The following is a 115343-nucleotide window of genomic DNA, read 5'->3' on the forward strand; positions in this document are numbered from 1 at the left end:
GTTCTGGGATTACCTGAACGGTTCGGCCGATTTCGCGGTGCCGCTGCTCGGCCAAAGTTCGACCAAACGCTATGACCCGCGCCTGACCTTCCGGCTGTGGAGCGAGTTCTGAAGGCGGCCAGTAACGACGAGGATCTGACATGCGATCGACATCTTTTCTGACGGTATTATTCGGCCTGGCGGCCGGGCTCGCCTCTCTTCCGACGTCGGCGCAGGCCTGGTGGAACGACGACTGGTCCCTGCGCAAGCCGGTGAGCGTCGATACCGGGTCGACGGGGGCCAACATCACCGAGGCGATCGGGCGGACGCCGGTGCTGGTCCGGCTGCATGCCGGCAACTTCAAGTTCGACGCCGGCAAGCAGGACGGCTCGGACCTCCGGGTGATCGCCTCCGACGACAAGACGCCGCTGCCCTTCCAGATCGAGAAATACGATTCGCTGTTGGGCGAGGCCTTCGTCTGGGTGGATGTGGCGGATCTGAAACCCGGGGCGCAGACGAGTTTCTTTGTCTATTACGGCAATGCCAAGGCGCCGGCGCTTCCGTCCGCCTCGGCCTTCGATGCCGACACGGTGCTGGCCTATCACTTCGCCGAGCGCGGGGCGCCGGCGAAGGACGCCACGGCCTACGGCAACAACGCGCAAAGCGCCGGCCAGGCCAGCGACGGCGCGCTGATCGGCCCCGGCCTGCGGCTGGACGGGCAGACGACGGTGACCATCGCCGGCTCGCCGTCGCTGGCCTGGGCGGAGGGGGCGCCGTTCACCTGGTCGGCGTGGCTGAAGCCGGGAACGGCGCAGGCGGCGGGGGTTTTGTTCTCGCGCCGCGAGGGGGCGAACGGCCTGGTGATCGGGCTCGACGCCGGGGTTCCCTATGTCGAGGTGACGCGCGACGGCGTGGCGCAGCGCAGCACGGTGGGGGCGGCGCTGCCGGCGAATTCCTGGCATCACCTGGCGGTGGTGTCGGCGGCCCAGGTGAGCCTGTCGGTGGACGGCAATCCGGTGGGGGCGGTGGCGGTGGCGGTTCCGCCGCTGTCCGGCCCGATGACGCTGGGCGGCGACCCGCAAGCCGCGGCTCCCGCTCCCGGTCTGGCCGGCGAGCTGGACGAGCTTGAGATCTCGAAGGTGGCCCGGCCGGCCGGCTTCATCCGTCTGGCGGCGCTCGAACAGGGCTCCGATGGCGCCAAGGTCCTGAAGCTGGGCGGCGACGAGGAGACCTCGTCCTGGTCGGGCGGCTATTTCGGGGTGATCCTGCATTCGGTGACGATGGACGGCTGGGTGGTGATCTCCATCCTGCTGATCATGGCCTTCATCAGCTGGATCGTGATGGCCGAGAAGGCGATGTATGTCGGGCGCCTGGGCAAGGCCAATCTGCAGTTCCACGACGCCTTCCGCCATGTCGCCGGGGATCTGACGGTTCTCGACCGTGGTGACGCCAAGGCGGCGCCGACGCTGGGCGGCAAGCTGAGCGAGGCGGAGCTGCGGGTGCTCCGCGACTCCTCGCTCTATCGTCTGTACCACATCGCCGTCGAGGAACTGCGCAACCGCGCCAATACGGGCCGGACCGTCCGTGGCCGGGCCTTGTCGGCCGAGGCCCTGGCCTCGATCCGGGCCTCGCTCGACAGCGGTCTGGTGCGCGAGACGCAGGCGCTGAACCGGCTGATGGTGCTGCTGACCATCGCCATCTCGGGCGGTCCGTTCCTGGGTCTTCTGGGCACGGTGGTCGGCGTGATGATCACCTTCGCGGCGATCGCGGCCAGCGGAGACGTCAACGTCAACGCCATCGCGCCGGGCATCGCGGCGGCGCTGGTGGCCACGGTGGCGGGGCTGTTCGTCGCCATCCCGGCGCTGTTTGGCTACAACTACCTGATCTCGCGGATCAAGGACGCGAGCGCCGACATGCAGGTGTTCATCGACGTTCTGCTGACCAAGACGGCCGAGGCCTACCGGCACCGGGCCGACCTGGCAGCGCCAGGAGGCGTGACACAAGGGGCGCCCGTTGGCGCCGCCGGCATCGCGGAGTAAGGGCGATGCAGGTCAAGGACGACGCCAAGCCGTACGACGACATCAACATCACGCCGATGCTGGACCTGGCCTATGTGCTGCTGGTGATCTTCATCATCATGACGACGGCTTCCGTGCAGGGGATGAAGGTGACCCTGCCGAAGGCTTCCGCCGCGCCCAGTCTGGCCAAGCCGCAGACCAAGGCGATCACGGTGACCAATGAGGGCAGGATCTTCCTCGACACCCTGCCGGTGAGCCTGCCCGAGCTGGAAAGCCGGCTGGCCAGTCAGAAGGCGCTGACGCCGGATTTTCCGGTGGTGGTCAAGGGCGACGGCCAGACCCCGTACCAGAATGTGATGGATGTGCTGGACCTGCTGGGCCGGCTGTCGATCACCCAGGTGGGTCTCGCCACCAAGCCGCTGGTGAAGTGATGCGGATGGAACGCGCGGTCCTTTTTTCTCCGTCATCCCCGGGCTTGACCCGGGGATCCATACGGCAGGGACGGACGGTGTCGTCAGTCTCCGGCCGGTGGATGGCCGGATCAAGTCCGGCCATGACGATGGGGTGGAGCGACGGCGCCGGGAGCGTGAACGATGCGGCTTGACCCGTTCCTCAAAGACCACGGACCGGCCATCGGCGCCGGGGTGGCGGCGGTGGTGGTGATCGGGCTGGCGGCGTTCCTGCTGACCCGGAGCGACGGCCAGCCGGTGCGGAAGGTTCCCGAGGTGATGATGGTCAAGCTGCAGCCTCTGCCGCCGCCGCCGCCTCCACCACCACCGCCGAAGATCGAACAGCCGAAGATGGTCGAACAGACGCCGGTGAAGATGGACGAGCCCCGGCCCGACAAGCCGATGGACAAGCCATTGGACAAACCGAAGGCGGACGCGCCGCCGCCCGGTCCCCTGGCCCTGGACGCCAAGGGCGAGGGGCCGGGCGACGCCTTCAATCTGGGCGGCAAGGAAGGCGGCACCGGCATTCTCGGCGGCGGGGGCGGCGGCTCCCGCTGGGGCTGGTACGCGGCGATCGTGCAGAACCAGATCGAGGATGCCATGCGCAAGAACAGGAAGACCAGGAACTCCCAGGCGCGGGTCGAACTGCGCGTGTGGAGCGACGCCCAGGGGCGCATCGAACGGGTGCAGCTGGCCGGTTCGACCAACGACGCCGAGGTCGATCAAGCCATCGAGCGCGAGGTGCTGGAAGGCATGACGCTCCGTCAGCCGCCGCCCAAGGACATGCCCATGCCCATCGTCGTGCGGATGACCGCCAGACGGCCGAGCTGAGTGAAACGACGGATCAAGACGTCAGGGGATTTATGGAATGATTTACTCACACGTGCATACCCGCCGCCTGAAGCTGCTGGCCGTTTCCATGATGGCCATGGCGGCGGCTTCGCCGCAGGCTCTGGCGCAGACCCGACAAGCGCAGCCCGCGGCCGAGATTTCCGGCGACGTGGCGCTTTCCATGCTCGACATCATGGTCAAGCGCGGCTTGCTGACCCAGGCTGAGGCCGACGGCATCGTCAACGAGGCCAAAGCCAAAGCCCTGGCCCGGGCACAGGCGCAGGCGAGCGCACCGGAGGCACCCGCCAAGGACGGCGCGGTGCATGTGCAATATGTGCCGCGGATCGTCAGGGATCAGATCAAGGACGAGGTCCGCCAGGAGGTGATGGCGCAAGCCAAGGACGAGGGCTGGGCGGCGCCCAACCAGATGCCGGAGTGGATGCAGCGAATCCATATCTCCGGCGACGTGCGGTTCCGCTCCGAGGAGGACATGTTCCCCAAGGGTAACACGCTGAACACGGACGATCAGGCCAACTTCAACACACTGAACACGCAGAGCACGCCGGTCGATCTCGCCAGCACGACCTCGCTCAGCCACGTGCCCTACTATAACTGGAACAAGGATCGCGAGCGGGAACGGCTGCGCGCCCGTCTGGACGTCGGCGTCGATATCGGCGACGGCCTGTCCACCGAGGTCAGGCTGGCCACCGGCGAGAGCTCGTCGCCGGTGTCGGAGAACCAGACCCTGGGCGGTTCCGGCGGCAATTTCAGCAAATACGGCCTGTGGCTGGACCGCGGCAATATCCGCTACGACGCCTTCAATATGGAAAACTACGGCTTGTCCGCCGTCGCCGGGCGTTTCGCCAATCCGTTCTTCTCGACCGATCTGGTGTGGAACAACGATCTCAACTTCGACGGGGTGGCGGTGTCCGGGCGTTATCAGGTGGCCGAGGGTGTGACGCCCTTCGTCACCGTCGGCACGTTCCCGGTCTACGACACCGCCCTCAATTTCTCGACCAATCAGGACTCGCAGTACCAAGGCGGCGCAAGCCGGGACAAGTGGCTCTACGCGGCGCAGGCCGGTACGGACTGGAAGGTCTCCAGGGACACGGGGATCAAGGTCGGCGCCGCCTACTATTATTTCCAGAACGTCGAAGGCAGAACGGTCACCTGCAGCGCCGACGACACCTCGTGCGGCCAGAATTACGCGCCCTCCTTCGCGCAGAAGGGCAACACCTACTTCAAGCTCAGAAACAATTATAACTACGACAGCTCCAGTTCGACCTTGAATCACGAATATCAGTATTTCGGATTGGCCACGCCCTTCCATGAACTGGCGCTGACCGGCAAGGCCGATTACGACGGGTTGAAGCCGCTGGGAGCCAAGCCGTTCCGTGTCACGCTGGATGGCGATTTCGTCAAGAATCTGGCTTTCAACAAGAACTCCATTCTGACCAGGGATCCCTGGAACAACGTCGTGAACAGCACCTTCACGGGCGGCGACACCGGCGCCATGCTGCGCCTGACCGTGGGCAGTCCGGCGTTGAAGGAGCGTTGGGACTGGACCGTCAGTCTCGCCTACAAATACCTGGAATCGGACGCGGTGGTCGACGCCTTCACCGACTCCGATTTCGGCATGGGCGGCACCAATCTCCGGGGGTACATCCTCGGCGGCAATCTGGCCTTGTCCAAGAATCTGTGGACCTCCCTGCGCTGGCTTTCCGCCGACTCGATCGCGGGGGCCGCCTACTCGTCCGACGTCGTCTTCCTCGACATCAACGCGAAGTTCTGATCATGGGCGATCACAAAATGCCTCTCGGGTTTGCCCTCACCCTCCCGGCCTATCGGCCGGGCCCCTCCCTCTCCCGCCAAGCGGGCGAGGGAGGGGCCCGCCGCGCCAGCGGTGGGAGGGTGAGAGCCGCCCTGGCCGCCCTATTGTTCCTCGCCGCCGGCCCGGCCTGGGCCGACGAGGCGACCGAGACGCGGCTCAGGGACGCATTGCGTCAGGCGATCACGCAGCAGCGGTCCCTGGAAGATTCGAGCGCGCAGCTGCAGGCCAAGGTCTCCGACCAGGACAAGCTGATCGCCGCCTTGAAGGCGCAACTCGACCAGAAGAAACCGGCGGCGGGTCCGGCGGTGGACCGCGCCGAGGCCGAGCGGATGGCGGCGGAGTTCAACCGCCGCCTGGCCGCCGAGAACGAACAAGCGCGTCAGATGGGCGAAACCCTGGAGAAATGGAAGGCCGCCTACAACCAGGCGGCCGAGGTGGCCCGCGCCAGGGAGGCCGAGCGGGCCCGGCTGGCCGGCGCGGTCGAGGGGCTGACCAAGCGGGGCGAAACCTGCGAGGCGAAGAATGCCCTGCTGTTCAAGGTCGGCAACGAGATCCTCGACCGCCTGAAGGATGTCGATGTCGCCGAGGCCATTGCCGCCCACGAACCCTTCGTCGGCACCAAGCGGGTTGAACTGCAGAGCCTCGCCCAGGATTTCCAGGACAAGCTGCTCGACCAGAGGGCCGGACCATGAGCCGGCTCCCGCTCCCCCTCATCCCAACCCTTCTCCCACGAGGGGAGAAGGGCTTTTCCAGCCCTCGCCCCTTGCGGGTGAGGGGGTGTCTGAGCCGGCGGGGGGTAGGGATTTCTCTCCTTTCTCCACAGGGGGAGACGGGCCTTTCGGGCATGCGGAAATCACGGCGAACCGAGTGCCGCCAGAATGGTCGTCAGGATCCCTTCCGGATTGGTGAGAATATCGTGATTCCAGAAACGCAGGATGCGAAATCCCTGGCAGGCCAGCCAGGCGTCACGTTTCGCGTCATCGGAACTACCGGCGTGCTGTCCGCCATCGCATTCGATGACCAGGCGATGGGAAAAGGAAATGAAGTCGACGATATAGGGGCCAAGGGGGCGCTGGCGCCGGAATTTGGCGCCGGCCAATTGGGATGCCCGCAACATTCGCCACATCGCCATCTCGGCATCGGTGGCGTCCCGGCGCAGCTTACGGGCGAGATCCGTCGACATCCCGACAATCATACCATTTTGAATCGCATCGTCATCACCCCTAACCGCCCCCTCATCCCAACCATTCTCCCGCAAGGGGGGAAGGGCTCTCCAAGCCCTCGCCCCTCGTGGGAGAGGGCGGCGAGCGTCAGCGAGCGGGTGAGGGGGTGTTCGAGCCGGCAGGGAATCGAGATTTTTTCTCCTCTCCCCATGGGGGAAACGGGTTTTTGGAAGGCATATCAGCGATGAGAACGATCATGCGTCAGTTTGCACTGTTCCTGGCCGCGGGCCTTCTGCCCGTGGTGCTCTCCTGTCCCGCGGCCGAAGCCGCCTCGGCCGTCGCCAGCACCAACCCGGCCGAGGTGGTGGCCCGGGTCGGTGGCGCCGATCTGACCACCGACGACGTCCGCGCCTATGTCGAGACCCTGGCTCCGGCGGAACGGGCGGCCATCGCCGCCGATCCGGCCAGGCTGGGGCAGGCGGTCAGGCTCTATCTCGCCCAGCGTCTGGTGCTGAAGGAGGCGCTGGACAAGAAGTTCGATCAGAAGGCCGCGACCAAGGCCCAGCTCGACCGCGTTCGCGATGCCGCCCTGTCCGAGCTTTATCTGGCCTCGGTGGTCAAGGTCCCCGACGGCTACCCCTCCGACGCCGAGGTGCAGGCGGCCTATGACGCCAACAAATCGGCCTTCGTGGTCCCCCGGCAATATCGGCTGGCCCAGATCTTCATCGGCGCGCCCAAGGGCGACAAGGAGGACAAGGGCAAGCTCGACGCGGTGGTGGCCAGGCTGAAGGCCAAGGGCGCCGACTTCGCCGCCATCGCCGGTGAAACCACCGACACGCCCGCCGAGGCCGGCAAGGGCGGCGAACTCGGCTGGGTGGCGGAAAGCCAGCTGGTGCCGGAGATCAAGGCTGCCGTCGCGGGGTTGGCCAAGGACGCCGTTTCCGACCCGATCCGCATGGAGGACGGCTGGCACATCATCAAGCTGCAAGATACCAAGCCGGCCGGCACCGCCCCGCTTGCCGACATCAAGCCGGCGCTGGTCGAGCGGCTCCGTCAGGCCAAGGCCCAGCAGTTGCGCCAGGCCTATCTCGGCCAGCTCCTCCAGAAGGACCCGCCGGTCCTCAACGAACTCGCCCTTGCCAAGATCACGCTGAAGAAGTGAAGGACCACGACATGACCGATACGGATCTCCATCGTTTTCTGACCCCGGCCCTGTTGCGCGAGACGCTTCAGGCCGCCGGCTACCGGGTGGGCGAGGCCAAGGGCGCCGACGGCGTGCCGGTCCTTAGCTCGGCCACCAATGGGCTGGGCTTCGAGCTGCGCCTGTTCAATCCCCTGCCGGACGAGGACGACGGCACGCCTCCGGGCGTCGCCCGTTTCGCCGACGCCACCTTCCGCACGGCCTTTCAGGTGAGGGGCGAACTGCCGTTGGCGCTGGTCAACGGGTGGAACGCCACCCACCGCTTCGCCCGCCTACAACTGGCCGGCGGCAGCGGCGCGCCCGACGGCTGGCTGATCTTCGACATGGATGTCGTCGGCCTGGGCGGCGTCACCTCCGGCAACCTGCGCGCCCATGTCGAAATCTGGGACCGCCTGCTCCAGGAACTGCTCGCCTGGCTGCGCGCCGAACTGCCCAAGCTGGCCAAGGCCGCGCCCGTCGCCGAACCCGCGGCGGAGGCTTCGGCGGCCTGAACGACGGTGACCTGACGACATTGAAAGTGCCAAGAGGTCCGGGCACTCCAGCCCTCTCCCACGGGGGGAGAGGGAGCCCTGCCTCGCCGGTTGCGACACTTACAGCCAAGAGGACCATCATGACGCGCACTTTTCACCGGCATCGCTCCCACCGCCGCATGTTGCTGGCCGGCGTCAGTGTCTTCACGCTGTTGATCGCCGCCGGCCCCGCCCGGGCGGGCCATTTCAGCAGCGCGCTGGCGACGACCCAACGTACCGCGAGCACCACCTCCAGCACGACGACATCCACGACGACCTCGACTGCCCAGGTGACGGCGGATCTGACCAAGGCGGCGACCTCGTTCAGGGCGGCGGCGGCCGCGCAAGTGGCGGCCAGGGCGGCGGCGGCGAGCAATACGGTGACGTTGTCCAACGGCACGACGGTGACTGTGACCGAAGGTCTGTCCAGCAACGGATTGGTGCCCGACTCCGGGCTCGCCGGCACCGGCGTCGCCAATGGAGTCACCTCCTGGACCAATGTCGATACGCCCACCCAGACCAGCAACGGCGACGGAACCACCACCGTCACGGTGAAACAGACCGCCGCAAAGGCCATCGCCAACTGGACCACCTTCAACGTCGGCAAGAACACGACGCTGTACTTCAATCAGAGCGCCGGCACCGCATCCGACGGTTCCAACGACTGGGTCGTCCTCAACCGCATCACCGGTAACGCCATCGCTCCCAGCGTCGTTTTAGGCACCATCAAGGCCGAGGGCTCGGTCTATGTCGTCAACCAGAACGGCATCGTCTTCGGCGGCTCCTCCCAGGTCAATGTCCATACGCTGATCGCCAGTTCGCTCTGGCTCAACCAGACCCTCTACGAGGACGGCATCCTCAACAATCCGACAACGAGCGGCGTCTCCCAGCTCGAATATCAGTTGTCGGCCCTGTCCACGCTGAACACGGCCGTAAGCTCAAGCGATTCGGCCACCTATAGCGGCAATCCGGGCGACATCGTCGTCGAGGCGGGGGCGCAGATCAACGCCGTGGCCGATAGCGCGGGCAATGGCGGCCGCGTCCTCCTGGCCGGCGCCAACGTCACCAACGACGGGATAATCTCGACACCCAAAGGCCAGACGATCCTGGCTGCCGGCTTGCAAGTTCTGCTGGCCGCCCACGATTCCTCCGATGCCTCGATCCGCGGACTCGACGCCTATGTCGGCGCCGTCAGTTCCACCCTTTATCCGACGCTTTCCGCCGGTACGGTGATCAACAACGGCATCGTCGCCGCCGACGAGGGCAATATTACGCTGACCGGCGCCAGCGTTTATCAGAACGGCGTTCTCGAAGCGACCACATCGGTTTCGCTGAACGGCAGCATTGGCCTCTATGCCCGGTATGGCGCGGTGGAAAGTTCGGTTTCGGGGACGACTTACGCAATTACGTCGCTTAAATCCGGCCTGGTGGAGTTCGGGGCGGGCAGCCTGACCACGGTGCTGCCGGAAATCGACAGCACCGCCACTTATGCCGGCTCGTCGCTGGTGCTGAGCTCGCAGATCGATGTCCTGGGGCATGCCGTTTATCTGGCGGACGATGCGATGCTCCTGGCGCCGGCCGGCAAGGTCACCATCAAGGCCGGCACCTACGCCGGGTCGGCGATCGTCGGCAAGAGTACGGACGGCCTTCTCTACGCGTCCGACGGCCAGATTTATCTCGACAACGGGGCGATCATCGATGTCGCCGGTCTGGTCGATGTCGAGGAATCGGTTGCCGACACGGTGATCGCCGTTCAATTGCTGTCCGCGGATCTGGCGGATTCGCCGCTGCAACGCGACGGTATTCTTTATAAGGCGACGGTCTATGTCGATCTGCTGAAAAGCGGCACCTATGACGGCACCGCCTGGATCGGCACGCCGGTCGCCGATGTGTCCGGTTACGCCGACCTGGTCAATCATACGGTGGCGCAACTTTCCACCAACGGCGGCACGGTAACTCTTTCCGCCGGCGACGCGGTAATCTTGAAATCCGGTTCGCTGGTGAATGTGTCGGGCGGCTCGATCGCCTATCAAGGCGGCTATGTCCATGCCGAAACCTATCTCGAGACGTCCGGCGGCGTAAGGGTGGCGATCTCCAATGCGACGCCGGATATCGTCTATGACGCGATTTTGGGAAGCAAGACCGTAAGCTCCACCAAGTGGGGAACGTCGGAGACCTTTACGAACCGCTTCCTGCCGGGCGTCGGCACGGTTTACCGGGCGGGTTTCGTTCAAGGCGGCGACGGCGGTTCCCTGTCGATCACCACGACCTCTCCGGTTCTGGATGGCACGTTGTTGGGCTCGGTCATCACCGGCGAGTATCAGACGTCGTCCTCGTCGACCTGGGCGGAGACCGCCATTCCGACGGTATCCACCCTGGCCTTGACGCTGCAGAAATATACCACGGTCTCCGGCGCCTATCTTTTGACGGATTTTTACGGCGTCGATATTACGATCGATAAAAATAACGTTTTGTCCGAGGCTGCGGATTTTACCTACAATATTTCCAGCAATAGCTATGGAACGCTCGACGACACGCACAAATACAATCTCTATATCAGTTCGGATGTCTTCGGCAGCGACGGCTTCGAAAAAGTCACCATCGTCGATACGCTGGGGTCGGTCACCGTTCCCGCCGGCGTGACGCTGCAGCCGCAAACCCTGAGCGGCAGCGGGCTGTCGATTACGGCCCATGACATCGATATCGCCGGCGACCTGATCTATCACGGCGGTACGGTGACGCTGAACGCATACTCGGCGATCAACGAATATGCGCGTTCCTATTATGGTACGTCCTATCCCGTCGATCCCACCACGGTAACGCTGAGCGGTACGATCGACGTCTCCGGCGAGGCCTATGATCTGTTGCGCGACGACTATCGCGGGCCGATGGTCACCAGCGGCGGCACGGTCACGATCTACGGCGATCTGACCGATTTGACCGCGACCGGCGCGATCGACGTCTCGGGCGGCGCGAAGGTCAGCGCCAAGGACGTGATAACCTATGGCAATGCCGGATCGATCAGCGTCGAAGGGCAATATGGCCTGACGCTGGACGCCACGCTGTCCGGCTATGCCGGAGAGGGCGCCACCGGCGGCAGCCTGACGCTGATCGCGCCCGGGTTCCAGATCGGCGGCACCACCGCCTATGCCGGGAACGTCATTCTGCTGTCGTCCGCCTTCTTCAGTCAGGGCGGTTTTTCCAGCTTTACCATCGAGGGCTACGGTCAATGGGAAGATGCCGCCCACAGCTATGGCACCACGGTCATCCCCGGCCTAGTGGTGGCGGACGATACGGTGATCTCGCCCCAGGTGGTGAGCGAAAGGCTGGAGAAGGATACGGGAACGTTCGCCACCTATCTCGACGAGCAGTCCTTGCGCAGCCCGGTCAACCTGACGCTGAAGGCTTTGGGGAAGAAAACCGACGTCGCCTTGACGGGGGAAGTCGATTATCGCGGCGATCTGGTCATCGGCAAAGGGGTGGTCGTCGACATCGCGCCGGGAACATCGGGAAGCACGGTCAAGGGCGGCTCAGTCAGTCTCGGCGGCGGCACGGTGACCATGCTGGGCGATATCTCCGTGCCCGGCGGCAGCGTCTCGATCACCGGCGGCAATGCCTACAAGCTGAATACGCATAACCCGTCCTCCGGCAACGTCTCGGTGACCGTCTATCTCGGCGCCGATTCCGTGATATCGACGGCCGGCGCCACGGTTCTGACGACGGACATCGACGGTTTTACCACCGGCACGGTGCTGTCCGGCGGCAGCATCGCGCTTTCGGGCGATATCTATGCCGAAAGCGGGTCGGTGCTGGATGTTTCGGGCGCCATCGGCACGATCAATGTCGCGGACAGCTCGGGCAGCTCCGCGCGCAGCACCCTGGACGCAAGGTCCGGGGCCGGAAGCTATCTGCGCACCACCGTGGAAAGCGGTGGCGGAACCATTACCCTGGCGGGCAATGACCTGTTGCTGGTCAAGTCGACCCTGCTCGGGTCGGCGGGCGGCGATGAGGCTTCCGGCGGCACGCTCAATGTCAGTTCCGGCGTCTTGCTGACCGGGGATAATGGCCAGGATATAGCATCGTCGTTCACCCCCTCTCTTTACGTGACGCAGGACGACACGGTCTATAAGGGGGTCACGCTTGTCGCCGGCAACGGCGTGACGACGGTGGACGGCGTTCTTTCGGGGTTGATCCCCGTCCGTGGCGATATCGCGGAATTGGGCTATTTCTCCGCCGACCAGTTCAACCGCGGCGGCTTCTCTTCGCTGGTCCTGGGCGGCACGGTGCGGTTTTCCGGCGATGTGGCGATCACGGCGTCCGGCAGCATCAAGGTCGCCACCGGTTCCACCATCAACTCGGGGACATACACCAGCGTTCTTTATGCCGATGGCAACGTCGTCCTCAACGCGCCCTATGTCGCGCTCGGCAGCACCTTCGGCAATGCGTTGGCCGTCGGAAAAAATATCACCTTCGCCGGCAGCACCGCATATAGCGACGCGCCGTCCACTCAATATGGCGGCGGCAGCCTGACGGTCAACGCCACGACGCTGATCGATGTCGGCAATCTTATTCTGGAAGGCGTCTCGACCACCTCTCTTACCGCGACCGGCGGTGACATCCGCGGCTATGGCACCCTTGACGCCACGGGAACGGTGACGCTGACGGCGAACCAGGTTTACGTTCCGACCAGCAGCATCTTCAAGATCATCGTCAATCCCGGCGCCACCTCGGTCGGCATGCTGACCATTCTGCCTTCGGGGGTTGGCGCCACGCCGCTGTCGGCCGGCGGCGAAATCGATCTCTATGCCTCGGTCGTCGACATCGAAGGCACGCTGCGCGCACCGATCGGCACCATCCAGATCGGCTACGATTCGAGCAATCCCACCGCGGCCGGAACGTCCTCCGCCGGCGACTACGATCCGGTGACCGGTCGGCTGGCGCCGAGCGTGACGACGCTGGCGCTGGGCGGCGGCAGCGTGTTGTCGGTCTCGGCGGACGGCAAGACCATTCCCTATGGCGAGGTCAGCGAAGACGGTGTCTGGAGCAATCCGCTCGGCGTCGACATCACCGCATCCGGGGTCTCCGGCAAGACGGTCAAGCTGTACGGCGCCACGATCGACAGCAGGAAAGGCTCGGAAGTCGACATCTCGGGGAGCGGTGATCTTTATGCCTACACCTGGGTCGAAGGCAATGGCGGCACCACCGACGTGCTGGCGGCATCCAACCAATACGCCATCATTCCCAACTATGGCTCCGGTTACGCGCCGCTCTCGACGGATTCGAAGTATTCCGACTCGTCGATCGGCGTCGGCACCACGGTGTATTTAAGCGGCATCGACGGTCTCGCCTCGGGCTATTATACGCTGCTGCCGGCCCGCTACGCCTTGCTTTCCGGCGCCTATCTGGTGTCGGTGTCGAGCGGGTCCGTGACCCGCGCCAATGCCGATGGTTCGGCGGTCACTTCCGGCTATGTGGTGAACGCTTTTACCGGCAAGGCGGCAAGCTCGACCGCGACGGTGCTTTTTACCGTCACGCCCAGCGCGGTGGTGCGGACGGAGTCGAAATATACCGATTATTCCGCCAACACGACGCTGGCGGCCGGGGCGACGGCCGCCGGAGACAGCGTTCCGCGTCTGCCGAAGGATGGCGGTATCCTGCAAATAACCGCCGGTTCCCTGACGCTGAGCGGATCGGTGCTGTCGTCCGGCGATACCGCGAATAGCGGCTACGCCGGTCTTGTCGAGATCAGCGGCAGTGGCGATATCGCCATCGTCGACGGCAGCGTCGACACCTCGTCCTATGCCGCGGGCACGCTGATCCTCTCCGCCAGCCAGCTCAACGCCTTCGGCGCGGAAACCCTGCTGATCGGCGGTATCAGCAACAGTACGAACGTCGTCACGGTCAAGGTGGCGACGATCACCGTCGACGATGCGAACGCCGCGCTGACCGGCCCCGACATCATCCTGGTTTCCGAAGACGATCTGATCTTGAAGGACGGCGCCAGGATCGAGCAGAAAGGGACGCTCTCCGGCGCCGCCACCAGCCTGACCATCGGCAGGTCCGGCACCTCGGGCAGCGGCGACGGCGTCGCATTGCGGGTCAGTTCCGATGCCGCCGCTTCGGTGTCCCGCCTCGGCACCAGCGGTTCGACCTCTCCGATATTGACGATCGGGGCGAACGTCGTTCTGGCCGGTCTCGACAGCGGCGGCAATCTGGCCAATGCCGGTTCCGTGATCTTGAATTCCTCGGCGAAGGCGGCGGTGGATTCAAGTCTGGTCATCAAGGCCGATACCGTCGAGCTGGCGGCGGACCGGATTACCCTGGTGCTGGACAATGCCGGCACCCTGCCGGCCTATAGCGGCATCACGCTGGCCGGCGACAAGCTGGTGTCGATGATGGCGGCGGCCAAGACCGTGGTGCTGACCTCTTACGGCAGCATCGACATTTACGGCAGCGGCAGCATCGGCAACGCGTCGTCGGGCATCCTCACGCTGCAGACGCCGGAAATTCGCGGTTACGACAATGGCGGCGGGGTCACGTTGAATGCCGAGACGGTTACGCTCGGCAATAGCGCGGCGGCCACCGCTGCGGGAACGGATGCAACCGCAACCGGCGGCCTGACGATCAATAGCGCGACCCTGACCATCGACAAGGGCGATGTCGCCATCAATCAATTTACCGGTGTTACCCTGGCGGCCAGCAAGGGCCTGCTGTTCGACGGCGCCGGCAATCTGACGGTCGGCAGCGATCTGACCATCAGCACGCCCGAGATCACCGCCACGGCGGGATCGAAAGGGACCTTGACCGTCAGCGGCGCTCTTACGGTGAACACGACCGACGCCGCCACCGCGGCGGTGAGCGGCGGCCTGGCCGCTTATTTGACTTTGACGGCGAATACGATTTCCGTGAGCGGCACCGATATCGTGCTGCCCAGCGGCTCGCTGACGCTTGAGGCGACCACAGGCGGCATCTCCATCGCGGACGGTGCCACCTTGAGCGCCGCCGGCGAGGCGGAAATCTATGACGACTATACCCTCTATAGCAGCGGCGGTTACGTCAAGCTGATCGCCGACAAGGGCTCGGTGGCGCTGAACGGCGGAACATTGTCGGTCACCGCGCAATCCGGCGGCGGCAGTGCCGGCACTCTGTTGATCAGCGCGCCCAACGGGATCGTATCTTTGAACGGTTCGCTGCTTGGCGCGGCGGGCAGCGCCAGCGGCACCGGCGGCGGCTTCTATCTCGATGTCGGCAGTCTTGCCAGCACTGCGGCGATCGACGCCCTGCTCAACGGCGGCGGCTTCACCGCCTTGCGCGACTACCGGGTACGCACCGGCGACGTGGCCATCGACGGGACGGCGAAGGCGGCCTCTTACACGCTATCGGCGGACGCGGGCGGCATCACCGTCACCGGCACCGGATCGATCGACGCCAGTGGCGCCACCGGCGGGGCCATTTACCTCGCGGCGGCGAAGGATGTCGTGCTGCAAAGCGGCGCGAAGCTCGATGTTTCCGGCAGCGCTTTCGATGACGCAGGGAAAGGCGGCCGCGTCGATCTGGAGACCGAAGGCAAGGGCACGCTGGGCATCGATATCGAGGCGGGGTCCATCATCGATCTGTCGGTCAATGGCGCGGCCGGCGGCACGCTTTACCTGCGCGCGCCGCGCACCGCCGCCAACACCGATGTGCTGATCGCCCCGGTCAACGGCACCATCAGGAATGCCTCGGCCATCACCGTCGAGGCCTACAAGATCTACACCGCCACCGATGGCTCGATCGACGCGGTGGAACTTCAGGCCAAATACGATGCCCAGGACTTCCTCGGCACGCTGTCGGGCGGCGTCCTTTACGATCATAACGGCAATGTGATGTCCGACACCGGCGCCGCGATCAAATCGCGGCTGTTCGGGACCAACAGCGACAGTACTCTGAAAAGCGTCGCCAAGATCACCCCCGGCGTCGAAATCGACAGCGCGGCAAGCTCCGGCAGCGTCTCCGTCAGCCTCGCCGCCAGCAGCGGGCTCAACACCAGCAGCGCCTTCAGGGCGCTTACGACCACGCCGAGTACCACCATCACCGTCACGTTCACCAGCAGCGGCACCTACACCACCGGTTCCGGGACCACCAGCTTCGCCGCCGGTGACACGGTCACGCTGCAAGGCGGCACCGCCTATACGATCGTGCTGGCCGCCTCGGGCACCTTGTCGACCTCGTCGGCGCTCACCGCGACTGCGGGATCAACAGCAACAAGTATAATCAACAGCACAAATACCGTTAATGGAAGAATTTCCGTCACCACCAGCAGTAAAATTGTAGTTACGTCGGCGGTAACGTTGGGTGGGACAAATGATAATACGTTGTATTATATCGCCGCCGGTTCGACCACACAGGTTCCTATCGCCTCCCGTGGCAACGGCGGCACCTTGGTCCCGGCCGGCGCAACCGTTTACGCTGCGACGAGCGGTTATCTGTACAATAGGAGCGGCAGCACGATAACCGTTTACAGTTTGACCAGTTCGCTGGCGCTGACGAACAATTCGGCCAGCGTCACCATCCGGGGCGGCACTTCGCTGAACGGCACCGTCACCTACGCCACCGCCAGCGTTCTTTCCGCCGGTACGCTGAAAGCTTCGGATTCGGGTTATTACTACACCACCGATCCCAGCGTAAAAACCACCTTCAGCGCCAACGCCACCTTTGCCGTGCCGGCCGGCGCCACCATGGTGTTCGACAAGGCCGCCACCGTTACCATCACTGCCATCGGCAGCAGCGGCACGGTGCAGTTGTCGGTCAACGATACAGTGCTGAACCTGACGAACGCGAACATTACCACCACTTCCGCCGGAACCAGTATTGTCCTCGGCACGTCGGTCGGGTCGGGGACATACGCCACCAAATCGGTTGCGCTGCCGGCCGGCACCTATACCGTCACCTACGAATCATCGCCGTCCTTCACGGTCGGCAGCGCGGGATATTACATCACGCCCGCCGGAACCAAAGTTAACTTCAACGCCGGCGATACGCTCAGCAATCTTGCGGCGGGCACGACGATTACACTTAACTCCTCGGGAACGGTGACGACCACGGCCATGGGGGTGCTGGTGCTGGCCGTGCCGATCGGGACCACCTTGAGCAGCGTGTCGCTGGGTTATGCCGCGACCACCGAAACCACCAGCCTCAGCTACTACAGCAATCCGGCACTTCTGCTCGGCGGCGACCTGACGCTCGGCAACGTCTTTACCACCACCGCCGCCGATCTCGACCTTTCGACCTGGCGCTTCGGTACCGACAATGTCGCCGGCACCCTGACCCTGCGCTCGGCCGGCAATATCCGTTTTTACAATTCGCTGACCGACGGATTCACCGGCACCCTCAGCACCACCGCCGGCACGATGTATTACGGGCTGACGGCGGCGGGTTCGACCTCCTGGACCTATCGCATCGTCGCCGGCGCCGATCTTGGCGCCGCCAATTACCGGGACGTGCTGTCCCTGGCGGAACTGGCCTCGGGCAAGGGCTCGGTGCTGGTCGGCAAGACCGCCGCCGATTACGGCAGTTCCGACACCAACGGCTATTACACCTCGGGCACGAGCGCCGCCACCAGCCGCGATCCCTATTACAACTCGGTCAGCTTCTATCAGGTGATCCGCACCGGCACCGGCGACATCGGCATCTATGCCGGGCGCGATGTCGAGCTGCTGAACCCCTTCACCGCGATCTATACCGCCGGCACTCAGGTGGTGCCCGATGCCACCCTGTTCGATACCCCGGTCACCACCTATACCGCTCTTCTCGGCGTCGGTGGGGCCTATCAGACGCTCACCCAGACCGCCGCCCAATACAGCCAAGGTGGCGGCAACGTCACCATCGTCGCCCAGAACAACATCGAGCGTCTGACCGATATCGGCGATGGCGTCCTGATCGACGATTCGACCCAGGAAATGCCGACCAGTTGGCTCAACCGCCGCTCCTATGTCGATACCTCCGGCAACTTCACCACGATTCCCTGCACCAGCGGGACCATTTGCACCTATCAGGGCGATGTCGCCTCGACCACCTGGTGGGTGGATTTCAGCAATTTCTACGAAGGCGTCGGGGCGCTGGGCGGCGGCAATGTGGTGCTGAAGGCCGGCAACGACATCCGCAATGTCGATGCCGTGGTGCCGACCAACGCCTGGATGACCAAAACCACCACCGTGAACGGGATGGCCACGTCTTCGGCCGCCAGCCAGATCCTCACCACCTATGGCGGCGGCGATCTGACGGTGGTCGCCGGCGGCGACATCAGCGGCGGCGTCTATTATGTCGAGGACGGCACCGGCCTCCTGAAGGCCGGTGGCTCCATCACCACCAACGCCTCGCGAACGACGGATGCCGCTGCGCTGCTGGCCTATGAAAAATCCGGCTATATCACGGCGCTCGCGGCCTACAGCGACCTTTCCGATTCCGATAAATGGCTGCCGACCACGTTGTTCCTCGGCACCGGCAGCTTTACGGTGGAGGCGAACGGCGATGTGCTGATCGGTTCGGTGGCGAATGTGTTCGGCCTGCCGCAGAGTGTCCTCAACGGCTACACCAAGCGGACCTATTTCACCACTTATGACGAAAGCGGTAGCGTCACCATCGCCTCGCTCGCCGGCGATGTCACGCTGGAAAACGACGGCCTGCTTTATAGCTGGTACCAAACCATCTTGGGCTACAATTCCAGCAATGGCCTGTCTTCATCGATAGTATCTGGCGAGCGGGCCTGGTTGCGCCTTGATGTCAGAATGACTACGGCCGCTACGACGATGCTCGAATCCTTCATGAATTTGATGCCGTCGAATCTGACCGTCGAGGCGCTGTCCGGCGACATCGACATCAAGGGCAGCATTTATCTCGCTCCCTCCAGCACCGGCTCGCTGTCCCTGTTCGCCGCCGACACCATCAACGGCAGCTATTATGTCGATAGCGGTTCCAAATATTCCGCTGGCACGGTCAACGAATCCGAGATCGTGATTTCGGACGCCGATCCGGGCCAGCTCAATTCCATCACCAATCCGGTGAACAATTGCACCACACTGGCCTACTCCTGCGCGGCATCCGCGACCGTGGAGGACGGCACCACCATTACCGGCGCCACCAATCAGACGCTGGCCGAAAAGATGCTGAATCATGCCTCTTACGTTCTTCACAAGAACGACAGCGTACCGGTGCGCATCTACGCCAAAAGCGGCGACATCACCGGCATCGAGCTGTTCTCGCCCAAGGCAACCCGCATCATCGCCGGCGGCGACATCACCGACATCGCCTTCTATATCCAGAACATCAACGCCTCGGATGTCAGCCTGATCGCGGCGGGCGGCACCATCGTCGCCTATGACGCGAACGCTACCGGGTTGAAGGAGGCCTTGGCCGACTATTACGCCAGCGCCTATTTCGTCTCCACGTCGAAAGCCTATACCCTCTCGCCGCAGAGCGGCGACATTCAGGTGGCCGGTCCGGGAACGATCGAGGTTCTGGCGGGCGACGACGTCAACCTCGGCGTCAGCACCACGGTCGGGGCCAGTTCAAATGGCACGTCGGCCGGCATCGTCACCATCGGCAACGAATCGAACCCGTATCTTTCCGACAAGGGGTCCTCGATCATCCTTGCCGCGGGCCTGACCGGCGGCACCTCCGGCGGGCTGAGCGACAGCATGGATTTCAGCAGCTTCATCGCCGAGTTCCTCAATCCCTCCACGATGACATACGGCACCGTCGACCGGGTGCTGAGCGAACTGGGCAAAGAACTCGGCTTGAGCGACACCTCGTCCTCGGCGGTGTGGAGCGCATTCGGGGGGCTGAGCGAAACCAAGAAGGAACAATGGGCGTTGGACGCCTTCTTCCTGGTCTTACGCGACGCCGGGCGCGACCATAATGACAGCAGCGCCGCCAACCGCGGCTATCAGGACGGGTACTCGGCGATAAAGGCTCTCTTTTCCGGAAATTCCTGGAAGGGTGACGTCCGGATGACATCGCGTGAAATCAAAACCTCGCAAGGCGGCGACATCTCGATACTGGTTCCCGGCGGCTCACTTTCCGTCGGCTATTCGCGCGACAGCCAGCCGCAGGACCAGGGCATCATCACCGAGGGCGGCGGCAACATCGACATCTTCACCAGCGGCGACATGATCATCGGGACATCTCGTGTTTTCACGCTGGATGGCGGCGATGTGACGATTTGGTCGACCTATGGCGATATCGCCGCCGGCGCCGCGGGGAAATCGGTCAAGGCGGCGCCGCCGAGCCGCGTCAAAATCGATCCCGACACCGGGAGCGTCGAAAGTGACTTGTCGGGTTTGGTCACTGGCGGAGGCATCGGCGTTCTGGCCGCGCTGCCGGGTGTGACCGCCGGTGACGTCGACCTGATCGCCCCGAACGGCGTGGTAGATGCCGGCGACGCCGGCATCCGCTCGACCGGGAATATCTCTATCGCCGCCTTGCAGGTGCTGAACTCGTGGAACATCCAGGCCAGCGGCAGCATTACCGGCGTTCCGGTGGCGGCGATGCCCAATCTCGGCGGACTCATGTCCGCGTCCAATGCCGCCGGACAGTCCGCCGCCGCCGCTGACGAGGCATCGAAGCAATCGCGACAGACCGGCCCGCGCGCCACCGATCTGCCATCGATCATCACCATCGAGGTCATCGGCTACGGGGGGGCGGGGGCCGACGACGCCACGCAGGAGCAACTGCGGCGCCAGGAGGAGCGGCGGCGCAACGACCGCAGCAGTTTCGACGATCGGAGCTATGATCCGTACCGTGCGATCAAACTGGTCGGAAACGGTCACCTGACCGAAGTGCAGAAGATGGCGCTCACCGAGGAGGAGATAAGCAAGCTTGAACAATTGATCCGCCAGAGCGGTTCTTTCTAATGGTGGGCTTCTTCCAATGGGAACTTCGCTCTTTTTGGCCTGGATTTTTTGCAGTGCGGGCGAGGTTGCGCTAGCGTGCGCCGGTTCCCAATCTCTTGAGCGGTTCTTTCGTGGCGACATCAGACATTTTGGCCGAGGCGTCGCAAGACGTCGCCGCCGGCCGGTTCGACAAGGCGCTGCGGTTGCTGGCGGAAATGCCGGAAGACACTCCCGGCCGTGCCGTGGTGGCGGGCGCCGCCTGGCTTGGCCGCAAGCGGGCGCCGGCGGCGCTCGACCATCTGCTCCGGGCGGTCGGCGAGAACGACGATCCGGCGACCCGGATGCTGCTGGGCCGGGCCTATCTGCTGGCCGCCGATCCCGGGGCCGCGGCGATGGTGTTCGAGGACCTTCACGAGCGAGCCTCCGATCTGCCGGGTCTGACCGAGGCGCTGGCTTGCGCCTACCGGAGCGACGCCCGTTACGCCGACGCCATCCGTTTGGCCGGAGAGGCGATGGCGCCCGGCAACGACCTGCTTTATGAAAAGGCGATGAGCCAGGCCTGCCTGGGCGATGCGGAGGGCAGTCTGGCCAGTTGGGACGCGTTGATCGGCCGCGTGCCCGATCGCGCCGCCGCCTGGTACGGCAGCCATGCGCCGGCTCTCGATCTGCTGGGCTGGCCCGAGGCCGAACGCCGGCTGCACCGCGCCGCCGCCTGTCCCAAGGCCAATGGAAAATATCAGGCCATGCTGGCCGCTTACGATCTGTTGGCCGGCCGGTCGCCCCGCCCATGCAGCCGCAAGCATGCCTATGTGGCGGACTCGGCGGCGGCCTTGCTGCCCCATCTCGATGCCGGGGTTCGTCTGTTCGGCATGGCGCCGGCTTTGCTCGCCTGGGCGGTGGGCGAGGCGCGACGCCCGGGGCTCGTCCTGGAATTCGGTGTCAGGCGCGGCACGTCGCTGACGGCGATCGCCCGGGCGGCGGGGCAGGAGGCGCACGGGTTCGATTCCTTCGAGGGCCTGCCCGAGGCGTGGGGCAGCGCGCCGCGCGGCGTGTTGTCCACCGGGCGGGAAATGCCGGCCATGCCGCCCTGCGTGACGCTGCATCCGGGTTGGTTCGAAGATACGCTGCCCGTCTTCCTAGCCACGCACGACGGTTTCGTGCGCTTCGCCAACATCGACAGCGATATCTATTCCTCGGCGCGCACCGTGTTGACCGCCTTGGCCGGCCGTATCGGGCCGGGAACCGTGCTGGTCTTCGACGAATTCATCGGCAATCGCACCTGGCGCGACGATGAATTCCGGGCCTTCCACGAATATGCGGAGGCCCGCGGCGTCCGCTGGCGGGTCATCGCCGTCAACCTTGCCTGCAAGCAGGTGGCGTTGACGATCTGCGAATAGAGCGTGTTGCATTTGGATTGAATCGCGCTCGGTAGCCTGAGCGGGGAAAAAGGGCGATCTTCATAGCCTTTTCCCTCGCCCTTTCCTCCTGCCGGTAAGATGAAACGCGGCACTATGCGGTGCGGACCTCCGCCAGGAAGTTGGTCACCTCGCCGCGCAGCTTTTCCGAATTGACGGCAAGCTCGTTCGCCGCAGACAGGACCTGTTCGGAGCCAGCCACCGTCGTCGAGCTGCTTCGATGGATGTCTCCGATGCTCGATGAGACGTCCTGGGTTCCCTTGGCGGCCTCTTCGACATTGCGGGCGATTTCACTGGTCGCGGCCCCCTGCTCCTCGACGGCGGAGGCGATACCTGAGGAAATCCGCCGGACCTGTTCGATGGTTTGGGTGATACCCTGGATAGCCTCGACGGTCTTGCGCGTTTCCTCTTGAACGGCGGCGATCTGTTGGCCGATTTCGTCAGTAGCCCGGGCTGTTTGGTTGGCCAGATTTTTTACCTCGCCCGCCACGACGGCGAAGCCTTTGCCCGCATCACCGGCCCGGGCCGCTTCGATGGTGGCGTTTAGCGCCAGCAAATTGGTTTGGCTCGCGATATCGTTGATCAGACTCACCACTTCGCTGATTCGGTCAGCGGCATTGGCCAATCCTTGCACCATCGTATTGGTCCGTGCCGCCTCTTCCGAGGCATCCGTCGAGATTTTCGCCGATTCCGTTACCTGGCGCGATATTTCCGAAATCGACGAGGATAGCTCCTCGCTCGCCGATGCCACCGTCTGCACATTTGCCGTCGTCTGTTCCGCGGCGGTGGAGACGGTTAACGACTTGGCGGCGATATGAGTGGCGTTTTCCGACATCGACTGTGCCGTCGCCTGCAACTCGGTGGAAGACGACGCCACAACCTTCACGACATCCAATACTTTGGCCTCGAAGTTGTCGGCCAATTGCCTTAGCGCCTGTTTGCGCTCCTCGGCGGCTCGCTGCTTTTGGGCTTCTTGCTCGATCCGCAGATGCTCAACCTCCCGGGCATTGGTCTTGAAGATCTCGACGGCCATCGCCATCCTTCCGACCTCGTCTTTTCGCTCACGGTCGGGAATCTCGATATCGAGATTGCCCGACGCGAGCGTCCCCATGACTCCCGTCATGCGCTGGATGGGCGAGACGAGCGCTTTGAAAAGAACGACGCCAAAGGCGGCGGCAAGAACGAGGCAGAAGCCCACTCCGACCCAAATCGTGAGATCTGCCGCATCCAGTGAGGCGTAAAGATCTACCCGGCGCTTGGTCAGCAATCCGGCCTCGACCTCCGAAATCTCCACGAGCTTTTTGCGAAAGGCGTCCATCGACACCTTGCCGGCTCCGTTTGCCTCCATAGCCCGCGCCTTCTCGGCCGTGGTGGCGTTGCCCATCAGAGTGATCTCCAGATCGGCGACGTCGTTCTGCCAAGCGACGGCCAGCTTTCGCAGGTCGTCAAGGCGGCTTTGCTGCGCCGCATTGTCGGAGGTCAAAGACTTGGTCTTCGTCCATGCCTCGTCGAACTGCTTGCGCCCTTCGTGATAGGGGGCGAGGAAATTCTTGTCTGACGAGATGAGAAACCCGCGCACGCCGGTTTCCTGATTGATCATTCCGTCGAGCATCGCTCCAGCTTGGGCGAGCACTTCATACGTATGATCATTCCATTGAGTGGTGGCGCGGACAGTGTGAGACTGTCCGAATATCACGATACCCATAACGGATACGATAATTGTAATGGCCCCAAACGACATAATTAACTTTATTTTTGCGCTCACGTTATTAAAGATAGGCATGAAAATTCTCCGAATTATTTAAAATGGCCCTAATTTATCGATAAATTATATTTTATATAATTGTTTATGAATATTATTCAACTATATGTCCTGTCAGAATGCGAAATAGTAAAGTATAGGAATAAATTCATGATAATATCACTGTTTGCGAAATTATTCATGTCAGCCAGAAAGATGGGCTTAATTTTTAAATTATTATACATCTAAGCTGGGACATTGCTGTGATGGTCGTCACAGATCAATAGAGATCTTGTTTATGCAACCTTTAATTGCATATTAATTAACGTTCAATATTACAAATTGAGAAAAATTTACTGCGAAACGGCAATTAGTCATTGCCAATGATTGCAATCATGATTTCGGAAGTGCCCAGGGGGATGTCGATAAGAAAGGGGCTTGGCGCGAAACCGCCAAACCTCCCTCCAGCAACGGGCTGAAAGGCCACAGGGGGGAACCCCTGTGGCAAGTGGCGGCTCCCGCGTCCAGATCCCGGCCACGATTTCGCGGGATTTGGCGGCGGCGGTGATCACGGGGCTGGTGCGCCGATGATCCCGGTTCCTGGGAGCGTATCTCCCTCTCAGGCCGCTTCGGTCTGGTCCTTTTTCGACAGGCCATGCAGATCGAGAAGGGTGTCCTCCAGATTGCAGGTGCGTTCATAGAGGGCGAGGCTGTCTTCACACAGATGGAGCATGCGCTCCGGCAGGCCCGGAGCGGATGGCTCTGCGCTCTCCAGGCAATAATCGCGGAACTGCAGCCGCTGGTGCTGCCCAAAAGCCTCGTTGGTGCTGATCTTTCCGCAAGACCAGGCATGCAGCGAAAGGGTGCGGGTCATCAGGTCCTTGAGGCGGACGGCGACGCGGTGCGCCTCGCGGCTGGCCAGAAGCTGGTCGTCCGTGGCGTCGCCGATGCGGGGCAGGTCGGCCTCCTCAAGATAGGCCCGGCATTCGCTCAGCAGGGAAAAGGCCTCGTTGCGGAAGCGTTCGGTCACCAGTTCGAACAGGCTGGCGGCATCGTCATCCGTCGGTGCGCCAGTCTCAAAAGCCAATATTCTTGCCATCGCCGTCACCCACTGTCTTCGTCTGATCATGGGGTGATTTTTTCAGACGCACGGCCGCCGGCCTATCCCCAAATGGGGACCCCGTTCCGGCATTGTCCACCGAAATCAGTTGGAGGCGACATCCTTGAGGAAGCCGTCGATGATCCCCTTCAGGCGGGTCGACTGGGCGGCCAGATCGTCCGAGGCGCTCAAGAGATCGGCCGCCGCCCGGCTCGACTGGTCGGCCGCCGCCTGGACCCCGGTCACGTTGCCGCTCACCTCGGCCGTGCCCGCCGCCGCCTGCTCGACATTGCGGGCGATCTCCCGCGTCGCCGACGTCTGCTGTTCCACCCCGGCGGCGATGTTGCCGGCGATGTCGCCCACCTCGATGATGGTCTTCAAGATCCCCTGGATCGCCGCCACCACCCGTTCGGTCTGGCCCTGCACCGCGGCGATCTGCTCGCCGATCTCGTCGGTGGCCTTCGCCGTCTGATTGGCCAGGTTCTTCACCTCGCCGGCCACCACCGCGAAGCCCTTCCCGGCCTCCCCGGCCCGCGCCGCCTCGATGGTCGCGTTCAAGGCCAGCAGATTGGTCTGGCTGGCGATGTCGTTGATCAAAGCCACCACCGCGCCGATCCGCTTCGCCGTCTCGGCAAGCTGGCCCACTTCCGTCTCCGTCTTGCGGGCCTCCTCCACCGCGGCATGGGTGATCTGCGACGAATGCCCCACCTGCCGGCTGATCTCGTTGATCGATGACGACAGCTCCTCCGCCGCCGAGGCCACCGTCTGCACGTTCGAGGATGCCTGTTCGGACGCCGCCGAGACACTGCTCGCCCGTTGGCTCGTCTCGCTCGCCGTGCCGCTCATCGTTGTCGCCGACGCCTGCAACTGCGAGGCCGCCGACGCCAGACCCCGCACGATCTGGCTGGCGTCCCGATCGAACGACGCCGTCAGTTCCTCCAGACGCGCCGCCCGCGCCTGCTGCGCCGCGAAACTCGACCGCTGCTGCTCCTCAAGCTCACGCTGGCGAAGCAGATTGGTCTTGAACACCTGAACCGCCCGGGCCATGTCCCCCGTCTCGTCCCGGTTCTCCAGGCTGGGGACGTCAATCGCCACGTCGCCCGTCGCCAGACGCCCCATCACCCCCGTCATCCGGGCCAGGGGCAGGCTCACGATCCGTTCGAAAAGCAGCTTGATCACCACCACCACCGACAGCGTCACCAAAAACGCCGCAACCGCCATCCCGATGATGATCCGCCGAAGCTCCGCCGTTTCCGCCGCCGTGTTCAGGCTGCTCGAAAACACCCCCATCACGTCGCCCTTCTTCTCCTCCATCAGGCCGCCGTGACAGGAATGGCAACTGGGCGAATCCGCCCCCGAACTCACCCCGTAAAGAATCGGCATGCTGTAGCGGTAGGTCTCCCCCACAAAACGGCCGACCGGCTTGCCGCTCCGCAGCGCCTCCTCGTCGATCGCGTCCAGCGGCTTCTTCGGAGCCCGCCCGGGCTCCTCCTCCGCCATATAGACGACCTCCTTCGGTCCCCACACGCTCCACAGCTTGCCCGGATAATCCGTATTCCGCCGCTCGAACCAGTTCTCAAAAACCGCAACCGAAATCTTCGCCTTGTCCTGACGCCGCTGGCTGTGCGCCGCCGCAACCAGCGCATTCAGCGACGTCAGCTCGTTCTCGGAAAAATGCTGGAGCTTCGCTTCCATCCGGTTGGTCTCGACGATGGCGACCGCTACCGTCGCCGTCACCGCCATCCCAAGCACCCCGACGCCACTGATCACCATGAATCGCGCCCGCAGCGTCAGGTTCTTCCACCAACCAAACATTGTCCATCCTCATCCGAAAAGAAGCGTTCCCTGGCCAGGAAGTTTATTATTTTTATGAATAAATAGTAAATGGTTATTAACCGGATGCGAGTGGTTCGCCGTTGGAATAACAACTTTTAGATTATTATCTATTGATAACTCTTGCGGGTGCCCGGTCATCAAATGGTCTGACCGGCATGAAGCGTGGGTTTCGTTGATCACGCCGAACGGACGCTTGCCAAAAAGCCGCCGACCAGTTCCTTCAATTGAGAGGCTTCCTCGGATAACTCTCGCGCCGATGTCAGGACCTGTCCGGCATCATTTCCGGTATTGGCCGCGGCCTGAATCATCTCGTCGATATTGGCCGATACGGCTTGCGTTCCCTGGGCCGCCTGTTCCACATGCCTGGAAATCTCGGCGGTGTCCTCCGATTGCTGCCTGATCGACTGGGAGATGGCGGCGGCGATATCGTTGATTTCCCCGATCCGCGCAACGATGCCGCCGATGGCCGAGACCGCTTCCCGGGTCGACGATTGCACCGCGCCGATCTGGATGCCGATCTCCTCGGTGGCCTTGGCCGTCTGGTTGGCCAGGCTCTTCACTTCGTTGGCCACCACGGCGAAGCCCTTCCCGGCCTCGCCGGCCCTGGCCGCCTCGATGGTGGCGTTCAGCGCCAGGAGATTGGTCTGAGACGCGATATCGTTGATCAATTTGATGACTTCACCAATCCGCGCCGAACTGTCCGCCAGGCCTTTGACCGTGATGTTGGTGCGGTCGGCCTCGTCGGTGGCGGTGCGTGAAACACGACTCGATTTTTCGACATGCCCTCCGATTTCATCGATGGTCTTGAAAAGGTGGTTGGCGGCGGCGATGACCGTCTGGACGCTGCCGTAGGCTTCGCCAGCCGAGCCCGAAGCCTTGGCGGCTTCGCCATTGGTCCGTTCGGCGGCGGCGGCCAGCGCCTCGGCGGTGTTTGTCATGCCGGTCGCGGCGGTGGTGACCTTGTCGAGAAGTCCCGACACGTTACGGTCGAAAACGCCCGCCAATTCCTCGATGATCCGGGTGCGTCGGCTCTGATCGGTGCGTTCCCTTTCCTGCTCGGCGGCCAGATGTGAAATGCGGGCCTGCTGGTCCCGGAAAACATTGAGGACATCGGCGATCTTGCCGAATTCATCGCTTCTTTTGAGCAGGCGCAGCGGCCGATCGATTTGAGACAGGACCGTTTCCATATCCCACTCCAGTGTTCGGAAGGCGGTCCTTAAAAGCGTCGCGAGATAGACCGCAGCCCCCAATCCGACCGCGCCGGAAAGACTGAAGGTGACAAGCATCAGCGTCCACAGGGTTTCGTGTTCTTCGCGTAGCTGACGGCCGTCTTCGGTCAATTTTCCGGTCTGGCCGGCAACCAGCGCGCGGACATTGTTCGACAGGGACTCGATGGACGTCGTCATCTGGTCGGTAAGCTTGTCGAAGTCGTCCATCAGCACGTTGCCGGCGTCGATTCCGTCGCTGACGTAAATCCCGACCATTTTGCGGCCAAGTGTATAGAAGGGGGGGAACTGCTTGCCGATTTCCGCCAACGACGTTTCGATTTCCGTCGCCCCGAGACGGGCGGCCTCTCGTCGCGCCAAGTCCATATCGGTTGAGAATTTTCCGGCGAATCCCTCCGCCTCCTTGTAGCCGTCCTCGTGATGGGTGGCCGAGACGTCGGACAGGAATTGCTGGACCTGAACCACGTCATATTTGAGGCTTTCGATCGCCAATAGCAGGGGAATGACTTGTTCCGAGACGCGTCGGGATCCGGTTTCCATGGCTTGCAGGCGGGGTTTCTGCGCGGACAGCATGCCGAGGGCGAGGATGCCGGCGAGGGTCATGGCGGCCAGGATGGCGACGAACCCAAAGACCACCTTCATCTTGATCGTCATGAGGGGGACTCCTCCTTAAGACGGCGGGACCGATGGCGTTCCTTGATCGGCGGTGGCTTTCTCCGGGGTGCCGGACAGGGAATGAGACGAAACCACAGGATGAATAATTCTTTTTCCTATGTACATTCAAAAGTATCATCTTTTGAGGCAAGATCGATCTCGGCCGAAGAGATGCCCTGCATCCAGCCGATTCTGTCCCTTGGAAATAAGCGGAGTTTTTTAGAAAGCGGGCGCCGGAGCCTTTGTCGCTTTCATCTGGTTTGAACGGCCTTCAGGTCTTGCGCAGCACCATATAGACCAGCGTCTGATTGAGCAGGCCGTAAGCGATTTCACCGAAGGTGATCGGTCCCATGAAATCGCCGATGCGCTTGCCTTCCAGATCGCCGTAGATGAAATTCAGAATGCAGTTCATCGAAAGCGTGGGGTCGGCGCAGATCTTATTGAATTCTCGGGTGAACGCCGCCTGATAGTCCTCCACCGGCACGGCCAGCCGATAGTCGATATGGGGAAACAGGGGGGCGTAAAAGGCCACGCGTTTTGCAGCCTGGTCTATCGACTTGATGGAGACGTTGACCATCGCCCCCGAATAATTGGCGACCAGGGGAAGCCTGTGGTCGATGCCTTGGGACAGGAAATATTCGGCCAGATTGACGGAAACGCCGTTGACGTGGGCTTCGCGGAAACGGAAGCCGGGGCGATCCACGGTGATGGTATCGCCGGCGCCCTGGATGAACGGATTGACGATTCCGACCTCGGCGGCGATGTTCTCGCTCAGGCCGGCATGCAGGCAGATGGCGTTGTTATCGGACCATCGGCCGGTTTGGCCGTCGACGACCTTGGCTTTTCTTTTGCCGATCTCCTCCAGGGCCACCCCGGCGATCCATCCGACCAGGGGGCGGTCGAAGATGCAGGGGTAGCTTTGGACATTTTCGGCGAAGGATTGGTGGGTCCTCGTGAAGGCCGGAATGATGACGAAGCTGAACCCATGACAAGGTTCATCGGCGACGATTCCCGGTAATTGCGATTCGCTGTAGAAGCGCGTTTCGAAACTCACCACCTCGGGCGGCAGGACGTTGGCGAAGATCTTGGCCCGCGTCATGACGCCGCCCTTTTCACCGATGAAATAGGGGGTGGTGCCTCCCACCCACTGTCCCCTGGGCAATTGTCTGAGCAGATCCTCGTCACCAGACAGGAGAAGTCTTTTCCCGGTGTTGAGCAGCGCCTTGACCTCTTCCACCGAAAGCATCGCGCGCATTACTTCGACTCCTGCCCAAAAATCGCCTGAATATCCTTTTGTGCCAGCTTCTCGTTTTTTTTGAAGAAGCCATAAGCCTCTTCAATGAGTCGCTCAATATTTTCCGTGGTGGGGTCGATCTTCGCGCGTCCGGTGACCCTGGTGATGAAGAATTTCGTGGCCAGGAGGGTGAAGGAGACCTTCAGCTTTCCGCATACGAGTTCTTTCCATTTGGGATGGGTCTTCGGTGGAAGCATCAGGATTGGGTCCTTGGTAAGGGCGCCAATGGGAACGTCCGCTGTATCCACGAGTTTCAAGCATTTTCAGTGTATCAGCATGACGTCACCGCCGCAAAGAAGCTGGAAATGGCCATCCGGTTCCATCCGGCGGCCATTTCCATTGGCGTGGCCGAGGGCTCAGAACGGAACCAGGAGGCGTGTCCAGAATTCGTCGCCTCCGACATAGTTCTTGGTTTCGAGATTCTGATGATAATAGGCCTGAACGATGACCGGGCCGAAGTTGTAGCCGACGATCGGGCCGATGGCATATTTGACCGGTGCGGTGTTGGTCAAATTATGCTTCGTTCCATTTGCCAAGGTCACCTGGTCGTTTTCGACCTGCTTCATGCCGTAACCGCCAACACCGAAAGTCCATTTGTTGATGGTCTTGGTGATGCTGTATTCGGCGATGAACTGATCGCCGGACTGATAGTCGCGATAAGTGGTCCCCGCTTGGTTGTCGGCGCTCTTCTGGAAGTTGAAATCGTAAGTGAACAGCACGCTGGCATTCCATCCGTCATGCAGCCAGCTCACGCCCACGCCGGGTTCGACGGCCCAATAACGATTGGAATTCCGCACATAGATGCTTTTGTTGTTGGTGCCGTCGGGGGCCCAGATGCCCAACTGGGTTGCCACATGGAAGTCTGCCGGCAGCGACCAGGAGAGAATCGCCGGGATGAGAAGGCTGTCGTACATCCCGGATCCGCTGCCCGAGTTGACCGCGCCGTTGGTGGTGGAATCGTAATCGAAGGGCAGGGCGACGCCGGCGGCGTAATCGGCGCCCAGCAATTTGATGCCGGGGACCCATTCTATGATCGGAACATCGACGAAAGCATCGACATGGGTCGATGTGCTCTTACTGTCGGGGCCGTACCAACGCGTGGGCGAAATGAAGGTCTCATTCACGAAATAGAGACCCGCTGGTGGAAGCGCACCGGACGCCAGGCCCTCCGTCACACCGGGAAGGCGGGTCGTCCAATTTTCTGCGGAAAGTGCGGGAGAGGTCACAGCGATCGCACCGAGCACGATGGTCGCTTTGAGGATTTCTTTCATGGAGGATCCCCTAGATTTATTGATTGTTAGTCTGCAAATACTAGGCGCGCGATCGCCATCCCGTCTGTCAGCTACATGACAATTTATCAAACATCTCATTGCCGATCGTGCCGCCGGGCCGGCCCCGTCGTCGCGGGACATCCGGCGTCGCGGGGGGCTCGGGCTATTCCACCGGGCAACAATGCAAAACTGTCCGGCATCTGACAGACAGCCCCCTCGGTCGGCCCTCATAATGCCGCTCAACCACAACGAAACGACCCGAACGGGCGGCTTTTAAAGACCCGAAGGGAACCCGGAACGGAACGGCCGCGCAAGGCGCGCCGGGTTTTGGGAACAGGGAAGGCGCCAACAGTCATGATCGACTCCTGCGGCCGCGACATCACCTATCTCCGCCTGTCGGTCACCGACCGCTGCAATCTCCGCTGCGTCTATTGCATGGGGGATGATCCCCTGCCGCTCGCCCATTCCGAGGTCCTCAGGATCGAGGAACTCGTGCGCATCTCCCGCTGTTTCATTCGCCTTGGCATTCGCAAGCTGCGCATCACCGGCGGAGAGCCCCTGGTCCGCAAGGGCATCATGGAGCTGTTCGACCAGTTGGGCGAAGAGGTCGCTCTCGGCCGTTTGGCCGAACTGACGATGACCACCAACGGCTTGCGGCTGGCCGAGGTTGCCGGGCGGCTGCGGGCCGCGGGCCTGCGCCGGGTGAATGTGTCGCTCGATACGCTCGATCCCGGCCTGTTTCGCCGCATCACGCGGTGGGGAGAGGTCGAAAGGGTCATCGACGGAATCGCCGCGGCCAAGGACGCCGGTCTGCAGGTCAAGATAAACGTCGTGCTGCAGAAGGGCGTCAACGAGGATGGACTGGACGCCCTGATCGCCTGGGCGGGTGCCCAGGGCCATGACATGACCCTGATCGAGGCGATGCCGCTGGGGTCCCTGGCGGGCTTGCGCGCCGACCAGTTTCTGTCGGTCGAGAAGATGCGCAAGGACCTGGCGAGCCGCTGGACGCTTCTTCCCTGCGACCACCGCACAGATGGGCCGGCCAGTTTCTACCGCGTGGCGGAGACCGGAGGCCGGCTCGGCTTCATCGCGGCGATCAGCCAATGCTTCTGCGCCGCGTGCAACCGGGTGCGGATGACCTGCACGGGGGGCGTGTCCTGGTGTCTGGGCCAGGAAAGCAGTCTGGAATTACGGGATTTGATCCGATCCACCGAAGACGACGGGCCGATGGAGCGCGCGCTGCTGGCGGGTGTCGCCGCGAAACCCGCCGGCCATCGTTTCGCCGTCGGGATCGCCGGGGCGGCCTGTTCCGACGGTCAGCGGAGCCGGATGAACCGGATGGGAGGGTGACCCCCCACACGGATCCGGGACCTTTTGGGAATGTGAATACTTAGTCGCAGAAATGGAGCCACCATGGATATTTACGAGGAATTGGTGCGACTGCGTCGCGAGGGGCGAAGAGGCGCCCTGGCCACGATCATCACCACCACCGGCTCGATACCGTCCTACTCCTCGGCCAAGATGCTGGTCCGCGATGACGGTTCTGTCGTCGGCACCATCGGCGGCGGCTGCGTCGAGGCGGAGGTCATCACCGGCGCCCGCAAGGTCATGGAGCAGGAAAAGCCCGAGACCTTCGAATTCAACCTCAACAAGAATCCCAGCTTCGACACCGGATTGGTGTGCGGCGGCTCATTGGAGGTTTTCGTGGAACCCATCCTGGGCGATCCGACACTTTATATTTTCGGCGCCGGACATGTGGGCCTGAACGTCTACAAGGTCGCGCAGATGGCCGGCTTCCAGGTGGTGGTCATCGACGACCGGGTTTCCTTCGCCAATCGGGAGCGCTTCCCCGAGGCGCAGGAGGTCTATGCGGACGACTGGGACAAGGTCATGGCCTCGTTGAACCCACCGGACACCTCTTTCATTCTCGTCGTCACCCGCGGCCATCGCGAGGACATGCATGTCCTGCAATGGGCCGTCGACACCAAGGCGCGCTACATCGGCATGATCGGGTCGAAGCGCAAGGTCATTACGGTGTGCAAGGAACTGCAGAAGCTGGGCGTGCCCGCTTCCAAGTTCGATCGCGTGCATGCGCCCGTCGGCTTCGACATCGGCGCCACAACCCCTGAGGAAATCTCCGTCGCCGTGGCGGCGGAGATGATTGCCGTCCGGCGCCACAGCCAATCGGCTCTGCCTTATATGCGCCGCCTCCAGCTCGTATCGGACGAAGTGCAGGAAAAATCCGCGAGTTGACGCCCACAGGAAACGCCACTCGCTTCTAAACTTATGGGAGAGACGAAAAATGCAACGGATAAGACTGAATATTAATGGGGTCGACAGATTTATCGTCACCGATCCCAAGGCCATGCTTTCGGACGTGTTGCGCAATCAATTGTTGCTGACCGGATGCAAGGTCTGTTGCGACACCGGACAATGCGGTACCTGCACGGTCATCGTCGACGACAAACCGATAAAGTCTTGCCTGACCCCTGTCAGCAAGATCGGCCCGCTGGCCAAGATCACCACCATCGAGGGATTGGGTTCGGGCGACGATCTTCATCCCCTGCAGGTCGCCTGGATGGCCCATGGCTCCGCCCAATGCGGCGTCTGCACCCCCGGTTTCCTGATGTCGGCCAAGGTGCTTCTGGACAAGAACCCCAGTCCGACCCGGGACGAGGTTCGCACCTGGTTCCATCGCAACCGCAATCTTTGCCGCTGCACCGGCTATAAGCCCCTCACCGATGCCGTGATGGACGCCGCCGCCGTTTTGCGCGGCGAGAAGAAGAAAGAGGATCTGCTGGTTCAGCCGGCGGAAAACGGCAGTATCCTGGGATCGACCTATCATCGTCCCTCGGCCAGGGCCAAGGTCACCGGCACCTGGGATTTCGGCGCCGACGTCGCCTTGCACATGCCGCCGGATACGCTGCGGCTGGCGCTGGTCCAGGCCAAGGTGTCGCACGCCAACATCAAGGGCATCGACACCTCCGAGGCCGAGAAGATGCCGGGCGTCGTCAAGATCGTGACCTGGCATGATATCAAGGGCAAGAACGCCATCACCGGTCTGATCACCTTCCCCACCAACAAGGGCGACGGATGGGATCGTCCGATCCTCTGCAAGGACAAGATCTTCCAGTTCGGCGACGCCATCGCCATCGTCTGCGCCGACACCGAAGCCCATGCCCGCGCCGCCGCGGACAAGGTCAAGGTCGATCTCGAAGTGCTGCCGGCCTATATGAGCGGCTTCGCCGCCCTGGCCCCGGACGCCATGGAAATTCACCCCGGCGTGCCGAACGCCTATTACGAGCAGGGCGTCGTCAAGGGCGAGGACACCAAGCCCCTGATGGAAAAGGCCGCCTACACGGTCGAACTTGAAACCTATTGCAGCCGCCAGCCGCACTTGCATCTCGAGCCGGATTGCGGCGAAGCCTTCCTGGACGACCAGGGCGTGCTCACCATCTTGTCGAAGAGCATCGGCCTGCATCTGCATCACGCGATGATTTGTCCGGGTCTCGGCATCGAGCCCGAAAAACTTCGCATCATTCAGAACGGTACCGGCGGCACCTTCGGCTATAAGTTCAGCCCGACCATGGAAGCCATCCTCGGCGCCGCCTGCCTGGCCACCGGCCGTCCCGTGTCGCTGATCTACGACCAGTATCAGAACATCACCTATACCGGCAAACGCTCGCCGGCCAACATCACGGCCAAGTGGGGCGCCGACAAGGACGGCAAGCTGATCGCGCTCGAATACGACTGGTGGCTCGATCACGGTCCCTATTCCGAATTCGGCGATCTGGTCACCCTGCGCCAGGCCCAATTCATGGGCGCCGGTTACGATATCCATAATATCCGGGCCAAGGGCTTCACCGTCGCCACCAACCATGCCTGGGGCTCGGCGTTCCGCGGATATGGCTCGCCGCAGGCGTTCCTGAACGGTGAAATCGCCATGGACATGCTTGCCGAGAAGATGGGGATCGATCCGCTCGAGCTGCGTATGCGCAACATCTACCGGCCGGGCGCCACCACGCCGACCGGGCAAGTGCCGGAAGTGTTCTGCCTTGAGGGCCTGCTCGACATGATCAAGCCCTACTGGGAGGAGGCCAAGGTCCGTTGCAAGAAACTGTCGACCGACAAGATCAAGCGGGGCGTCGGCCTGTCGCTCGGCATCTATGGCTGCGGCCTGGATGGTCCGGACAGTTCCAATGCCGCGGTCGAACTGACGCCCACCGGCGTGACCGTGATGAATGCGTGGCAGGACCACGGTCAGGGATCCGAACTCTCCACGCTGACCATCGCCAATGAGATGCTGCTGCCGCTCAAGCTCAAGATCGAACAGATCGACCTGGTGATGAACGACACCAATCTGCCGAACAGCGGCCCGTCCGGCGGTAGCCGGTCGAACGTGTTCGTCGGCAACGCCATCAAGGTCTCCTGCGAGATGCTGCTCAACGCCATGCGCAAGCCGGACGGCAGTTATCGTACCTACAAGGAGATGGTCGCCGAAAACATTCCGCTGCGCTACGACGGGAAATGGGTGGCCGCGGCCTGCACCGACTGCACGCCCGATACCGCGCAGGGCTCGCCATTCCCGATCTATATGTATGAAGTCTTCATGCCGGAGGTGGAAGTCGATGTCGAAACCGGCAAGACGACCTGCGTCAAGTTCGTCACCTCGGTCGATGTCGGGACGCTCATCAACAAGGCCACCGTCGACGGCCAGATCTACGGTGGTATCGCCCAGGGCATCGGCCTGGCGTTGACCGAGGACTTCGACGATCTCGAAAAGCACACCTCGCTCAGGGCCTGCGGCATTCCCTATCCGCTGGATATCCCCGACGATTTCGACATCCTCTATCAGGAAACGCCCCGTCCGCTCGGTCCCTTCGGGGCCGCCGGTTGTGGCGAGGCGCCGCTGACCGCCGTTCATCCGGCGATCCTCAACGCGATCTACAACGCCGTCGGCGTCCGCATCTTCAAGATTCCGGCCCTGCCGGAAGCCGTGAAGGCGGCCATGGACGCCAAGAACGCCAAGGAGTCTGTCCACGCCTAGGGGGGCGGAAGACCTCCGGGGTGATCCGCAAGGATCATCCCGGGGGCCTTCATTCCACGCGAAAACGATCAATGAGGCCTGGGAGCGCGGATTTCCATGGAGCGGCTGAGAGTTCAGGAACTGGAAGCGCAATGCATCGAGGAGGCTCCTCCGGCTTGCACGGCGACCTGTCCGATCCATCTCGATGCCCGCGGCATGATGGAGTTCGTGCGCAAGGGCGATATCCCCGGCGGATTTGGCATCGTCGCCCGGTTTTTGCCGTTTCCCTCCATCATCAGCAGAATTTGCGATCATCCTTGCGAATTGCTTTGCAAGCGGGCGGAAGCCGGCGAAGCGGTTCGCATCAACGACATCGAGCGGGCCTGCGTCGACCATGGATACAAGGCGAGCGCCCTGCCCCGGGCGCAGCGGGCGCAACGGAAAAAGCATGTGGCCGTCGTCGGGGCGGGCCTTTCCGGCCTGACCGCCGCCGTCGACCTGGCCGTCAAGGGCCACGAGGTGACGGTCTTCGAGGCCAAGTCCAGGACGTTCGACCGCATCCGCGAGTGGAGGCGTCCGCCACTGCCGGCGAGCCTGATCGAAACCGATCTCGTCCAGTTGGGGACGCTCGGCATCACCGTTCAAACCAATACCGTGGTCGGCGCCGGCGGGATGAGTTTCCGCTCGCTGGCCGATGGCTTCGATGCCGCCTATCTGGGGTTGGGCTCACGCTCCGTCGCCGATCTCGCCCTCGATCTGGAACTGGACGCGGAAGGCCGTATCGTCATCGATCCCCTGACCTTCGCGACCAGCCATCCGCAGATTTTCGCCGGCGGCTGCCACCGCTACGGTCCCGCCGTCTATTCGCCGATCACCTCGGTCCATGACGGTCGCTATGCGGCGATGTCCATCGACCGGATGTTTCAAGGCGCCTCCCTGAGCGCCAACCGGGAGACGCAAGGCCCCTATCCGACGCGCCTTTATACCAAGACCAGCGATTACGCGCCGCTGCCGGCGGTCGTTCCCGCCGACCTGCACGCCGGTTTCACCGCCGCCGAGGCGGTTGCGGAAGCGACGCGATGCTTCCCCTGCCATTGTCTGGAATGCGTGAAGGTCTGCGACTTCCTGGCCCATCACGGTTCCTATCCGAAACGCTATATCCGCGAGATCTACAACAACGACTGCATCGTCATGGGCGCCCACAAGGCCAACCGGATGGCGAACACCTGCAGCCTGTGCGGCCTGTGTTCGGCGGTCTGTCCGGAACATCTGCCGATGGGCGACTTCTGTCTCGAGGCCCGCCAAAGCATGGTGCTGCGGGGCAAGATGCAGCCGTCGTTCCATGACTTCGCCTTGCGCGACATGGCGTTCAGCACCGGCGACGCCTTCGCGCTGGCCCGTCATCAACCCGGCACGACGTCGAGCGCCGCCCTGTTTTTCCCCGGTTGCCAGTTGAGTGCCTCGTCTTCCGATCACGTCGCCGCCGCCTATGCCTATCTGCGTCAACGTCTTCCCGGTGGTGTCGGGCTCATGCTGGGCTGTTGCGGCGCTCCGGCGCATTGGGGCGGCGAGGAGGGGCTGTTCCGCTCCGCCCTGCAATCGCTCGAAGACGAGTGGGAGCGGATGGGGCGCCCGAAGATCATTACCGCCTGTTCGTCCTGCTACCGCGTGTTCAAGGATCATCGGCCCGATTTTCCGGTCACCTCGCTGTGGACGCTGTTCGAAGAGATCGGCCTGCCGCCGGCGCGCAAGGCCCCGCCGTCGGGTCCGCTCGCCATCCATGATCCCTGTACGACCCGCGACGAGGCGGATGTGCAGCGGAGCGTCCGCGCACTTCTCGACCGAATCGGGGTGGCGTCGCAGGATATCGGCGATCCGGGGCTGACCTCCTGCTGCGGTTTCGGCGGGTTGATGTCCTTCGTCAATCCGGACGTGGCCGACAAGACCATCGATCGCCGGGCGCGGGAGAGCGACGCCGATTACGTCACCTATTGCGCCATGTGCCGCGACAATTTCGCCAGGCGGGGCAAGCGGGCCCTGCATGTCCTGGACCTCGTGTTCGGTACGGAGGACGATCCCGCCGCCAGGGAGGATCCCGGTTTTTCCAGCCGCCAGGAAAACCGTGCCCGGCTGAAGGCCCGTCTGCTGCGGGAGGTCTGGGGGGAGATCCCGGCCGACGAAGGGGAAGGGCCTTCGCCCCTCCCCAGGCTGTTCATCGATCCCGGGGTGCGGGCGTTGGCCGAGAAACGCCTGATCCTGGAGAGCGACATGCGCGGGGTCATTCGTCATGCCGAGACCTCGGGGGTGAAGATCCTGAACCGGGAGACCGGACATTTCGTCGCCAGCCATCAGCCGGCGGCGGTGACCTACTGGGTCGAATACTCGCCCCGGGGCGAGGGCTTCGCCGTTCATAACGTCTATAGCCATCGCATGTCGCTGGGGAAGGAGCCATCGTCATGAGCGGCGAGAAAGCCCCTCCGCCCCGGCTGATCTGCGGGAAGTGCGACCAGGAATTGTCGATGGGCAAGGTCACCCTGGCCTACATGGGCAATTCGTTCGAAGTCGAGTTGTTGCGTTGCCCGCAGTGCCATCTCGTGTTCGTTCCCGAGGAACTGGCGACGGGAAAGATGCAGCAGGTCGAATTGGCGCTGGAGGAAAAATGACACCGGAACCGGTATGCCGCGCCGATCCCCTTTATGCGAGCGGCTCCCTGCTCGATGGGGCCGGCGAGCCCCTGCGTCCCGGGGGAGCGCAACTCACCGCTCATGCGGTCGAATGCGGGCGGTGGCGTCCCGGCGAACGGGTGATCGATATCGGCTGCGGCTGCGGAACCAGCCTCGCCTATCTGCGTCGCCGAGGATTGAACGCCATCGGCGTCGACATTTCCCCGCATGCCCTTCGCCTGGCGAAGCATCGGGCCGGCGAGAGCCTCGTCGTTCAGGCGAGCGGCGACGCTCTTCCGTTTCCCGATGGCGGAGCCGACGGCGTGCTTGCCGAATGCAGCCTGTCGCTGATGCCCAGCGCGGCCCGGGCGATGGCCGAATTCCATCGCGTCCTGCGCCCCGGCGGTCGGCTGGTGGTTACCGACGTCTACGCGCGCAATCCGGCGGTTCTGAAGGAGGATGCCGCCGGCCTGCCCGGGTGTCTTTCCGGCCTGCTGGAAAAGGAGGACACCATCCGCCGGCTGGAAAGCGCGGGCTTTGGTCTCGACGCCTGGGAGGACCATTCGGATGTGCTGAAGGCGTTCGTGACCCGCTTCATCTTCGAACATGGTTCGTTGGCGGCGTTGTGGGGCGGGGCGTCATCGGAAACGGCGCGCCGGCTGCGCCCCGGATATGTCCTTCTCGTCGCGCGAAAGAGCTTGGAACCGCAGCCGCGTTCGGTTGACGCGGCAGGGAGGTCTGCCCATGGCTGACGAGGAATTCCGTATCTTCGAATTGTCGCTGCAGGGGTTCGGATGCAGCCAGGTTCTCGTTCTGATGGCGCTCGAGGCGCAGGGCAGGGACGACCCCCTCCTCGTCCGCGCCATGTCCGGGCTCCTGGGAGGCATGGGCTGTGGCAGGACTTGCGGCACCCTGGCGGGGGCCTGTTGCGTGCTGGGCATGTATGCCGGCCGGGGCGGTGTCGAGGAACGCGAAGACGACGCTCTGCCGATCATGCAGGCCGAACTGGTCGATTGGTTCGAGGCCGAATACGGCGTTCGGTACGGCGGCATCAATTGCGACGACATCATCGAGAAGGATCCGGGACTGCGCCTTTCCAGATGCCCGCCCCTGATCGTGGAAACTTTCAGGAAGGTGATGGAAATCCTGGCGCGGCACGACTATTCGCCCGATGGCCGGGCGGGCGGGGGGCGGGAATGAACAAGATGGCGACCGTTCGGGCGGGGACCGTCGCCGGGCTGGTGCTCGCCGCCGGCTATTCGTCGCGGATGGGTGCTTTCAAGCCGTTGCTTCGTCTGGGCCGCACCTCGACGATCGAACATGTCGTCGGTCTCTTCCGGCGCAGCGGTATCGCCGCCGTGACCGTGGTGGTGGGCCACCGCGCCGACGAAATGATCCCGATCGTCGAAAGCCTGGGAGCCACGCCGGTCTTCAACGCCGATTTCGACCAGGGGATGTATTCCTCGATCCGGGCGGGGATCAGCGCTCTGTCCGATGAATGCGGTGGCTGCCTGTTGTTGCCGGTGGATATTCCCCTGGTCCGGCCCTCGACCATCGAACGTCTGCGCCGCTCTTTCGCCAACCGCCATGCGTCGGTCCTTTATCCCGTATTCCAGGGGCGGCACGGGCATCCACCGCTGATTTCCCGGGCTTTGTTTCCTGAAATTCTCGATGGCGACGGCGCGGGGGGATTGTGCACCATCCTGGCCCGCCATGCCGCCGAGGCCGAAAATGTCGCCGTTTACGACGAAGGCATTCATCGTGACATGGATACGCCGGCCGATTACGCGGCGCTTTGCGCCGCCGCACAGCGGACGGAAATTCCGGGGCTGGCGGAATGCGAAGCGATTCTCGCCGACATGCAGCCGAACCGCGATGTCATTGCCCATGGGCGCTTGGTCGCGGCGGTTGCCGGACGGCTCGCCACCAGCCTGATCGAGGCGGGCCTGCCCCTCAACGCGGATCTCGTTCTCGCCGGAAGCCTGCTCCACGACGTCGCCAAGGGTCAATCCGACCACGCGATCGCCGGCGCACTGCAAATGGAACGGCTCGGCTATCCAGAAGTCGCCCGGATCGTTGCCTGCCATTCGGATCTCGAATTCTTCGGTGGCGATCCGGACGAGCGCGCCGTCGTCTTTCTGGCCGACAAACTGGTGCAGGGCGTCTGTGTCGTTTCTCTGGAGGAGCGCTTTCAACGCACCTTCCATCGTCTTGAAGCCAACCCGGCCGGCCTGAAGGCGGCACGGGGCCGTTTCGACACCGCCCTCAGAATCACCGGGGCGATGGAGAGGCGCATGGGCCGCTCCCTCAGGCGATGCCTCGCCCCCCTTTCCCCCCAGCCGATGCTTGCGGAAAAGGAAACTCCGGTCCCGGCCGCCGAAACGGCGGTCCTCGGCACCACCGAAAGCGTTTGCCCGGTCTGCCTGCGGCAGGTTCCTGCCGAGCGGGTCCAGGAGGGCGACGCCATCTATCTTAGGAAGACCTGCCCGGACCATGGCGCGTTCAAGACCGTGACATGGCGTGGCGCGGATTCCTATCACGCCTGGGGCGGCTCTCTGGCCGCATTCTCGGCACCTGCCTTTCCAGCAACGGAGAAGGCCAGGGGCTGCCCCTACGACTGCGGTCTGTGCGCCGATCACCGTCAGCAAAGCTGTTGCGTGCTCGTCGAGGTGACGGAGCGGTGCAATCTGTCCTGCCCGGTCTGTTTCGCCGAGGCCGGGGGATCAACCCCCGACCCCGATCTCGACGAGATCTCGCGTCGGCTGGCCGCGCTGAGAAAAAGCGGACGGCAGGTGAATATCCAGCTTTCCGGCGGTGAGCCCACCCTTCGGGACGATCTGCCCGAAATCGTCGCCTTGACGCGCCGGATGGGGTTCGATTTCGTTCAGGTCAACACCAACGGGATCCGCCTGGCCCGCGACGACGCCTATGTCCGGCGGCTGAAGGAGGCTGGTCTCGAATGCGTCTTTCTGCAATTCGACGGCCTTTCCGACGACGTCTACCGGGCGATTCGCGGCGCGGATCTGCTTGATCTGAAGATGAAGGCCATCGACGCTTGCGCGAAATACCGCATCGGGGTCGTGCTGGTGCCGGTCCTGGTGCCCGGCGTCAATATGACGCAGCTTGGCGATATCATTCGTTTCGCCGCCGCCCGCTCGCCCCATGTGCGAACGGTTCACTTCCAGCCCATTTCCTATTTCGGCCGTTATCCCGGGCAGCCCGGCGACGAGGCGCGCGTCACCATTCCGGAAGTCCTGGCGGCGATCGAGGCGCAGATGGGGCAAGCCATTACGGCCGCCGATTTCCGGCCGGGAACGGCCGAAAATCCCTATTGCTCCTTCAACGGCGATTTCATCGTCGGCGCGGACGGCGAATTGACGTCGAGCCTGGCGCCGGCCAAGGCTTCAGGCTGCTGCGGAAGCGGCGCTGGCGCTCCGGCGGCGGCCGAAGGCGCCACCGCCGACGAGGCGGAGCGGGCCCGGCGGTTCGTCGCCCGGCGGTGGGCGGCGCCGGACCAATGCTGCGCCTCCCCTTCCGACGGGACCGCCGGCGTGCTGATGAAGGCCGACAGTCTTGACGCCTTTCTGGCCAGCCGGAAACGGACCCTGTGCATTTCCGGCATGGCTTTCCAGGATGCCTGGACGCTCGATCTCGATCGGCTGCGCCAATGCTATATCCATGTTGCCACGCCGGATCAGCGACTGGTTCCGCTGTGCGCCTTCAACCTGTCCGGCATGAATGGCGAGACGATTTATCGGCGGCCCCGCTCATGATCGCGGCGGTCTTTCCGCTCGACCGATGGATCGCCGGACGACTGGGGTTGGGCGGGGCGCCGCTTGATCGGGCCGCCATCGAGGCGTGGCAGATGGACTGTTTGCGCCAGACCCTGGATTGGGCGCGCGGCAGAAGCGCTTTCTATCGCCGGCATCTCTCCTCGCTGGACGGGGCGCCGCCGCGATCGCTTGCCGATTTTGCCGAATATCCCTTTACCACCGCGGCTGATATCCAGGCCGATCCCCTGCAATTCCTCTGCCTGTCGCAAGGCGACATCAGTCGCGTCGTGACGCTGGATACCTCGGGCACCACGGGTCTTCCCAAGCGCATATTCTTCACCGGGGAGGATCAGGAGGTCACCCTGGGCTTCTTCGAACACGGGTTGCGTCAGATGGCGGGGCCGGGCGACAAGGTCATGATCCTTCTTCCCGGCGACAGGCCGGGCGGCGTCGGCGACCTGTTGTCCCGGGCGATCCGGCGTCTTGACGCCACGCCTGTTCCCGTGGGGATTTCCCAGGACGCCAAGGCGGTTGCCGAACTGGGGGCGCGCAACGCGGCCAGCCTGCTCATCGGCATCCCGGTTCAGGTTCTGGCCGTGGCGCGGCATTGGCGGGCGATGGGGCTGCCCCGGGATTGCCTCCGTCGGGTCCTGCTGTGCTCGGACAATATTTCAGAAGCCGTCTGCGCGGAAATCGCCGCTCTCCTGGACTGCGAGATCTTCCGGGACTGGGGAATGACGGAAATGGGCTATGGCGGTGGCGTGGATTGCATTGCCCACGACGGCTATCACTTGCAGGAGGCGGACTTTCTGTTCGAGGTCGTCGACCCGCGGTCAGGCCGTCCGTTACCGCCGGAGGCGCTGGGCGAGGTCGTCTTCACGACGCTGACCCGGCGCGGCATGCCGCTGATCCGCTACAGGACGGGCGATCTGGCGAGACTTGTCGAGGATCCTTGCCCCTGCGGATCGGCATTGCGGCGGTTGGACCGCATCGAGACACGCAAGACGGGGCTCGTTTCCTTGAGCGGCGGCGACATTTCCATGGCCGCGCTCGACGACGCCCTGTTCGAGATACCGGGCATCGCCGATTTTTCCGCCAGCCTCCTGCGGGAGGGGCGGTCCCCGATCCTGCGGATCGAGGTGTTTCAAAGGACGCGCGCGGAAGGACGGCCCGGCCTCGACGCCATGGCTCTCCAGTCTGCCGTCATGGAGGCGCTCGATAGCATTCCCGTCATGCGAAGGAGTAGCGATGTGGCGATCGAGGTCGTGTTGCGTCCGGACATGATGCCGGTCAGCCGGGGGAAGCGGATGATCCGGCTGGAGGAGGGGACATGACCCGCTTCATCATCCTGCTGCGCCACGGCGCGACCGGCGGCGATAACGGCCGCAAATATCTGGGCCGGATCGATCTGCCGCTGGGCGAGGAGGGGGAGCGGCAAAGTCTCCGCCTGCGTCAGGCGCTTCAGCCCTGGTCGTTCGGCGCCGTTTATTCCAGCGATCTCGCCCGCTGCCGCCGGACGGCGGAGATCGCCATCGGCGGACGGGGTGTCGCGATCACCGCCCGGGAGGATCTGCGCGAAGGGGCGATGGGCGAATGGGAGGGGCGCCTCAGAAGCGAGATCGCCGCCGCCTATCCCGAAGAATGCGCGGCGCGGCGACGCGATATCGAAAATCATCGGGTCAAGGGCGGGGAAAGTTTCAAGGAGTGTCAGGCGCGCGTCGTTCGCGTGCTGGAGGAACTCGCCGCGTCGGGCGACGATAATGTCCTCCTCGTCGGGCATGGCAGCACCAATCGTCTTTTGCTGTGCCATATGCTGGGAATGCCGATCGCCAACATGTTCCGCCTGGGGCAGGACCACGGGTGCATGAACATCGTTCAGCAAGACGATTCCGGCTATCGGCTGGTGCTGTTGAATTTCAAGCCCTGAGCAGCCCTTGCCGAGATCATTCGAGGGAGCGAGGAATGCGTATCGCCTATTTCGACAACAACGCGACCACGCCGCCTTTGCCGCAGGTGGTCGATGCCATGGTGAGCCGGCTCACCGATGGTTTCGGCAATCCGTCGTCCTCCTACCGCCGTGGGCGGGAGGCGCGGGAGGCGGTTGAAACGGCGCGCGGATCGGTTGCGCGTCTTTTCGGCTGCGCTCCGTCGGAAGTCGTCTTCACCAGCGGCGGCACCGAGGGCGACAATAGCGCCATTCTCGGTCTTTGCGGCGTGGGGGATCATGTCATCACCACCGCTATCGAGCATGACGCGGTGCTGAACAGCTGTCGCGCGCTGGAGCGTCTCGGTGGCGAGGTGACACGGCTGCCCGTGGGGCTCTCGGGCCAAGTCGATCCCGACGCCGTGCGTCGCGCGTTGCGGCCGAACACCAAGCTGATCAGCGTGATGACGGCGAACAACGAAACCGGCGTCCTGCAGCCCGTCGAGGAGATCGGCCGTCTCGCCGCCATGGCCGATGTCTGGTTTCACACCGATGCGGTGCAGGCCGCCGGCAAGGTTCCTCTCTCGGTGGAACGGTTCGGCTGCGATCTGCTCTGCATTTCCGCGCATAAGATTCACGGGCCCCAGGGCGTGGGCGCTCTGTTCGTCCGCCGCGGCACACCGTTGAAACCGCTCATCCATGGCGGAGGCCAGGAGCGGGGGCATCGCGCCGGCACCGAGAACCTGCCCGGCATCGTCGGGCTCGGGCTGGCCGCCGAGGCCGCCCTGGCGGGGTTCGAGGATGGAACGGTGGAATGGATCCGGGGCTGGCGCGATCGCCTGGAGACGGCGGTGCTCCAATCCATCGACGGCGCCACGGTCAATGGGGGCGGAGCGCCACGCGTCGGCAACACGACGAGCCTGTCCTTCAACAATGTTCTTGCCGAAGCGGTGGTGGCGGCGCTCGATCAGTTGGGGCTTTCCGTCTCGGCGGGATCGGCTTGCGCGGCCGGTTCGCGGGAGCCGTCCCATGTGCTGATGGCGATGGGGCTGGGGGCGGTGCGGGCACGATCCAGCGTGCGCATCAGCATCGGCAAAGGCAATACGGCGGACGACGTCGATTATCTGTTGGCCGTTCTCCCCGATGCGATCCGCCATCTTCGGGCATCTTCCCCGCAGCGGCGAGCGCCGGCCCAAGACGCGAAATAATACAAAAAAGTCCTGTTGGTTTCGGTGGTGTGAAATGCAAATTTCGCATTGAAGTGGACGCCCGCCCGGGCGGTTGTTCTTGAAACAAGCGCCAAGTCTATCCACAGAAACCGCAAGATTGGTTCCCGGCATGCCGCCTTTCAGCAATGGCGCCGGCGGTCTTCGTTGCCTCTTTCAGGGTAAGGAATTCCTCTGGTTCATGCCGGATGCCTGTCGTTCTCTTAAAGACTATGCATGGGCTGTGCAATATATTGGTTATGTATATTAAATATATAGCGATGGCGAAAGCAGGTGCTGATGTTTGGATTTGGTGGACATCTTGCTTTTGGTTGATTAATGAGCTTTAATGATGAGGCCATTACTATTCATTATGGGCTGTGCGCCGCGATGTCTCAGTGCTTCAGCATTTTCGATATTCTTGAGAATCCCGAGCATGACAGCTTTTTCCAAAGCTTCGCGGTCCGTAAAATCGCCGAGCACGGCATCGTCTGCGATGCCGGAACGACGGAAAACAGTATCTTCATCGTTCTGTCCGGCGAATTGCGCGTCTATCTCTCGTGCGAGGGGCGGGAATTCACGCTTTTCACCCTTGAGCCGGAAGCCGTGTTCACGACGCACGCCAAAATGTCGGTGGTCGCCACGAAGCCGTCGGAGATATTGGTCACCAGCCTCAGGAATTTCGAAAACGCGTTGAAGACCATCCCGGGCCTGTCCGTCGCCATCATCGGCAGCATGGGGCGCGGCCTTGGAAGCGCCGTCCGGATCATCGAGGGCCTGGTCTTCCGCGACGTCAAACAGCGTCTGATCTATTTTCTTCTCGATCTGGCCAATGAGCGCGGATGCAAGGTCCATGGGGGCGTCTCCATCACCATGGACTACAAGATCGAAGAAATCGCCACCCTGATCGGTTCGAGCCGGCAATCCACATCCTTGATTCTCAATGAACTTATCAAGAGCGGCTACATCTTGAGAGTCAGCCGCAAACAACTGGTCATTCGCGATCTGCGTCGCCTGAAAAGGTTGACGGAAAGCGAAGAGCTGTCGGATTGGGAGGAGGAGGTTTGCCCGATCCCGCTCGTCGGCGCGGCGGGGCGGCGGAACTGATCGCCGGAACGGTTTTCAGGGCCTGTCGATAAATTATCGAATCCAACAGACCTTAAGCCCGAGCGGCGCTTCCCACCCGCCGTAGCGGAGCGCAGGCGTCATATGGGGTCCACAAGCCCTTGGAGTTTCATCTGGGACATCCGCGTCATGCCCGCGAAGCCTCTTCGGGCAGCCCGGAAGTGCAGGTACGGACGGCGCCCATCCGGGCATGTCGTTTCAGGTGACATGCCCGGATAGTCCTCTTCTATTTTGCCGCCCCCGGAATGCTCATCTTCCACAGCCGGTGGCAGTCGGCGCAATAGACGACCGATGCCGCATGGGCGTGATGGCAGGTGGTGCAGGCGATGTCGTCACCGAGATGCGAGGAATGGGGATTGCGTTTGGGGAACTCCACATTGCGGGTCTTCCCGGCCAGCTTCTCGATCGGTCCGTGACAGGCTAGGCACCGATCGTTTTCCACCGTCGAATCGGACGTGGGGAGCCCCTTGCCATGGCAACCGGCGCAATCGACCGATGCCTTGGCATGCAGATGGTCGGTGAAATCGGAGTTGGCCCAGGAAGCGAATTCCTCCTTCAGTAATTTGAGATCGGCGGGCTTCGGCGCACCCCAGGAAAACGGCTGCCCGATCAGGCCGAAGCTTTTTCCCGGGACGATGCGGTGGCAGGCCGCGCAGTCGCCTTTGACGGCCGGCGGCACATGGGTGAGATGCAGCCGGGTCGAGAAACCGTTCGTCTCCGCCTCGCCGGATTGTCCGGTGGCGTGGCAGGGAGTGCAGGAGGCCATTCCATTGCCGCGGACCGCTTTGTGTTTTTGCGGCAATGTCTTGGAGAGGTCGGGATGGCAGGCTGTACAGGCATCGCCCGGCGGCGCCGCCCGCGCGGGTCCGGCGAGCGGGGCGCCAAGAAGAAGGCACGCCGCCGCGATGGCGAGGAAATGCGGTTTCAGCATCATCGCTCCGATCAGAAAGGGACGAGGGTCCGTCCCGGCGGACGAACCCTCGTCGACGTCGTCCTTACGCCTTCAGGGCGTTGCGGCCGGCAATGCGGCCGAACACGATGCAGGTCGGAATGGCGTTGGATCCCAGGCGATTGGAGCCGTGGATGCCTCCGGTAACTTCGCCGGCGGCAAACAGTTTGGGGATCGGGCTGCCGAAGACGTCGATCACCTGACCGGAGGCGTTGATCCGCAGGCCGCCCATGCAGAAGTGGACGGCCGGCCATTGCGGAATGGCGTAGAACGGGCCTTTCTCCAGGGTGATCATCGCAGGGGTGATCGGCTTGTTGAATTCCGGATCCTTCCCGTCCTTGTGATACTGGATGTATTTATTGACCGTATCGACAAGGGCGTCGGTCGGAATGTTGCATTTCCCGGCCAACTCGGTGATGGACTCGGCCTTGATGAAACGGCCGCGCTTCAAACCCTCCGCGACCTCTTCCGGGTCGCCGCCCATGGGCAGAATCATGGCTTCGTTGAAGATGGACCAGGTCGGCTTGGCGTCCTTGCCGAGATTGATCTGGGCATAGGCGACCACGTCGCGGCGCTCCAATTCGTTGACGAAGCGTTTGCCTTGCTTGGTTACGTAAAGAATGCCGTAGCCCGGTCCGTTGAACGGATAGACGGCTTGCGCGTCGAGCAGTCCGGTTTCCGGTTCGGCGTAAGGGTAGAGCTGGATGAAGTTCATCTGCAGCGTGTCGGCCCCGACCGCCTGGGCGAATTTATGGATTTCACCGGTCGCCCCCTTGTGGTTGGTGCAATTGTATTCCGCTGTCAGGCGGGGATTGTGGGCCGAACGCATTTCGACATTCTGACTGAAGCCGCCGCTGGCCAGAATCACCGCCTTGTTGGCCCGCAGGTTGAGAACCTTCTTGCCGCGCTTGATTTCGACACCGAGGACCGCCGATTTCGGGTCCGCGTCTGCCCGCCAGATCCAGGTGACTTCCGAATTCAAGGTCGGCTTGATGCCGGCCTTGGCGGCGATCTTGCGCAAGGCTTCCGTATATTCGCGGCCGACACCGCTTTTCGCCGCATGGGTCCTGTAGGCGGTATGGCCGCCGGCCCTCGTCACCGTGGGGCGCAGTTCGGCCCCGCCATCCTCGACCACCCAGTTGAGGGCATCGGCAGCGCCGTCGGCGACCTCCTTGGCCAATTCGGGAATGCTGTAATAGTCGCCCCCCTTCAGGATGTCCTGCCAATGCTGGGCCGGGCTGTCGGCGCCCAGATTGAGCTTTTCACGGTAATGCCATTTGTCGTCCCAGGCGGCGAAGACGCCGCCATTGATGATCGAGTTGCCGCCGTATGTCGGCATTTTTTCCAGAAGGGTGGTTTTCGCACCGCCGCCGGCCGCCTCGGCGGCGGCGGCCAGGCCGGCGAATCCCGAGCCGATGACGATGACGTCCCAGGTCTCGTCCCATTGGGTGGGCAGCTTGCGGACCAGGGCTTGCGCCGTGCCGGGAACAGCCATGTTGAGCGCCGTGCCGCCACTGAGGGCGACGGCGCCCAGGGCGACGGATTTCAAGACGGAACGACGGCTTAGATCTTTATTGGACATTGTTGTCTCCTCCACAGTCGTGCGGGTCATGTCCCGCGTCGTGCCTGTCGAGCAAGGAGCGCTTCATAGGATCTTCGGATTTTTGGGCGAACCCGGAGCTGACGCGTCCTGGGGCGCGTCCGTTTCCGTCTTCACGGTGACGGATGCGGAAGGGATCGGGCCACCCCGAGGCGGCTTGCTCGAACAGATGAGTGGCCATTTCAGGCCTCCTCAGAAAGTCCTCCCCAACCCAAATCAACAATGCGGGTGGCTCAATGGAAAGTCAAGATATATCCCACAAAAATAGTATGGAATTAGGCATTGTGCCGACTTTCCCATATGATGAGAAAGTACTTTGTATTCATTATATTTTGCGAGAGTTGGTGGTAAACGGTGAATGGGGAAAAGTCACTTATCCGAGCGATCCTATCTGCTACTTTTCGGCGGAAATCATTCTGATAAATATACTAAAAGGAGAATTTCGCCGGTGGCTATGGAGGCCTCAGGTGGGGCGCGCCATCAACCGTTCCAGCAGGGACAGCATCTCCTGTGGCCGGCGAGGGCAGGGAGCGTCGGGCGCGAGCAGGCCCAGCGATTTCGCCTTCAGGCCCATCTCCAGCAAAAAGGGCGCCTGGAGCCGGGCCCCGGCCAGCAGGGTGCCATCCGACAGGATGTCGACCGTGGGGCCTTGAGCCAGCATGCGTCCGCCGTCGAACAGCGCGACGTCATCGGCGAAGCCATAGGCCAGATCGACGTCGTGGGTGCTGAAGACCAGGGTGGTTCCGGCGGCGGACAATGCGGCGAGAACCGTCAGCAATCCCTTGGCGCCCGCATGGTCGAGGCCGGCCGTCGGTTCGTCGAGCAGCAGGATTTCCGGCGCCATCGCCACGGCGCCGGCGATGGCGACCCGCTTTTTCTGGCCGAAGGACAGCATATGGGTCGGCCGTTCGGCCAGTCCGGTGAGCCCCAGAGCGGCCAGAGCCTCGCCGACACGAACGCGGGTGGCGGCCTCGTCAAGACCGAGATTGAGCGGCCCGAAGGAAACGTCCTCGGCCACGGAGGCGGCGAACAATTGATCGTCGGCCTCCTGCAGGACCAGGCCGACCCTCCGCCGCCACGCCGTCAGTTGGGTGCGATCATAGCCGGCCGGCCGGCCATCGAGGAGGATTTGGCCGGATGCCGGGCGCAGACTGCCGTTCAAATGCAGCAGGAGAGTGGTCTTGCCGGCTCCGTTCGGGCCCAGAATGGCGAGCCGGCGTCCCCGTTTGACGGCGAGATCCAGCCCCGACAGGGCCGGGACGCCGCCCGGATAAGCGTAGACGAGGCTGCGGGCTTCCAAAAGCGGTGTCATTGCACAAGCAATCCTGTGATCAGCATCGCCGTCTCCAGGATCAGGATACCGGCGAGGGTGGGAATGGACGACGGCGTGCGGCGGGACAGGACGCGCATCTCTCCGTTCCAGCCGCGGGCGGCGAGTCCGACTTCAAGGCGTCGGGCCCGGTCGAGCGCGCGGGGGAGCAGATTGGCGATGAGCACGCCCAGGCAGCGCAGCCTCCGGCGCAGGCCGATATGGCCGAGACGGGCCGCCTGGGCGGCGTTCATCGTCGCCGCCGTGTCGGCCAGCAGGAACACGAAGCGATAGGTCAGAAGGGCCATCTCGACGATTTCAGCGGGCAGCCCGAGACGGCGCAACCCGGTCATCAGATCGCTGGCCGGCGTGGTGAGCGCCAGGAACAGCAGACAAGCGAGCCCCGCCTCCGAACGGGCGGCCAGTCCGGCCGCGGCGGAGAGCCCCCCCGGGGCGAGGCCGATGCCATGGCCGTCGACCTGCAGCAGCACCGACAGCGTCCCGGCGAGCAGGAACCCCGTCGGACCGGCGACGCAGGCGAGCCATACCCTGGCCGGAACGCGGGCTCCGACCAGGGTTGCCAACACCATCACCACCGCCACCAGGACCGCTGTCGGCCAGGGCGGCAGACTGATATCGAGCAGAAGCATGCCGAAGGTCAGCAATGCTTTTTCGCTCAAGGGTCGGAAACGCCAGCGGTTGAGATGGGCGATCCTATCGACGGGTGACATCGTCCCGCCGCGACCCGTGGCGACGGCCGATCAGGTAGCCGATGACCCCCGTCCCCAAGCTGGCCTGCAAGGCGAACAGCATGCTTTCGATCTCGTCGCTGGGCGGTTTCCACAGTGGTTGGAACCATGGCTGATAGCCAGGATGGGATTCGGTAATGGCGTCGGTCCCGATGTCGTCGGATCCCTTGAAGTCCCCCCCCAAACCGGGAACCACCAGGGGGGCCGCGATGATGAGGACGGCGGCGGCGGAGAGCCACACCGAGCGATGCTGGGCGATCATCATTCGATCTCTCCCGACAGCATGCGGATTTCATCGGCTTGTCCGGCCCGCCCGGACAGGGCGTTCATGACGACGACGGTCAGCAATCCCTCGGCGATGGCCAGCGGAATCTGCGTCACGGCATAGATGCCGCCGAATTTCAGAACGGCTCCGGCAAATCCGGACGAGGGATCGGGATAGGCCAGCGCCAATTGCACCGATGTGGTCGCATAGGTCGCGAGATCGCCCAGGGCGGCGGCCAAGAAGACGGAAAAGGCGATGGAGGCGCCCAGGCGGCTGGCCAATCGCCATACGGCATAGCTGACCCAGGGCCCCATGATCGCCATCGAGAATACATTGGCGCCGAGTGTGGTAAGCCCGCCATGCGCCAGCAAAAGCGCCTGAAACAGCAGGACGATGGTTCCCAGGACGGCCATCACCGAAGGGCCGAAAACCACGGCGCCGAGGCCGGTGCCGGTCGGATGGGAACAGGACCCGGTGACGCTCGGCATTTTGAGGGCCGAAAGGACGAATGTGAAAGCGCCGGCCGCGGCCAGCGTCATTTTGGCTTGCGGGCGTGCCGCCACGATACGTTTCAGCCTGACCGCCCCGGCCACGACAAAGGGGGCCGAAAGGGCAAACCACCCCGCCGCATGTGCCGCGGGTAGATAACCTTCCATAATATGCATCGGATCCACCTCGAGATCTCGGACGCGGTGCGACCATCTCCTTCCCGAGAACACCCCGCCCGGAATGGCATCACACACGCAACGCTGATGGCAGGTCTCCTGACTCGCGGGTCGCGGGTTCCAGCCTAGCCTTCCCAGCCTGTATGCGGCCCCCGGTGGACGTCGGGGCCACGGCCAGTGGCGATCTTGGGTGCCGGAACCTACCCGCTCACAGTTGCGGGGGCAGCCACGGAATCAGCTTTCTTTTCGAAAGCCTCACCGTGTTCCCTTTTCACTCCGAACCGCCAAGAGGGCGGCACGAAGAACCATCGGGGGCAAGTCTATTCACCACGGGGGGCGAGGGTCAAGCGGTTCGCTGCCACGGCAACGAATTCAGGTTAACAACCGGTTGGCGCCGCCAATTTCATTTGCCGGCCCACTCCCAGGAGTCGTCATCCCCGTGCCGAACAGTCGCGTGTCGAGTTCGGCCATGACGCCGGCGTTGATAAAGTCGAAACCCGAGTTCGGAGCCCCGGAGGCTGGGAACGCTTCGATCCCATCTGTGCTCACCTGCGTTCATCGGCGCTGATCTGCGTTTCCTTATAATCGATTCCGGCGGGTTATTCTGGGGCCAATCGAGCTGCTCCCGAAGACCCGGCCCGGGACCGGGGGCTTGTCAAAAGGAGCACAGATAAACACCGATGAACTCAGATAGGGGCAGATGTGGACTGCTCCCATGCCTGAGACAAGAAACTATGGACAAGGTTGGACTTGAACCGTGCGGTTCGCTGCCGCCCGAAGGATTGCATCTTCTTCGGCTGGCGAACGACACTTTTTCCTCCTCCGGACAATCGGCAGAACTGTCCGCGATCTGACAGACAGCGACTCCGCCTGCTTCCATAATCCCGACCGTTACCGCTCATCCATCGAATGAGGCCGCTTAACAGTGTTTTCCGACCGCTGAGCATGAAATCGCGCCGTTTGTCGGATTGGGCCCCACCCAAACCCTCATTCGGCGTAGGTAGTAATCAAAGCCTTACTAAAAATAAGGCAAAGGGGACCCCATGAAAGCTGTGGTGAGAAGGATGATGGATCTTTCGACATCCCGCGCGCAAAACCGGCAAGAAGCCGGTTGGCGGCCCGAAATTACCGATATTTCAAGCTTCTCCAAAGTGTCGGGAAACTCTGCCGAGGGTTTCCGTTGCCGATGGACGCGACTGGTCTGATCACAGGTGCCGGATATACGCGCCGGGATGTGTTGCTCCCGGGGCGTTGGGATGAGGGTTGGAAGGGGACGTCATGCTGAGTTCAACAATTCTGGCTTGGGTTGGAGTGCTGCTTCTCTTGGCGGGCGAGATCGCGGCCCTGGCCTCGATGCGCAACGTCGTCCGGGCCCTGGTCATCTCCTCCATCGCCGAGTTGGGGTATGTCCTTTTCGGCTTCGGTCTCGGGTCCGTGGCCGGCGAGACCGGCGCCGTCATGCATCTCGGCTATCAGTTGGTGATGCGTGGTCTGCTGTTCCTGGCGCTGGTGCCGTTGGTCCGCGCCGCGGGATCATCCCGATTGGAGGACATGTCCGGCGTCGGACAGTCCAACCGGATGGTATCGCTGCTGTTCGGCTTCGCCATGTTCTCGGTGATGGGGCTGTCGCCCTTCAAGGGATCCTTCGCCAAGTTTCTCGTGCTTTACGGCGCGGTCGAACAGGGGCAATGGGGGCTTGCCTCGTTCGGAACCATCGCCAGCGTCGTTTCGCTGGTCGTCTATATCACCATCATCCAGCGCATCTGTTTCGCCCGGAAGGCAAAGGGCGAGCCGCCCGCCAGAACGGTTGCGCCCGGCGCTCTCGCCCTGCCGCTGGGCGTCCTGACGCTGGCCACCATCGTCATGAGCCTGTTTCCGCAACCCCTGGAGGATGCGGCGCAGCATCTGGTCGGCGCGGTCGGCGGGACCGGATTGCCGGATTATGAAAGCCCCTGGTCCCTCCTGGTTCTGGTCCCCTATATCGGCGGCTTCGTACTTTACGGCCTTGGCTGCCTGTCGGGACGGCTGCGCGATGTCGCCGCCATCGCCCTGGCCGCCGTGACGATGGTCCTGGCCTGGCAGAACGGCTCGGTCGATGCCGTCTCCTGGCTGTTTTCCGTGGTTTTCGCCGGCATCGCCCTGCTGGTGGTGATCTATTCCTTCTCCTATATCCGCGCCCATGAGGCGGCCAACCGCTATTACTTCTTCCTGTTCCTCGCCATCGGTTCCCTGCTGGGGCTGGTCACCGAGCAGCAGTTCGGCAATTTTTACGTCTTCTGGGAGCTGATGACCTGGTCCACCTATTTCCTGGTCATTCACGAGCAGAGTGAAAAAGCGCTCGCCGCCGGTCGCAAATATTTCCTGATGTGCGCTTCCGGCGCCTATGTCATGCATTTCGGCATCCTGCTGCTGCATGCCCAGATCGGCAGTTTCGAGATGGGCGTGATCGCGCAGCATGTCGGCGAACTGAGTTCCGGGGTGACGACGGTGGTCGTCTTCCTGTTCATGGTCGGATTGGGCGTCAAGGCGGGCGTCTTTCCCTTCCACGGCTGGTTGCCCGATGCCCATCCGGTGGCGCCGTCGTCGATTTCGGCGCCGATGTCGGGCATCGTCACCAAGGCCGGCGTCTATGGCCTGATCAAGGTTCTGTTCGTCCTGTTCGGCGCCGGACTGCTGTCGAAAGCGTCTCCGGCCGGGTCCTTCTCCTCCTTCGGCCTGACCCTTTCCTGTTTGGGTGCCGTAACCGTCGTCTACGCGGAAATCAAGGCGCTGCGCGAGCGCGAGTTGAAGCGCATGCTGGCCTATTCGACGCTGGCGCAAGTCGGAGAAATCGTCGCCGTCCTTGGGATCGGCAGCTATCTGGCGATCGCGGGCGCATCCTTGCATGTGGTCAATCACGCGGCCATGAAGAGCCTGCTGTTCCTTGCCGCCGGCTCCTTCATCTTCCGCCTCGGACGCAAGCGCCTCGACGAGTTCAAGGGGGTTGGCCGGGCCATGCCCTTGACCGGCCTGTTCTTCGCCATCGGCGCCCTGGCCGTGATGGGGTTGCCGCCGTTCTCCGGCTTCTTCAGCAAATTCCTGATGATTTATGCCTGCGTGGCGGCGGGGTTGTGGCCGTTGGCGGCGATCATTCTGGCCGGCAGCGTGATCGGCGCCGTCTATTACGCCCGCGTTCTCCGCATCCTGTTCTTCGAGCGTTACCAGGGCCCCGCCGTGGCCGAGGCACCGTTCTCCATGCTTCTGGCCACCGGTCTGCTCAGCGCTTTCGTGATCCTGGGCGGCCTGGTCCCGGATTACGGCGTGCTGCTGGTCCGTCCCGTGGCCGATTTGGCCGCCGCGCGCGGCGGCCAGGCGATCGCGGACATCCCCAGCCTGCAGATGATCTGGCCGGCCAGTGCCGTCGCCGTGGCGATCGGGGCCGGACTGACCTTCCTCCTCGGCCGGCGGCATCCCGTGGCGGCCGGCGTCCTGTCGATCCTGGCCATGCTGGCCGCCGTGGCGAGCATCATTGTGCAAGGCGCCCAATATGATCGCCTGTCCTTCTGGTTCGCCCTGTTGATCGCCGGTGTCGGCGCTCTCAACCTGTCGCACTCCATCGGCTACATGCGCCACGGCCATGCGCACGGCCGCTACTATTTCCTTTTCCTGGCGATGATCGGCGGCCTGCTCGGCATGACGGCCAGCACCGATCTGTTCAATTTCTTCGCCTTCTGGGAAATCATGAGCAGTTGGACCCTGTTCTTCCTCATCATCCATGAGGAGACGCCGGAAGCGCTGCGCGAAGGGTTCAAGTACTTCCTGTTCAACTTCATCGGCGCCAGCATCATGTTCCTGGGCGTGGCCATGCTGGGTGCCCGCTCCGGCGGCTTCGGCTTCGAGCAGTTGCGCAATGCCGCTCCGGGAATGGACCTTCCCTGGCTGGCCGGGGCGGTGGTGCTGATTCTCGTCGGTTTGGCGATGAAGGCGGCCATGTTGCCGGTTCGCATCGACTATCAGATGCATCCGGCGACGGCGCCGACGCCGGTTTCCGGCTATATCTCCTCGGTTCTGCTGAAAAGCGGACCCTATGGCGTGTTGAAACTGTTCGCCGTGCTGGGCGGCTCCGTGTTGTTCGCCCGCCTGGGCACCGTCATGGATATCAGTCTGCCGCTTTATGTGCTGGCGGTGGTCGCCGCCGTCACCGTGCTTTATGCCGGGGCCCAGGCGATGATTCAGACCGGCGTCAAGCGGGTGCTGATCTATGCAACGGTTTGCCAGTTGGGTTACATCCTGCTCGGCCTATCCCTGGGCTCGGCCCTCGGCGTGGCCGGCGGGCTGATGCATCTGGTCAATCACATGCTGCTGAAGGACACCCTGTTCCTGGCCGCCGGCTGCATCCTCGCGCAAGCTCATGTCGTCGATCTCGACGATCTGGGCGGGCTGGGGCGGAAGATGCCCTGGACCATGGGATTGTTCCTTTTCGCCGGTCTGTCGATCGCCGGAATGCCGCCGCTCAACGGGTTCACCTCGAAATGGCTGATCTTCCAAGCCTGTCTGCAATCCGGCCATTATCTGCTGGGACTGGCCGCCCTGATGGGAAGCCTGTTCACCCTGGCCGCCATTCTGAAATTCGCCCATGCCGCCTTCATGGGGGAGACCTCGCAGGTTTCCGCCGGAATGGTCGAGGCGCCCGCCAGCATGCTGGTCCCCATGGGCATCCTCGTCGGAGCCTCCGTCCTGGTCGGTTTGTTCCCCGGTTTGCTGCTGGTGCCGATCGCCGGGATCCAGCAGTCGCTGGGACTGGAGGCGGTCGTCGCCTCCTGGGGCGGTCCGCTGCCCGGACCGGGCGGATGGAGCAACGCTCCGATCACCATCCTGCTGCTGATCATCGCGGCGGCGGGGTGGCTCTATACCCGCATGGGCGGCAGCAGGGTCCGTGTCGGCAACGTCCATCTCTGCGGTAACGACTTCGACCTCCGGCAGGGCCGGATGGGTCCATCCAACCTCTATGAGTCGCCCGACGGACTGATCCGCACCGTCCTCGCGGCGCATCCCGAGGAAGGGAGTGCCAAGCATGTCTGATGGTCTGATTCTGCTCTTTTCGGTGCTGGTCTTCCCGGGCGGCCTGTTCGCCCTGGCCCTGGGGCTTCTGATCAAGGGCGTCGATCGGCGCGTGGCCGCCCGGCTGCAACGCCGCGTCGGGCCGCCGCTGTTGCAGCCGGTTTTCGATCTGATCAAGCTCTCCCGGAAGGAAACCATGATCCCGGCCCAGTCCTCGGCGGCGATTTTCCGCTGGGCGCCGCTGGCCGGTTTCTCCTGCATGGTGCTGGCCGCGGCGATGATTCCGATCAATGGCGTCTATCGTCCGAGCCCCGAACTGGGCGATCTCCTGACGCTGTTCTATTTATTGGCGGTGCCGGCGGTGGTTCTCATGCTGGCGGGGTCGGCGTCGGGCTCCCCCTTCGGCGCCATCGGCTTCTCCCGCGAGATGTCCATCATGCTGGCCTATGAGGGGCCGGTGCTGTTGGCCCTGTTGTCGGTGGCCATCCGCGTCGGCGTCGGCGAGGGGCACCTGATCAGTCTGTCCTTAACCGAGATCGTCCAATATCAGCGGGTCCACGGGCCCTTTATCCTCGATCCGTGGATGTGGCCGGCCATGCTGACCTTCCTCTGCTTCTTCCCGGCCAATCTCGGTGTTCTGCCTTTCGATATCCCCGAAGCCGAGACCGAGGTGCTGGAAGGACCGCTGCTCGAATATTCCGGGCCGTCGCTCGGTCTCTTCAAGATGATGTCGGCGGTCAAATGCGTCGTCGTCCTGGGGCTCGGCATCACCTTGTTTCTGCCCAATGGGCCGGACGGCGTCCTTGGATTGCTCCTCTTCGCCGTCAAATGCACCGTGCTGGCCGTTTTGGGGGTGACCGTCGTGCGGACCGGCATGGGACGCATGCGGATCGACCAGGCTTTCCGGTTCTTCCTCAAATGGCCGCTCGCCCTTGGGATCGCCAGTCTCGCCATCATGCTTGCGAGGTCGTGAAATGAACGCGCAGATTCCCTCTTTGCTGTCACGGCTGTCGACGAAGTCGCCCTGGCTCTACCGGATCAACGCCGGATCCTGCAATGGCTGCGATGTCGAACTGGCCACCACGGCCATCATTCCGCGTTACGATGTCGAACGGCTGGGCTGTCAATATTGCGGCAGTCCCAAACACGCCGACATCGTCCTGATCACCGGTCCGCTGACGGTGCGGGTGAAGGATAAGGTCCTGCGGCTCTACCAGGAAATTCCCGATCCCAAGGTTACGGTGGCGGTCGGCGTCTGTCCGATTTCCGGGGGCGTCTTCCGCGACAGCTACGCGATCGCAGGCCCGCTCGACCAATATATTCCGATCGATGTGAATGTTCCGGGGTGTCCGCCGCGTCCGCAGGCGATCATCGAAGGTATCGCCAAGGCGATCGCCGTCTGGCAAACGCGGATTTAGGAGGAAGGCGGTCATGTCGTTTTTTCTGCCCGTCCTGCTGAGAAACCTGCTCAAGGGACCCTCGACCGAGGCCTTTCCCTTCGGCGAGGCGATTACACCGAAGAAGCTCAGGGCCCGTATCAGCTTCGACCCCGACTCCTGCGCGCTGTGCCGGGTCTGTGCCCGCATCTGTCCGGCCGGCGCCATCCAGTTCGAGAAGAAGCCCGATGGCCTGGAATTCAATCTTTGGCACAACGCCTGCGTTTTCTGCGGTCTGTGCGCGCTTTACTGCGAATCGGAAGGCCTGCATTCCACCAACGACTGGCATCTGTCCCATCTTCAGTCGGAAAAATACGATCTGGTCGAACGGGCGACGGTGAAGTTCCAGAAATGCACCAAATGCGGCAAGCAGAAGATGCCGGCGCCGCTTCCGCTGATGGCCAAGCTGTATCCCGGATTACCCGCCGACGAGATCGAGCGGTTGCGCGCCATGTGTCCGCAATGCCGCAAGGCTGAAACAGCTCCTGCCGAAGGAGAACCGTCATGAAATATCTGCAGGCCGTCGTCGCCGAAGGGCTGAAGGATGCCGCGCCGGATCGTCACAAGATCGAGTTTCGCACCGACGTCAAGGGCGTGACCACGGCCTGGTGCGTCCTGGACGAGAAGGACGATTTGCTGGCGGTGGCCCGGTTCCTTGCCGAAGGATCCGCCCGGTTGTCGACGATTACCGCCTATTCCACGGAAAAGGCCAAGCGCACCGGCAATTTCGAGATCGCCTACCATTTCGATCTGGATGGCGACACCTTGACGGTAAGCGTGCATGTCCCGCCTGACGGCGAGGTCGACAGCATCACCTCGCTCTTCGATAACGCCGATTGGCCGGAACGGGAAATGGCCGAGCTTTACGGCATCAAACTGCGGGGGCATCCCCATCCCGAACGCCTGTTCATCGATGAATCCCTGGGCGATGCGGTGTTCGACCAGTACATCCCCTATTCAACGATGGTCAACGCGGCCACCACCAAGGGGCTGTGGGAAAAGGTGATCGCCAAGGGCAAGGGCAAGGGGGAGGGCACGCCATGAGTACTTACAAGATCCCCGTCGGACCTCTGCATGTCGCTCTTGAAGAGCCGATGTATTTCAAGGTCGAGGTCGAAGGCGAAACCGTGACCGGGCTCGACATTCAGGCCGGTCACGTGCATCGCGGAATCGAATATCTGGTGGCCAAGCGCAATATCCATCAGAACATCGTGCTGACCGAACGTATCTGTTCCCTGTGTTCGAACAGCCATCCTTTTTCCTACTGCATGGCCCTTGAACGCATCGGGGGTATTATCGTGCCGGAGCGGGTGGAATACCTGCGCGTCGTCGCCGATGAAATCAAACGCATCGCCTCCCATTTGTTCAATGTGGCCATCACGGCCCATTTGGTCGGTTTCGACACGCTTTTCATGCAGGTCATGGAAACGCGCGAAATCATGCAGGACACCAAGGAGACGATCTTCGGAAACCGCATGGATCTGGGCGCCAATCGGATCGGTGGCGTGCGTTACGATCTGGATGGGGAGGGAAAGGCCTATCTGGCCGCCCAACTCGCCCGGATGAAGGCGCCGCTCGACGAATTCCGCGACCTTTACGAGACCAACGGTTCCTTTCTGCGCAGAACGAAGGGGGTGGGCGTATTGCCGCGCGCGGACGCCATCCGTCTGGGATTGGTCGGTCCCGTGGCGCGGGCCAGCGGCGTCGATTACGACGTGCGCCGCAAGGCGCCCTATGTCGTCTATGACCGTCTCGATTTCGACGTCCAGACGCTTGCCGACGGCGACGTGTGGTCCCGCACCATGATCCGGTTGCGCGAAGTCAAGGAATCGGTGCGCATTATCGAGCAATGTCTGCGCGACATACCGGAGGGGCCGATCTCCATCGACGCCATCCCCGAGATCCCCGCCGGCGAAGCCATTGCGAAAAGCGAAGCGCCGCGGGGCGAGTTGATCTATTACCTGCGTACCGACGGTTCCGACAAGCCGGCCCGTCTCAAATGGCGGGTGCCCAGCTACAACAATTGGAAAGGTCTCCAGGTGATGATGGCCGGCTGCAAGGTGGCCGATATCGCCCTCATTGTCGGGAGCATCGATCCCTGCATTTCCTGCACCGAACGTTAACGCCCCCCTAGGTGCGGGAATACCGCCGCCGCCTTCGGGCGGCGGCGGGCGAATTTTTCCGGTGGAAACAGATCCGATGCATGAGGCTTCCATCGTCAGCGGTCTGATGCGGATTTTGCTGGATCACGCCGCCAGGCACGGCGTCCGGCGCATTGCCAGCGTTACCGTCAAGGTGGGCAGGCTGCGGTCGGTGGAGCCGCGTGCGCTGATCGGCTGTTTCGAGGTGTTCGCCGAAGACACCATCGCCGAGGGTGCCGAACTGCTGGTCGAGTCCGTGCCGATCCGCGGACGCTGTGACGATTGCGGCGCCGAAATGGAAATCGCCGGCTTCGTTTTTCGTTGCGACCGATGTCAGGGGGGGCGGATCACCGTGACCAGCGGCCAGGAGCTCTATATCGACAGTTTCGAAGCAACGGATGCTTTGTCATGAATCTAAAGACGGGCGCGGGCGATTTCTGGCATGATTCGCCCCGCTGCATGCCCCGGTCTGGGGGCGGTGAATCGGGAGTGGCCGATGTGTAAGGAATGCGGTTGCGATACCCATGGGACGGCGCCCAATCTCTCCAAGCGGATCGAAGTCATTGAAAATCTGCTGAGTGAAAATGATCGCCAGGCGCTGCATAACCGGGAACATTTCGATGCCCTGGGGGTGACGGCGCTCAATCTGATGTCCTCGCCGGGCAGCGGAAAGACCAGCCTGCTCGAGGCCACCATCGAGGCGCTGGCGGGAGAAATGAAGATCGCCGTGATCGAGGGCGATCTGGAAACCGAGAACGACGCCCTGCGGATCAGGCGGCACGGCGTTCCGGCGGTGCAGATCACCACCGGCATGGCCTGCCATCTCGATGCCGCGATGGTGCATGACGCGCTGCATGATCTGTCCCTCGAGGGGATCGATTTGCTGTTCATCGAGAACGTCGGGAACCTGGTCTGCCCGGCGGGCTTCGCGCTCGGCCAGCATGCCGACGTGGTGCTGCTTTCGGTCACCGAGGGCGACGACAAGCCGTCCAAATATCCGGTGATCTTCCGCCAGGCCAGTCGCGTGCTGATCACCAAGGCCGATCTGTTGGCCCATCTGGACGATTTCGATCCCCACCGTGCCGAAGACGCCGTTCATCGATTGTCCGCCGATTTGCCGATCGACGTGCTTTCGGCGAAAACGGGGGCCGGAATGGCCGGTTGGCTCGACTGGCTGCGTGCACTTCGGCGATAGAAGATTGAGCCTGGCCCTTTGCTGTGCCATGAGTGGCGTCGGCGTCCCCGCCGGTGATCGCCTGGGCATGGCGAAAGACCGGCAGGGGCGCCGGTCTTTCCCGTTTCATGATAGGCCAGGCATGCTATCGCCCTTTTCGTCTCTTGCTGCGCTTCGGCTGTTTCGATGCTGATCAGCCAATTCAATCTGACTGTGGCGCTTCTGCAGCAGACCTGTGTTTATCTGGTCATCGCCTTCCTGATGAGCCGGACGCCGCTGTTCATCCCCTTGATGCACGTCACCATCCGCTTCCCCAACAAGGTGGCCTGTTATCTGGTTTTCTCGCTGTTCTGCGTCCTCGGCACCTATTTCGGTCTCAGGGTCGACGATTCCATTGCCAATACGCGGGCCATCGGCGCCGGCTTGAGCGGCATCCTGGGCGGGCCGTGGGTGGGAATCGTCGTCGGGCTGACCGGTGGGCTGCATCGCTATAGCATGGGGGGCATGAGCGCTCTCGCCTGTGCCATTTCGACCGTCTTTTCCGGACTGGTCGGCGGCATGATGCATCGCTACATGGTCCGCCGCGGCCAGAACGAGCTGCTGTTCGATCCCTTTCGCGTCGCCATCGTCAGCCTGTGTTCGGAAATCGTCCATATGCTGGTCATCCTGGCGCTGGCCCGGCCTTCCGACGCGGCGGCCAAGCTGGTCGCCGATATCGCCGTGCCGATGCTGATCGCCAATACGCTGGGGGCTGCGCTGTTCATGCGCATCCTCTTGGACCGGCGGGTGATGTTCGAACGCCAGTCCGGGCTCTTCTCGGCGATGGCCTTGAAGATCGCCGCCCGCTCGGTCGGCGTGCTGCGCACCGGCTTCAACCAGGAAAACTCCATGCAGGTGGCCCGCATCATCCATGAGGAAACGGGGGTCGGTGCGGTGGCCATCACCGATCGGGAGAAGCTTCTGGCCTTCATCGGCATCGGCGACGACCATCATCTGACGGGCATGCCGATTACACTGCCCCAGACATTGCAAGCCATCGCCAACAACGAAATCCTTTACGCCGACGGCAACGAGCAGATTTTTCAATGCACCATCCGCCCCGATTGCCGGCTCGGCGCCACGCTGGTGGTGCCGCTGCACGACGAGCGGGAAAAGGTGATCGGGACCGTCAATCTCTATGAGCCCAGAACCAAGCTTTTCTCGACCATCAACCGTTCCCTCGGCGAAGGCATCGCACGGCTTTTGTCGACCCAGATCCTGGCGGGGCGCTACGAGCAGCAGAAGCAATTGCTGACCCAGTCGGAGATCAAGCTTCTCCAGGCCCAGGTCAATCCCCATTTCCTGTTCAACGCCTTGAACACGCTCTCGGCGGTCATTCGCCTCGATCCCGAGAAGGCCCGCCACCTCGTGCAGAATCTATCGACGTTTTTCCGCAAGAACCTGAAGCGCTCCAGCGTGGAGGCCAGCCTTTCCGATGAAATCGAGCATGTGAACGCCTATTTGCAGATCGAACTGGCGCGGTTCTCGCCGCATCTGTCCGTCGATATCGACATGCCCGAGGAACTGCGCGAGGCGCGGATCCCCGCCTTCACCTTGCAGCCGATCGTCGAGAATGCGATCAAGCACGGCACATCCCAACTGATGTGCGACGGATTGATCAGGATCGAGGCCGTGCGCGATCATAGTGACCTGGTGGTCAGTGTGGAGGACAATGCCGGTTTGTTCGAAAAGTCTTCCGACGGAGACGGTATGGGGATGAGTTTGGTCGATCGGCGCATCAAGAACCGTTACGGCGACGCCTACGGGGTCGAGGTCGAGTGCGTGCCCGACCGCTATACGCGCGTCAATCTGCGCATTCCCCTGGAGGAGGCGCATCCATGATGAACATCCTGATCGTCGATGACGAAACGCTGGCTCGCCAGGAACTGCGCATTCTGCTGGAGGAGGCCGAGGATATCCGTATCGTCGGCGAATGCGCCAACGCGGTGGAGGCGGTGGCGGCGATCAACCGGCTGCAGCCCGACGTGGTGTTTCTCGATATTCAGATGCCCCGGGTGAGCGGTCTCGAATTGCTTTCCATGCTTCCGCCCGAGCGGATGCCGCACATCGTCTTCCTGACGGCTCACGATGAATATGCCCTCCAGGCCTTCGAGGAACACGCCTTCGATTATCTTTTGAAGCCGATCGATCCGGCCAGACTGGAAAAGACGCTGCATCGGCTGCGCCGGGACCGTTCGCCGCAGAACATGGCGGTGCTGCAGGATTCCAACCAGTTGAAGCAGATCCCCTGCTCCGGTCTCAACCGGGTTTATCTGATGAAATTCGAGGAGATCGAATATGTCTCTTCGAAACAAAGCGGCGTCTACGTCGTCGGGGCCAACGGCCAGGAACGCTTCACCGAGCTTACCTTGCGGACCCTTGAGGAGAAGACGCCGCTGATCCGCTGCCATCGGCAGTATCTGATCAATCCCGACCGCATCAAGGAAATCCATTTCACCGATAACGGTCTGGCCGAGATTACCACCGCTGCCGGCCTGTCGGTGCCGGTCAGCCGCCGTTTCCTGAGTTCCCTCAAGGATCGCCTGGGGATCGTCTGATTTCCAGGCGGAACGTCCGTCGGGAAAACCCGTGCTTGACGAAATAGGGTGTTTGGTCCACACCTTTCACGCGGGGTAAATTCATGCATTCTTATAGATGAATTTGCGACATTTTAAATAAAAATAGATGTTTAGGGTGCGGGGAGATTGTTCGCGGGCGCGTCATCCGTTTGATGAACGCGACCATAGGTTTCGCCTTTTTCAACGGGACTGTCCGTTCTGCGGCCGGGAGAATCTCATGTCTTTTTTTGAAAATCTGAAGATCGCGACGAAGGTTACGGTTCTTCTCTGCGCCCTTGGCCTGTTCGCCATGGCGGCGACGGTGTTTTCCGCCAGTCGGATGGAGGCCATCGACGCCACTTATGCCCGTCTGCTGAGCAAGGACGCGAAGGGCGCCGTGACGGTTGCCCGCTTGAATGCCCGGCAGATCGAAACCGGCCGTCTGGTCTATCGCCTGATCGCCGAGGATGATCAGGCGAAGATGCGGGAGGTCGAGAGGGATATCGAGGCCACGGCCAAGCGGTTTCGCGATCTGATCGCAGAAACCAAGGCCGATCTGCCCGCCAAGGCGGCGGAGATCGAGAAGGTCGTGACCAGCTACGAGGCCTTGCTCAAGACCGTCCAGGATATCCGGGAACCGGCGTTCGCCAACAATAACACCGCGGCTCTGGCCATGATGCGGGAGCGCTTCGATCCGCGGATGGAGGTATTGCGCAAGGATCTCTCCGTGCTGACCGATGTCTCGATCGCCAGTCTTGAGAAAGGGGCGTCGGATGCCTCGGCCGAGACGGCGGCGATGATCCGCATGAGCTATATCGCCGAGGCCTTCGGCCTGGTGCTGGTTCTGTCCCTCGCGGTCTGGCTGACCAGCAAATATCTCGCCCGTCCCATCGTGGCGATGGGCGGGGTGATGAAGCGTCTGGCCGAAAAGGATTATTCGGTCGAGGTGATCGGCACCGAGCGCAAGGACGAGGTCGGGGGCATGGCGAAAGCTCTCCATGTGTTCAAGGAAGGCATGATCCGTGCCGAGGCGGTGGAAGCCGAACAGCGGCGCGATCGGGCCGACCGCGAGCGCCGGGCCGAGCAGATCGAATCCATGACGCGCGCCTTCGATGAAAAAGTGATGGCCATTCTCGGTACGGTGGCCAAGTCCGGAACGGAGATGCGGGAAATCGCCTCCTCGATGTCGGCGACGGCGGAGCAGACGACGCGTCAGGCCGCCATCGTCGCCTCGGCGGCCGAGGAAGCGTCCTCCAACGTGCAGACGGTGGCGGCGGCGTCCGAGGAGTTGGCCTCGTCGATCCAGGAGATCTCGCGCCAAGTCAATCATTCGGCGCAGGTGGCCTCGACGGCCGCGGACCAGAGCGCCAAGACCGACGAACTGGTCCGGGGACTGGCGCAAAGCGCCCAGCGCATCGGCGAGGTGGTCAGCCTGATCAACGACATCGCCTCGCAGACCAATCTTCTGGCCTTGAACGCGACCATCGAGGCGGCGCGGGCCGGCGAGGCGGGGAAGGGGTTCGCGGTGGTGGCGGGCGAGGTGAAGACCCTGGCCAACCAGACGGGCAAGGCGACCGACGAGATCGCCCAGCAGATCGCCACGGTGCAGGCCGCCACCGGTCAGGCCGTCGACGCCATTCACGGCATCGGCCAGACCATTTCGGAAATCAATCAGATTTCCACGGCGATCGCCTCGGCGGTCGAAGAGCAGGGCGCGGCGACCCGGGAAATCGCCCGCAATGTGCAGCAGGCGGCGGAGGGCACGCAGCAGGTGACGCAGAACATCGGCGGTGTCTCGGACGCGGCGACCGAGACCGGCCATTCGGCGCACGGCGTTCTGAACGCGGCGACCGGATTGACCCGGGAATCCGATCAGTTGCGCGATGTCGTGCACGGTTTTCTCAAGGACGTGCGGGCGGTGTGACGGGCGGGGGCGTGGGCGGCTTCCTCAAGCTTCGATCGCGGTTTCATAAGGGCCGATCGCCGCTCACCCGCGCATCGTCACCGCTCGCCCCTCGCATTTCGCCGTTCACTCCCCCATTCGGCCACTCCCCGGAAAGCCCCCCAGCCTAGTCCGTACCCGGAGTAAGGTGATTTCACGCTTTTGGACGAAAGTGGTGATGGGACACGCAAGCGCAGGTTTTGCTGTCGCGGTGCCGGCTTCCGAATAAGACCTTGCCCGGCCAGACAGGCTTGAACCCCGTTGTCCATGTCATTGCAGCCCCCCCTCGAAGGCGAGATGAATTAGGAGTTCATGATGACTGCCGTTTCCCAGACCTCTCTTTCGGTCAATCCCTGGCGGGACTTCGCCGGCGACGCGTGGAAGACCCGTGTCGATGTCCGCGACTTCATTCAGAAGAACTATACGCCTTATCTGGGCGACGGTTCCTTCCTGGCGGGGGCCACCGAACGGACCTTGAAGCTGTGGCAGACGCTGGGCGAATTCCTGAAACAGGAACGGGCCAAGGGCGTCCTCGACGTTTCCCTGGTGCCGACCTCGATCACCGCGCATGACGCCGGCTATATCGATCGCGCCAACGAGATCATCGTCGGCCTGCAGACCGATGCCCCCCTGAAGCGCGCCATTTTCCCGAACGGCGGACTGCGCATGGTCAAGGGCGGCCTCGAGGCTTATGGCTTCAAGCTCGACGCCGAAATCGAAGAGATCTGGCATAAGTATCGCAAGGATCACAATTCCGGCGTCTTCGACATGTATACCCCGGACATCCTGGCGGCCCGCAAATCGGCGGTGATCACCGGCCTGCCCGACGCTTACGGCCGTGGCCGCATTATCGGCGACTATCGCCGCGTCGCCCTTTACGGCACCAACTTCCTGCGCGAGGAAAAGCAGCGCGAGTTCCATGAGCTGGACGAGGCGGTCTTCTCCGAAGACGTGCTGCGTCTGCGCGAAGAGCTGTCCGAACAGTTCCGCGCGCTCGACGAGCTGCGCGAGATGGGCGCCAAATACGGTTTCGACCTGTCCCGCCCGGCCGACAACGCCCGCGAGGCGATCCAATGGACCTATCTCGGCTATCTGGCCGCCGTCAAGGAACAGAACGGCGCCGCCATGTCGATCGGCCGCATCTCCACCTTCCTCGACATCTATATCGAGCGCGATCTGGCAGCCGGCGTCCTGACCGAGGAACAGGCCCAGGAGATGATCGACGATCTGGTGATCAAGCTCCGCATCGTCCGTTTCCTGCGCACTCCCGAATATGACACCCTGTTCTCGGGCGATCCCACTTGGGTGACCGAATCCATCGGCGGCATCGGCGAGGACGGCCGTCCGCTGGTCTCCAAGAACAGCTTCCGTATCCTTCACACCCTCTACAATGTCGGGCCGGCCCCCGAGCCGAACCTCACCGTGTTGTGGAGCACCAGGCTGCCGGAGGCGTTCAAGGCCTTCTGCGCCAAGGTCTCGATCGACACCAGCGCGATCCAGTACGAAAACGACGACGTCATGCGTCCGCAGTGGGGCGACGATTACGGCATCGCCTGCTGCGTCTCCGCCATGCGCATCGGCAAGCAGATGCAGTTCTTCGGAGCGCGCGCCAATCTGGCCAAGGCTCTGCTTTACGCAATCAATGGCGGCGTCGACGAGAAGTCGGGCGCCAAGGTGGCCAAGGGCTTCGAGCCGATCACGGCGGACGTGCTGGACTATGACGAGGTCGTCGCCAAGTACGACAAGATGATGGATTGGTTGGCCGCGACCTATGTCAAGGCGCTCAACTGCATCCATTATTCGCACGACAAATACGCCTATGAGCGGATCGAGATGGCCCTGCACGACCGCGACATCCTGCGCACCATGGCTTGCGGCATCGCCGGCCTGTCGGTGGCGGCAGATTCGCTGTCGGCCATCAAGCATGCCAAGGTGCATGTGATCCGCGACGACAAGGGCCTGGCCGTCGATTACAAGATCGAGGGCGACTATCCGGCCTACGGCAACAACGACGACCGTGCCGACTCCATCGCCGTGTGGCTGACCGAGACCTTCATGGAGAAGATCAAGGCGCAGCCCAGCTTCTATCGCAACGCCCTGCCGACCCAGTCGGTGCTGACCATCACCTCGAACGTCGTCTATGGCAAGAAGACCGGCAACACGCCGGACGGCCGCCGCGGCGGCACGCCGTTTGCCCCGGGTGCCAACCCGATGAACGGGCGCGACGTGAAGGGTTTCGTGGCCGCGGGCGCTTCCGTCGCCAAGCTGCCCTATTGCTCGGCCGTCGACGGCATCAGCTGGACCGCTTCGGCCACGCCGGGCGCTCTCGGCCATCTGCCGGAAGAACGCCAGAAGAACCTGGCCAATTGCCTGGACGCTTTCTCGGCCGCCGGTGGGCATCACGTCAACGTCAACGTGTTCAACCGCGATACCCTTGTGGATGCCATGGATCATCCCGAGCTTTATCCGCAGTTGACCGTGCGCGTTTCCGGCTATGCTGTTAACTTCGTCAAGCTGACTCGCGAACAGCAGCTCGACGTGATCAGCCGCACCTTCCACGAGAAGGTGTGAACGCCTTCTGAAAGATTAAGACCAAGTCTCGATGAGGATGACGCATCGAGACTTGGTCTGGCCCATTGAGGGCCCGCGCCCCGCCGGCCTTGCCGGCAATTATCGCGAATGTGCGCGAAGCGCACAGGGCGTTGGCGCGAAGCCCAGGGATACGGAGTATCCCGCCCGGCGATTGAGGGCTCGGTGATCGGTTTCGATCACCGAGAATTGGTATAAAAGGACACGAAGCCATGGTCGCGGTCTCGTCGACGGCCTCCCCAGATCTGGTTCAAGCGCCGGTGGGCTATCTCCACTCGGTGGAATCGGGGGCGGCGGTCGACGGACCGGGCATGCGCTTCGTGTTCTTCGTTTCGGGCTGTCAGTTCCGCTGTCAATATTGCCATAACCCCGACACCTGGAAGCTGCACAACGGCCGCCAGGTGACGCTCGACGAGGCCTTGGCGGAAGTTCGCCCCTACGCCGGCTTCCTGAAAATCGCCGGCGGCGTCACCATCTCGGGCGGCGAGCCCCTGATGCAGGCGCCCTTCGTCGGAACCTTGTTTTCCAAGATAAAATCGGAATTGGGCTTGCACACGGCGCTCGACACCCAGGGCTTCCTGGCGGGCAACGTGGCCGACGACTGGTTCGACCCTGTCGATCTGGTCCTTCTCGACATCAAACAGATCGATCCCGAAAAGCATCTCGCCCTGACCGGTCATCCGGTGCAGCCGACCCTGGATTTCGCCCAGCGCCTGGTTCGGCTTGGCAAAAAGATGTGGATTCGTTATGTTCTGGTCCCTGATATCACCGATAAAAGTGTGGATATTCTCAAGTTAGCCGATTTCGTGGTATCACTCGGTCCGGCGGTGGAGCGGGTCGAGGTTTTGCCTTTCCACCAGATGGGTGCGCACAAGTGGGAGAGCCTGGGGTTGACCTATCCCTTGGCGGGAACCCCAACGCCGACGCAAGACCAAGTCCAGCAGGCCAGAAGCCTGTTCGCGTCGCGCGGGCTTTTTGTGACCTGATCTGATTAGGCGTTCGTACTCTCCCCCTTATGATGCATTTATTTTTTTGGGATAAGTCATGACGAAGAATGGATCCTTGATCCTCGTGATCAATTGCGGCAGCTCCTCCTTGAAGTTTGCCCTGTTTCCCGCTGGTGAGCAGACGCCCCTGATGTCCGGCCTGGCCGAGTGTCTGGGCGAGGCGGATGCCCGTATCACCGCGAAGATCAACGATGCCAAGACGACCGAGCAGTTGAACGGTCAGGGGCATGCGGCCGCGCTCGACGTTCTGCTGCGCATTCTCGCCGAACATGATTGGCTGACCTCGGTCAAGGCCGTCGGCCATCGCATGGTGCACGGCGGCGAGGCCTTCAAGGCCTCGGTGGTGGTCAACCAGGCCATCCTGGCCGAGATCGAGGCGCACAACAATCTGGCGCCGCTGCATAATCCGGCCAATCTGCTGGGCATCCGCACGGCGTTGGCGAAAATGCCGGAGATCCCCCAGGTCGTGGTCTTCGATACCGCTTTCCACCAGACCATGCCGCCGGCCGCCTATCTCTACGCGTTGCCGATGGCGCTCTATCGCGAGCATGGCGTCCGCCGCTACGGCTTCCACGGCACTAGCCACCGCTTCGTCGCGGAAGAGGCCGTTCGCCTGCTCAAGCTCGATCCCGAAGACCATGGCCTGGTCATCGCGCATCTGGGCAACGGCGGTTCGGCCACGGCCGTGCTGAACGGCAAGAGCGTCGATACCACCATGGGCATGACCCCGCTGGAAGGTCTGGTCATGGGCACCCGCTCCGGCGACGTCGATCCCGGCGCCTTGATCCATCTGGCCCGCAATGCCGGCTGGGACATCAACGAGATGGACAATGTGCTGAACAAGAAAAGCGGTCTTCTCGGCATTTCCGAGCTGTCCAACGACATGCGCGCCATCGAGGGCGCCGCGGCCGAGGGCCATGACGGGGCGAAGAAAGCCCTCGACGTCTTCGTCCATCGTCTGGCCCGCCACATCGGCGGCCTCGCCACCTCGCTGCCGCGTCTCGACGCCGTCGTCTTCACCGGCGGTATCGGCGAAAATTCTTCGACGGTGCGCAAGCTGACCATCGATCGCCTGCATGTGTTCGGCATCGCGCTCGATGATGCCGCCAACGAAGCGACCATTCGCGGCAAATCCGGCGTGATCAGCAAGGGCAAGGGCCCCCTCGCCGTGGTGATCCCCACCAACGAGGAATGGATGATCGCCCGCGATGCCGCCGAGCTGGCCGGCCTGGTGGCCGCCCACTGACGATCTTCAAAGGGCGATGGCGGTGGCCATCGCCCTTTACTTTTCCGCCGGATCGGCGGAATCCGTCTTCGATCCGAAATGTTGACTGTTTGAAAACGCCCGGATGAGAGAGCCGGGGGAGTGAACGACATGGGCCAGAATTCGAATCAACGTTCTTTTTTCCTTGCCCCGATGGCACACGACGTGGGCCTGACCTCGATGGCCTTGGGCCTGGTGCGCGCCCTCCAGCGCGACGGCATCGACGTCGGCTTCATCAAGCCGATCTCCCAGCCGGAAGCGGCCGAGGGAGAGGTCGACCTGTCCACCACCTTCGCCAAGAGCCTTTGCCACATCGACACCTGCGAGCCGATCACCTTCGCCCATGCCGAGGAAATGGTCCGGCAGGGCCAGTTGTCGGCGTTGCTGGAGGACGTGGTCGCGCTGGTCGAAACCGTCCGTGCGCGCAACGACGTGGTGGTCATCGAAGGTCTGATCCCCAATACCGATCTGCAAATCGCCTCGCTGCTCAATGCCGAAATGGCCCGCAGCCTGTCGGCCAATCTGATTCCGGTGATTTCCGCCGCCCATCGCGACGCCCATGATCTGGCCGAGCATATCGCCCTGGCCCAGCGTCAGTTCGGTGTCGGCGGGCAGCCCTTCGCCGGCATTCTCATCAACAAGCTGCCCGAAGGCGCCAAGGGCGAGCGGTTGCGCGAGGATCTGGCCCGCATCGACGGCGGTGTGCCGCTGCTCGCCGCCGTGCCTTTCTCGCCGCGCCTCAACGCGCCCCGTCTGCTCGATCTGGTCAATGGTCTCGGCCTCAAGGTGGAACGTTCGGGCAATCTGGCGAGCCGTGTCCATGAAATCGTCGTCGCCGCGCGTTCCGTCGAGAACATGGTCGACCGGCTGCGTCCCGGCGCCCTGGTGGTGACCCCCGGCGATCGCAGCGACATCGTTCTGGCCACGGCGCTGGCCTCTTTGCGCGGCGTGCCGCTGGCCGGCCTGCTGCTGACCTGCGGCGAGCAGATGCCGCAATCCATCGCCTCGCTGATTCCGGCCAACTGGCTGAGCGGTTTGCCGATCCTTTCCTCCGAACTCGACACCTATGCCACGACGGCCCGGCTGGCCAACCTGTCCAGCCATGTGGGCGGCGATGACGCCGAGCGGATGGAGCAGGTCATCGAGTATATTTCCGAACATGTGACGACGGCGCCTCTGAAGCAGAAGATCGGCGAACCGCGCGAACTCAAGATGCCGCCGCCGGCCTTCCGCAATCGGCTGGTGCAACTGGCCAAGCAGGCCAATAAGCGGGTGGTTCTGCCGGAAGGCGACGAGCCGCGTACTCTGCAGGCCGCCGTCATCTGTCATGAAAAGGGCTTGGCCCACTGCGTCCTTCTGGGCGATCCCACCCGGATCCGCCAGGTGGCCGACGCCCAGGGTTTGACCCTACCGGCCGACATCGAGATTCTCGACCCGGAGAAGATTCGCGAGAACTATGTCGCGCCGATGGTCGAGATGCGCAAATCCAAGGGTCTGACGCCGCAGCAGGCGTCCGCCCAGCTTGAGGACACCGTGGTCCTGGGTACCGTCATGCTGGCGGTGGGCGAGGTCGACGGCCTGGTTTCCGGCGCCGTGCATACGACGGCCAGCACCGTCCGCCCGGCCCTGCAACTGATCAAAACGGCGCCGGGGCAGAGCATCGTCTCCTCGGTGTTCTTCATGCTGATGCCCGATCAGGTGCTGGTCTACGGCGACTGCGCCATCAACCCCAACCCGTCGGCCGAGCAGTTGGCCGACATCGCCATCCAGTCGGCCGGTTCCGCCAAGGCCTTCGGTGTCGAGCCCCGGGTGGCGATGATCTCCTATTCGACGGGCACCTCGGGCGTCGGCGACGATGTCGAGAAGGTGCGCGAAGCCACCCGCATCGCCCGCGAGAAGTGCCCCGATCTGCTGATCGACGGTCCGATCCAGTACGATGCGGCGAGCGTCGAGAGCGTCGGCCGCCAGAAGGCGCCGGACAGCAAGGTGGCGGGCCGGGCGAACGTCTTCGTCTTCCCCGACCTCAACACCGGCAACACCACCTACAAGGCGGTGCAGCGTTCGGCCAACGTGGTCAGCGTCGGCCCGATGCTGCAGGGCCTGCGCAAGCCGGTGAACGATCTGTCGCGCGGCGCCCTGGTCGACGACATCGTCTACACCATCGCCCTGACCGCCATTCAGGCGGTCTGACGCGACGGCGGGGAAACCCGCCCGGCGATTGAGGGCAGAGGTGATCGGGTCAGATCACCGAGAGTAGGTATTCGACGGCGCCGCCTTGAAACGCGGCGCCGTTCGCTTTTGTGGCCGGCCTCCGGAAACCCTATTGACTTCGAGTGCGCTCGAACCCCTAGCCTCGATTGCGTCGTGACGAAAGAAGGCTGTCATGAAGATCGGTGAACTGGCGAAGCGTTCGGGACTGTCGGCTCATACCATCCGTTATTATGAACGGATCGGGCTGCTGCCTTATGCCGACCGGGACCGCTCCCGCCAACGCGATTACGATGCCTCCATCCTGGTCTGGATCGAATTTCTCGGACGCCTGAAGACGACCGGGATGCCGATCAGGGAAATGCTCCGCTATGCCGCCTTGCGGGCGCGGGGCAAAGGCACGGAGGCGGAGCGCCGGGAGCTCCTGGAACGGCATCGCGAACACGTCCGCCACCATCTTGCCGAACTGCAGGCCAGCCTTCTCGTCCTTGACACCAAAATCGCCGGCTATGCCGGCACGGAACAGAGGATGATGGACAATGACGCAACAGCCCACCAACGAAAGCCGCCTGGAACGCGGTAAGCGCGCGCTCGCCGAAATAGACGGAGAGGCCGGACACAACGTCGTCGCCGCGCTGGCCGATATCGCTCCCGATTTCGCGACCTACCTGTTCGAATTTCCCTTCGGCGATATCTACTGTCGGCCGGGCCTCGATCTGCGGAGTCGCGAGATCTCCACCATCGCCGCGTTGACGGCGATGGGAAACGCCAGTCCCCAGTTGAAGGTCCATATCGAGGCGGGCCTGAACGTCGGCCTGACCCGCGAGGAAATCACCGAGATCATCATGCAGATGGCCGTCTATGCCGGTTTTCCGGCCGCGCTCAATGGCCTCTTCGCCGCCAAGGAGGTCTTCGCCCGCCGTGGATAAAAGCGTGGCACCGGCAAGGATGCCCATATGCGCTAGGGCGTGTCGTCATTTACCGCTCTTCCGGTATTTTGGTTTGGCGATTCAATCAAAAGACGTCATGCCCGGCCTTGAGCCGGGCATCCACGCCCCCGAACAAGTCTCCGCCGTTCGCTCCCACCACGTGGATGGCCGTGTCGAGCACGGCCATGACGGTTTTTGGGGCCATCAGCACGATATCCCGGCAACTGAGGACACGCCCTAGGGCGTGTCCTCAGTTGGGACTGCCGTCATTCCCGCGAAGGCGGGAATCCAGGCTCAGAGCCGCGTCCGCGGCGGGATGACTCTGTTTCCGTGCTTACGCACGTAAGAGTCTGGATTCCCGCCTGTGCGGGAATGAGTGCGTCCGTGAGGACGCTTTGTCTGCACGGTGTAAGTCCGTGTCGGAGTCGGTCGCGGCTTCGTAATCGAAAGTAACTGCGTCGCCGCGAGGCGGGGTGGGGAGCAACTGGAGGTGAATCGGCAGTCCGTAGGATAACGAACCTGTTTCGGCGTGATGCTGTGGCGAGCCTGCTCATTCATGGCGAAGCCTGGAAAGAATTGTTGGCGCTGATGCGACTGATAAAGCGACCAGCGGACAGATTGCGTGGTTGAGGTCGGAATGCCGGGAAGGCAAAGCGGAGTAAGCGGAGAGACCTGTCGGTCTGGGTGAGACCGGCAGGAGTCGGAACCCTCATAGTACTGGTGCCGCATCTGCGGTGAGAGGGGCGGGTAGCAAAGCCGCCCGTAGGGAAGGGGGGCAGGAAGTTGGATGCGAGAAGCCCGGAATGCAGCAAGACGTAGACTCGGAAGTGCCCGCGAGGGCTAAACAAGAGACAGAACCCCGCGACCCGAAATGGTGGTGGGCGGAAGCTTCGATCTGGACGGATCGCATGGTGTCGGCGCTGGTCAACGGCGTCAACGGAGGCAAATGGTTCAGCCTGATAGACAAGGTCATCCGGCCGACAACCTTGGATGCCGCGTGGCGGAAAGTTGCGCGGAACAAGGGTGCGGCTGGCGTGGATGGCCAAGGCATCGAACGATTCGCGGACCAAGCGGATCGATATCTGCTGGAACTTCACATCGCTTTGAAGGACGGTAGCTATCGGCCGAGCCCGGTCAAACGGGTGGAAATCCCCAAGGCTGACGGGCACACCCGTCCGCTCGGGATCCCAACGGTCAAGGATCGGATCGTACAGACGGCTCTCAAAATGGTCATGGAGCCTATCTTTGAAGTGAACTTCCGCTCCGGCAGCTACGGCTTCCGTCCGGGACGAAGCTGCAAGGATGCGTTGCGGAAAGTCGACCAACTTTTGAGGGAAGGCTTCCACTACGTGGTGGACGCGGACCTCAAGAGCTACTTCGACACCATTCCGCACGAACAACTCATGGCCCAGGTGGAGATCCTGATCAGCGACGGGGTCGTCCTGGCGTTGCTCAAGAGCTTTCTTCAACAGGACATCATGAAGGGCATGACGAGTTGGACGCCGACGACGGGAACCCCGCAAGGGGCCGTGATCTCGCCGCTGCTCTCCAACATCTACCTGCACCCGCTGGACCTCCTGATGGAGCAAAGCGGTCGCAAGATGGTGCGATATGCCGACGACTTCGTGATCCTCTGTCGGACGCAAGACGAGGCCATGGCCGCCCTTCGCCAAGTCGAGGCGTGGGTCACGGCTAACGGCCTGACGCTCCACCCGGACAAGACTCGGGTCGGCGATAGCCGGCAACCGGGACAAGGATTTGACTTCCTTGGCTATCGGTTCGAAGCGGGTCAGCGACTTGTGCGCAAGAAGAGCCTGAAGGCGATCAAGGACAAATTGAGGAGCCGGACGATCCGTAGCAGGGGTGACAGCCTGGAACGGATCATTGCCGACCTCAATCCGATGCTGAGAGGGTGGTTCGGCTACTTTAAACACGCCACACCCGGAGTATTCGGCTTCATCGACGGCTTCGTCCGGCGACGGCTGCGCGCGATCCTGCGAAAGCACGATAAGCGGCCCGGCATCGGACGCTGCAAAGCCGACCATCAGCGCTGGCCCAACGCCTTCTTCGCGGGGAAAGGTCTCTTCACCCTCAATACAGCCTTTGCTCAAGCGAGACACTCCCGATGAGGAAACCAACGACTGGAGAGCCGTGTGCGGGAGAACCGCACGCACGGTTCGGAGGGAGGGGAGGAAACTTCCCTACCCCTACCGTTGTTTTTACAAGAAAATTTCTCATGCAAGACGCAATTGAGGACACGCCCTAGCTTAACCCTCGCCCGCAAGGGGCGAGGGGGTATTTTTCTTATGCCAGCGCTTATGGGCAAGGATGCCGGTGCCACCGGGGGATTGTCCGTTGCTGGCTCGTGAACGACGCGCTTTTCCGCTCTCATCAAAGAGACCCAAAGGTCATCCGGCTCTGACGCCATCCAGGAACCGGGTGACCTCAAGGCGCATGGTCTCCGAGTTTTGGGCAAGTTCGCCCGCGGCGTTCAGCACTTGCTGGGAACCCGCCACCGCATTGTTGGTGGCCTCTGAAATTCCCACGACGTTTTGCGAGACGTCCTGGGTGCCCTGAGCCGCCTGCTGGACATTCCGGGCGATTTCCTGCGTGGCCGCGCCTTGCTGCTCGACGGCGGAGGCAATTCCCGATGAAATTTGGCGGACTTGCTCGATGATCGATCCGATGGTGCGGATGGCTTCCACCGTGCGTTTCGTTTCCTCCTGGACCGCGGTGATCTGACCGGAGATTTCCTCGGTGGCCTTGCCGGTCTGGTTGGCCAGGTTCTTCACCTCGCCGGCGACGACGGCGAAGCCCTTGCCGGCGTCGCCGGCGCGCGCCGCCTCGATGGTGGCGTTGAGCGCCAGAAGGTTGGTCTGGCTGGCGATGTCGTTGATCAATTGGACCACCTCGCCGATCTTGTCGGCGGCCTTGGCCAGGCCTTCCACCCGGATGTTGGTGGAGGAGGTCTCCTCGGACGCCGTGGCGGAAATTCTCGCGGCCTCGGCCACCTGACGGTTGATTTCGGAGATGGAGGAAGAAAGTTCTTCGGTGGCGGAGGCGACGGTCTGAACATTCGCCGAGGCCTGCTGGGCGCCGGCCGCGACCGTCGTCGCCTGTCCCGAGGCCTGCTGGGCCCCCGCCGCCAGGCTCTGGGCGGTTGCCTGCATCTCGGTCGCCTGCGTCGAAACGCCCTTGACCAGCCCCATCACCGAACTTTCGAACGAATCCGCCATGGCGAGCATGGCGCGTTTGCGTTCGGCCTCGGCCCTCGCCGCGGCTTCCCCCTGTTCGCGCTCCATTTCCTTGATGCGCAGGGCGTTCTCCTTGAACACCTGCACGGTCCGGGCCATCTGGCCGACCTCGTCTTTCCTGGCGGTGCCCTCGATGTTCGTGTCGAGGCGGCCTCCGGCCAGGTTTTCCATCTCCTTGCCGAGTATGGCCAGTGGTTTGGTGATGCCGCTGCGGACAATCCACAGCATGAGGGCGATCCCCAGGAACAAGCCGGCCACATTGCCCGCGAGCAGCAGGGTGGAGGTGTCCCGGGCGGTATTGGACGCGTCCGAGGCCCGCCGGTCGGCACCGGCAATAAGGGTGTTGGTCAGTTTGGTGAGGCTGCCCTGCGCCTCCGAGAGCTTCGGTTCACACTCGGTTTTCATGCGAAGCCCGACCTGCGCGATGTCTTCGGCGGTTGTGGCCTCGGCGGCCGCCTTCACAACCGGTCTGCAGGCTTCGATGCCGGCGCGGGATGGGGCATAGGCCCGCTCGACCTCCTCTCGGTAATTCGGAAGGAGGTCGAACACTTCCTTCTCCCTGGCCCAAAGCTCCTTTTCCGTCGCCTCGACCCGCGCCTTGGCCTTGGCGTTGCCCTCGGTGGTCGTTTCCATCACCAGGGAGTAGATGTCGCGCATATAGGCCGTCACGAAGCGGGCCGCACGCGCGTTGGTCAGCTTCACCGCCTCCTCATGGGCGATGATGTCGGAGAAGGTCTCCTGGACATGGATGATTTGCCGGCCGCCATAAATACTACCAATGATAGAAATGACGGCAATGACCGCAATGGCGATCATGATCTTAATATTAATCTGAAGGTCACCAAGCGTCATGAGCGGATGTCCAGAAATTAATTTTAATTAAAGGCGATTTTTCTGAATGAAGGAAAATCGCTACTCCATCTGGTATGACATTTTCGATCAAAAAAGGACAACCCCAAGAATCCTTGGAGGTAAGTTGATTTATGAAAAAAATTGATCTAATTTTTTGATGAGATAGTGAAATGATGACGACGAGGAAACGTCGCATGATAGATGGGCAGCAGCAGATTCTGCTTGATCTTATCGAGGTGATATCCGCATCAAAAAATTGTGACGGCGCTATTAATGCAATTAATCTGCACATTGAAAAATATTATTCAGTGAAGGCGCTTTCCATCGTCATCGCGCCATTTGATCGGCCGAGACGGCGTATTTTCAGCAGTACGGATCCCGCCTTGGGGCGGTTGTGGTTGGAAGTGGCGGACGAAAATCCGAATGGAACCGTGGCCTTTGAAATAATGAAAAAAAGGCATTTCTCATTATTTCCCTGGGGGAGCGGTATTGGTCTTCTTTATATTAAAGATGAAAGATTACTTGAGTTTTTTGAAGAAATAGATGCGTCCGGTTTTAAATCGAATTTCTTCATTCCATTCTGGGGTGGCTCTCCAGATGATCATGCCATCGTTTCCTTATACTCCTCCCTTTCGGCAAGGGAGTTGTCTGGGTTGGCCTGGGAGCACGGCGCCGATCTCATCAGCATTGCCACGGCGCTCGCCATGCGTGTTTCGGCCGGTCTGGAAGCCGAGCGGCGGCAGGAGGCGCCCATTCTGACAAACCGGGAAATCGAGAGCCTTCATTGGCTGGCGTCGGGGTTGCGCCTCGACATCATAGCCTGTCGTTTAGGCATTTCCGAATGGACCGTCAGTTTTCATTTGAAGAATGCGCGGGACAAGCTGGGGGCCCGCACGAATGAGCAGGCGCTGGTGAAAGCCCTGACGTTCGGCCTGATTCATCCCTGACGAAGGGACGGAGGCAATGCCCCATCCCCTCATCGAGACGTGATGTTACCAGGTCTGGGCCAGGCCCAACAGTTCCAGCAGGTGCCGCCGCAGTTCGACCAGCTTGGGGTCGCCGCGGTGGCGGGGGTAAGGCCGGTCGATCGGAATGTCGGCCTTCACCCGGGCCGGCCGTTCGCTGAAGACGATCACTCTTGTCGCCATGAACAGCGCTTCCTCGATGTCGTGGGTGACCAGCAGGGTGGTGAAGCCCGAGCGTTGCCACAACTCGACCAGTTCTCCCTGCATGCTGATTCGGGTGAGGGAATCGAGCTTGCCCAGCGGTTCGTCGAGGATCAACAGCCGGGGATCGTTGACCAGAGCGCGGGCCAGGGCCACGCGCTGGGCCATGCCGCCCGACAACTGGTGGGGATAGGCCTTGGCGAATCCGGATAAGCCGACCAGAGCCAGGGCATCGTCGATGCGCGTTCTATGGCTTTTCAAAAGTCCCTGGGCTTCCGGGCCCAGCGCGACATTGTCGCGGACCGTTCGCCAGGGAAAAAGGGTGGGATCCTGGAAAACCACCACGCGCGAGGGATCCGGACCGGTAATGGGCCGTCCGTCCTCGAGGATCTGCCCCTGGGTCGGCGGTTCCAGTCCGGCGACCAGGCGCAGCAAGGTGGATTTTCCGCAGCCGCTCGGCCCCAGGAGGGCGACGAACTCACCAGGCTCCACGTTGAACCGGATCTGTTCGAGAACCGGCAGCGGCCGGTCTTCGAGAGCGAACGCATGGTTGACGCCAAGGAAGTCGAGCCGCATTCCTTCGGCGTTATCGGGCGCGTCCAACCGGCGCGCGGCGGCGCTTACCATCGCAGTAATCCTTTCTGCCAAGCCAGAAGCCGGTCACGGATCTTGAACAGCAGCGTGACGAGGCCCGAGCACATCACGGCCATCACCAGAAGGGCCGCGTACATATTGCCGTAGGCCGCCCAGCCCTGAGCCCATTGCAGATACCAGCCGAGGCCGGCCTTGACCCCCATCATCTCGGCGACGACCAGTACCGAGAACGAGGACGCCAAGCCCATGAACAGGCCGACGAAGACGTGTGGCATGGCTGCCGGGACCGCCACCTTCAGCACCAGGAAACGTTGACTGGCGCCCAAGGTGCGCGCGATGTCGTAGAAGGCGCTGTTGACGCCGGCGACGCCGGACCAGGTCAGGATGGCCACCGGAATGCCCGAGGCCAGGGCGATCAGGAAAACGCTGGCGCTCCAACTGGAGGGGAAGGCGAAAAAGGCGATGGGCAGCCAGGCGATGGCGGGCAATGGACCGATCAGCCGCAGAATGGGATGTCCCCAATAGCCGGCGATGCGGGACCAGCCCAGGGCCACCCCCGAGGCGAAGCCGAGCGCGGCGCCGATGAAAAAGCCGGGAGCCAGCAACAGAAGCGAGCGGATGACGCATTCGCCGAGCCGGCGCCAGTCCTCGAAATAGACCTCCAGAAAGGCTTGCGGCGGAGCGAAGAAGGGTCTGGGCAGCAGATTGAGTTTGGCCGTGAAAATTTCCCAGGAGGTCAACAACAGCGCCAATGCCACTAGCCATGGCGCCAGGGAGCGCAGGCGGTCGATGCCCGGCAGACGGCGCCCGGCGACGCTCGCGAACAGCAGTCCGCCACCCAGGGCGCCGGCGGCGGAGGCCAACTCGGTGGTATAGGCCCAATCATCGAAATTGGGCCAGAACTCGACCACCAAGGCGGCTGCCAGCCAGGCGATTCCGGCGCCGAGCCCCCCAAGCCAAAGACGAGGCGGGGCGTCTTCGGATGAGGCGACCTGGTCCGGGGCCAGCGTCGTCGTGCTTTCGATCGTGGCGTCCACGTTAAAACCTCCTCACGAGAGAACATCCTCGGTGATCTTCTCGGCGAACTTCACCGAATCGGTGGTCGGCCGGATCACGGAGACGAGCTTCAATTCATCGGTGTATTGGGCGAGTTGATGGCGCAGGACCGGGCCCAGAGCATGTTCGCCGTGGGTATGGGTCTTCAAGAGGGCGACGATATCCTCCTGGCTGGTGTTGGCGACATAGGGCGCATAGGATTCCGCCGTTTGTTCCGGGTGGGCCGCCGTCAGATCCTGCGCCTCCAGCAAGGCCCGGGTGATGGCCGCCGCGGTCGGACGATCCTCGCGCAGCAGGCTGCCGCGGATGCCCAGCACGCAGCAGACGCGATGGGCATATTCATCCGAGAGATTGGTGCCGATTTCGACCAGATCGGTCTTCTTCAGAAAGCGAAAGGTGTCCGGATCCTGGTGGGCGATGGCATGGGCTTCGCCTTTCTCCACGGCAAGCGGCAGCAGGTCGGCGGGATATTGGCGCCAGTCGATGTCCCGGGTGGGGTCGATGCCGCGCTTCAAAAGAACGATGGAAAAGAAATTCTTGGCCGGGCTGCTTTGATCGGTGACGGCGATGGTCTTGCCCTTGAGGCTCTCGTAGCTGGTGACCTTGGCGTCCTTGGAACCCAGCAGGCGCAGGCAGCCGCCATGGGTGCCGGTGGTCAGGCGGACGTCGAAGCCCTGTTCCAGCGGTTTCAGCCAGCGCAGCGCCATGCCGACGCTGGCGTCGGCCTTGCCGGTCGACAAGGCTTCGAGAAGTTGATCGGTGGTGCCGGCCAGATTGACGAATTCAACGTCGAGATTGTGCTTGGTGAAAATGCCGCGATGCTGCGCGGCGGCCACCGGCGACAGGCAGGCGGCGTTGGGAAACCAGGCGAGCTTGATCTTTTTCGGCTCCGCCGCATGCAAAATCGCTGGGCTGAACAGGCCCGTCGAAAGGCCGAGGCCGGCGGCCCCCGCCGTCTTTAAAAGGCCGCGCCGCGACAGCCCGCCGTTTCGTCCAAGCAATTTTCCGCCAATGGTCCCCATGACGCCGAATCCTTTCCTTCAAGTCCCCGCGCGGCAAATAACATAAAAATTATGTTTATAGTGCCCGATGAACAATCCATAGGGGGAATATAACGGCATCACGGTGATGTGAGTCAATTAAATCTGTTAAATCAGTAGATTTATGGTCTGCTATCGCCTGACGGAGCCGAAGGTGTCGGATGCCGTTTCGCCGGTCGTGGTTTTTCCGCCGCTTTCTTCCGTCATCTGTTGGAGATGCTGCGCGCAATCAATGATAGAACGCTGCACAAAATAAAGTACAAAGCCGCGATGGACAGAAATATTTCGGTCGGAAAAAGTTGTGTCCGGCTATTCACCTGGCTTGCCACCATGGTCAGTTCCGGAACGTTGACGATGAAGGCGAGCGACGTGTCCTTGATCAGGGAGGCAAACAATCCGACGAATGATGGGATGAGATTTTTCAGCGCCTGTGGCAGCAGGATCCAGCGTAATACCTGGAATTCCGTGAATCCCGAAGCAATGCCGGCTTCGTATTGACTGCACGGCAAAGCCTGCAGTCCGGCCAGGACGCTGTGCATGATGGCCGCCGAACTGAACCAGGCCAGGGCCAGAATTACCGAAAGCGCATTCGGTATGCCGCCGCCGAACAACGCCGGCACAAGAAAATAGAGCCAGAAGATAACGAAGATGAGCGGTACGCCTCGAATCAGCTCTGCCCACAGGAATAGAAGCTTGCGGGGGATTGCCGCATATCTCCAGGCGATCACCGCCAGGGTGATGCCGAGCAGCAAAGACAAGGCGCCGGCACTGACGGCCATGATGACCGTCAGCAAGAGCCCCCCCAACTCACCTTCCGCCAGGCGCCCCCAAAGCAGATAATCGAGATTCCGAACGACAACGGTGAAGTCAAGGCCCACGACGGATCCCTCCCCGGATCATCGTTCCACTCCTTGGGCCGCAGCGGAGCAGGATCTGCCCCATCACCATGCCTATCGCCAGGTAAAGCAGCGTTCCCACGGCAAACGCCTCAAGGGCGTGGGAATTGTAGCTTTCGATCTGGCGGACTTGATAAGTGATCTCTGCGAGGCCGATGGCGGCCGCCAGAGAAGACAGCTTCATCAGGTTAAGATATTGACCGACCACCGGTTGCCAAGCATTGGCCAGGGCCTGCGGCAAGAGGATATAACCGAGACAGCGCCAATGACCGAAACCCTGGGCCAGCGCCGCTTCGCGTTGTCCGGGCGCCACGGCCATCAGGCCTGCGCGAATTTCCTCGGCGATGAAGACGCCGGAAAATACGCCAAGCCCCCAGGTCGCCGCCAGGAACTCCGGCGTCAGCAGCCCAACCCCGCCGGGTAACATGGCCCAGGAATGGTCATCGTTGATCCAGGCGCGCCAATCCGCCGGTAAAAGACCAAAACCGGCGAAATACCAGAAAAGGATCTGGACCAGGAGAGGCGTATTGCGGAAGACCGCGACAACGGTGATCGCCGGCCATTGGATGATCTGTTTTTCGGAAATCCGCAGGCCGAGTAATACGATGGCGATGAGAGTGGCGACGAGAAATCCGGCAAAAGTCACATAAAGGGTGGTCAGAACCCCGAGTTCCAACCATTCGAGGGGGGCGCCGCCCAGCACGCCGATCCAGTCGAAGGTCAAGCCTCCCATCAGTCGTTTGCAGTATGCAGTGGCGAGAGCAATTGTCGGAGAAATTGCCGGGTGCGCGGATGCTGGGGAGACAGGAAAAAGTCGGACGGTTTGGCATTCTCAAGAATAACGCCCTGGTCGATGAAGACCACAAGGTCGGCGAGTTCTCGGGCGAACCCCATTTCATGGGTGACCACCAGCATGGTGATGCCGCTCGTCGCCAAATCGCGCATCACGGTAAGTACTTCGCCAATCATTTCCGGATCGAGGGCCGAGGTCGGCTCATCGAACAGCAGGATTTTGGGGCGCATGGCAAGCGTTCGGGCAATCGCCACCCGTTGTTGCTGGCCCCCCGAGAGCTGTGCCGGATAGGCCTGGCGCTTGTCGGCCAGTCCAACACGCTCAAGAAGCTCCACCGCCCTGAGCGTCGCGTCCTTGGGCGTGATGCTCAGGACTTTGCGCAAAGCAAGAGTGATGTTCTGTTCGGCAGTAAGATGGGGATAAAGGTTGAACTGCTGGAAGACAAACCCGATCTGGGTCCTGAGTTGCCGCAGCGACCGACTGCGGAGTGATGCAACGCTTTGTCCGTCGACAAGAATGTCTCCCCGGGACAGGATCTCCAATTGGTTGACGAGGCGAATGAGCGTGGACTTTCCCGAACCAGACGGCCCACAGATGACAACCACCTCTCCCTTGGTGATCGACAAATCGATCCCGCGAATGACATGCAGTTTGTCGTAGAACTTATGCACGTCACGGAATTCAATCATGGGAAGTCTCTCTTCCGGCGAACCGGAAGAGAGTAAGTCGGTTCCCGGATGGTTCACGGAGCAACGATCTTAAAGTTACGAGGTTCTGGTGCTTTGGTTCCTTTTCCAAACCAGCGCTCAAAGATCTGTCCCGCTTGGCCATCTTGTTCCAAGGAGACCAAAATCTTATTGACCTCGGCAAGCAGTGCCGTTTCATCCTTCTTTACGCCGACGCCAATTTCTTCTTTGCTCAACAACTCGGGCAGAAGCCTGTACTTGTCCTTGTCCGGCGCGGCGGCAAGCAGGCCCGCTAGGATTTCGGCATCCTGGGTAATGGCCTGGACAGAGCCATTGCGCAACGAGGCCAGCGCAAGCGGAACGTCGTCGTAGGAAAGGACGCGGGCCTGCGGGAAACGCGTCTTCAAGGCCTGCTCTCCGGTTGTTCCCTTGACGGCGCCAATGCGAGCGGTGGCATAGCCGTCAAGTTTGTCAGGACTGCCGGCCGGGACGAGAAACTGCTGGCCGGTAACGAAATAGGGGGTGCTGAAGTCAACGACCTTCGCGCGTTCGGGCGTGATCGTGATATCGGCAACGATCAGGTCGACCTTGCCCGATGTCAAAAGCGGAATGCGGTTGGCGGGATTGGTCGGAACCAACTCTAACTTCACACCGATCTTGTCGGCGAAGGCTTTGGCGAAATCGATATCATAACCAACCAGACTGTGGGTTTTCTCGTCGACCAGACCGAACGGTGGATTACTGTCGAACACGGCAGCGCGCAATACGCCGGCCTTCCGGATATCCGCCAATTGATCAGCGTGAGCCGCTCCGGTAAGGCCGAGGACCAGGGTGATCGCCGCGGTCAAATAGCGAAATTCAAAACCCATGGTAAATTCCCTTCTGCAGAATGAAGCCCCTTCCCCGGATAAACAGGGGAGCTTATTTGCGTCAGAATTTCACAGCCTATCATCTTAGTCAAAAAATTATCATAACAACATATATTTTAAGTTATTTCTCGGCTGAGAATGATCACCTGATTAAACGTGGGAAAATCGCGGCTTGTTACCGAAGGTTCACACTCGCAATGGTGTTATTTAACAAAATTTTGAAAAATCATGGTTGTGTGTCGCGTAAAATCAGAATACTTAATTAATGGAGTATATATATGAACTACATTTTTTTGGAGTTCAATAATGATGCTGCGATATGACCGGATGTGGTTGCGGGGGCTTGGTTTTGTTGCCGGTTTGGCCGCCGTTTTGTTGACAACCTCGGCCCAGGCCGCTGAAAAGATCAAGCTTGGCGTTATCGGCGGAGCCGAGGAGGAAATCGCCGAGGTGGCAAAGAAAGTGGCCGCGACCAAAGGACTTGACGTTCAGTTGGTCGCTTTTTCGGACTACGTATTACCCAACGTAGCGCTCGATAACGGCGAACTCGATGCCAACGCGTTCCAGCACAAGCCCTATCTTGACGCTCAGATCAAGGCGCATGGCTACCACATCGTGCCCATCGGCTTCACCATCGTCGAGCCGATCGGCCTTTACTCGAAGAAGATCAAGGCCATCGATCAATTGCCTGAAGGGGCCAAGATCGGCATCCCAAACGACCCCAGCAACGGTAGCCGGGCTCTCACTTTATTGGCGGCCAAGGGCCTGATCTCCATCAAGGAGGATAAGGTTCGGAGTCCGTCCGTCCTCGATATCTCCGGCAATCCGAAGGCCCTTAAATTCGTTGAATTGGACGCGGCGCAGCTCCCACGGTCGCTCGACGACTTCGACGCGGCGGTCATCAACACCAACTATGCCCTGGAAGGCGGTCTCAATCCCCAAAAAGACGTCCTGATCCAGGAGCCGAGGCAAAACAACCCCTACGGCAATTTCATTGCCGTCCGCGAAAAAGACAAAGATAAGCCGGTCTTCAAGATCCTTGTCGCCGCCTATCAATCAAAGGAAGTCGAAACTTTCATCGAGACCCGTTTCAAGGGCGCCATCCTGCCGGCGTGGTAGGCGGACACTCTTCGTTCCCGGTGGCGTGTCGGTCGGTCTTGGGGATCATCGGCATGCCGGCGGGCCCTTGCGTATTTCGAACAGGAGTGATCGACGATGTCTTTCCGGCTTTCCCGTATCGTTTTCGGCGCCATTGTGCTTGCCGCCGGTTTCGGCATCGGCCCGAACGCCCATGCCGCGTCCGACACGCTCGCCAAAATCACGCAGCGCGGCACGTTACGCGTCGGGTTGGAAGGTACCTATCCGCCATTCAACTACCAGGACGAGAAAGGCGAACTGGTCGGCTTCGAGGTCGACTTCGCCAATGCCATCGCCAAAAAATTGGGGGTCAAGACGGAGTTCCTGCCGACCAAATGGGATGGAATACTGGCGGCCTTGGATGCCGAGCGGTTCGACGTGGTCATCAATCAGGTGACCGTCAGTTCGGAACGGCGGCAGAAATATGATTTCAGCCAACCTTACACGATTTCGGGCATCCAGATCATTACGCGGCGGGGCAATGATCCGAAGATATCGAGCCCCGGGGATCTGACCGGCAAGAAGGTCGGCGTCGTGCTCGGCACCAATTACGAGCAATGGCTGAAGGCCAATTCCCCAAAGACCGACATTCGCACGTATGACGACGATTCCACTCGCAATCAGGATCTCCTTGCCGGCCGGATCGACGCCGTGCTCAACGACCGTTTGATCGTTGCCAATCTGGTCAAACAATACAATGGAGAGATTGTGGCTTCCGGCGAGCCGTTCGCCAAGCAGGAGCAGTCGATCGCCTTCCGTAAGGGAGATCTGGTCCTGCGCGTGGCGGTTGACAAGGCTATCGACGAATTACGCGGAGATGGAAGCCTCGCGAAAATTTCCGAAAAATGGTTTGGCTTCGATGTGACGAAGTAACGTCGTGAACAATTCCATTGATTTGCTGATACAGTCTCTCCCCTTTCTCCTGAAGGGGGCCGCCTACACCGTCGAGCTTGCGGTCGGTGGCATGCTTTTTGGCCTGATTCTAGGTTTCATTTTGGCCTTGATGCGGAGGTCATCGGTTTCCCTTCTTAAAGGGGGGGCTCGCTTTTACGTCTCCTTCATTCGCGGGACGCCTCTTCTGGTCCAACTGTTCGTTATTTACTATGGTTTTCCGCAGTTCGGTCTGCGGCTCGATCCCATTCCCTCGGCGTTGATCGGTCTTTCGCTCAATGTCGGGGGATATACGGCCGAGATTTGGCGCGCGGCCATCGCTTCGGTCGATCGGGGGCAGATCGAGGCCGCCGAATCACTCGGCATGACACCATTTCAAACGATGATGCGAACGGTCCTGCCACAGGCGACACGGCTTGCCTTGCCGCCGTTGGGAAATACTTTTATCAGTCTGGTAAAAGACACCGCATTGGCTGCGACGATTCAAGTGCCGGAATTATTCAGACAGGCGCAATTGATTACGGCAAGAACCTACCAGGTTTTCACGATGTATCTGGCAGCGGCGGCACTTTACTGGGTGCTGTCGGGTGTATTGGGGTGGCTGCAGCTTCGCCTGGAGGCCCGTGTCTCCCTCCATGTCCAAGAGACCTGACGGACCATGATCGACGTTCAGTCTTTGACGAAACATTTTGGCGGCACTCCGATCCTGCAGGGGCTCGACCTCGCGGTGGCCAAGGGGGAGGTATTGGCCATCATCGGGCCAAGCGGTTCGGGCAAGACAACCTTGCTGCGCTGCCTCAATTTTCTGGAAATACCGACCAGCGGGCGAATCAAGGTGGGGGCGATCGAGGTGGACGGCGCCTTGGGCTTGCAACACCAGAAAGCCCAGATCCGCAACTTGCGTCAGCATGTCGGTTTCGTTTTTCAGAATTTCAATTTGTTCCCGCATCGAACCGCCTTGGGAAACGTCATCGAGGGACCGATCATCGTAAAAAAGGAATCCCGTGACGTGGCCGTGGCACGCGGTCGGGAATTGTTGGCCAAGGTCGGCTTGGCCAACAAGGCGGATGTCTATCCGTCACGCTTGTCCGGCGGGCAGCAGCAGCGCGTCGCCATCGCTCGTGCCCTGGCCATGCAGCCCGATGTGTTGTTGTTCGATGAGCCAACGTCGGCCTTGGATCCGGAATTGGTTGGCGAGGTTCTTGTGACGATCCGCGCCCTCGCCGACGAGCACCGCACGATGATTGTCGTGACTCATGAAATGTCCTTTGCCCGTCATGCGGCGGATCGCGTCATTTTCATGGAGGCCGGCGCCATCATCGAACAAGGGACGGCGACCGAGGTTTTTGACAATCCACGGGAGGAACGAACCCAGCGTTTTCTTCGCAAATTGCGTGACCGCGGAGGTGCCGCGTGATTGGGCGGCGGATAACGCGAGCCTTTTGGGACCAGGCGAAAAATTGACGACGCGTGAGTACATTCCACCGAACCCAAAAGGCGGAAACTCCTAAAATTATTTATAAAAACAAGTAATACTATATCTATATAAATATAGATATTATATGTTATCTGTATAGTATATGTGATAGTTCTTAATTTCCAACGTATTTTGGGGTGTTATAAATGATTACGTGTATAAATACATACTGTTGACTGAAGTTGGTGAGGCGGTATTTATTAAAATGCGGGCCTCGCCAACTTCAGAAAATATTTTTAGGAGGTTAAGTTGGCGCGCAATAGAATGCGAATGCTATCCATTTTGGCATTGGGGGTGGGAGCCGCGACATCTCCCATCCCGGCACATGCTGATGAAATCGGTGACTTGAAGGCTCTGGTCAACGAGTTGAAAAGTCAGGTCCTGGAGCAGAGAGCCCAAGTCAAGGACCTGAAGGCGCAGATCAACAACCTGAATGCCCAGGTGACGGATCAGAAGCAGCAGGTCAACGCCCAGAGCGCCCAGGTGCAAAGCCAGAGCAGCGCCCTGCAAAAAGTCGAAGCCCAGCAGCAGGTTCTCGAACAGAAACAGGTCACCCCCGCACCGGTTCCGACGCTTGCCGCCAATACCGGTAAACCCGGCTATTTAGCCATTCCCGGCACGAATACGTCGGTGAAGATCGGCGGTTACGTGAAGCTCGATGTCACCGACGACGTCAGCAGCAACATTTCCGGGTCCGGCGCTAGCGGCAATCCGGCTTCTTACAACAGAAGCAATTTCGACCCCACGGCAATCCCGCTCGACAAGTCGGCGGCGTCCCATCGTAACGGTCAGGTGAATTTCAGTGCACAGGAAAGCCGGCTCAATCTGACGACATTGACCAACACGGATCGTTTGGGCGAAGTGAAGAGCGTCATCGAAGGCGATTTCTATAACACCAGCAGCAATGGCAATTTCTTCCGCTTGCGTCACGCCTATGTGAGCGCCGCCGGTTTCACCGCCGGCCAGACCTGGTCGACCTTCAGCGACCTCGATACCGGTGGTCCGGAAACCCTCGATTTCGGTGGTCCGGTCGGTTGGGCGGCGACTCGTCAGGCGCAGTTGCGCTATACTGCGGCGCTTCCCACCGGCAGCCTCGATGTGGCCGTCGAAAGACCCTCTGCCGACCTAAAGACGGCGACCGGCGTGACCGACAATCATATCGACAGAATCCCCGACGTCGTCGTCCGCTATAGCGTCGATCCGTCCTGGGGACACGTCGCTGTCGCCGGTCTGGGCCGTTATCTGACCAACGACGCGGGAACGACCGTAGACCAGCAGCACGCCAACAAGCTGGTCTACGGCGTGCTGGCCGGCGTCGGCATCAAGACCATCGGCAAGGATAAGCTGGTGTTGCAGACCGTCGATGGCAATGGTATCGGCCGCTATCTTGAGCAAGGAGAAGGAGTCTCTGCCGTCCTTCTCAATGGCGCCATCAAGCCGATCGATATCTGGGGCGGTGTCGTCGGTTACACGCATTTTTGGACCGATGCTCTACGCAGCAGCGCTGCTTATGGTTACGATCATTTCAGTACGCCGAGCGGCGACACCCAGAAACCGATCAAGAGCTTGAGTTCGGTACATGTCAACTTGATCTGGAGCCCAATCTCCAGCACGGACGTCGGTATCGAATACATTTACGGTCATATCGAAACGTCATCGCCACAATCGGACACAGCCACGGGGACGACGGCTTCGAAGGGGTCTGCCAGTCGCGTCGAGGGAAGTGTGAAGTACTCCTTCTAGGGCCTGTCGTCAGTTACCGCTCTCGCGGCTTTTTCAACCAAAAGACGTCATGCCCGGCCCTGAGCCGGGCATCCACGCCCCGAACAAGTCTCCGTCGTTCGTTCCCATCACGTGGATGGTCGTGTGCTCGACACGGCCATGACGGTTTTTGGGGCCATCAGCACGATATCAGTCGCTAACCGACGACACGGACCCTAGTCTTACTGCGTCATAAAATTGGTTGATTCGTCGGCTTGATTGGCCTGGCACAGCAGGGACATCGTGCCAGTCGTCTGGCCAGAGCGACGGCGATCCGTCGTCGCATCGTGGTGATTGAGTTGGGGATGTGCCGCTGCGGCCGGATCGGCGGCGGCTCTGGGTCGATAACCTTCGGGAACGGCAGATTTCGTGAATTTCGCGGCGCAACGTGGTCCTGAGGGGGGAATAGTCTCCCTTTCGGAGATCAGGAAGCCGTAGGCGGCGATGCAGAGTGTGGCGTGATGGTGAAACCCTCGCCAACCTCGCCCTTCATAGTGCCCAGCCCGACCTCTTGCTTGAGATCCTGGTAATCGCGCTCGATGCGCCAACGCAGCTTGGTCAGGTCGATCAGGCGGTCGAAAGCGATGTTTTCGGGAAGGGTGGAAAGCCAATATTTGATTGGTTCAGCCTCATCAGCGGGCCACTCGATGATCAACCACTCTTGCGGACGCGGCGCGGCCAGCAAATTGTCGCGATGGGCGGTAGCACCAGATCCCGCACCCTGGACAACATCGCCGCGTCCGACCACGGCGCGTTACCGATAGAATGAAGCAGCGACTGGTGTTGTGCAGGAACGCGCGCTGGCGCCGTTACCGCCGCCATCGGCTCGACGCTTTTGCGCTCGCCCGGCATCAAAAGGCCAACGCAGTAATCCCTCAGTGGTTCCGCTCGGTCGCTGTGGCCGACCACCGCCACAAGCGCATCGACATAGGATTCAAAACGCGATCCACTGTCCAGACTCGCAACGAGATCCATATCAGCCTTCTCCTGCTGAAGCATGAATCTTCCCCTTATACCTCATTTTGCGATACAAGAACCATACATATACAAAATGTAGATATTTTGTGACTCAGTAAGACTAGTGGCAGATGCCATATCCGGCGCCCACCGCTATTCCGGTCGGATGTCCATCCAATGCGATCACCGAGGACAGGCGACGGTTACGCGCATCGATCACCGCGATGGCGCTTTTGTCTTTCAGGGGAAGGTATAACTTCGTGCCGTCGGCGGTGACGGTTCCCGGGCCGGGGACGGCCGGCAGGGAAATATCTCCGCCTTTCGACATGCGCCACAGATCGTAGACGAGCAGGGTGCGCTTGTCGGCGCTGGGGACGAAGGCCACCGAATCGAACCAGCCGGTATAGGTTGTCCCCAAGCCGGATGCGGCCGCCAATTCGGCGCCGGGGGTCAAATCATCGCCGTGAACGATGGAAAAACTGCGTTTCGATTCGTTGGTAAGCAGAAGGTAGGCCCCGCTTCCCGATGGGGTGGCGGTGACGGCGCCGGGACCCGCCTGGATGGAAGGCAGGGGTTTCCCTGCGCGCAAATCGATCACCCCGATCAGTCCCGATTTTTCGCTGCGGGCGAAGATCAGGCGGCCGTTGGCGGAGCGGGTGATGCTGCTGATCCGCTGGGCCGCATCCGGTTCAGGGGTGATCTTCGCGGTCATCTTTCCCTGCGCGATGTCGATGACGCCGAGACCGTCCAGGTCATTCGAGGCAATGAACAAGGCCGATCCGTCGCCGGCGAAAAGCAGATCCGAAAGTACGGGCAGGCCCGACAGATTGGCCAAAGCCCGTCCGCTGGGCAGGCTGAAGACCGCCACATGCCCGCCCGTCAGATCGGATACGGCCAGCTTCTGCCCATCCGGGCTGGTCAGCAGGCGGCGCGCCGGAAAGGACAGCGAAATGTCGGAGGTTCGCCCTGCCGCCAGATCGGCGAGAACGACGCGGTTGGATCGGCCATCCGTCGCCGCCAGCACCGGCGATGCCTGGGATATTTCGATCTGGCTGGGTTTCAGCCCCAGTTCGACCCCTCCGACGACTTGGTCTTTGTCGATGTCGATCACCGTGAGCTTACTGGTATCGCTCAGTGTTGCAAAGGCCAGGTGGCTGATATCAGGGAAAGTTTCGGCTTGCGCCACGGTTGCATGGGCGAGCAGCAGGACGCAAGCGAGGTATGTCGGGCGCATTCAACAAAAATTCCATGCATAATATGATTGAAATACAACAGTATTATCCTGGCTATGTTAAATCTATAAAATTAATGTATATCGATGCCGGGCTTTCCCTTTCCGCGAAGGCGAGCCTTGGCAATAAGGGGGCGGCCTCGGTCAGGCTGGCAGCCGCATCAGCGTTTCGAGCCGGTGGTGACGTCGAGCCAGACGGCGAGCAGAAGAATCGCGCCCTTGACGATCATCTGCCAGAAATTGTCGACGTCCAGCATCGACATGCCGTTGTCGAGGCTGGCCATGATCAGGGCGCCGATCAGCGCACCGAAGACGGTCCCCGAGCCACCCCGCATGGAGGTGCCGCCGATGATACAGGAGGCGATGGCGTCCAACTCGCCCAGGCTGCCGGCCGAAGGCGATCCCGCCGCCAGGCGTGCCGTCGTGGTGATGCCGGCGAAGGCGCACATCACCCCCATCAGCACGAAAATCAGCAGCTTTACCTGCTGGACGTTGACCCCCGACAGCCTGGTGGCTTCGAGATTGCCGCCGATCGCGTAGATGCGCCGTCCGAATACCGTGCGGTTGGCCATGATGGAGAACAGGCCCAGGATCAGCAACAGGATCAGCACGGGGATGGGGACGCCGCGATAGGCGTCGAACATGGTGATGAAGCCGGCGATGATCGCTCCGGTTCCGACCAGTTTGGTCAGATCCTGCCACAACGGCGGCACATGAAGCAGTAAGGCGCGGTGCCGCTTGCGTGAGCGGAACGTCGTCCAGACCAGCAAGACGAACAGCACGCCGGCCAGTCCCTTGCCGACCAGGAACGGCAGATAGCCCTGGCCGACCAGGACCAGGGCGCCGGAAACCGGGGCGACGGTCGAGCCGTCTGTGACACCCAGCAGGATCCCCCGGAAGGCCATCAGGCCCGCCAGTCCGACGATGAAGGAGGGGACGCGCTGGTAGGCGACCCAATAGCCGTTGGCCAGTCCGATCAGCCCGCCCAGTCCGATGACCAGCATCAGGGTGACGACGATCGGCAGGTGAAACCGAAGGTCGAGGATCGCCGCGATTCCACCCAGGAGACCGAGGAGCGAGCCCACCGACAGATCGATCTCGCCGGCGATGATGACGAACACCATTCCCGCCGCCAGCATGCCGGTGATCGCCATCTGCCGCAGCAGGTTGGAAAAATTCCTGGGGGTCAGGAAGTCGCCGCCGGTCATATAGGTGAACAGGCCCCAGATCACCGAGATCGCCAGAAGCAGGGTCAAAATCTTGTAACGCGAGAAAACGTCCTTCAGGCGCTTGAAAGCAAAAATCATGATCGTCGTCTCCTGCGGAACCCTTATCCGGCGAGCGGCAGTTGAGTGATGGCGGCGGCCAATATTTTCTCCTGAGTGAGAGATTCGTTGATGAAATCGCCGCGCAATTGTCCCTCGCCCATCACCAGGACGCGGTCGCTGATCCCCAGAATTTCGGGGAGTTCCGACGACACCATGATGATCGACATGCCCTGGCGGGCCAGTTCAAACATCAGTTTGTAGATCTCGTACTTGGCGCCCACGTCGACGCCTCGCGTCGGTTCATCGAGAATGAGGATGCGGGGCAGGGGCATCAGCATCTTGGAAATGACGGCCTTCTGCTGATTGCCGCCCGACAGGCTGGAAATCGGCAGGGCCGGGCTGCCGGCCTTGATGCCGAGCCGGCGGATCTCCTCCAGCATTGCCTGAAGCTCGACTTCCTCGTTGATCAGAAGGGAGGGCGCGAAGCGCGGCAGTGTCGAGAGGGTGATATTGTGCCCGATCGCCATCTGGGGGACGATTCCATGGTGCTTGCGGTCTTCGGGCACCATGCAGATGCCCTTGGCGACGGCGGCGCGCGGCGATGAGATGCGCAACACCTCACCATCGAGGCGGATCTCGCCCTCGCTACGCCCCGGATAGGCGCCGAAGAGCGCGCTGACCAGTTCCGTCCGTCCCGCCCCGATCAGTCCGGCGATGCCCAGGATCTCGCCATGGCGCAGAGTGAAGGAGACGTTGTCCACACGCTTGTGCGCGGGATTGTCGATGTCATAGCAGGTAATGCCGCGAGCCTCGAAAATGACATCGCCGACAGGATGGGGTTCGCGCGGATAGAGATTCTTGATCTCGCGCCCGACCATCATCCGGATGATCTCGTCCACCGACAGATCGGCCATGGGAGCCGTGCCGACAAGGGTTCCATCACGGATGACCGTGACCCGATCGGCGATGGCGGCCACCTCCTCAAGCTTGTGGGAGATATAGACGCAGGCGGTTCCCTTGGCCCTCAGGCCGTCGATCAGGCGCAGCAGGCCGTCGATCTCGCTCTTGGTCAGGGAGGAGGACGGCTCGTCCAGGATCAGGAGTTTCGCGTTCTTGTTGAGCGCCTTGGCGATTTCGATCAACTGCTGCTGGCCGCCGCCGAAATAGGATACCGGCAGGGCCGTCTTGATCTGCGGCATGCCGACCTCGGCCATCAGCTGCGCGGCCCGCGAGTACATGGTTTCGAAGTCGATCAGGCCGCCGGGCAGGGTCGGCTCATGTCCCAGGAAAATGTTTTCTGCGACGGAGAGCTGTGGGACCAGCATCAGTTCCTGATGGATGATGACGATGCCGGCCCGCTCGGTATCGCGAATCGACGACGCCTTCAGTTCCCGGCCTTCCCACAGAATGGTGCCGTCCCAGGTACCATAGGGATAGACGGCGGAAAGAACCTTGACCAGCGTCGACTTTCCCGCGCCGTTCTCGCCGCACAAGGCCATGACCTCGCCCCGGCGGACCTTGAGGTCGATGCCGTCGACGGCCTTGACGCCGGAGAATTCTTTGACGATTCCCCGCATTTCAAGGAGATATTCAGCCATCGTTCACGCTCTTCTGCTGGCGGAAAAATGAGAGACCGGGGGACTTTGAAGTCCCCCGGTCCGGTCATCATTTGCCGTCGATCTGCTGTTGCGTGAAAAAGCCGTCCTTGATCAGTAGGGAAACGTTTTCTTTGGTGATAGGCGTCGGCGTCAGCAGCAGGCTGTCGACGGGCTTCATGCCGTTGTCGAGTTTGTTGTTGTATGTCGGCTTTTCACCGCGGACCAATTGCACCGAAAGCTTGGCTGCTTCCGAGGCGATCAGTTTCAGCGGCTTATAGACGGATAGGGTCTGAGTGCCGGCGTTGACCCGCTGGATCGCCGCCAGATCGGCATCCTGGCCGGAAATGGCGACTTTGCCCGCCAGGCCCTGTGCGCTCAAGGCCTGGATGGCGCCACCAGCCGTGGCGTCGTTCGAGGCGACGATGGCGTCGATCTTGTTGTCGTTGGCGGTGAGAGCGTTTTCGACGATCTGTAAGGCCTCCGTGGGGTTCCATTCCTTGACCCACTGGCTGCCGACCACCTTGATGTCGCCCTTATCGATCAGGGGCTGGAGGACCTTGAGCTGGCCATTGCGCAAAAGCTTGGCATTGTTGTCGGTGGGGGCGCCGCCCAGCAGATAGTAGTTCCCCTTCGGCTTGACCTTGACGACGCCCTGGGCCTGGATCTCGCCGACCCGCTCGTTGTCGAAGGAAATATAGGCGTCGACATCGGCGTTCAGGATCAGCCGGTCGTAGGAGACGACCTTGATATTGGCCTTTTTCGCCTCGGCGATGACGTTGGTCAGGACCTTCGAGTTGAAGGGCACGATGACGATGGCATCGACTTTCTTGGAGATCAGATTTTCGATTTGCGAGATTTGGCGCTGTTCATTGGCGTCGGCCGACTGCACGTCGACGGTGGCCCCCAGCGTCTTGGCCGCTTCGATGAAGTAGTCGCGATCCCGCGCCCAGCGTTCCAGGCGCAAATCATCGATGGAGAAACCGATTTTCGGATGGGCCTGGTCGGCCATCGCGGGGCCGGCGGCCAGGGCGAGAGACGCAGCGCACGCGACGCTGCCGATCAGGCGCGTGAGGAAACTCCACATTCTCTTCATTCCTTCCCAGAAAATTATGAGATCTTCTTTTGGGCTTCTTCGGCACTCGGATCAGTCATGGCACCCGCGGGAGGTGCGACGGTTCCGTTTCCTTTCCTTGCTTCGATTCCATGGCCTTCCCGGAGTACGGGTGAAACCTGGCGACGTAAGCGCCCGGTCTGCCCGCCATCGAGACATATTAAAACTATCACGTGTGAAGAGCGTACATCAATTATTTCCCCATATGACCTTTGTTTACGTTTACTTAAGATCGTGTCCTGCGGTGGTTTCTATAAAAAATGGCGGAAAAGGCCGAATTTTAAGAAAATCATGAGTGGCGAAATGATGATTTACGTACCTCATGCATCGTGCTACTGAATCGAGTGCCGCCGGGGTTTCGGACGCCCATGGCGGGTATGTGCGGATTTCGAGGAGCGATCCCAAGTGAGGCGAGTGACGGTCCATGACGTGGCGGCCGAAGCCGGGGTTAGCCTGGCCACCGTGGATCGGGTGATCAACGGCCGGAAGGGCGTGAGCGCGACAACCGTTCAGCGTGTCAACAAGGTGATCGAGCGGCTTGACTTTCGTCGTGACGTCTTCGCGGCCAGTCTGGCCACCAGCCGCGAATACCGGTTCAAGTTCGTCCTGCCGGAGGTGGCCGGCAACACTTTCATGACCCATCTCGGGCAGCAGGTGCGGACCGCCGCCCGCCGCCTGGCCGATCAGCGCATCCTGGTAAGCGAGATCCATTATCGCGAATTCGACAGCGTCGATCTTTGTCGGGTGCTGGGCTGCATCGATCTTGCTGAAACCATGGGTGTGGCGGTCGTCGCCATCGACACGCCGGAGGTCCGTGAAGCCATCGATGCCCTGGTCGAGCGCGGCATCGGGGTGGTGACCCTGGTTTCCGACGTCACGCCGTCCCGCCGTCTGGACTGTATCGGGATCAACAATCTGGCGGCGGGGCGTGTCGCCGCGTCGCTCCTGGGGCGTTTCCTGGGCGGGCGGACGGGCAGCATAGCGCTGATCGCCGGCTTTCTGATGTTGGACGATCATGTCGCCCGCCGCCTGGGATTCGAGCAGACCATGCTGCGCGATTTCCCCGGGCAGACCCTCTTGCCGGTGGTCGAAGGGCGCGACGACAGCCGGGTGACCGCGCCACTGGTCGGCAGCCTGTTGGACGAGCATCCCGACCTGATCGGCCTCTATAGCATGGGAGCGGGGAACCGGGGGATCATCGAGGCGCTGGAGAGGCGCGGCCGTCAGCGCGATGTGGCGGTCGTCGCCCATGAGCTGACCCCGCATTCCCGGCGCGCGCTGATCTCCGGGACCTTCGACGCGGTTATCCATCAGGAGGCCGGTGACGAAGTGGAAAATGCCGTGCAGACACTGAAGGCGTTCAGCGACGGGCGCGCCGGTTTCATTCCACCCCGGGTACGCATCGACATATTCGTCCGGGACAACCTGCCGTAACCCCGTTCCCCATGGCGGGAGAAAAGGGAGGCGGCCTGGGAGGCGATGATGTTTGTAGGACTCGATCTCGGCACTTCTTCCGTCAAAGGGATCCTGATGACCGAAGGTCAGCAGGTCATCGGCAGCGCCAGCGCGCCGCTGACGGTCAGCCGTCCTCATCCCGGTTGGTCGGAACAGGATCCCGAGGACTGGTGGCGGGCAAGCCTTGCCGTTCTCGACGCGCTGGCGGCGGCGCATCCGGCGGAGATCTGTGCCGTGGAAGGCATCGGTCTGTCCGGCCAGATGCATGGGGCGACGGTCCTCGATGGCGCGGATCGTCCCTTGCGCCCGGCAATTCTGTGGAACGACACCAGGAGCGCCGCCGAATGCGTCGCCCTGGAAACGGCATTCCCCGACATCCGGCGGATTACCGGCAATGTCGTCATGCCGGGATTCACCGCGCCGAAGCTGATTTGGCTGGCCCGGCACGAGCCGGATGTCTTTCGGCGCGTCGAGAAGGTACTGCTGCCCAAGGACTTCATCCGTCTGCGGCTGACCGGTGAGCATGTCAGCGACATGTCGGACGCCGCCGGCACCTGTTGGCTGGATGTCGGGCGGCGCGCCTGGTCGGATCAGGCGCTCGAGCATTGCGGATTGTCCCGCCGCCAGATGCCGCGTCTGGTCGAAGGGGGAGAGGTGTCGGGAACGCTGTTGCCGTCGGTTGCCGCCCGCTACGGCATGACCCGGACGGTGGCCATCGCCGGCGGCGGCGGAGACAACGCGGCCGCCGCCTGCGGCATTGGCGCCGTTCGACCGGGCGACGCCTTTCTGTCGCTGGGCACGTCGGGAGTCCTGTTCGCCCCGACCGCCCGCTTTGCGCCCAACACGGAGGCGGGCGTTCATGCCTTCTGCCACGCCGTTCCGAATATGTGGTGCCAAATGGGCGTGATCCTGGCCGCGACCGACAGTCTGCGCTGGCTGTCGGACCTGTTCGGCATCGACGCGCCGCAGCTTACGGACGCGCTCGGCGACCGTCTGGGCGGGCCCGGCGAGGCGATGTTCCTGCCCTACCTGGGCGGCGAACGGACCCCCCACAACCAGGCTGACTTGCGCGGCGCCTTCGTTGGGCTGGGACACGCGACCGACCGTGGGGCTCTGACCCGCGCGGTGATGGAGGGCGTGGCCTTCGCCTTCCGGGACTGCCTTCGCGTCCTGGCCGACGCCGGCACCGAGATCCCCCGCGCCTGGGCTGTGGGGGGCGGTTCCCAGTCGCGGTTGTGGTTGAAGATTATCGCGACGGTTCTCGACCGGCCGCTGGATCTGCCCGCCGGGGGCGAACTTGGGGCGGCCTTCGGTGCGGCAAGGCTGGCGCTGTGCGCGGTTCGTCAGGCCGACACAAGCAGCGTTTGCACGCCTCCTCCCGTGGCCGCGACCATCGCTCCCGACCGGGAGTGGACCGCGGCCTATGACGACGCCTATGGGCGTTACCGTCGGCTCTACCCCGCACTCAAGGAGTTCGCCCAATCATGAAAACGGCATTCTTTGGCGACATCGCTCCAATTCGTTTCGAAGGACCCGACAGCTCCAATCCCCTGGCCTATCGCTGGTATCAGCCGGACCGCGTGGTGCTCGGCAAGCGGATGGAGGATCACTTGCGCTTCGCCGTCTGCTATTGGCACAGCTTCTGCCTGACCGGGAGCGATCCGTTCGGTCAGGCGACGTTCGACCGGCCGTGGCAGGGAGGCGACGGCCTGGCCGGCGCGCGGCTGAAGGCCGATGTGGCCTTCGACGCCTTCGAACTGCTGGGCGTGCCATTCTTTACCTTTCACGATCGGGACGTCGCGCCCGAAGGGGCCGATTTCGCGGAATCGCTGCGCAATTTTCAGGTCATGGCCGACGTCCTCGCCGGCAAGATCGAGGAGAGCGGCGTCCGCCTGCTTTGGGGAACTGCCAATCTGTTCTCCCATCCGCGCTTCATGGCGGGTGCGGCGACCAACCCCGATCCGCAGGTCTTTGCCTACGCCGCCGCCACGGTCAAGAATTGCCTCGACGTGACCCGGCGGCTGGGCGGACGGAATTACGTGCTGTGGGGCGGCCGCGAGGGGTACGAGACGCTGCTCAACACCGACCTCAGGCGCGAACTCGACCAGTTGGGACGTTTCCTCTCCCTGGTCGTCGACTACAAGCACAAGATTGGTTTCGACGGCACCATTCTGATCGAGCCCAAACCCAAAGAACCGACCAAGCATCAGTACGATTTCGATACCGCGACCGTCTACGGTTTCCTCAAGCGCTATGGCCTGGAACAGGAGGTCAAGGTCAACATCGAGGCCAACCACGCCATGCTGGCCGGCCACACCTTCGAGCACGAGATCGCGTTGGCCAACGCGCTGGGGATTTTCGGTTCGCTCGACGTCAATCGTGGTGACGGCCTGTTGGGGTGGGATACGGATCAATTCCCCAACAATGTGGAAGACGTCGCCCTGCCGCTTTATCACGTGCTGCAAGGGGGCGGCTTCGTCAATGGAGGCCTTAATTTCGACGCCAAGATCCGTCGGCAGTCGATCGACCCCGTCGATCTGCTGTATGCCCATGTCGGCGGTATCGATATCTGCGCCCGCGCCTTGCTGGTTGCCGCGGAGATGATCGAAAGCGGCCGCCTGGCGGGGCACGTGGCCGACCGCTACGCCGGATGGGAGACCCCCGAGGGGCAGGCCCTGCTGAAGGGTGAGCTGTCGCTGGCCGATATCGCCGCCGACGTGGAGCGGCGCAACACCGAGCCGCGCGCACAGTCGGGCCGTCAGGAATATCTGGAAAATATGGTCGCGCGCTATCTGTGATACCGGTGGGCCCCCGGGACCCGAGGTAAGAGGGGAAAATGGGCGGGCAAAAGCCCTTCTCCCCTCGTGGGAGAAGGGTTGGGATGAGGGGGCATCCCGCCGACAGGCGGAAGAAAACTCTCAGGTATCGTGCGACTTTTCCCCCTCACCCTCCCGCGAGAGCGGGTCCCTCCCTCTCCCACAAGGGGCGAGGGAGAAGACGGTGAAGCCCGGCCTTTTACCCCTCTTACCCCCCGAGGCCCGGGGGGGGACGGAGTACTCAGCGGCCTCAGGCGGCCTTTTCGCGCAGCAACTGATAGAGGATGATGGCGCCGAAGGTGGCGGTGCCGATGCCCCCCAGGGTGAACCCGCCCAGGTGGAGGGTGAGATCGCCGGCCCCGGCGGTCAGGGTGACTGCCGCCGTGATCAGGTTGCGGGGGCTGGAGAAGTCGACCTTGTTCTCCACCCAGATGCGTCCCGCCGTGGCCGAGATCAGGCCGAAAATCACCAGTTCCAGACCACCGATGACGGGGCCGGGAATGGTCAGGATCAGCATGCCGAATTTCGGCGAGAAGCCGAGCACGATGGCGAACAGGCCGGCGACGACGAAGGCCAGGGTCGAGAAGATCTTGGTGGCCGCCATCACGCCCATGTTTTCCGCATAGGTGGTGACGCCGGTGCCGCCCCCGAAGGCCGAGACGATGGTGGCGATGCCGTCGCCGATGAAGGCGCGTCCCAGATAGGCGTCCAGATTGCGTCCGGTCATGGCGCCGATCGCCTTGATATGTCCAAGGTTCTCAGCCACCAGGATGACCGCGATAGGGGCGATCAGCCCCATGGCGGAACCGGAGAAGACCGGTGCGGTGAAATTCGGCAGGCCGAACCAGGCCGCCTGGGCGACACCGGAAAAGTCGATCGCCTTGCCGAACCCCAATCCGTTGGCCGCGACCAGATAGAGAAGATAGCTGGCCAGGCCGCCCAAAAGAATCGGCAGGCGCCGGGCCATGCCGGGGGCATAGACGGCGAAACCGCCGACGAAGACGACCGTGGCCAGCCCGATGAAGCTGTTGAATCCCGATCCGCTGGCGCTTTTCACGGCGAGCGGCGCCAGGTTGAGGCCGATGGCGGCCACCACCGCGCCGGTGACCAGCGGCGGCATCAGCTTTTCCACCCAGGCATATCCGACGACGGTGACGATGGCGCCGATCAGCACATAGACGACGCCCGCCGCGATGATGCCGCCCAGCGCCAATCCGATGTTGGGATTGGGGCCGCTGCCGGCATAGCCGGTCACCGCCATCACCACGGCGATGAAGGCGAAACTCGATCCGAGATAACTGGGCACCCGGCCGCCGACGATCAGAAAGAAGATCAGGGTGCCGATGCCCGAAAACAGGATCGACACGTTGGGATCGAAGCCCATGATGATCGGAGCCAGCGCGGTCGAGCCGAACATGGCGACCACATGCTGGATTCCGACGATGATGGTCTGCGCCCAGGGTAAACGTTCATCCGGGGCGATGACGCCTCCGGTTTTCAGTTTCCAACACGGTAAAAATCCGTCTTTCGACGAGTCCGACATGACTTCCCCCAAAAATGATGGGGGCACATTGCCTCAGGACGGGAAGATTCTCAAAACATTCCGCCCTTTTTTGCATTTTTCTCAGAGATCCTTTGGTTGGCCGGACGAGTTTGGATAGGATCCGCACCTTGCCCCGCCATGGGCTGTTTCCGACCGGGGCCTGCACGGGAATTCTTCGATGGACATCGTTTCCTCCGACCGACAATTGCTAAGGCAGGATGCCTTGACCATCGGCCTGATCGGCCTCGCCCATCTGATCAGCCATTTCTTCCAGCTATCGTTGGCGCCGCTGTTTCCCAGCCTGCATGAGGCTTTTTCCGTCAGCTATCTGGAATTGGGCTCGCTTTCGACGGCCTTCTATCTCACCTCCGGCATCTGTCAGGCGTTCGCCGGCATTCTGGTCGACCGCTATGGCGCGCGGCCGGCGTTGCTGGCCGGCGTCACGGTGATGGCCGCTTGCGTCGGCTTGTCCGGATTGGTCACTGCTTTTTGGATGTTCTATCCGCTGGCGGTTTTGGCGGGCGTCGGCAACAGCGTCTTTCATCCGGCGGATTTTTCCCTGCTTTCGTCGCGCGTTTCGAAGCAGCGGCTGGGGCGGGCCTATGGGGTGCACGCCTTTTTGGGGACCATCGGGTTCGCCCTGGCGCCCGTGGTGATCGGCGGTCTCTCGGTGACCGTCGGCTGGCGGGTGGCTTTGCTTTCCGCCGGTCTGTCCGGGCTTGTGGTGATCGCCCTGCTGGTTCGTTACGGCGCGGTCCTGGGCGATCCGGTGGGGCATCGGGATGGACTGGATAAACAAAGCGGATCCATTCCCTATGCCCGGCTGATCGCCTCGCCGGCGATCATGATGGCCTTTGGCTACTTTTTGCTGACCGCGTTGGCGGGAACCGGATTTCAGACCTTTTCAACCGCCTCGCTGATCGAATTTTACGGGGTGAGCCTGCAGACCGCGGCCACCGCGCTGACCGCCTATCTGGTCGGTTCCGCCCTGGGGATCTTGCTGGGCGGACAACTGGCGGATCGCACCAGCCGCCATGTGGAAGTGGCGATCGGCGGCCTTGCCGTCTGTGCGGCGCTTCTGATTGTCGTCGCCGGCGGTTTCATGCCCTTCATCGGGGCTGCGGCGATCGTCTTTTTCGCCGGACTGGCGCAGGGCTGCACCGCGCCTTCGCGCGATATCCTGGTCAAGAGGGCGACGCCGCCCGGGGCGACCGGCAAGGTGTTCGGGTTCGTCTATTCCGGGCTCGATGCCGGTTCGACCGCGGCCCCGCTGCTGTTTGGCGCTCTGTTGGACCACCATGCGTTCCATCTGATTTTCCTGGCCATCGGGTTGCTTTACGCTGCTGCGATTTTCTCGGTCCTGACGGTCAGCCGTCGTCCGCAGGCGTCATGATGCCGCACTTTTTTGATTGCCCCCGACGGCCTGCTCCGGTTCATTTGTTCGTTCGTCTTTGAAAAGTGGTTTGCCGATATGGGCAACGTCGATCAACGCCTTCCTCTTTATCAGCGTCTGCGCGATGAAATCGCCGCTCAGATCGCGTCCCACGTCTGGCGGCCGGGAGAGGCCATTCCCACCGAGGCGGAACTGGCGGCCAGCCACAGTGTCGCCGTCGGAACGGTCAGGAAGGCGATCCAGACGCTGGTGGACGAGGGGCTGGTCGAGCGTTTCCAGGGGCGCGGCACCTTCGTTCGCCGGCCGAGTTTCGATTCCTCGCTTTTTCGTTTCCTGCGCTTTCATGGTCCGGAAGGACGTCACGAGGTGCCGGAGAGCAAGATTCTCGATCGCTCCGGCCTGATCGGCCCCGACCCGGTGATCAAGGCCTTGCGCCTGCCGACCGGCACCGAGGTGATCCGCCTGTTGCGTCAACGCCTGATCAAGGGATGGCCGGTTCTCGCCGAGGAGATCTGGCTGCCGCGCGCCCGTTTCGAACCGATTCTCACCATGCCTCTCGATGAAATGGGCGCCCTGCTTTATCCGGCCTATGAAAGGTTCTGCGGCGAAATCGTCGCTTCCGCCGAGGAGACCCTGACGGTGGAGGGGGTGGCCGCCCCCTTCGATACCATCCTCTCGCTGCCGCAGGCATCCCCTGTCGTGGTGATCGAGCGATTGGCCTTCGGCTATCATGGGGGACCTTTGGAATGGCGGCGGTCCTGCGCCCCCGCATCGACCTTTCGCTATCACATTGAAATTCGCTGACAATCTCGATTTCACTCCGCGGTTGCTCTTCCTGTCGACACGCCAACCATTGACAATGGGCGGTCGGGCTGGTTCCTTATTCATATAAATGACTATCTCTTATGGTCCTGTCGTTTCACGAGGGGGGGAGCCGGCATGTTTCAATGGTATCGGCAGATCACGCCGGTTGAGCAGCGCACCTTCTGGGCCTGCTTTGGCGGTTGGGCGATGGACGCCCTCGACATGCAGATGTTCGGTCTGGTCATTCCCGCCCTGATCGCCAGTTGGAGCGTCAGCAAGACCGATGCCGGGCTGATCAGCGGTCTGACCCTCATCACCTCGGCCTTGGGCGGGTGGCTGGGGGGAGCCCTTTCGGACCGGATCGGACGGGTCAAAGCCCTGCAGATCGCCATCATCTGGTTCGCCGCCGCGACTTTCCTCGCCGCTTTTTGCCAGAATTTCGAACAGTTGCTGATCCTGAAGGCCATGCAGGGCCTGGGCTTCGGCGGCGAATGGGCGGCCGGAGCGGTATTGATCGCCGAAATCATCCGCCCTGAGCATCGCGGCAAGGCCCTGGGCACGGTCCAGAGCGGTTGGGCCGTCGGGTGGGGCGCCGCCGTCCTGCTCTATGCGGCGGTCTTCTCGCTGGTACCGCAGGATCTCGCCTGGCGGGTCATGTTCGGCATCGGTCTGATCCCCGCCCTTCTGGTCATCTATGTGCAGAGGGCCATCCCCGAGCCCACCAGGGCCGCCGCCGCCACATCCGGTTCCAAACAGGGGTTCACCACCTCGCTGCTGGGCATTTTCTCCCCCAAAACCCTGCGCGTGACCTTGATCGGCGGTCTTTTCGGTTTCGGCGCGCACGGCGGCTATTACGGCCTGTTCACCTGGCTGCCGACCTTTCTCAAGACCGAGCGCGGTCTTTCGGTCATGGGCACCGGCCTTTATCTGGGCGTCATCATCGTCGCCTTCGGCTGCGGTTGTCTGGCGGCGGGGCAACTGCTCGACCGTATCGGACGCCGGCGGACGGTGGCCCTGTTCGCGGTGGGATGCACGGCGGTCACGGTTTCCTATCTGTTGTTGCCGATCGGCGGTGGGTTGATGCTGGCCCTGGGCTTCCCCCTCGGTTTCTGCGCGGCGGGCATTCCCGCCAGCATGGGGGCGTTGTTCAACGAGTTGTATCCGGCCGGCATTCGCGGGTCCGGCGTCGGCTTTTGCTATAATTTCGGCCGAATTCTGGCGGCCGGCCTACCGGTCCTGATCGGCCATATGAGCGGCAGCATGTCTTTGGGGGCGGCCATCGGCATCGATGCCAGCATCGCTTACAGTCTCGTCGTTCTGGCCGTCCTCATGCTGCCCGAAACCCGCGGCAAGGCGCTTGACGGGGCGGTCGGCTCGGGAACGTTCTCAAAAGACTGACCGAGGAGGACTTTGTGGCCATCGATTGCCACGCTCATGTCTTTACGCGCGATTTGCCGCTGGCCGGGGAACGTCGCTACGCCCCCGACTACGATGCGACGATCGCGCAATATCTGGCGATGCTCGATGACAACGGCATGTCACACGGCGTGTTGGTGCAGCCGAGTTTTCTCGGCACCGACAACAGCTATATGCTGGAAGCGCTGACATCGATGCCGTCGCGTCTGCGCGGTATCGCCGTGGTGGCGCCCGATATCGAGACAGATGCCTTGCAGGTCTTGGATCGGCAAGGTGTCGTCGGAGTGCGCCTCAATCTTCTGGGGAGGCCCGATCCTGTTTTCACTAGCCGGGAATGGAGCCGCCATCTCGGGGATATCTCCCGCCTCGGCTGGCAGGTCGAGCTGCAGGCGGAGGCCGGCCGTCTACCGGCACTCTTGCCTCCTCTGCTGGCCAGTGGCTGCACCGTGGTCGTCGATCATTTCGGCAAGCCCGACCCGGTGGCGGGCATCGATGACCCGGGCTTCCGTTACCTTCTGTCGGTCGGCAAAAGCCGCCAGGTCTGGGTGAAGCTGTCGGCGGCCTATCGCAATGGCTCCGCCGGCAGGGCGATCGCACAGGCGGCAATTCCCCTACTGAAAGCGGAATTCGGCCTGGATCGATTGGTCTGGGGCAGTGACTGGCCGCACACCCAGTTCGAAAGGGTGGCCAATCCGGCCGAGGCCCGTCAAATTCTCAGTATATGGCTGCCCAACGCCGCCGAATGCGACCAGGTTCTGGACGGTTCGCCACGCAAGCTGTTTCGCTTCGGGGGATAGCTGGTCGAGGACCAGGTGCCGGGAGGCGGGCTCGAAGAGGCAAGCCCGCCTCGGCGATGGCGGCGGTTCCTTGTGCTGAACCGGTGGAGTTTCAGGACGCCGCGGATTCGGCGGCCAGGGCGCGGGCCAGCTGGCTCAAGGCCTCCTGGTGGCGTTCGTTGACGATGCTTGAGAAGTTCCTGGCCAGTTCCAGGCACATGCGCTGCCGGGATGTCAGATCCTGGTTGCGCTGCTCATCCAGTCCTTCAAAAAAATAGCCGACCGGCACGCCCAGAACATGCGCGGTCTGATGAAGGCGTCCGGCGGAAATCCGATTGATGCCGCGTTCGTACTTATGCGCCTGCTGATAGGTAACTCCGATCAGGTCGGCCATCTGCTGTTGGGAAAGACCCAGCATAATGCGGCGTTCACGAATGCGGGCGCCGACATAATGATCCGCGTCATTGGCCCGGGGACGGGTCGGTGTGTTTGCCATCGTAATTCTATCCTTAAGCCGGCCCAGGGGGGGGCGATAGGGGGATCGCGGACCCGGTCGGCATCCATAGGTTGTTATCTCTGGCCGAAAAAAAACGTGAACTCGCGCTCACGTCATACGGCACGCATGGAGAATAGCGCGAAAGGCATATACTTGCAATATGCAAACATGTGACCGAGAGTTGGGCTGCCCTGCATAACGCTTCCGGTGCGCAAAAGTTGAAGCAGTGCTATGAATGAGTCCGACACAGCCTTAGGGGACAATCGCGTGAGGCCAAACAACGCCTCCGCTTTGGCGATCGCGGCTTTGGTCGAGCAATTGGGGCGTCAGGTCCAGAATCTCTGCTTTACGAGAGAGCTGGCCCCGGTCCAGTGGTCGGCCTTGCGCTACTTTGCCAAGGCGGGTTCATCTGCACGAACGGTCAGCGGGTTGGCCGCTTACACGGGCGTCAACGTCAGTTCCGCGTCGCGGACCATCCAGCTTTTGTTGACCAAGGGGCTGGTGAGAACGGAGCCGGATCTTGGTGATAGCCGTATCCGCGTGGTGTCCTTGAGCCAGGCCGGACTGGACTTGCTGAACCGCGATCCGTTGGCCGCCCTGGCGAACGCGCTGCACACTCTTGATCATGAGGAGCAGGCGTCGTTACGGGATCTTCTGGAAAAAGTTCTGTTCGAGCTGTTTCCCAAGCCGTTCAAGACGGATGGCGCGTGAGCCGCGCGACGGCAGCCAGGAGGTCTGCGTCTTCGAACGGCTTGATCAGAACGGCGTCGGCTCCGTGCGCTTCGACCACGGAAAGCGACAGTTCGATCGGCGGGAAGGCCGGGCCGCCTCCGGTCACGACGATGACCGGCAGGTCGGGACGCTTGGCCTTGGCCTTTCTCAGGAAGGCGATACCGTCTTCTCCCGGCATCCAGATATCGGTAATCGCCAGATCGATTTCCTGTTGGTCGAGGATTTCCAGTGCCGATCCACCGTCGGCGGCCGACAGCACGTCGTGCCCACCAAGGGTGGCGAGGACCGCGACGATGGCGCGTCGCACCGCGTCGGCATCTTCCACGACCAATATTTTCGCCATTTCGTTCGATCTCTTTAAGCTGCTTTGCCGGGAATGGACCCCGCCATCTCCGTCCGCGGTTCAATAATAGAGAATAGGACGTGGCGCTTCTCAACGCGCCCTTGATGGAAACCTAGCACAGGGATTTCTCACTGGGGAAAAGAATCCTTATGGATGTTCCCTTGCCGAGGGTGGAGGACAAGCTGATGCTTCCCTCGAAACTGGCGACGATGCTTTGCACGGTCGACAAACCCAGTCCGACGCCTTTTCCGAAAGGCTTGGTGGTGAAAAAAGGATCGAGAGCCCGGAGTACGATCTCGCGCTCCATGCCGGCACCGGTGTCGATCACCAGCAATTGCACATGGTTGCCGGGTGACAGACCGAGGACGACCGATTCGATCAGGTCGATCTCGCAAGGGGTGAGTTCGATGCGAATAGTGCCCGATCCCTCGATGGCATCTATGGCGTTACGCACCAGATTGCTGAGGATCTGAAACATCTCTCCCGATGCCAAGGGGGCCCGCCAGCCGGTGGCATGGAGATCGGTGTCAAGCGTGATACGATCCGGGACGGTGGGTCTGATCAGGTCGAGGGCGCCGCGTAATTCCTCTTCCACCGATCGCTGTTCGCGGGACACGGTCTTGTTTCCCGCCAGTGTCAGGACCGAGCGCACGATCTCCCTCCCGGCGCGAACGCCTTTCTGGATCTCGTGCAGATGTGTCGCGGCCTGTTCGTTGTCGGGGGCGGCATGCAGCGCCAGGGAGGCGTGGCTCAGGATCGGTTGCAAGACATTGTTGATTTCGTGGGCGATCTGTCCGGCCATGCGTCCCAGTGCCTCGAACAGATGGCGCTCGGATTCACGCAGCGCCGCCGAGCGTCTGGCCGCCATGTCGAGGGTGGTGACCAGAATGGAACCGGGCGGGGCGTTTTTGCCTTCGACCGGGGTGAACAGCAGTTGCGTCTCGGTGGGGCCGTGGGGCGTGTCGAGAATGATTTCGCAGCGCACTCCCTTCGGATCGTCGATGGAATGGGGCAGAGGACTCGATGAGGCGCCCTCCAGAAGGGGGCGAAGCGGCTGGTCGAGAATATCGGGCAGGGAACGGCCGAAAAGGTCGGCGAAATGGGAATTGGCGGCGTCGATGACGAAGGGCCCTTCGGCGGAGCGCCGCAACGTGGCGAGAGATCTGGGGCTGGCGTCGATCAGGGACTGCATCGCCTCGCTCTTGGCATCGAGCCGGGCCGTCTGGTCGGATTGATACATGACGACCAGCAGCAAGAGAGAGATGATGAGGGTCGCGGCGATGATCAGGATCATCTGGGCGCGCCAGACCGTCAGAATGGCGGCCTCCGGCATGGAGATCGCCACGAAGACGGGAAAGCTGTCGAGCACGCGTCCGCCGAGAACGCGGGCATCGCCGGTCACCACGCTGATATTCCGGGAAACCGCGACCTTATTGCTCTGCAACATGCGGGAGATGTGGCCGTTCAACAGCCTTTTTCCGAGAAGGGTCTCGTCAAAAGGATTTCGCGACAGGACCATGCTGTCGCGGCGGAGCAGGGTGACGGCGCTGCCGCTGACCAGATCCAAGTCGCGGAACAGGGCCATGAAAAACGCCGGATCCAGGGCCGCCATGACGGCGCCGCGGAAACTGTGATCGGGGTTTTCCAGGCGCAGGCTCAAGGGGATAAGCCAACTTCCCGGTGAAAAGCTGCTTTTCATCGGTGGAGAAATGATCAGGTCGCGTGTCGGCGTATCCCGGGTCGAGGCGAACCACTCCCGGGTCGTCACTGTGTGATCGTCCGCCGGCTGGGGAAAGTTGTTGAGATAACGGAAACGCCCCTCGGCATCGACGATGGAGACGGAATGAAGATAGGGCGCGAGTGCCTGGCGGGAGGTGAGCAGTTGTTCGGCCTTGGCCAGTTCGAACCCGTTGTCGCTTTCAATGATATGGCGGGTGGCGAGCAGGATCGTTTCCGTATCGCGGAACACCACTTCGCTTTCCGCCGCGATGACCCGGGTCATGTTGCGGATATCGGTCTCCGCATCCTTGATGGCGGCGTTGCGCAGATAGACCGCGGCGAGAAGGGCGCCGCCCCAGATCAGGATCAGCAGCGACCAGGAGCCCCAAGTCATCGGCGATAAGCGGATGGCGGCCCAGGCTTTCACGCATTTGCGCTCGATGATCTGTTTCAGCGTCGCCTCGCTCGCAGGATGGTCTTGTTTAACGCCGCCAATTCCTTTCCGCAATGCTCCCCCCTTTCCGAATGCCGTCGCGCGCCACATGTTTAGGGTCTGGAAAGGGAGAGTTCATGATTGACGCGGCGGTGATCAAGACCTTGACGGTGCGCGATGGGCGGAAGGCGGTCTTCGCCATTCTGCGGGATTGGGTGGGGATTTTCGCCGCCATCGCCATCGCGCAATGGGCAGGGAATCCGCTGGTGACGATTGCCGCCCTGTGGGTGATCGGGGCGTTCCAATATGCTTTGGGGGATGCCCTGCTGCATGAGGGGGCGCATGGCAATTTGTTTGCCGAGAGGAAACTCAACGAGCGGCTGGACGTTGTCTATGGATTGCCCTTCCTGCGCACCATGGAGGCGTTCAAGACCGAACATCTGCGCCACCATGGCCAACTGGGCAAGTCCGGAGATTATCTTGTCGAGGATTATCGACGCTTCGGATTAGATCGTCCGCATAATATCGCCTGGGTCTGGCTTTTGCGGCCCCTGATCGGCTGGCCCGCATGGCATTATCTTCGGCAATTGCGCGGATTATCGCCTAAAAGCGCCCGGCGTCTGGCGACAGCCTGGGGGGTGGCTTTCGCTGTCGCTTGGGCCACCGGCCTGCTGGGGCCATTTCTGTTGTATTGGGTTGTGCCCTTGCTCTGGTGCCGGTACGCGTTCTTTTACTGGTCCGAGATCGCCGATCACTACAACACCGTGGCGGGGGTTCGGACCCGGTTGCATCCCGTGCTGAACTGGTTTCAGCACAACAAGGGCTACCACGCGGCGCATCACCGTTTTCCGGCGGTACCATGGTTCAATCTGCCGGTTGCCCACATTCAACTCGATCAGATCGAGACTGCGGATTTATCCTCCGGTCCGTTGGAGACCTGGAGACAGCTCCGCCGCGCGCACGGCGGAGCCTCTCCGGTTGACGCCATTTGATGGCGCCTATCGCTCGCAGCGAAACTCAGCGCTCGATCATGACCTTGACCGTCCGGTCCCGTTCTGCGGCCCAGTAGGGCAGGGCCTTGGCGGCGTCGTTGAAAAGGAAAACCTTGGAAATGAGATCGTCCGGTGATTCGGAGCGGTTCTCCAGATAGGTGATGACGTCTTCGAAATCCGCCGCCGTGGCGTTGCGCGAGCCCATGATGTCCAGTTCCTTCAGATTGAAGAACTGGGTCTTGTAGGAGACGGGCTCCTTGGCATAGCCGATATAGACGACGCGCCCGGAGAACCCGGCGAGATCGATGGCCTGGGTGAAGGTGGCGGGCAGTCCCACCGCCTCGATGACGACATCGGCCCCATCCCCCGCTGTCAATTCCATCACGCGCTCGATGACGTTCTCGTCCCTCGCGTCGATGGTATGGCGGGCGCCGTAGCGTTTGGCCAGATCCGTCTTGGCGGCTCCGATGTCGATGGCGATCACTTCGGCGCCGCGATGAGCCGCGCCGGCGATGGCACCCATGCCGATCATGCCGCAACCGATGACGACCACCTTGTCCGTGGCTTCCACCCGGCCGCGCCTCACCGCGTGGAAGCCGACCGACAGCGGTTCCACCAGGGCCAGATGACGGGGGGCGAGGGTGTCGTTCAGAATCAACTTCCCATAAGGCAGCGCGATCCGTTCGGCCAATCCGCCATTTTGCTGGACGCCGAGCGTGCGGTTGCTGCGGCAGGCGTTGAATCGTCCCTTGCGGCAGGACGGACAGGTCCCGCAACTGGTATAGGGAACGACGATCGCCCGTTTGCCGGGGGCAAAGGCGGCGGGAACGCCGGGGCCGACGGCCTCGATCTCGCCGCCGATCTCGTGGCCGGGAATCCGGGGAAGTTCGACCAGCGGATTCAGCCCCTTGAAGGTGGCGAGATCGGATCCGCACAAGCTGACGTGACGAACCGCCAGCAGCACCTCGCCCGGACCCGGCAGAGGATCCTCCACCTCGTGGAGTGCGCAGGCGTTAACGCCCTCGATCATCAAAGCTTTCATTTCCGAACTCTCCCGTTCCCGGAAGCGGATCACTTTTTGTGGATACCGCCCTCCGGCTAAAAAACTATTATCGATAAAAAACAATTTGACCGGTCAGTTGTCAAAATGTTTTTTAACGACTAAAATCTTTCTGTAAAAAACAACCGGCTTGTGCGTCTCTATTTTGAGAGCGAGGGCGTACGGCAATGAAGACGAATACAATTTTTAAACGTGCCTATAACCGCTGCCTGGCCGGCATCGCGGAGCGCCGGATCGGTGACGACCTGGGGCCGGAGACGGCTTTGGCCCAATCGCTGGCGATCAGCCGGACCACCGTTCGTTCAATTCTCGACGCGCTTATCGACGCCGGCATCGTAACGGTGGCGGGACGGCAAAAAATTGTGACCCGCTATCCAGAAGAAGTAGAGTATTTTCCAGACTTTCAGACGGAATCCGTCGAGGAAATTATTGAGAGAAAGTTTATGGAGTGGACTCTGCGTGGTGATTGCCGTGCGGGTCAGCACATAAATGGACTTGATCTGGCCAGGCAGTTTGGTGTTTCGCCTTCAGCCATTCGAGAATATCTTAATAGATTTAGCCATTATGGATTTATTCAACGGATGCCCAACAGCAGTTGGGTCTTTCTCGGGTTCAATAACGACTTTGCCGAGGAGCTCTGCGATGTTCGTGAACTTTTTGAATTAAGGGCGGCTCAACAGTATTGCGAATTGGATAAAGCTCATCCTGTATGGAAAAAATTAGATATTTTGGAGCGTCAGCACATACTTCTTCTCTCTGAAATAGAGACGAGATTCTGTGATTTTTCGGAACTCGACGAACGGTTTCATCGTCTTATCTATAGTGCATCGCATAACAGGTTCATGGATAATTTCCATGCCACAATGAGAATTGTCTTTCATTATCATTACCTGTGGAACAAGGCGGATGAAAAAGAACGCAATATTGTGGCGATCCAGGAGCATCTCGCCTATATCGCGGCGCTGAAAAGCGGGGATCGGGAAGCCTGTCTGACGGCCGCCCGGGCTCATATGCGGACGGTTCGCGCCACCATGCTCAGTTCCATCACCCTCTCCCCCACCGCCCTCACCGGGGGCTGATCCGCCTATTTCGGCGGCTGATCGTTTTCCGAAATATCGGACGGGCGTTGATCGCGCGATGGCGGTGTTCTTCCGAATTATTCACTTAAAACGAGTGTTGATAAGCCATTGTGGTTTTTTCAAATACATTTTGTCATTAAAAAACATATTGAGATGTGGTGAATTTTTATGTTTTTAATCATTAGAGAACAACATCGGATGGGGTTAGAGGCCTGATTGAGCGGGCCCGCCCCCCGGTTATCGGAGAATGAAATGTCCACGACGATCACCAGGGTCACAGCCCGAGATATCCGTTTCCCCACATCGAAAAGCCTCGACGGATCCGACGCGATGAACGCCACGTCGGACTATTCGGCCACCTATGTGACGTTGGAAACCGATTCTTCCCTGGGTTTGCAGGGCCATGGCCTGACCTTCACCATCGGACGCGGCAACGAACTGTGCGTGGAGGCGGTGAAGTCGCTTGCGAAGCTGTTCGTTGTCGGCCGGACGCTGGAGGACATCACCGCCAATTTCGGCGCTTATTGGCATGAGATCGTCGCCGGTGACTGCCAGTTGCGATGGGTCGGTCCCGAAAAGGGCGTCATTCATCTGGCCACGGCGGCCATCATCAATGCGATTTGGGACCTTTGGGCCAAGCAGGCCGGCAAGCCGGTGTGGAAGCTGCTGGTCGACATGTCGCC

General features: G+C 61.9%; 87 protein-coding genes, 1 pseudogene and 1 riboswitch (1 of these 89 running past the window's edge). Of the genes and pseudogenes, 56 read left to right on the forward strand and 32 right to left on the reverse strand.

What is annotated here, in order from left to right; all coding sequences use genetic code 11:
* The first annotated feature begins 140 nt into the window (after positions 1 to 140).
* The 5 genes from CWS72_RS08410 (at position 141) to CWS72_RS08435 (ending at position 5800) form a co-directional block, all read left to right on the forward strand.
* Positions 141 to 2018 (forward strand): DUF2341 domain-containing protein, encoded by a 1878-nt coding sequence (locus tag CWS72_RS08410; RefSeq protein WP_101250154.1) that lies wholly within the window; start codon positions 141 to 143, stop codon positions 2016 to 2018.
* Positions 2019 to 2023: 5 nt separating this feature from the next.
* Positions 2024 to 2428, forward strand: a complete 405-nt coding sequence (locus CWS72_RS08415) for an ExbD/TolR family protein (RefSeq protein WP_101250155.1) — start codon at positions 2024 to 2026, stop codon at positions 2426 to 2428.
* Positions 2429 to 2590: 162 nt separating this feature from the next.
* On the forward strand, positions 2591 to 3277 hold the full coding sequence (locus CWS72_RS08425; RefSeq protein WP_101250156.1) for a TonB C-terminal domain-containing protein: 687 nt from the start codon (positions 2591 to 2593) through the stop codon (positions 3275 to 3277).
* 37 nt (positions 3278 to 3314) lie between these two features.
* Positions 3315 to 5069 (forward strand): putative porin, encoded by a 1755-nt coding sequence (locus CWS72_RS08430; RefSeq protein ID WP_101250157.1) that lies wholly within the window; start codon positions 3315 to 3317, stop codon positions 5067 to 5069.
* A gap of 17 nt (positions 5070 to 5086) precedes the next feature.
* A complete protein-coding gene (locus tag CWS72_RS08435; RefSeq protein WP_146002681.1) occupies positions 5087 to 5800 on the forward strand; it encodes a hypothetical protein in 714 nt (237 codons plus the stop codon).
* 161 nt (positions 5801 to 5961) lie between these two features.
* Here the strand turns inward: CWS72_RS08435 and CWS72_RS08440 are convergent, their stop codons facing one another.
* On the reverse strand, positions 5962 to 6291 hold the full coding sequence (locus CWS72_RS08440) for an endonuclease domain-containing protein (protein WP_101250278.1): 330 nt from the start codon (positions 6289 to 6291) through the stop codon (positions 5962 to 5964).
* 236 nt (positions 6292 to 6527) lie between these two features.
* Here CWS72_RS08440 and CWS72_RS08445 point away from each other — a divergent pair, with 236 nt between their 5' ends.
* The 4 genes from CWS72_RS08445 to CWS72_RS08460 all read left to right on the forward strand — a co-directional run bounded on the left by CWS72_RS08445 (position 6528) and on the right by CWS72_RS08460 (position 22247).
* On the forward strand, positions 6528 to 7433 hold the full coding sequence (locus CWS72_RS08445) for a peptidylprolyl isomerase (protein ID WP_199175595.1): 906 nt from the start codon (positions 6528 to 6530) through the stop codon (positions 7431 to 7433).
* A gap of 11 nt (positions 7434 to 7444) precedes the next feature.
* The gene (locus CWS72_RS08450) at positions 7445 to 7963 is read left to right on the forward strand and encodes a YbjN domain-containing protein (protein ID WP_101250160.1); all 519 of its coding nucleotides are present in this window, start codon (positions 7445 to 7447) and stop codon (positions 7961 to 7963) included.
* A gap of 119 nt (positions 7964 to 8082) precedes the next feature.
* A complete protein-coding gene (locus CWS72_RS08455; protein ID WP_101250161.1) occupies positions 8083 to 20871 on the forward strand; it encodes a filamentous haemagglutinin family protein in 12789 nt (4262 codons plus the stop codon).
* 110 nt (positions 20872 to 20981) lie between these two features.
* Positions 20982 to 22247, forward strand: coding sequence for a class I SAM-dependent methyltransferase (locus tag CWS72_RS08460; protein WP_241911639.1), 1266 nt, complete (start codon positions 20982 to 20984; stop codon positions 22245 to 22247).
* A 112-nt stretch (positions 22248 to 22359) separates the two neighbouring features.
* Here CWS72_RS08460 and CWS72_RS08465 read toward each other — a convergent pair whose 3' ends face one another.
* The 7 genes from CWS72_RS08465 to CWS72_RS08495 form a co-directional block, all read right to left on the reverse strand.
* Complete coding sequence (locus tag CWS72_RS08465) at positions 22360 to 24048, reverse strand: methyl-accepting chemotaxis protein (RefSeq protein ID WP_101250162.1); 1689 nt, start codon at positions 24046 to 24048, stop codon at positions 22360 to 22362.
* Positions 24049 to 24625: 577 nt separating this feature from the next.
* Entirely contained in the window at positions 24626 to 25135 is a 510-nt protein-coding gene (locus CWS72_RS08470) for a DUF1465 family protein (protein ID WP_146002682.1), read from the reverse strand.
* A 75-nt stretch (positions 25136 to 25210) separates the two neighbouring features.
* The gene (locus CWS72_RS08475; RefSeq protein WP_101250164.1) at positions 25211 to 26920 is read right to left on the reverse strand and encodes a methyl-accepting chemotaxis protein; all 1710 of its coding nucleotides are present in this window, start codon (positions 26918 to 26920) and stop codon (positions 25211 to 25213) included.
* A 197-nt stretch (positions 26921 to 27117) separates the two neighbouring features.
* The gene (locus tag CWS72_RS08480) at positions 27118 to 28821 is read right to left on the reverse strand and encodes a methyl-accepting chemotaxis protein (protein ID WP_101250165.1); all 1704 of its coding nucleotides are present in this window, start codon (positions 28819 to 28821) and stop codon (positions 27118 to 27120) included.
* A 271-nt stretch (positions 28822 to 29092) separates the two neighbouring features.
* Entirely contained in the window at positions 29093 to 30076 is a 984-nt protein-coding gene (locus CWS72_RS08485) for a DUF6976 family protein (RefSeq protein WP_101250166.1), read from the reverse strand.
* Positions 30076 to 30372: a hypothetical protein gene (locus CWS72_RS08490; RefSeq protein ID WP_146002683.1), complete on the reverse strand. Its 297-nt coding sequence runs from the start codon at positions 30370 to 30372 to the stop codon at positions 30076 to 30078. Before CWS72_RS08490 ends, CWS72_RS08485 begins: the two co-directional genes overlap by 1 nt.
* 99 nt (positions 30373 to 30471) lie before the next feature.
* A complete protein-coding gene (locus tag CWS72_RS08495; RefSeq protein ID WP_158240558.1) occupies positions 30472 to 31386 on the reverse strand; it encodes a SphA family protein in 915 nt (304 codons plus the stop codon).
* Positions 31387 to 31740: 354 nt separating this feature from the next.
* On the opposite strand from CWS72_RS08495, the gene moaA reads away from it, so the two are divergent.
* The 12 genes from moaA to CWS72_RS08555 all read left to right on the forward strand — a co-directional run bounded on the left by moaA (position 31741) and on the right by CWS72_RS08555 (position 47084).
* Entirely contained in the window at positions 31741 to 32736 is a 996-nt protein-coding gene (gene moaA / locus CWS72_RS08500; RefSeq protein WP_101250169.1) for a GTP 3',8-cyclase MoaA, read from the forward strand.
* 63 nt (positions 32737 to 32799) lie between these two features.
* Positions 32800 to 33639, forward strand: a complete 840-nt coding sequence (locus CWS72_RS08505) for an XdhC family protein (protein WP_101250170.1) — start codon at positions 32800 to 32802, stop codon at positions 33637 to 33639.
* A 49-nt stretch (positions 33640 to 33688) separates the two neighbouring features.
* Positions 33689 to 36433, forward strand: coding sequence for a molybdopterin-dependent aldehyde oxidoreductase (locus CWS72_RS08510; RefSeq protein ID WP_101250171.1), 2745 nt, complete (start codon positions 33689 to 33691; stop codon positions 36431 to 36433).
* A 96-nt stretch (positions 36434 to 36529) separates the two neighbouring features.
* Positions 36530 to 38872 (forward strand): pyridine nucleotide-disulfide oxidoreductase/dicluster-binding protein, encoded by a 2343-nt coding sequence (locus CWS72_RS08515; RefSeq protein WP_101250172.1) that lies wholly within the window; start codon positions 36530 to 36532, stop codon positions 38870 to 38872.
* A complete protein-coding gene (locus CWS72_RS08520; RefSeq protein ID WP_101250173.1) occupies positions 38869 to 39075 on the forward strand; it encodes a DVU_1557 family redox protein in 207 nt (68 codons plus the stop codon). Before CWS72_RS08515 ends, CWS72_RS08520 begins: the two co-directional genes overlap by 4 nt.
* Positions 39072 to 39827: a DVU_1556 family methyltransferase gene (gene trsM, locus CWS72_RS08525; protein WP_101250174.1), complete on the forward strand. Its 756-nt coding sequence runs from the start codon at positions 39072 to 39074 to the stop codon at positions 39825 to 39827. The genes CWS72_RS08520 and trsM overlap by 4 nt, the downstream gene beginning before the upstream one ends.
* Entirely contained in the window at positions 39820 to 40275 is a 456-nt protein-coding gene (locus CWS72_RS08530) for a DVU_1555 family C-GCAxxG-C-C protein (RefSeq protein WP_101250175.1), read from the forward strand. The genes trsM and CWS72_RS08530 overlap by 8 nt, the downstream gene beginning before the upstream one ends.
* Positions 40272 to 42848 (forward strand): radical SAM (seleno)protein TrsS, encoded by a 2577-nt coding sequence (trsS, locus tag CWS72_RS08535; protein WP_158240559.1) that lies wholly within the window; start codon positions 40272 to 40274, stop codon positions 42846 to 42848. Before CWS72_RS08530 ends, trsS begins: the two co-directional genes overlap by 4 nt.
* Positions 42845 to 44182, forward strand: a complete 1338-nt coding sequence (locus CWS72_RS08540) for a DVU_1553 family AMP-dependent CoA ligase (RefSeq protein ID WP_101250177.1) — start codon at positions 42845 to 42847, stop codon at positions 44180 to 44182. The genes trsS and CWS72_RS08540 overlap by 4 nt, the downstream gene beginning before the upstream one ends.
* Entirely contained in the window at positions 44179 to 44775 is a 597-nt protein-coding gene (locus CWS72_RS08545; protein WP_101250178.1) for a histidine phosphatase family protein, read from the forward strand. Before CWS72_RS08540 ends, CWS72_RS08545 begins: the two co-directional genes overlap by 4 nt.
* Positions 44776 to 44810: 35 nt before the next feature.
* Complete coding sequence (locus tag CWS72_RS08550) at positions 44811 to 45980, forward strand: cysteine desulfurase family protein (RefSeq protein WP_101250179.1); 1170 nt, start codon at positions 44811 to 44813, stop codon at positions 45978 to 45980.
* A 387-nt stretch (positions 45981 to 46367) separates the two neighbouring features.
* Positions 46368 to 47084, forward strand: a complete 717-nt coding sequence (locus CWS72_RS08555) for a Crp/Fnr family transcriptional regulator (RefSeq protein WP_158240560.1) — start codon at positions 46368 to 46370, stop codon at positions 47082 to 47084.
* Positions 47085 to 47328: 244 nt separating this feature from the next.
* On the opposite strand, the gene CWS72_RS08560 is transcribed toward CWS72_RS08555, so the two are convergent.
* From CWS72_RS08560 to CWS72_RS08585, 6 genes are all read right to left on the reverse strand, one after another.
* Positions 47329 to 48036 carry a cytochrome c3 family protein gene (locus CWS72_RS08560; protein ID WP_101250181.1) on the reverse strand — a complete coding sequence of 236 codons (708 nt, stop codon included), beginning with the start codon at positions 48034 to 48036 and terminating at the stop codon, positions 47329 to 47331.
* Between the two features lie 61 nt (positions 48037 to 48097).
* Entirely contained in the window at positions 48098 to 49633 is a 1536-nt protein-coding gene (locus CWS72_RS08565; RefSeq protein ID WP_101250182.1) for an FAD-dependent oxidoreductase, read from the reverse strand.
* A gap of 481 nt (positions 49634 to 50114) precedes the next feature.
* Positions 50115 to 50963, reverse strand: a complete 849-nt coding sequence (locus CWS72_RS08570; RefSeq protein WP_101250183.1) for an energy-coupling factor ABC transporter ATP-binding protein — start codon at positions 50961 to 50963, stop codon at positions 50115 to 50117.
* Entirely contained in the window at positions 50960 to 51691 is a 732-nt protein-coding gene (gene cbiQ / locus CWS72_RS08575) for a cobalt ECF transporter T component CbiQ (protein WP_101250184.1), read from the reverse strand. Before cbiQ ends, CWS72_RS08570 begins: the two co-directional genes overlap by 4 nt.
* A complete protein-coding gene (locus CWS72_RS08580; protein WP_241911641.1) occupies positions 51675 to 51974 on the reverse strand; it encodes an energy-coupling factor ABC transporter substrate-binding protein in 300 nt (99 codons plus the stop codon). The genes cbiQ and CWS72_RS08580 overlap by 17 nt, the downstream gene beginning before the upstream one ends.
* Positions 51971 to 52639, reverse strand: coding sequence for an energy-coupling factor ABC transporter permease (locus tag CWS72_RS08585; RefSeq protein WP_101250185.1), 669 nt, complete (start codon positions 52637 to 52639; stop codon positions 51971 to 51973). Before CWS72_RS08585 ends, CWS72_RS08580 begins: the two co-directional genes overlap by 4 nt.
* A 72-nt stretch (positions 52640 to 52711) precedes the next feature.
* Positions 52712 to 52964, reverse strand: a riboswitch (cobalamin riboswitch).
* Between the two features lie 953 nt (positions 52965 to 53917).
* Between CWS72_RS08585 and CWS72_RS08590 the strand changes: the two genes are divergently transcribed.
* From CWS72_RS08590 to ltrA, 18 genes are all read left to right on the forward strand, one after another.
* Positions 53918 to 57700: a proton-conducting transporter transmembrane domain-containing protein gene (locus CWS72_RS08590; protein ID WP_101250186.1), complete on the forward strand. Its 3783-nt coding sequence runs from the start codon at positions 53918 to 53920 to the stop codon at positions 57698 to 57700.
* Positions 57693 to 58652, forward strand: a complete 960-nt coding sequence (locus CWS72_RS08595; protein WP_101250187.1) for a respiratory chain complex I subunit 1 family protein — start codon at positions 57693 to 57695, stop codon at positions 58650 to 58652. Before CWS72_RS08590 ends, CWS72_RS08595 begins: the two co-directional genes overlap by 8 nt.
* A gap of 1 nt (position 58653) precedes the next feature.
* Positions 58654 to 59097 (forward strand): NADH-quinone oxidoreductase subunit B family protein, encoded by a 444-nt coding sequence (locus CWS72_RS08600; RefSeq protein WP_101250188.1) that lies wholly within the window; start codon positions 58654 to 58656, stop codon positions 59095 to 59097.
* Positions 59098 to 59110: 13 nt separating this feature from the next.
* A complete protein-coding gene (locus CWS72_RS08605; protein WP_158240561.1) occupies positions 59111 to 59623 on the forward strand; it encodes a 4Fe-4S binding protein in 513 nt (170 codons plus the stop codon).
* Positions 59620 to 60159, forward strand: a complete 540-nt coding sequence (locus tag CWS72_RS08610; protein ID WP_101250190.1) for an NADH-quinone oxidoreductase subunit C — start codon at positions 59620 to 59622, stop codon at positions 60157 to 60159. Before CWS72_RS08605 ends, CWS72_RS08610 begins: the two co-directional genes overlap by 4 nt.
* Entirely contained in the window at positions 60156 to 61238 is a 1083-nt protein-coding gene (locus CWS72_RS08615; protein ID WP_101250191.1) for a hydrogenase large subunit, read from the forward strand. The genes CWS72_RS08610 and CWS72_RS08615 overlap by 4 nt, the downstream gene beginning before the upstream one ends.
* Before the next feature lie 76 nt (positions 61239 to 61314).
* Positions 61315 to 61668 carry a hydrogenase maturation nickel metallochaperone HypA gene (hypA, locus tag CWS72_RS08620; protein WP_101250192.1) on the forward strand — a complete coding sequence of 118 codons (354 nt, stop codon included), beginning with the start codon at positions 61315 to 61317 and terminating at the stop codon, positions 61666 to 61668.
* 84 nt (positions 61669 to 61752) lie between these two features.
* On the forward strand, positions 61753 to 62451 hold the full coding sequence (gene hypB, locus CWS72_RS08625; protein WP_101250193.1) for a hydrogenase nickel incorporation protein HypB: 699 nt from the start codon (positions 61753 to 61755) through the stop codon (positions 62449 to 62451).
* Positions 62452 to 62616: 165 nt separating this feature from the next.
* Entirely contained in the window at positions 62617 to 64311 is a 1695-nt protein-coding gene (locus tag CWS72_RS08630; RefSeq protein ID WP_101250194.1) for a sensor histidine kinase, read from the forward strand.
* Positions 64308 to 65027 (forward strand): two-component system response regulator BtsR, encoded by a 720-nt coding sequence (gene btsR / locus CWS72_RS08635; protein ID WP_199175597.1) that lies wholly within the window; start codon positions 64308 to 64310, stop codon positions 65025 to 65027. The genes CWS72_RS08630 and btsR overlap by 4 nt, the downstream gene beginning before the upstream one ends.
* 238 nt (positions 65028 to 65265) lie before the next feature.
* The gene (locus CWS72_RS08640) at positions 65266 to 66951 is read left to right on the forward strand and encodes a methyl-accepting chemotaxis protein (RefSeq protein ID WP_158240562.1); all 1686 of its coding nucleotides are present in this window, start codon (positions 65266 to 65268) and stop codon (positions 66949 to 66951) included.
* Between the two features lie 330 nt (positions 66952 to 67281).
* Complete coding sequence (pflB, locus tag CWS72_RS08645; protein WP_476718208.1) at positions 67282 to 69540, forward strand: formate C-acetyltransferase; 2259 nt, start codon at positions 67282 to 67284, stop codon at positions 69538 to 69540.
* Positions 69541 to 69770: 230 nt separating this feature from the next.
* Complete coding sequence (gene pflA / locus CWS72_RS08650; protein ID WP_101250196.1) at positions 69771 to 70544, forward strand: pyruvate formate-lyase-activating protein; 774 nt, start codon at positions 69771 to 69773, stop codon at positions 70542 to 70544.
* Positions 70545 to 70602: 58 nt separating this feature from the next.
* Entirely contained in the window at positions 70603 to 71811 is a 1209-nt protein-coding gene (locus tag CWS72_RS08655) for an acetate/propionate family kinase (protein WP_101250197.1), read from the forward strand.
* Between the two features lie 129 nt (positions 71812 to 71940).
* Positions 71941 to 74019, forward strand: coding sequence for a phosphate acetyltransferase (gene pta, locus CWS72_RS08660; RefSeq protein WP_101250283.1), 2079 nt, complete (start codon positions 71941 to 71943; stop codon positions 74017 to 74019).
* Positions 74020 to 74212: 193 nt separating this feature from the next.
* Positions 74213 to 74620, forward strand: a complete 408-nt coding sequence (locus CWS72_RS08665; protein WP_101250198.1) for a MerR family transcriptional regulator — start codon at positions 74213 to 74215, stop codon at positions 74618 to 74620.
* Positions 74577 to 74966 carry a carboxymuconolactone decarboxylase family protein gene (locus CWS72_RS08670; RefSeq protein ID WP_101250199.1) on the forward strand — a complete coding sequence of 130 codons (390 nt, stop codon included), beginning with the start codon at positions 74577 to 74579 and terminating at the stop codon, positions 74964 to 74966. Before CWS72_RS08665 ends, CWS72_RS08670 begins: the two co-directional genes overlap by 44 nt.
* Positions 74967 to 75769: 803 nt before the next feature.
* Positions 75770 to 77095 carry a group II intron reverse transcriptase/maturase gene (gene ltrA / locus CWS72_RS08675; RefSeq protein WP_199175598.1) on the forward strand — a complete coding sequence of 442 codons (1326 nt, stop codon included), beginning with the start codon at positions 75770 to 75772 and terminating at the stop codon, positions 77093 to 77095.
* A gap of 279 nt (positions 77096 to 77374) precedes the next feature.
* Here ltrA and CWS72_RS08680 read toward each other — a convergent pair whose 3' ends face one another.
* Positions 77375 to 79072: a methyl-accepting chemotaxis protein gene (locus tag CWS72_RS08680; RefSeq protein ID WP_241911642.1), complete on the reverse strand. Its 1698-nt coding sequence runs from the start codon at positions 79070 to 79072 to the stop codon at positions 77375 to 77377.
* 194 nt (positions 79073 to 79266) lie between these two features.
* On the opposite strand from CWS72_RS08680, the gene CWS72_RS28335 reads away from it, so the two are divergent.
* On the forward strand, positions 79267 to 80019 hold the full coding sequence (locus CWS72_RS28335) for a response regulator transcription factor (RefSeq protein WP_158240563.1): 753 nt from the start codon (positions 79267 to 79269) through the stop codon (positions 80017 to 80019).
* A 45-nt stretch (positions 80020 to 80064) separates the two neighbouring features.
* Here the strand turns inward: CWS72_RS28335 and CWS72_RS08690 are convergent, their stop codons facing one another.
* From CWS72_RS08690 to CWS72_RS08720, 7 genes are all read right to left on the reverse strand, one after another.
* Positions 80065 to 80865, reverse strand: coding sequence for an ABC transporter ATP-binding protein (locus tag CWS72_RS08690; RefSeq protein ID WP_101250201.1), 801 nt, complete (start codon positions 80863 to 80865; stop codon positions 80065 to 80067).
* On the reverse strand, positions 80859 to 81869 hold the full coding sequence (locus CWS72_RS08695) for an ABC transporter permease (RefSeq protein ID WP_101250202.1): 1011 nt from the start codon (positions 81867 to 81869) through the stop codon (positions 80859 to 80861). Before CWS72_RS08695 ends, CWS72_RS08690 begins: the two co-directional genes overlap by 7 nt.
* 12 nt (positions 81870 to 81881) lie before the next feature.
* Positions 81882 to 82910, reverse strand: coding sequence for an ABC transporter substrate-binding protein (locus CWS72_RS08700; RefSeq protein WP_101250203.1), 1029 nt, complete (start codon positions 82908 to 82910; stop codon positions 81882 to 81884).
* Between the two features lie 221 nt (positions 82911 to 83131).
* Positions 83132 to 83722 carry an amino acid ABC transporter permease gene (locus CWS72_RS08705; protein WP_241911643.1) on the reverse strand — a complete coding sequence of 197 codons (591 nt, stop codon included), beginning with the start codon at positions 83720 to 83722 and terminating at the stop codon, positions 83132 to 83134.
* Positions 83723 to 83795: 73 nt separating this feature from the next.
* Positions 83796 to 84557 (reverse strand): amino acid ABC transporter permease, encoded by a 762-nt coding sequence (locus CWS72_RS08710; protein ID WP_101250205.1) that lies wholly within the window; start codon positions 84555 to 84557, stop codon positions 83796 to 83798.
* A complete protein-coding gene (locus CWS72_RS08715; RefSeq protein WP_101250206.1) occupies positions 84557 to 85306 on the reverse strand; it encodes an amino acid ABC transporter ATP-binding protein in 750 nt (249 codons plus the stop codon). Before CWS72_RS08715 ends, CWS72_RS08710 begins: the two co-directional genes overlap by 1 nt.
* A 53-nt stretch (positions 85307 to 85359) precedes the next feature.
* Positions 85360 to 86172 (reverse strand): ABC transporter substrate-binding protein, encoded by an 813-nt coding sequence (locus CWS72_RS08720; protein WP_101250207.1) that lies wholly within the window; start codon positions 86170 to 86172, stop codon positions 85360 to 85362.
* A 306-nt stretch (positions 86173 to 86478) separates the two neighbouring features.
* On the opposite strand from CWS72_RS08720, the gene CWS72_RS08725 reads away from it, so the two are divergent.
* The 5 genes from CWS72_RS08725 (at position 86479) to CWS72_RS08745 (ending at position 91420) form a co-directional block, all read left to right on the forward strand.
* Positions 86479 to 87291 carry a MetQ/NlpA family ABC transporter substrate-binding protein gene (locus CWS72_RS08725; RefSeq protein ID WP_241911644.1) on the forward strand — a complete coding sequence of 271 codons (813 nt, stop codon included), beginning with the start codon at positions 86479 to 86481 and terminating at the stop codon, positions 87289 to 87291.
* Between the two features lie 96 nt (positions 87292 to 87387).
* Positions 87388 to 88182 carry a cystine ABC transporter substrate-binding protein gene (gene tcyJ, locus CWS72_RS08730; RefSeq protein ID WP_101250208.1) on the forward strand — a complete coding sequence of 265 codons (795 nt, stop codon included), beginning with the start codon at positions 87388 to 87390 and terminating at the stop codon, positions 88180 to 88182.
* Positions 88183 to 88186: 4 nt separating this feature from the next.
* A complete protein-coding gene (tcyL, locus tag CWS72_RS08735; protein WP_101250209.1) occupies positions 88187 to 88852 on the forward strand; it encodes a cystine ABC transporter permease in 666 nt (221 codons plus the stop codon).
* A gap of 6 nt (positions 88853 to 88858) precedes the next feature.
* On the forward strand, positions 88859 to 89617 hold the full coding sequence (tcyN, locus tag CWS72_RS08740) for an L-cystine ABC transporter ATP-binding protein TcyN (RefSeq protein ID WP_101250210.1): 759 nt from the start codon (positions 88859 to 88861) through the stop codon (positions 89615 to 89617).
* A 330-nt stretch (positions 89618 to 89947) separates the two neighbouring features.
* Positions 89948 to 91420 carry a DcaP family trimeric outer membrane transporter gene (locus tag CWS72_RS08745; RefSeq protein WP_158240564.1) on the forward strand — a complete coding sequence of 491 codons (1473 nt, stop codon included), beginning with the start codon at positions 89948 to 89950 and terminating at the stop codon, positions 91418 to 91420.
* Positions 91421 to 91755: 335 nt separating this feature from the next.
* Here CWS72_RS08745 and CWS72_RS08750 read toward each other — a convergent pair.
* From CWS72_RS08750 to xylF, 5 genes and pseudogenes are all read right to left on the reverse strand, one after another.
* A pseudogene (locus tag CWS72_RS08750) lies at positions 91756 to 92413 on the reverse strand (transposase); the annotation flags it as partial.
* Positions 92414 to 92516: 103 nt separating this feature from the next.
* Positions 92517 to 93629, reverse strand: a complete 1113-nt coding sequence (locus CWS72_RS08755; RefSeq protein ID WP_101250212.1) for a YncE family protein — start codon at positions 93627 to 93629, stop codon at positions 92517 to 92519.
* Between the two features lie 158 nt (positions 93630 to 93787).
* Entirely contained in the window at positions 93788 to 94933 is a 1146-nt protein-coding gene (locus tag CWS72_RS08760; RefSeq protein ID WP_101250213.1) for a sugar ABC transporter permease, read from the reverse strand.
* Positions 94934 to 94956: 23 nt separating this feature from the next.
* Positions 94957 to 96492: a xylose ABC transporter ATP-binding protein gene (locus tag CWS72_RS08765; protein ID WP_101250214.1), complete on the reverse strand. Its 1536-nt coding sequence runs from the start codon at positions 96490 to 96492 to the stop codon at positions 94957 to 94959.
* A 67-nt stretch (positions 96493 to 96559) separates the two neighbouring features.
* Positions 96560 to 97576, reverse strand: a complete 1017-nt coding sequence (gene xylF / locus CWS72_RS08770; RefSeq protein ID WP_101250215.1) for a D-xylose ABC transporter substrate-binding protein — start codon at positions 97574 to 97576, stop codon at positions 96560 to 96562.
* Positions 97577 to 98008: 432 nt separating this feature from the next.
* On the opposite strand from xylF, the gene CWS72_RS08775 reads away from it, so the two are divergent.
* The 3 genes from CWS72_RS08775 to xylA are packed head-to-tail and all read left to right on the forward strand — an operon-like array spanning position 98009 to position 101856.
* The gene (locus CWS72_RS08775; protein WP_101250216.1) at positions 98009 to 99037 is read left to right on the forward strand and encodes a LacI family DNA-binding transcriptional regulator; all 1029 of its coding nucleotides are present in this window, start codon (positions 98009 to 98011) and stop codon (positions 99035 to 99037) included.
* A 45-nt stretch (positions 99038 to 99082) separates the two neighbouring features.
* Entirely contained in the window at positions 99083 to 100546 is a 1464-nt protein-coding gene (gene xylB / locus CWS72_RS08780) for a xylulokinase (protein ID WP_338056166.1), read from the forward strand.
* Positions 100543 to 101856, forward strand: coding sequence for a xylose isomerase (gene xylA / locus CWS72_RS08785; protein ID WP_101250217.1), 1314 nt, complete (start codon positions 100543 to 100545; stop codon positions 101854 to 101856). The genes xylB and xylA overlap by 4 nt, the downstream gene beginning before the upstream one ends.
* Before the next feature lie 268 nt (positions 101857 to 102124).
* On the opposite strand, the gene CWS72_RS08790 is transcribed toward xylA, so the two are convergent.
* Positions 102125 to 103417, reverse strand: a complete 1293-nt coding sequence (locus CWS72_RS08790; RefSeq protein WP_101250218.1) for a solute carrier family 23 protein — start codon at positions 103415 to 103417, stop codon at positions 102125 to 102127.
* 178 nt (positions 103418 to 103595) lie between these two features.
* On the opposite strand from CWS72_RS08790, the gene CWS72_RS08795 reads away from it, so the two are divergent.
* The 4 genes from CWS72_RS08795 to CWS72_RS08810 all read left to right on the forward strand — a co-directional run bounded on the left by CWS72_RS08795 (position 103596) and on the right by CWS72_RS08810 (position 107827).
* Positions 103596 to 104810 (forward strand): MFS transporter, encoded by a 1215-nt coding sequence (locus CWS72_RS08795; RefSeq protein WP_101250219.1) that lies wholly within the window; start codon positions 103596 to 103598, stop codon positions 104808 to 104810.
* A gap of 78 nt (positions 104811 to 104888) precedes the next feature.
* On the forward strand, positions 104889 to 105614 hold the full coding sequence (locus tag CWS72_RS08800; protein ID WP_101250288.1) for a GntR family transcriptional regulator: 726 nt from the start codon (positions 104889 to 104891) through the stop codon (positions 105612 to 105614).
* Between the two features lie 135 nt (positions 105615 to 105749).
* Positions 105750 to 107012, forward strand: coding sequence for an MFS transporter (locus CWS72_RS08805; RefSeq protein ID WP_101250220.1), 1263 nt, complete (start codon positions 105750 to 105752; stop codon positions 107010 to 107012).
* 14 nt (positions 107013 to 107026) lie between these two features.
* Positions 107027 to 107827: an amidohydrolase family protein gene (locus CWS72_RS08810; RefSeq protein ID WP_199175600.1), complete on the forward strand. Its 801-nt coding sequence runs from the start codon at positions 107027 to 107029 to the stop codon at positions 107825 to 107827.
* A gap of 91 nt (positions 107828 to 107918) precedes the next feature.
* Here the strand turns inward: CWS72_RS08810 and CWS72_RS08815 are convergent, their stop codons facing one another.
* Entirely contained in the window at positions 107919 to 108302 is a 384-nt protein-coding gene (locus tag CWS72_RS08815; protein ID WP_101250222.1) for a helix-turn-helix domain-containing protein, read from the reverse strand.
* A 267-nt stretch (positions 108303 to 108569) separates the two neighbouring features.
* Between CWS72_RS08815 and CWS72_RS08820 the strand changes: the two genes are divergently transcribed.
* Positions 108570 to 109013 (forward strand): MarR family winged helix-turn-helix transcriptional regulator, encoded by a 444-nt coding sequence (locus CWS72_RS08820; RefSeq protein ID WP_158240565.1) that lies wholly within the window; start codon positions 108570 to 108572, stop codon positions 109011 to 109013.
* On the opposite strand, the gene CWS72_RS08825 is transcribed toward CWS72_RS08820, so the two are convergent.
* Positions 108994 to 109377, reverse strand: coding sequence for a response regulator (locus tag CWS72_RS08825; protein ID WP_101250224.1), 384 nt, complete (start codon positions 109375 to 109377; stop codon positions 108994 to 108996). The genes CWS72_RS08820 and CWS72_RS08825 overlap by 20 nt on opposite strands.
* A gap of 112 nt (positions 109378 to 109489) precedes the next feature.
* Positions 109490 to 111604 carry an ATP-binding protein gene (locus CWS72_RS08830; protein ID WP_158240566.1) on the reverse strand — a complete coding sequence of 705 codons (2115 nt, stop codon included), beginning with the start codon at positions 111602 to 111604 and terminating at the stop codon, positions 109490 to 109492.
* A 62-nt stretch (positions 111605 to 111666) separates the two neighbouring features.
* Between CWS72_RS08830 and CWS72_RS08835 the strand changes: the two genes are divergently transcribed.
* Entirely contained in the window at positions 111667 to 112521 is an 855-nt protein-coding gene (locus CWS72_RS08835; protein WP_158240567.1) for a fatty acid desaturase family protein, read from the forward strand.
* 25 nt (positions 112522 to 112546) lie between these two features.
* On the opposite strand, the gene CWS72_RS08840 is transcribed toward CWS72_RS08835, so the two are convergent.
* The gene (locus CWS72_RS08840; protein ID WP_241911645.1) at positions 112547 to 113563 is read right to left on the reverse strand and encodes a zinc-binding alcohol dehydrogenase family protein; all 1017 of its coding nucleotides are present in this window, start codon (positions 113561 to 113563) and stop codon (positions 112547 to 112549) included.
* Between the two features lie 185 nt (positions 113564 to 113748).
* Between CWS72_RS08840 and CWS72_RS08845 the strand changes: the two genes are divergently transcribed.
* Together CWS72_RS08845 and CWS72_RS08850 are read left to right on the forward strand one after the other, a co-directional pair.
* Positions 113749 to 114660 (forward strand): GntR family transcriptional regulator, encoded by a 912-nt coding sequence (locus CWS72_RS08845; protein WP_101250227.1) that lies wholly within the window; start codon positions 113749 to 113751, stop codon positions 114658 to 114660.
* 252 nt (positions 114661 to 114912) lie between these two features.
* Positions 114913 to 115343, forward strand: the 5' end (the start) of a protein-coding gene (locus tag CWS72_RS08850) for an L-fuconate dehydratase (RefSeq protein ID WP_101250228.1). Its footprint extends 877 nt past the window's final position; only the first 431 of its 1308 coding nucleotides appear in the window; the start codon lies at positions 114913 to 114915; the stop codon falls past the right edge of the window.

The sequence above is a fragment of the Telmatospirillum siberiense genome (assembly GCF_002845745.1).
Classification (GTDB): Bacteria; Pseudomonadota; Alphaproteobacteria; order Rhodospirillales; family Magnetospirillaceae; genus Telmatospirillum; species Telmatospirillum siberiense.

Coding starts and splice junctions, on each gene's coding strand:
- CWS72_RS08465 (WP_101250162.1), bottom strand. CDS start 24,048: ATGCCTATCTTTAATAACGTGAGCGCAAAAATAAAGTTAATTATGTCG.
- CWS72_RS08410 (WP_101250154.1), top strand. CDS start 141: ATGCGATCGACATCTTTTCTGACGGTATTATTCGGCCTGGCGGCCGGG.
- CWS72_RS08605 (WP_158240561.1), top strand. CDS start 59,111: ATGTCGTTTTTTCTGCCCGTCCTGCTGAGAAACCTGCTCAAGGGACCC.
- CWS72_RS08485 (WP_101250166.1), bottom strand. CDS start 30,076: ATGCGCGCGATGCTTTCGGTGGAAGAGGTCAAGGCGCTGCTCAACACC.
- CWS72_RS08725 (WP_241911644.1), top strand. CDS start 86,479: ATGATGCTGCGATATGACCGGATGTGGTTGCGGGGGCTTGGTTTTGTT.
- trsM (WP_101250174.1), top strand. CDS start 39,072: ATGACACCGGAACCGGTATGCCGCGCCGATCCCCTTTATGCGAGCGGC.
- CWS72_RS08690 (WP_101250201.1), bottom strand. CDS start 80,865: ATGGTAAGCGCCGCCGCGCGCCGGTTGGACGCGCCCGATAACGCCGAA.
- trsS (WP_158240559.1), top strand. CDS start 40,272: ATGAACAAGATGGCGACCGTTCGGGCGGGGACCGTCGCCGGGCTGGTG.
- CWS72_RS08555 (WP_158240560.1), top strand. CDS start 46,368: ATGTCTCAGTGCTTCAGCATTTTCGATATTCTTGAGAATCCCGAGCAT.
- CWS72_RS08550 (WP_101250179.1), top strand. CDS start 44,811: ATGCGTATCGCCTATTTCGACAACAACGCGACCACGCCGCCTTTGCCG.
- CWS72_RS08475 (WP_101250164.1), bottom strand. CDS start 26,920: ATGTTTGGTTGGTGGAAGAACCTGACGCTGCGGGCGCGATTCATGGTG.
- cbiQ (WP_101250184.1), bottom strand. CDS start 51,691: ATGTCACCCGTCGATAGGATCGCCCATCTCAACCGCTGGCGTTTCCGA.
- CWS72_RS08715 (WP_101250206.1), bottom strand. CDS start 85,306: ATGATTGAATTCCGTGACGTGCATAAGTTCTACGACAAACTGCATGTC.
- CWS72_RS08640 (WP_158240562.1), top strand. CDS start 65,266: ATGTCTTTTTTTGAAAATCTGAAGATCGCGACGAAGGTTACGGTTCTT.
- CWS72_RS08510 (WP_101250171.1), top strand. CDS start 33,689: ATGCAACGGATAAGACTGAATATTAATGGGGTCGACAGATTTATCGTC.
- btsR (WP_199175597.1), top strand. CDS start 64,308: ATGATGAACATCCTGATCGTCGATGACGAAACGCTGGCTCGCCAGGAA.
- pta (WP_101250283.1), top strand. CDS start 71,941: ATGGGCCAGAATTCGAATCAACGTTCTTTTTTCCTTGCCCCGATGGCA.
- CWS72_RS08765 (WP_101250214.1), bottom strand. CDS start 96,492: ATGGCTGAATATCTCCTTGAAATGCGGGGAATCGTCAAAGAATTCTCC.
- CWS72_RS08515 (WP_101250172.1), top strand. CDS start 36,530: ATGGAGCGGCTGAGAGTTCAGGAACTGGAAGCGCAATGCATCGAGGAG.
- CWS72_RS08570 (WP_101250183.1), bottom strand. CDS start 50,963: ATGACACCGCTTTTGGAAGCCCGCAGCCTCGTCTACGCTTATCCGGGC.
- CWS72_RS08520 (WP_101250173.1), top strand. CDS start 38,869: ATGAGCGGCGAGAAAGCCCCTCCGCCCCGGCTGATCTGCGGGAAGTGC.
- CWS72_RS08800 (WP_101250288.1), top strand. CDS start 104,889: ATGGGCAACGTCGATCAACGCCTTCCTCTTTATCAGCGTCTGCGCGAT.
- CWS72_RS08565 (WP_101250182.1), bottom strand. CDS start 49,633: ATGTCCAATAAAGATCTAAGCCGTCGTTCCGTCTTGAAATCCGTCGCC.
- tcyJ (WP_101250208.1), top strand. CDS start 87,388: ATGTCTTTCCGGCTTTCCCGTATCGTTTTCGGCGCCATTGTGCTTGCC.
- tcyN (WP_101250210.1), top strand. CDS start 88,859: ATGATCGACGTTCAGTCTTTGACGAAACATTTTGGCGGCACTCCGATC.
- CWS72_RS08560 (WP_101250181.1), bottom strand. CDS start 48,036: ATGATGCTGAAACCGCATTTCCTCGCCATCGCGGCGGCGTGCCTTCTT.
- CWS72_RS08745 (WP_158240564.1), top strand. CDS start 89,948: ATGCTATCCATTTTGGCATTGGGGGTGGGAGCCGCGACATCTCCCATC.
- CWS72_RS08610 (WP_101250190.1), top strand. CDS start 59,620: ATGAAATATCTGCAGGCCGTCGTCGCCGAAGGGCTGAAGGATGCCGCG.
- CWS72_RS08530 (WP_101250175.1), top strand. CDS start 39,820: ATGGCTGACGAGGAATTCCGTATCTTCGAATTGTCGCTGCAGGGGTTC.
- CWS72_RS08435 (WP_146002681.1), top strand. CDS start 5,087: ATGCCTCTCGGGTTTGCCCTCACCCTCCCGGCCTATCGGCCGGGCCCC.
- CWS72_RS08630 (WP_101250194.1), top strand. CDS start 62,617: ATGCTGATCAGCCAATTCAATCTGACTGTGGCGCTTCTGCAGCAGACC.
- CWS72_RS08815 (WP_101250222.1), bottom strand. CDS start 108,302: ATGGCAAACACACCGACCCGTCCCCGGGCCAATGACGCGGATCATTAT.
- CWS72_RS08805 (WP_101250220.1), top strand. CDS start 105,750: ATGTTTCAATGGTATCGGCAGATCACGCCGGTTGAGCAGCGCACCTTC.
- CWS72_RS08600 (WP_101250188.1), top strand. CDS start 58,654: ATGAACGCGCAGATTCCCTCTTTGCTGTCACGGCTGTCGACGAAGTCG.
- CWS72_RS08835 (WP_158240567.1), top strand. CDS start 111,667: ATGATTGACGCGGCGGTGATCAAGACCTTGACGGTGCGCGATGGGCGG.
- CWS72_RS28335 (WP_158240563.1), top strand. CDS start 79,267: ATGATAGATGGGCAGCAGCAGATTCTGCTTGATCTTATCGAGGTGATA.
- hypA (WP_101250192.1), top strand. CDS start 61,315: ATGCATGAGGCTTCCATCGTCAGCGGTCTGATGCGGATTTTGCTGGAT.
- CWS72_RS08450 (WP_101250160.1), top strand. CDS start 7,445: ATGACCGATACGGATCTCCATCGTTTTCTGACCCCGGCCCTGTTGCGC.
- CWS72_RS08590 (WP_101250186.1), top strand. CDS start 53,918: ATGCTGAGTTCAACAATTCTGGCTTGGGTTGGAGTGCTGCTTCTCTTG.
- CWS72_RS08540 (WP_101250177.1), top strand. CDS start 42,845: ATGATCGCGGCGGTCTTTCCGCTCGACCGATGGATCGCCGGACGACTG.
- CWS72_RS08655 (WP_101250197.1), top strand. CDS start 70,603: ATGACGAAGAATGGATCCTTGATCCTCGTGATCAATTGCGGCAGCTCC.
- CWS72_RS08455 (WP_101250161.1), top strand. CDS start 8,083: ATGACGCGCACTTTTCACCGGCATCGCTCCCACCGCCGCATGTTGCTG.
- CWS72_RS08615 (WP_101250191.1), top strand. CDS start 60,156: ATGAGTACTTACAAGATCCCCGTCGGACCTCTGCATGTCGCTCTTGAA.
- hypB (WP_101250193.1), top strand. CDS start 61,753: ATGTGTAAGGAATGCGGTTGCGATACCCATGGGACGGCGCCCAATCTC.
- CWS72_RS08505 (WP_101250170.1), top strand. CDS start 32,800: ATGGATATTTACGAGGAATTGGTGCGACTGCGTCGCGAGGGGCGAAGA.
- ltrA (WP_199175598.1), top strand. CDS start 75,770: ATGCAGCAAGACGTAGACTCGGAAGTGCCCGCGAGGGCTAAACAAGAG.
- CWS72_RS08710 (WP_101250205.1), bottom strand. CDS start 84,557: ATGGGAGGCTTGACCTTCGACTGGATCGGCGTGCTGGGCGGCGCCCCC.
- CWS72_RS08495 (WP_158240558.1), bottom strand. CDS start 31,386: ATGAAAGAAATCCTCAAAGCGACCATCGTGCTCGGTGCGATCGCTGTG.
- CWS72_RS08425 (WP_101250156.1), top strand. CDS start 2,591: ATGCGGCTTGACCCGTTCCTCAAAGACCACGGACCGGCCATCGGCGCC.
- CWS72_RS08580 (WP_241911641.1), bottom strand. CDS start 51,974: ATGATGATCGCCCAGCATCGCTCGGTGTGGCTCTCCGCCGCCGCCGTC.
- CWS72_RS08790 (WP_101250218.1), bottom strand. CDS start 103,417: ATGTCGGACTCGTCGAAAGACGGATTTTTACCGTGTTGGAAACTGAAA.
- CWS72_RS08680 (WP_241911642.1), bottom strand. CDS start 79,072: ATGACGCTTGGTGACCTTCAGATTAATATTAAGATCATGATCGCCATT.
- CWS72_RS08755 (WP_101250212.1), bottom strand. CDS start 93,629: ATGCGCCCGACATACCTCGCTTGCGTCCTGCTGCTCGCCCATGCAACC.
- CWS72_RS08430 (WP_101250157.1), top strand. CDS start 3,315: ATGATTTACTCACACGTGCATACCCGCCGCCTGAAGCTGCTGGCCGTT.
- CWS72_RS08585 (WP_101250185.1), bottom strand. CDS start 52,639: ATGCATATTATGGAAGGTTATCTACCCGCGGCACATGCGGCGGGGTGG.
- CWS72_RS08700 (WP_101250203.1), bottom strand. CDS start 82,910: ATGGGGACCATTGGCGGAAAATTGCTTGGACGAAACGGCGGGCTGTCG.
- xylA (WP_101250217.1), top strand. CDS start 100,543: ATGAAAACGGCATTCTTTGGCGACATCGCTCCAATTCGTTTCGAAGGA.
- pflB (WP_476718208.1), top strand. CDS start 67,282: ATGATGACTGCCGTTTCCCAGACCTCTCTTTCGGTCAATCCCTGGCGG.
- CWS72_RS08545 (WP_101250178.1), top strand. CDS start 44,179: ATGACCCGCTTCATCATCCTGCTGCGCCACGGCGCGACCGGCGGCGAT.
- CWS72_RS08595 (WP_101250187.1), top strand. CDS start 57,693: ATGTCTGATGGTCTGATTCTGCTCTTTTCGGTGCTGGTCTTCCCGGGC.
- CWS72_RS08440 (WP_101250278.1), bottom strand. CDS start 6,291: ATGTCGACGGATCTCGCCCGTAAGCTGCGCCGGGACGCCACCGATGCC.
- CWS72_RS08720 (WP_101250207.1), bottom strand. CDS start 86,172: ATGGGTTTTGAATTTCGCTATTTGACCGCGGCGATCACCCTGGTCCTC.
- CWS72_RS08760 (WP_101250213.1), bottom strand. CDS start 94,933: ATGATTTTTGCTTTCAAGCGCCTGAAGGACGTTTTCTCGCGTTACAAG.
- CWS72_RS08670 (WP_101250199.1), top strand. CDS start 74,577: ATGACGCAACAGCCCACCAACGAAAGCCGCCTGGAACGCGGTAAGCGC.
- CWS72_RS08445 (WP_199175595.1), top strand. CDS start 6,528: ATGCGTCAGTTTGCACTGTTCCTGGCCGCGGGCCTTCTGCCCGTGGTG.
- CWS72_RS08825 (WP_101250224.1), bottom strand. CDS start 109,377: ATGGCGAAAATATTGGTCGTGGAAGATGCCGACGCGGTGCGACGCGCC.
- moaA (WP_101250169.1), top strand. CDS start 31,741: ATGATCGACTCCTGCGGCCGCGACATCACCTATCTCCGCCTGTCGGTC.
- CWS72_RS08470 (WP_146002682.1), bottom strand. CDS start 25,135: ATGATCAGACGAAGACAGTGGGTGACGGCGATGGCAAGAATATTGGCT.
- pflA (WP_101250196.1), top strand. CDS start 69,771: ATGGTCGCGGTCTCGTCGACGGCCTCCCCAGATCTGGTTCAAGCGCCG.
- xylF (WP_101250215.1), bottom strand. CDS start 97,576: ATGTGGAGTTTCCTCACGCGCCTGATCGGCAGCGTCGCGTGCGCTGCG.
- CWS72_RS08480 (WP_101250165.1), bottom strand. CDS start 28,821: ATGACGATCAAGATGAAGGTGGTCTTTGGGTTCGTCGCCATCCTGGCC.
- CWS72_RS08415 (WP_101250155.1), top strand. CDS start 2,024: ATGCAGGTCAAGGACGACGCCAAGCCGTACGACGACATCAACATCACG.
- CWS72_RS08845 (WP_101250227.1), top strand. CDS start 113,749: ATGAAGACGAATACAATTTTTAAACGTGCCTATAACCGCTGCCTGGCC.
- CWS72_RS08665 (WP_101250198.1), top strand. CDS start 74,213: ATGAAGATCGGTGAACTGGCGAAGCGTTCGGGACTGTCGGCTCATACC.
- xylB (WP_338056166.1), top strand. CDS start 99,083: ATGATGTTTGTAGGACTCGATCTCGGCACTTCTTCCGTCAAAGGGATC.
- CWS72_RS08840 (WP_241911645.1), bottom strand. CDS start 113,563: ATGAAAGCTTTGATGATCGAGGGCGTTAACGCCTGCGCACTCCACGAG.
- CWS72_RS08795 (WP_101250219.1), top strand. CDS start 103,596: ATGGACATCGTTTCCTCCGACCGACAATTGCTAAGGCAGGATGCCTTG.